This is a genomic window from Nocardia sp. JCM 38205 (assembly GCF_058222935.1).
The window spans coordinates 1-110,811 of record NZ_JBYHFL010000004.1 but is presented as its reverse complement, the minus strand read 5'-3'; the positions used below and the strand labels follow the sequence as shown (position 1 = coordinate 110,811).

The following is a 110,811-nucleotide window of genomic DNA, read 5'->3' as shown; positions in this document are numbered from 1 at the left end:
GTCGAGGATGGTGCGCACGGACGCCCGCACCTCTCGGTTGGGCTGAGCGCCGCCCATGCAGGTGAATCCGGAATCCGCCTTGGTGAGCCGATAGAGATGGACTCGCTCGCTCGCGGTGAGGCGCAGGACATCGGCCAGCGCCGACAGCACCGGCGGTGACGGATTGCGGTCGCGGTCTTGCTCGAGACGGGTGAGGTATTCGACGCTCACGCCCGCCAGCGTCGCCAGCTCCGAACGGCGCAGCCCAGGGGTGCGCCGACGCGGCCCGCTCGGCAGCCCGACCTCCGCGGGAGTGACCGCCTCGCGCCGGGTGCGCAGGAACAGGCCCATCTCATTGGTGCTCACCCACTCACCGTAACCACCTTCCCGGCGCTGAGAGTGGCCCTCGCACTACCACCCTCGGCGCGGTCTTCATCGGGCTTCCGATCGCGGCCAGAGTGATGAACGAGCGACCGCCACGGTCGCACCTCGATCCGAAGGAGAACGGCATGACCACGCCACTGAAGCTCGCGGTGATCATCGGCAGCGTCCGGGACGGACGGTTCGGCCCGGTGGTGGCCGGCTGGTGCGCCGACCAGGCCCGCGCGCACGGCGGCTACGACGTCGACGTCATCGATCTGGCCGACTACGACATCCCGCTCGAACTGCCCGCCGTCCCGCCCGCCATGAACCCCGACCCCGACCGGCCCGCCGGAATGACGGCATTGACCGAGCGGTTGTCGGCGGCCGACGCCTACGTCATCGTCACGCCCGACTACAACCGCAGCTTCCCCGCCTCGCTCAAGGCGGCCATCGATTGGCACTTCACGCAATGGCAGGGCAAGACCATCGGGTTCGTCGGCTACAGCGGAGCCAGCGGCGGGCTGCTGGCCATCGAAGGGCTGCGGCAGGTGTTCAACGAGCTCGACGCGCACACGCTGCGCGAATACGTGTCGTTCCCGCGGTACTACCTGCTCTTCGACGAGAACGGGCAGCTGCGGGACCCGGAGGAGCCGGCCGGGGCGGCGCGCACGATGCTGGACCGGCTGCACTGGTGGGCGTCGGCGTTGACGGCCGCCCGGTCGGTTCCGGTGGGCTGATCGCACTGGTTCTGTGTCAGGGCGTCGAAGAGGTCGCCGGTCGGACGACGTGGGCCGGCCGCCCGGCGGCACGAGCCCGCAGTGATCGTTGGCCTGTGCACAAGCTGCGCGAGACGGTGACAGTGCTGGGCAGCGGCAGAGGACCGGATAAGGTTCGGAGGTGGCTGCGCACACTTCCGATCTCGAACTCGCCCTGCGGCTCGCCGATGCCGCCGATGCGATCACCAAGGAACGTTTCGGGGCGCTCGACCTGAAGGTGGACGCCAAACCGGATCTGACGCCGGTGTCGGATGCGGATCTCGCGGTGGAACGGGAAATCCGGCGGATCCTCGAGCATGAGCGGCCGCAGGATTCGGTGCTCGGCGAGGAGTTCGGCGGTGATGCCGAATTCGCGGGCCGCCAGTGGGTGATCGATCCGATCGACGGCACCAAGAACTTCGTGCGCCGCGTTCCGGTGTGGGCGACGCTCATCGCGCTGCTCGAGGACGGCGTACCGGTGGTCGGCGTGGTGAGCGCACCGGCGCTGGCCCGCCGCTGGTGGGCGGCCGCGGGTTCCGGCGCCTGGTCGAGTTTCCATCCGGGCGCGCCGAAACCGATCACCGTCTCCGCCGTCGCCGATCTCGACAACGCCAGCCTGGCCTTCTCCAGCCTGTCCGGCTGGCGCGACCGCGGTGTGCGCGAGAAGTTCATCGACTTCACCGATGAGGTGTGGCGGGTGCGCGGCTACGGCGATTTCCTCAACTATTGCCTGGTCGCCGAGGGTGCGGTGGATATCGCCACCGAACCCGAGGTCTCCCTGTGGGATCTGGCGGCCCTCGACATCCTGGTCCGTGAGGCCGGCGGCTCCTTCACCTCGCTCAACGGTGCTCCTGGCCCGCACGGCGGCGATGCGGTCGCCACCAATGGCCTTCTGCACCAGGCCGTTCTCGACCGCCTCGCGCCCTGAGCTACCCGCGGCCGAGCTGCTTCTCCAGCAGCACGATCCGCTCGCAGCCGTGGAAACGGGCAGGCAATGGGGCCGTGCCCACCTCGGCGAAGCCCTGCCCGGCATAGAACGCCCGCAACACCGAATTGTTCTCGGCGGTATCGAGCCGCTGCACCGACAGCCCGCGAGCCAGCGTGCGTTCGGCGCAGAAGTCCAGTACCCGCCCGCCCAGCTGTTCGCCACGGTGTGCCGGAGCGACCATGAGCCCGTGCACGTACCCGGCCTCGGCGTCGGACTCGCCCCAGAATTCGGGATCGCGCCAGATCAGTCGCACGGTGGCGATGAGCGCTCCGGCGTCCTCGCGCCAGACGAACCATTCGCCGCGGGCGATCTCGGCGGCGACCGCCTCGGGTGGATACTCGCCCGGTTTCCACTGCTGGATGTCGTTGGCGAGCATCCAGTGCGCGAGTTCGTCGCGGAGCTCTGCGATGTCGGTGGCATCCGCCGCCGTGGCGGGAAGCATCGGTGCGGGTCTGCTCATGCGACTACCAGCCATGGGACGACTATCGCCTGGTCGCGTCGGCAGGGGTGAGGTCGATGCCCGCGGGCGGGCGCAGGCGGCGCAGGGTGCCGTCCATGCTGGTGATGAACAGGGACCAGGAATCCCCATCGCGCGCTATGCGGACCGACGTGGTGCCGTCGGGAGGGATGCGGACCGGGTCGGGGCGTTTGATGAGGCCGGAAATGATCGCGCAGCTCGCGCCGGTAGCGGTGTCGACGCGGTAGATCGCGCCCGCGATGTGGTCGGCAACGAAGAGATCGCCGTCGCGGGTGGCCTCCATATCGTCGGGTAGGGCGAACAGTTCGGGTGGGCCTGAGACGACGGTGGGGGAGTTGGGGGCGTCGAGCGGGATGCGGAAGATACGCATGGTCAGGTTGTCGGTGTAGATCGACCGCCCATCGGCGGCCAGCGCCAGCCCATTGGTCAACGGCAGGTTCGACCAGCTCTCGGTGTATTCGCCGGTGGACGGCCGATAGCGGGCGATCCCGGTGGGCGCTCGCTGCATTCCCAGGGTGCTGAACAGGAGATCGCCATCGGGCAGCAGGAGCAGGCCGTTGGGCCCGTTCAAATCGGTGAGCAGGACCGTCGACGCGCCGGTGTCGATGTCGTAGCGCTGGAGCGTGCCCGGCGCCGCATCGATACCGTCGCCGGTGAGGAAGTACACCGATCGTCCGACCACCCGGACGCCCGCCGGCTTGTCGAGCCCGGTGATCAGCTTCTCGAACTTTCCGACCGCCGACACGTGGGCGAGGAACCCGTCGACGATGCCGGTGACGTAGAAGCCGCCCGCGCCGTCGGAGTCGAGGTTCTCCAGATTGCCGACACCCTCGACGACCGTGGTGGCTTCCCACCCGTCCCCGCACATCGCCGGAAACGGCTGCGCGTGCGCGGGCCCGGCCGTGGCCAGGCCGGCCGCGACCGTCGCCGCTAGCAGCGCCGCCCAGGCGCGCGCTCTCGCCATCCCGAATGCCATGCCGGACAACCTAACAGCCGTCTTCGGCGGTTGCCCGTCGTTGAACGTGACTGCCGCACTGTCGGGCTCGCGGATGTCCACCGCGGCAAATCGGTGGTCCGGAAAGGTAGGACCTGGGCACAGGCCGAGCCGGGACCGCCGGCTACCCGGAGTTCGCCGTCTCGGGGCGTTCCGTCGAGCGACGAGTTGTCCACATGTGCGCAACATCGGATGCCGCCCAGGTCGCCCTCGCACACGACCTTCGGCTGTCGCCGTGGCCTCGTAGGATGGGCCGCGTGGAAACACCCGACGCCCCCACCGCCGCACACCGCATCGTCACCGATGCCGAACCCGATGCGGCACAACAGGTTCTACGTCGGGTGTTCGGATACGACAGCTTCCGTGGCGACCAGGGCGCGATCGTCGACCATGTGGTGGCGGGCGGTGATGCGCTGGTTCTCATGCCCACCGGTGGCGGCAAATCGCTGTGCTATCAGGTTCCCGCGCTGGTGCGGCCCGGCGTCGGCGTGGTGGTGTCGCCGCTGATCGCGCTGATGCAGGACCAGGTCGACGCGCTCAGCGCGCTCGGCGTACGCGCCGGGTTCCTCAACTCGACACAGAATCCGGACGAGCGCCGGATGGTCGAGGCCCAGTACGTGGCGGGCGAGCTGGACCTGTTGTACCTGGCGCCGGAGCGGCTGCGCCTGGAATCCACGGCCAGGCTGCTCGAACGCGGCAAGATCGCACTGTTCGCGATCGACGAGGCCCATTGCGTCTCGCAGTGGGGCCACGACTTCCGGCCCGACTACCTGGCACTTTCGCTGCTGCACGAACGCTGGCCCGACGTTCCCCGGATCGCGCTCACCGCCACGGCCACCGAGAAGACCCGCGACGAGATCATCGAGCGTCTCGACCTCGGCGGCGCCCGCCGGTTCGTGGCCAGCTTCGACCGGCCCAACATCCAGTACCGGATCGAACCGAAGAACCGCCCGGAGCGTCAGCTCCTCGATTTCATCCGCGCCGAACACGCCGGTGACGCGGGCATCGTCTACTGCCTGTCGCGCAATTCGGTGGAGAAGACCGCCGCCTTCCTCACCGAGAACGGCATCAGGGCCGTGCCGTATCACGCGGGCTTGGACAATCGCACCCGCGCCGAGAATCAATCACGGTTCCTGCGGGAAGACGGGCTCGTTGTGGTCGCGACCATTGCCTTCGGGATGGGGATCGACAAGCCCGACGTGAGGTTCGTCGCCCATCTCGATCTGCCCAAATCGGTGGAGGGCTACTACCAGGAAACCGGAAGGGCCGGCCGCGACGGCCTGGCGTCGACCGCGTGGATGGTCTACGGGCTCAACGATGTGGTGCAGCAGCGCAAGCTCATCGACGCCTCGGACGGTGACGCGGCGCACCGCAGGCAGCTCCAGCTGCACCTGGACGCGATGCTGGCGCTGTGCGAGACGGTGAACTGCCGCCGCACCCAGCTGCTGGCGTATTTCGGCCAGCGCGGCGAACCGTGTGGCAACTGTGATACCTGCCTGAACCCGCCCGAATCCTGGGACGGCACGGTCGCGGCGCAGAAGCTGCTATCGGCTGTGCTGCGGCTGAAACGCGAGCGTGGGCAGAGCTTCGGCGCGGGGCATCTGATCGACATCCTGCTCGGCAAGAAGAACCCCAAGGTGCTCCAGCACGACCATCACGAACTCACGGTCTTCGGCGTCGGCACCGACCTGCGCGATACCGAGTGGCGAGGGGTGGTGCGGCAATGCCTGGCGCAGGGTCTGCTCGCGGTGCACGGCGAATACGGCGTGCTCACCCTCACCGAAGCCGGAAACGCGGTGCTGTTCGACGGGCAGAAGGTGATGCTGCGCCGCGAACCCGAACGGCCCGCCCCCACCCGCGCCGCGCGCGCAGCGAAATCCGCGAAGAACCCGCCGGTCGACCTCGCACCCGAGGATCTCGCGCTGTTCGAGAAGCTGCGCGAATGGCGTGCGGCGACGGCCAAGGAGCAGGGCGTTCCGGCCTACGTCGTCTTCCACGACGCCACCCTGCGCGATATCGCCGCCCGCAAACCGGCCGACCTGTCCGGGCTCGGCGCCGTCGGGGGAGTGGGTGAGAACAAGCTGGCCAAGTACGGCGAGCAGGTACTCGAGGTCTTGGCCGCGCACTGATCGCATGGCCTGCGACCGAACAGGCGGCCGACGGGATGTGAAATCTCGACCCCTCAGATCAACCGATCAGATCGTGTAGTTCAGGATGGCTGCGAAGCGTCAGCGGAGCATCCCGGCAAGTGGACGGAGGCAGGCATGAGCGGGTCGGAGCCCGGAGGTCGGAGCTTGCGTGGTCGCGCGGACCGTGGTGACGGCGCCTCCCGGATCGGCCGCCGTGAGCTGCTGACCGGTGCGGCTGCCGCGGCGGCCGGTCTGACGCTCGTCGGCCTCACGCCGGCACAGGCGATGCCGGTGGCCGAGGGCGTCGGCAAATTCCCCTTTCCTACCGGCGGCGACAGTGTCCGCGTGCTGGTCACCGGCGACGCGGGCACCGGCACCCGATCCCAGTGGGCGGTCGCCGACGCCATCCGGGCGCTTCATCGGCGGGAACCCTTCGCCATGGCGCTCGGCCTCGGCGACAACATCTACGAAAGTGGCCCGAACAGCAACGAGGATCCTCAGTTCGCGGCGAAGTTCGAAGATCCCAACGCCGGCCTTGATTTTCCGTGGGCGATGGTGCTGGGCAATCACGACACCAGCTCGGTCTTTCCCGGCGACGGCGGATGGCTGCTGCGCGGCGACCACGAGGTCCGCTATCACGCGCACTCGCCGCGCTGGTGGATGCCGAGCCGCTATTACTCGGTGCGGGTCCCCGAACGCAACCCGGTCGTCGAGTTCTTCGTGCTCGATCTCAACCCGCTCGCGGCCTATCTGCCACCGCTGTTCACCCCGTACTGGGCAGTCGACGGCCAGTTCATGAACGAGCAGCGCGCCTGGCTCGATCGTGCCATCGCCGAGTCCCCGGCCACCTGGAAGATCGCCTGCACCCACCACCCGTATCTGAACAACGGACCGCACGGTGATGCCGGCCGGTACGAAGGACTGCCGGTCGAGCCGATCAACGGTGTGCATGTGAAGCGGTTCTTCGACGATCACGTCAACGGACGCTGCCATCTGATCCTGTCCGGCCACGATCATTCATTGCAGGTCCTGGAGCAGCAGCCCGAGATGAAGGGCACTCGTCAGATCGTCTCCGGTGCCGCTGCGAAGACCGTCGGCGCCGAGCCGAGGGTGCTGCCCGATACCGCTCACGGCGCCCAGTTCCAGAGCTTCCACCAGCTCGGATTCATGGTCATGGAGCTGGCGCCCGGCGCGATCGAACTGCGGGTACATACGGTGGACCCGGCCTCCGGAACGTCCACCGAGGAATTCCGCCGCCGGATCGCCTGATCGACCGCCGCATCGCGTGGCGGGGCGACAGTCGCCTCGCTCGATGAGTCCGGCCGAGGCGGAATGCGGCGTTTGGCCGCTGGATGCCGCGCAACTCGGGGCGGAGCCCGGTCGGACGCGCCGCCGGCGGCCCGAATTCCGGCGTGCTGCGACGCGGCGGGTTACCGTCACGCCATGGCATCCGGTGACGGCTCCGAAAACGGCGAGGTGTCGGGCGGCTCGTCGAACTCCGAGGCGCCCGATCCGAGCCCCGCGCGCGAGCATCGAGCAGACCCGGTCGTCGAGACCGTCTGGTTGAGCCGCCGCCGAGCCCAACCACGGCATCCGGGCCGGCCCCGCCTCTCCACCATCGCGCTGACGCTGCTGTTCATCGCCCTGCTCATGCTCTATGTGGTGCTGCGCCCGAACTGACGGCTGACCCGCACGGGCAGACGCACCCGAGCGCCCCGCGAGCGCGCACAATCACGCACAGGTCCCCATCGACACTCGTGTCCAGCGGGCGCCTCGCACATTGCGGCGCCCTCCATCGGCCTGCGCTGTGATCCATCCGACCACAAACTAGTTGATTAGCGAAAGCAACCAATGTATAGTTGCTTACCGCAAGCAATCATTCTCGGTTTGGAGACCGGCATGGCAGTGTCACGCGATACCGCCCAGGATCTGACCAGGGAGCTCTATCTCATGGGCCGCGCGATCCGCGTAGCCATCGCCCACCCGGAAGAAGGTCAGCTCCTTCCCGGTGGCATCGGCGTCCTGGTGGTGCTGGAGGGAGCAGGGCTCATTCGTCAGGTCGACCTCGCATCGCACCTGTGCATCAGCCCCTCGGCGCTGAGCCGGCACGTCACCGACCTGGTCGCGGAAGGCTATGTCATCAGGCAGGCCGATCCGCACGACGGTCGCGCGACGCTACTGCAGGTCACCGACGCCGGTCGCGACCTGTTGCGGCGCATCCGGATCTCCCGGGCCAAGCGCATGCAGGAGGCGCTCGCCGACTGGGACGAAGACGAGGCCGCACAGGCCTGCGTCGCCATCGAGAAACTCAGAAACGCACTGGTCGCGCGCGTCCAGCACACCATGACCGCCGATCGGCCGGTTCAGCTAGAAAGTCAGGGAGTAGATGTCTAGTCAACACGACGGGGTGGCTTCCGCCGAGGCGGTGACACAGCGAGACCCCTACGCGATGACCCATCGCGAAGTACTGGAAGCGATGACCGGCTTGCTGGCCGCGCTGTTCACGGCACTGCTCAGCACCACGATCGTGGCCACCGCCCTGCCCACCATCATCGGCGATCTCCAGGGTTCCCAGACCGCCTACGCCTGGGTGATCACCGCCGCACTGCTGGCCACCGCCGCCTCCACCCCGATCTGGGGCAAGCTCGCCGACCTGTTCAACAAGAAGACGCTGGTCCAGATCTCCATCGTCATCTTCGTGGCCGGTTCGGTGCTCGCCGGCTTCGCCCACAACGTCGATCTGCTGCTCGCCGCGCGCGTCGTCCAGGGCATCGGCATGGGTGGTCTGACCGCGCTGGTGCAGGCCATCATCGGCAGCATCGTCGCGCCCCGCGAACGCGGCCGCTACTCCGGCTACATGGGTGCGGTCATGGCCGTGTCGATGTCGGGCGGCCCCATCCTCGGCGGCGTGATCGTCGACAGCCCGCTCGGCTGGCGCTGGTGCTTCTTCGTCTGCGTGCCGCTGGCCGTGATCGCACTCGTACTGCTGCACCGCACCCTGCGCCTGCCCACCGAGCGCAAGGACGATGTGTCCATCGACTGGCTCGGCGCCGTCCTGCTGACCGCGGGCGTGTCCATCCTGCTGATCTGGGTCTCCTTCGCGGGTAAGGCCGGCTACTACGAGTGGGTGTCGCGGGAATCGGCGATCTACGTCGGCGCAGGCGTGCTCCTGCTGGCCGCCACCATCTGGGTCGAGTCCAAGGCGAAGTCGCCGATCATCCCGCTGCCGATCGTCACCGAACGCACCACCGGCCTGGCCATCATCGCCTCCATCGCCGTCGGTGTCGGCATGTTCGGCGCGACCACCTTCCTCGGTCAGTACTTCCAGACCGCGCGCGGCTACTCGCCGACCGTGGCGGGCATGCTGACCATCCCGATGGTCGCGGGCATGCTCATCGCTTCGGTCGGCTCCGGGCAACTGATCACCCGGTTCGGCAAGTGGAAGGGCTTCGTCGTCGGCGGTGCGCTGGTGCTGGTCGCGGGGTTCGCGCTGCTGTCGACCCTCGACCACGCGACGAACCTGTGGCTGGTCGCGGTCTACATCACCATTGTCGGCCTCGGCGTCGGCAGCCTGATGCAGAACCTGGTGCTCGCCGTGCAGAACACCGTCAGCGTGCACAACATCGGTGCCGCGTCGAGCGCGGTGGCCTTCTTCCGCACCTTCGGTGGTGCGATCGGGGTGTCGGTGCTCGGTTCGGTGCTCGCCACCAGGGTGAGCGATCTATCGGCCGAAGGGTTCGCCAAGCTCGGCATCCACCCGTCGTCCTCGGGCGGCAGCAACCTCGATATCGGCGCGCTGCCCGGTCCGATCGCCACGATCGTCCGCACCGCCTACGGTGACGCGACCGGCCGCATCTTCCTGATCGCGGCGTTCGCCACCGTGGTCGCACTGCTCGCGACCCTGCTGCTGCCGAACCGTCCACTGCGGACCACGATCGACATCGATCCCGCGCTGGATCCGATGCGCGATACGCACAACGGCGAGTCCGACCCGGCCGAACTGCTCGATCCGGTGCAGCAACCCGAGCGCGTGCTGCAGAAGTAACGTCCACCCGCTCACCCGGCAGGTACCGGAACATCCGGTACCTGCCGGGCTCATGCGCGGGCACGGCCGTAACGACCTGGGAATAATCCGGTTGCGCCGCCGCTTTAAGGTTGTCGTCATGGAGGAGCCGTCATGAAGGAAAAGGGGCGCAAGGTCATCGCGACCAACCGCAAAGCGCGGCACAACTACACCATCCTCGACGTCTACGAGGCCGGGATCGCGCTGGTCGGCACCGAGGTCAAGAGCCTGCGCGAAGGCAAGGCCTCGCTGGTCGACGCCTTCGCCACGGTCGACAACGGCGAGGTGTGGTTGCGTGGCCTGCACATCCCGGAGTTCAGTCACGGCACCTGGACCAACCACTCGCCGCGGCGGGTGCGCAAGCTGCTGCTGCACAAGCGGGAGATCGAACGCCTCGTCGGTAAGTCCCGGGAAGGCAACCAGACCTTGGTGCCGCTGTCGATGTACTTCTCCGACGGCAAGGTGAAGGTCGAACTCGCCCTCGCGAAAGGCAAGCAGGACTACGACAAGCGTCAGGATCTGGCCCGCCGCACCGCGGAACGCGAGGTCACTCGCGAACTCGGCCGCCGGGTGAAGGGCATGAGCAGGTGAGCCCGATGGCGGCCGGAAAATGGGAATGAATGCCGGTCGTCGAGGTGTTAACATGACTAGCCCGGCAAGGTGCCGGGACGTACGGGGCTGAACGGTTTCGACTGCGTACGTTGATTCAGGGGAAGCGTGTCGGTGCAGGCAAGAGACCACCGTAAGCGTCGTTGCAACCAATTAAGCGCCGATTCTCATCAGCGCGAGTACGCTCTCGCTGCCTAAGCGAAGCGTCTCTGTCGGCCCGGGATAAGCCCTCGGTCCCGGTGCCGGCATCAGCTAGAGGGCTCACCGTTCTACTCGGTCGCGGAGTAGAACGGGACATCTCACAGCGACTGGGATCGTCATCTCGGCTTGTTCGCGTGACCGAGAGATCCGAGCAGAGACACAGCGAACTGCACACGGAGAAGCCCTGAAGACGCGACGGAGGACCCGGGTTCGATTCCCGGCAGCTCCACCAAACGGAGGCGAGTGCTCGCGAAGAGCGCTCGCCTTTTTTGGTGGAGCTGGGTGTTTTGTGGGGGCGCAGCCCCCACGCCCCGCCCGGCGGGCTTCGCCCCCGGACCCCCACCGGGGATTTCCTGTCCGGTAAGGCTTGTCGCCGGACCCCCACCGGGGATTTCCTGTCCGGTAAGGCTTGTCGCCGGACCCTCCCCAGGGTTTCCTGTCCGGTGAGGCTTCGCCGCCGGACTCCCGGCCCTCTCGGGTTCGGATCCCGGGTGTCTGCGGCCTTGCTCGGGCCTCGCGCGACCCGCGACCGTACCGGGCGGTTCGTTCCGGTGACTGATGTACTCCGGGCACTCCAACGTTCGTTCCCGGTCAGAGGGCTGGTGGTGGGCGATCGGGGACCAGGAGGGTGCCGATCTGTCTGCCGGCGTCGACGGCGTTGTTGCGGGCGGCGTCGGATCTCGGTCCGAGCGTCACATAGGCGACGATGGTGGTGTCGGTGGTGGTGTCGTAGTAGGCGACGCCGTCGTAGCCGCCATAGGACGGGTTCATGAACAGCCAGTCGCCGAGGTGGACGACGCCGAATGCGAAGTACTTCTCGCGGGTGAGGGGGCCGACGCCGGCCGTCGACGGCTCCATCATCTGCCGGAACTGGTCGGCGGTGAGCAGTTCGCCGGTGCCGAGTGCCCGCACCCACCGGCCGATGTCGGCGACGGTCGAGGTCATGTTGCCGCTGTGCAGGAAGGCGGTCGGGTTCCAGAAGGTGGAATCTTCGAAGATGTTCCGCTCGTTGGTGTAGCCGTGCAGGATCGGCCCCTCGATCTGCGGGGTGAGTACCACTCGGCTCGCACCCATGCCCAGGGGATCGAGGATGTGCTCGGCGATCAACTCGCCCAACGGTTTGCCCGCCGCCTTCTGCAACACTTCACCGAGCACCACGAGGTCGCTGTGGGCGTAGGCGAAGTCGGCGCCCGGTGCGAACAAGGGCGGTCTTGCTTCGGCGCGGGCGAGCAGTTCGTCGGCCGTCCAGGTGCGGAAGGGGTTCTCGCCGAAAATCTTCAGGAATTCCGGCTCGGTCACATAGTCGGCGATGCCGGACGTGCTGTCGGCGAGCATGCGGGGGGTGATCGCGTCGGCACGGGGGAACTCGGGCATCCAGCGCGCGATGGGCTCGTCCAGCGACAGCACGCCCTGGCCGTCGAGCCGCCACAGCACCGTCGACAGCATCGGTTCCATCGGCTGGCCGACCCGCAGCCGCATGTCGGCGGCCGCGGGCACGCCCAGCGGTGAATCGCCGAGCGCGCCGAGCGCGAGCTGCTCATCGCCGCGCCACACACCGAACACCGCCGCGGTGAGGTCCAGCTCGCCCATCGCATCGCGCATGAGCTCGGTGATCTTCGCGGTCTCCGGACCGTCCGCGCCCGCTGTGGTGTCCGAACCGGCATCCCGGTCCGTGCTACCGGCGCCGGCGACGAGGATGAGCACGATCGCGAGCACCGCCCACGGCCGGCGATGCCCCTCGTATCGGGTGGACTCGCTCATGACGGCGACCCTTCATGGAGGAAAACGGCCCGACCAGCGTCCTCGCAATCTACGCCGCCCACTCCCCGTTCGATAGAGCCGAACGAATCGGGTGCGGCAATGGTGCGGAAAAGGCGGCGGGGCGGCGGGCATCGGCCGTCGCTACACCGGTACCAGATCGCATCACGTACTCATCGACGGATCCGGTTCGCCATACGCGGCGGCGATGTCTTCGGAGCCCATCCACCCGCTGTAGGCGGGTGATTGCGGCCAGCCCTCGGGCGAGTCCTGCCATTCTTCCTGCCTGCCGTAGGGGAGGAGGTCGATGAGCGCGAAGGTGTAGCCGAGTTGTTCGACGCCGCGGCCGTCGGTATGCCAGGTGCGGTAGACGGTGTCACCGTCGCGCAGGAAGACGTTCACCGCGAAGGCCGCGTTGGGTGGGGCGCCCACATCGGCGCCGAAGGAGCTGTCGGCGGTGGAGTACCAATCCATCTTGTTGCCGACCCGCCGCTTGTAGGCGAGCGCCTCATCGATCGGTCCCTTGGTGACGATCACGAAGCGGGCGTCGTAGTTGTCCAGGAACTTCAAGCGGGTGAACTGCGAAGTGAAGCTGGTGCAGCCGCCGCACTGCCATTGCTTGCCCGGGAACCACATGTGGTTGTAGACGATCAACTGCGACTTGCCCTCGAAGACGTCCACCAGCCGCACCGGCCCGTCCGCGCCCTCCAGCGTGTAATCCGGCATCCGCACCATCGGCAATCGCCGACGCTGAGCCGCGATCGCGTCGAGCTCCTTGGTCGCGGCCTTCTCCCGAGCACGCAGCGCGGCGAGTTCACGCTGCCAGGTCTCGGCGTCGACGATGGGCGGCAGTGCGTTCTTGCTCATGAGTTCCTCCCTGACGGGTCCACACATCCGGCTGTAGATGCAGACCCCGCCCGCCCGCCGAATTCATCGGTCGACGCGCTACCCGGTCGGAAAGCCAGGATGCCGACGTCCGGACCGGCCGGGCCGGGTGCAGCTGCCCTCGGCTCGGATGGTCATTCGGAAACTCCTTGCGCGCTACCAGGTCTGCTCGCCGCGCAGCACCGCATCCGCCCCACCGTCGACGAACACCACCTGGCCGGTGATGTGGGAGTTGGCCGGGGAGGTGAGGAAGTCGAGCAGGGGAGCGATCTGCTCGGGCCGGGCATGGCCGTGCAGCGGCATGGGGACGGCGCCGTCGATGGCTCGGCGGCCCTCTTCGGTGTCCAGCATGGGCTGGATCATCGGCGTCACGATAGTGCCGGGAGCGATGGCGTTCAGCGCGATCCCGGCGCCCGCCCAATCCGGTGTGATCGCTGTGCGCCGTACCCATCGGGCGATCGCGGCCTTCGACGACGCATAGATCTGCGCGCCGTCACCGCGTTCGATCGCCGCCTGGGCGGCCTTCACGGCTGTTTGCTCGTCACCTGCCAGTGCGGCGTCGACGGTCTCGGCGTCGGTGGGATGCAGCGAAGCCACCGACGAGATCACGACGGCCCGGGGATCGGTGCCTGCTGCCAGCAGCGGGCGCAGCCCGGCCAGGGTCGCGACCGCGCCGAAGTAGTTGACCCGGATGGTCAACGGATCGAACAGCGCCACTCCCGCACACGCGATCACACCGTCGAGCCAGCCGTCGGTCATCTCTCGTGCGCGGGCGACGAGATCACTGCGACCCGCGTCGGTGGCGAGGTCGACGGTGATGTCGGCCCCGCGCAGATCCGCGCCGATCACGCGGATCCCGCGAGCGCGCAGGTAGTCGCTGGTCGCGGCGCCGATGCCGGAGGCGCTGCCGGTAATCAGGAAAGTGCGGGGCATACTCTGCCCTTTCTGGCGAGGTGAGTGCGCATGAGGTGCGCATCTGTGACAGAACGCCAGTTTGTGCCACAGTGCTAATGTGTGTCAAGACACATCGAGGAGGACATGTGATCGACCAGGAGCTGTCGCTGACGGACCGGCGACGGCAGGCGGTCCGGCTGGATATCGCGGCGGCCGCGTCCAGGCTGTTCCTCGATCGCGGGTTCGACGCGACGTCCGTCGACGACATCGCACGCTCGGCCGGGATCTCGGTGCGGACCTTCTACCGGCATTGTGAGGCCAAGGAGGACACCCTCACCCCGATCGTCGTCGCCGGTATCCGCGACTTCGTCGGCTACCTGGCCGCACGGCCGGCGCACGAGCCGGTGGAAACCGCTGTGCACGAGGCATTCGTCGAGGCGTTCCGCCGCGATCGGTACGCCCACATCGTGCCGACCCGTGACCTTTTCGTCCTGCTCACCTCGGTGCCGGGCATCCGCGCGCGGTGGATGGTCGCGGCCAACGATCTCGCCGACGAGCTGCGTCCCGTCATCGGTGAGCGCGCTGGGTTGGCTCCGCGGAGCCTGGAAGCCCGGTTGCTGTCACACACCTTGATCGGCGCTCTGACGGTGGCGTTGGAGCACTGGGTCACCTGCGATCCGGACGATCCGTCGGGCCCGGTGGACGCCCCGAGCGTGGCGGCTTCGGCGTTGTCGGTGATCCGGTTCGAACGGTCATGAGCCGCCCGTTCTGGATCGGTGCGGCGAGGTAGCCCCGCCGGCCGGAGATGCCGGCCGGCGTCCGGCACTCACCGCGTGAAATCGAGTCCGGCTCCGGCCAGGTAGGTGGCGGTGATGGAGCCGTCGGGGTGTTTGTGGCCGTAAGCGGCGATGACGGCGCCCGCGGAGATGTCGGCGACCTGGGAGCCGAACAGGACGTGGACCTTCGTCGCCGGCGTGGTGCGGACGGTTGTCGTTGTGCCGAAAAGGCTTTCGATCTGCAAGGTGGCGCCGTCGGTGGCGGCGACTCGGCCGACGGCGATCATCCGCCCCTGCGGACCGGTAGCGGGACCGGGTGCCGGCGCGGGGGCGGGTGTGCTGGGGGCCGGTGCGGCGGTGGCTCGCGGCGGGTCGACTTCGGGTGCCGGGGTGCTCGGGGCGCGATGGCCGGTGAACAGGGCGATGAGCACGGCCAGCAGCGCGACCACCGTGGCGGTTCCGCCGAGTAGCAGCGTGGAGTGAGTGCGTGGTGTGGCCGGGTCCGGACCGCTGCGCACTGCCGCGTTGCCGGGATCGTGCGCCGGGGTCTTCGGATACGCCCTTCGGTCGGCCGGGTCGGAGGCGTTCGCTCGCACGCCGGTCTGCGCCTGCGCGAGGCGGGACCACGGCGTACTCGACTGCGGCATAGATCACAGCGTAAGGGTGGCTTGACGGGGAGTATCGCCACTGGCGGTGAGTGGTGGTCGTCGCTGGGACGTCGCATTCCGCAGGGGCAGAACTGGATTCGACGGTACAGGTACGTCGTATGCCGGGGGCGGCTCGACAAGCGCTCGCGGCACGATCGGCCGCCGCGTATCGAGCTCACGAGTGCCGGGCCTCGTGGGTCGAGGAGAGCCGGTCGGTCTCAGCTCGCGGGACGCAGGATCCGCAGCGTGAAGAACAGGCCGAGGGCGAGGGCGACGGTGGCGGGGAGGGCGGTGCTCAGGGCTCCGGTCAGGGCGGCGATGCCGGCGGTGAAGATGAGGCAGGCGGCGATGGCCAGCAGCGCGGTGCCCCATTCCATGCCGACGATCCGGGCGGGTCGGTGGCGCAGTGCTGTCATGACCGGGGAGTACCCATGCTGTCCAGCAATCAAACCGTTATCGGCGCAGCGGTGTCCGTTATGTGCCGCGATCTGCGGTTTGTCCGGGCTGTTCGCTCGTCGCAATGCCATGATCGAGCCTTTCTCGGCGTTCATCCGCCCGCGCGGGTGGTCTACCGATAACGACCCGGCAACGCCGCCGATGGCACGCAGCAAACAACGAGACAACCGTCACGCCGGTGCGTCCCCCTCGTAGCGGGGGGATACGCGATCAGTGCTGGTGAGCGATCGGACGAGCGGTGAGCATCCGCACGATCTGGCCGGCGAATCGGCACAGGTCCCGGGCCGACCTGCGGTTCCCGGCAACCGACCAGACGTCCGTGGTGACGGGCGCGGAACGGGGGAGCCCGGCGAAGCGGTCGGCGAGCCAATCCGCCATCGTCGGCGCGCCCAGGAATTCCAGCGGTAGATGCAGGGCGAGGCGGTCGCGCAGATAGTGCACCTCGGCGCCGGCCGCGCGATAACGGGCGACGAGCGCGTCCACGTCGGCGACGGCGATGACTTCGTCCGGGATGGCTTGCAGGATCAGCATCGGTATCTCCGGTGCGGTGGCGCCGGGCCGGATGTCGTCGAAAATCGTGCGCAGCTGCGGCAGTTGGACCAGTTCGGCGATACCGCCATGGCTGTTCCGGTCGATGCTCCGGCCGGCGAATCGCGCCAATAGCGCGAAGGTCGTGCGTGATTCGGCCTCCACGAGCAGCCGCAGATAGCGCGGGTACAGCCGGTCGGCCAGCATCGGCGCCAGTTCGGGGTAAGAGCGCCGCAATCCCGCGGTGTAGACCGCGGCGAACCCGGCGTACGCGGTGGCGTTCAGTCGGACGAACGCTGCTGCCGGATCGCCGACGGGTGAACCGGCGACCGCGCCGACGAGGTCGATCTCGGGCGCGTAACGGGCGGCCACCTCCGCCGCCCACGCGGTGGCCAGCCCGCCGCCGGAATAGCCCCACAGCCCGACCGGCGTGTCCTCGGACAGGCCAAGTGGCGCGAACGACAGCGCCGCGCGGATCCCGTCCAGCGTGCGATATCCGGGTTCCCGGCCTGCGCCGAAGTGACCACGCATCCCCTCGTGATCCGGGACGGAGACGGCCCACCCGCGTGCGAGGGCGTGCGCGATGAGCGGGTACTCGAGCTGCGGAATCGCCCCGATCACCCGGGCGCCGTGCCGTAGCGCGTAGGACGGGAAGCAACTGGAGGCCACGGCGTCGATCGCGCATTGGAACGACACCAGCGGCCGCGGGCGCGCGGGATCCGCGCCGTGCGGCAGCAGCACGGTGGTCAACGCGGCCTCGGCCGCGCCGTGCCGATCCGAGGTACGGAACAGCAGCTGCCAGGCCTGCACGCGCTGCGGAATCCGGCCGAACCAGGCCACGCGCACGATGCGGGAGCGGATGACGGTTCCCGGTTCGGCGGAGGAGATATCCGGCGGCGGTACGCAGAACGGATCGTGTTCGACGCGCAGTGGTGGACCCGAGTGCGGAAAGGGATCCGCCGAATCAGCGTGTCCGCGGGCCCGGCGGTGCCCCTCACCCCCGGCGGGTAACGCCGCCTCGGTACTCATCGTGGCGATCCTTCCGAGGCGTGTGCGTCGACGAGGCAAATCTAGGTGCGCATCGCCGGTGCCGTCACTACGCCGCGACCACCAACTCGTGCCACCTGACTAGTGTTCGGAGACAACTTCTCGGCTCCCGGTCCTCGCCGTGGCCGCAGGAATTGCCGATGGGGTAGGTGTAGGAGACAATCCGGCGCATGGTCGCCGCTCTACCACCGCTGGCCGCGGACGCCCCGATCCTTGACCGCATCGGCCGCGGACTGCCCGGGATCGCCGACCGCATGCTCGCGGCGGGGCTCGGCTCGACACCGCCCATCGCGGATCTGCCCGACGACCATTTCCGTGAGGTGGTTCCGGCCATTCTCGCCTGCGGCCGGGGGTTCCTTCGCGCTCTGCGGGAACGGCGGGAGTTCAGTGATGCGGAGCTCGCGTCCTACGTCGCACCGGTCGTGCGCCGCCATGCCGAGGAACGAATCCCGTTGCGCCTGCTGATCGATGCGGTGCACGGTTCGGCTCAGCAGCTGCTCCGGGATTCGGCGCGTTCGGCGGCACCGGAGGAAATGGACGATCTCGTGGCGTTCGGCGCCCATCTGCTGGATCTGCTGCGCCGCATCAATCTCATGGTGTACGAGGGGTATTCGGAAGTGGAGCAGTCGGTGTTCCAGCCGGACCGCGAGGCTCGTCGCGCGCTGTGTTCGGCTCTGCTGCACGGCCTTCCGGTCGCGGAGCCGGCCGCTCGCGCCGATATCGCGGTGGAGGAGCACTACCGCGTGCTCGCGCTGCGGGTACCGTCCGAGCACCATCCGCCACCGCCGGTGGCGACACTGCTGGCCCAGCGCCGAGCCCGGGTCCTGCAATCGATCCTCGACGAGGTCGCCGGCCGTGCCGCCTTGCACACCTTCGACGGAACCGCGGGCGTCGTGCTGCTGCCCGGCGGGCCGGACGCGCGCGTCGAGCAGGTCACGGAGCTGACGGCACAGCGATTCGAGACCGCGATCTACGCGGCGGACGGCGGCGACGTCGCGCCGGCGCAGCTGCCCGCCGCTGCCGGTGAGGCCACCGACCTCGCCGAGCTCGCGCACGCCCTCGGCCGCCCGGCGGGGACCTATCGCCTCGATGATCTGCTGCTGGAGTACCAACTGACCCGTCCGGGCCGGGCCCGCGACCGTCTGGCCGAACGCATCGAGCCGCTGTCGACCCGACCCCATCTGCTGGCCGCCCTCGACGCCTACCTGCGCCACGGCACCGACCGCAAAACTGCCGCCGCCGAGGTGCACGTCCATCCCAACACCTTCAGCTATCGGTTGCGCCGCGTCGCCGAACTCACTGGCCTCGACCCCGCCGATCCCGCCGACACCCGGTTGCTCGCCGCGGCGCTCACCGTCGTCCGGGCCGGCTGACGCGCTGCCGGATCCCGCACTTCCCCAACTGTGACCACGATCACGGGATAATCGGCCGTGACGATTGCCCATTCCCGGGTGTCCAACACAGGAGCGGCGGAGGAGGTGGGTGTGACCGCGACCGAGACGACGACCGCGCCGGACGATGTGACCCTGGTCAGCAGATCCAAAGACGGCGATGTCCGGGCCTACGAGCAGCTGGTGCTGCGCCATCAGGGGCAGATGTTCCGGCTCGCGTCGAAGATGCTGGCCGACCGCGCCGAAGCCGAGGACGTGGTGCAGGAGGTCTTCCTCGCGGCGTGGCGGCGATTGGCTCAGCTCAACGACGACGCGGCCTTCGTCGGCTGGCTGTATCGGATGACGACCAACCGCTGCCTCAACGTCATCCGGGCCAGGCGCCCGCACGTCGAAGCGGATCTGGATCTGACCGAATCGCCGCGTTCGGATATCCAGCCCGAACACGCCACCCAGGTGAACACCCAGCTCGAGGCGTTGAATGTGGCGCTACAGGATTTGACGCCCGAACAACGGGCCTGCTGGCTGCTGCGCGAAGTGCACGGCCTGTCGTATGAGGAGATCGGAGACATCGTCGGCGCGAACACGACCGCGGTCCGCGGGCGCATCGCCCGTGCCCGAGCCCAACTGTCCGAGGTGATGAAGCCATGGCGGTGAACGAGACCACCGAGCAGGACTATGTCCTGCCGTGCGGGCGTGAACTGGAACAGGTGTGGGACCGGCTCGACGCGATCGAGGCGGGCCGCGCCGACGCCCATGAGCTGAACTGCCCGCATTGCGCGGCCGCCAGGGACAGTCTGCTGGCCTTGCGCGCCGCGACCAGGCAGATGATCGAGGAGCCCGAAGCGCCGCCACCGGATCTGGTGGGGCGGATCATGTCGGCGGTGCGCGCCGAGGTGCGTCGTGGTCGCACCCTCGACCTGCCGACGCCAGAGCCCGGCGCGGTGGAGGTGAGCGAGCAGGCCGTCAGCACGGTGCTGCGGTATGCCGCCGATTCGGTGCCAGGGGTGCGCGCGCGGCGCTGCCGGGTGCGCCCGGCCGGGATCGGCGACGGCGGCGAGTATCTGGTGGATGTCGAGCTGGCGGTCGCGGTCCGCTTCGGTCCGACGCCGGTCTCCGAGCTGATGCCGATCGTGCGTGAACGCATCACCGCGGCGCTGCCCGCACGCATCGGCCTGACCCTGCACCGGCTGGACCTGACGATCGCCGACGTCTACCAGGACCCATCGGTGGATTCCGCGGCGGAACCCGGAGGTGAACAGTAGTGGCGGGTGCGGTGGCGGTACAGATCGAGCCGCCCGTGCTGGCGGCGGTCGCCGCGCATGCCGCCCTGTCCACCTCCGGGGTGGTGCGGTTGGAGCCGGGCGTGCGTGGTCTGGTGACGACGCTGGTGCGGGCGGGCAGGCAACGCTGGCTCGGTACCGATCCGGCGCCCGCGGAGGGCGTGCGCGTGCGGCGCACGGAGCTGGGTCGGCTGATCGTGCAGGTAGACCTGGTGATCGCCGGGGATCGGCACGCGGGTGAAGTCGGGCGTGCGGTCCAGCGGACGGTCGCTCAGCGAGTGCGTGAGCAGACCGGGCAGGACGTTGACGAGGTCGTGGTGTCGATCCTCGATATCGAACCGGAGCAGCGGTGATGGCAGCAGAGGACGTCATCGACAAGATCATCGGGGCGGTCGAGGGCATCAGCGGGCTGCGCCCTGCGACGCCGATCGTGCGGGAGAACGCGACCTGGTGGCCGTGGGATGCGCGCAAGTACGCCGTCGACCTCACCGAGCGTGCGGTGGTGGTGCGTGTCGTCGCCGCGACGTTGCCCCTGCCACCGCTGCTCGATCTGGCCGGGAAGGCGATTGGGCCGGTCCTGGCGGGTACTCCATGGGAGCGGGCCACGCTGCGACTGGTGGTCACCGAACTCGACGCGGCCGCTTTCACCGAGGAAGGACATGTGGGTCAGGTCACACCATGAGCCCGTGACGACTGCCCCGCCCGGGTGTCGAACACAGTGCGGGACCGAATCCGCTGCATCCCAAAGGAATCAGGAGGAACACCGATGACCGCCACCACCGACAAGACCACCACCAACAGCACCGCGGGCGAGCCCGCCGGCACCGAAAAGGCGCCCGCCAAAAAGGATCACGCCCTGGTGACCGATCTCGGCAGCACCACCATCTCCGACATCGTGGTGCAGAAGGTCGCCGGACTGGCCGCCCGCGAGGTGCGCGGGGTGCACAACCTCGGCGGCAGCGCCGCCCGCGCTTTCGGCACCATCCGCGATCGCATCCCCGGCGCCTCCGCCAGTATCGGGCAGGGTGTGTCGGTCGAGGTCGGCGAGACCCAAGCCGCCGTCGACCTGGAGATCGTCGTCGAATACGGCGTCTCCATCGCCGAAGTGGCCCGCGCGGTACGCCGCAATGTGATCACCGCGATCGAGCAGATGACCGGCCTGCAGGTGGTCGAGGTCAACATCAACGTCAACGACGTCTACATCCCCGGCGATGACGACGATGCCGACGCCCCGCCCGCGCGCGTGCAGTAACCGGCGACCGGACCCAGCGAAGAGGAGTCGATTGTGAACGCCACGACGATAGGCCTGGCAATAGGGATCGCGCTCGGGTTCGCCGCAGCCTTCGGCGGTTTCGGCGCATTCCTGACCGTGCTGGTATTCGCCGCGCTCGGTCTGGTGGTCGGCCGGTGGCTCGACGGCGAGCTCGACCTCGCCGCGCTGGTCCGGTCGGCTCAGGACAAGGGCAGGCGATGACGTCGGCCGCGGTCGGTGCCGACGCGGCCGGAGTCGAGTTGCCCGGCCGGACCACTGTCAGCGAACGGGCGGTGCGCCGGATCGCCGCGCACGCCGCCGGCGAAGTGCCAGGGGTGGATCGCGGCGTCAAGGTCGAGGCCACCGTCTCCGGTGACCGCACCGCGCTGGCGGTGCGGTTGCCGGTGCGCTACCCGCAGCCGGTGGGCCGGGTGACCGAGCAGTGCCGCGCGCATCTGCGTGAGCGCACCGCCGAACTGACGGGGATCACGGTCTCGAAGGTCGACATCGTCGTCTCCGAGCTGACCACCGAAACCGTTGCGGCCGGGAGGGTTCGATGATCCGCAGGCCGCGGCGCTCCTGGCCGGCCGTGGTCATCGCGGTGGCGGTGCTCGCGGCGTGCGTCGCGGTGACGGTGTCGCTGGTGCAGCGGCTGACCGGCACCAGGGAGTACGTCTCCTACGATTCGGTAGCCGATGAGCTGCACGGCATCACCTGGAACGAGCTGCCGGTGCTGATCGGCGGGATCGTGGCGCTGCTCATCGGGGTGCTGCTGCTGGTGATCGCATTGCTGCCGGGCCGGGCGAAGGTGTTGCCGTTGACCGGGCACGACGACGGCATGCAGGCCGGCGTCAGCCGCTCGGGGCTGCGCACGATGTTGCGTAGCAGTGCCGGCCGGGTCGATGGCGTGACCTCGGCACGGGTGAAGGTGCGCCGCGACACCGTCACGGTGATCGCGCGCACCGACCGCCACGACAATGCCGGGCTCGCCGACGCGATCTGCGAGACCGTCACCGACCGCGTGCAGCAACTCGGACGCCCGGTGAAGCGGGTGAAAGCGAAACTGCACGGACCCGAAGCCGGAGGACCTCGATGAGCAAGGTGAATCGGCCCGCCGCGGTGAACCGGGTGCTGATCGGGCTGACCGGACTGCTCTGCGCGGCAGCGGGCGGCTACGCGGTGGCCGCCTATTACGGGCAGCTGAACTGGGTCGATCCGGACTCGACGCTTGTGCCCGGCACGGCCGCCCCACCCACCTGGGTGTTCTGGGCGGTGATCGCCGGTGCGGTGGTCCTCGGGTTGCTGTGCCTGCGGTGGCTGCTCGCGCAGATCTTCCGGATGCCGAAATCGCAGACCTGGCGTTTCGACGCCGACGGCTCGGCCGGAAAGACGGTGATGGCCTCCTCGACGGCGGCGGCTCCGGTGGCCGACGATATCGAAGCCTTCGACGATGTGCGTTCGGCCTCGGCCTGGCTGACCGGCACCCGGTGGGCGCCGGAACTGCATCTCACCGTCACCGCGGAACCGCACGCGGATGTCGGGCAGTTGCGCCGCCGCGTTCTCGACGAGGCCGTGCCTCGGCTGCGCCAGGCGCTCGAGCTCGAATCCATCCCGGTGAGCTTGGAGCTGGGCTTCGCCGATGCGGGGAAGAAGCCGCAGCTGCGCTGATGCGCTCATCAGTCGCGCTGATCGGCGCGAGCGCGCCATCGGGCACGACGCGCGGCAGCGGCACCGGGCGACAGGGGACATGGCTCGGGTGCGGCGGGGCCGAGCGTCCGCCGCACGCTGTGCCCGATAGCCTGACGATATGCAGTGTTCGCCGACGACACCGAACCCGTGGTGAGCGCGGACTGGTACACCCGTCCGGGCCGGATCGCGGTGCTCACCGGGGCCGGGATCTCGACCGATTCCGGGATCCCGGATTTCCGTGGGCCGCGCGGGGTGTGGACCGAGGACCCGATCGCGGAACTGCTGTCGACCTACGACAACTATCTCGCCGATCCGGACCTGCGCCGCCGCTCCTGGCTGGCCCGCCGCGACAATCCCGCCTGGCAGGCCAGACCCAATGCCGCCCATACCGCGTTGGTCGAACTCGAACGGGCCCGGCCGCTCACCATCATCACGCAGAACGTCGACCGGTTGCACCAGCGCGCCGGATCCTCACCCAGCCGGGTGATCGAAATCCACGGCAACATGTTCGACGTGGTCTGCGTCGACTGTGACTACACCTCCACGATGGCCGCGACGCTCGAGCGGGTCGCTGCTGGTGAGGACGATCCGCCGTGCCCGCGGTGCGGTGGAATCCTCAAGGCGGGCACGGTGATGTTCGGGCAGGCGATGGAACCGCGCACCATGCTGAAGGCGACGATCACCGCGGAATCGGCCGATCTGTTCGTGGCGATCGGCACCTCGTTGCAGGTGGAGCCCGCCGCATCGCTGTGTGCGCTCGCGGTGGACAACGGCGCCGACCTGGTGATCGTCAATGCCGAGCCGACGCCCTACGACCGCATTGCCACCGAGGTCATCCGCGAGCCCATCGGCGCCGCCGTCCCCGATCTCGTTGCCAGGATCCTGGGTTACTAGCGCCTCGGTCCTGCCGATCGTCCTCGCGTGGAAAGCATTGCCGTCGAGACGGTTCGGATATCGGAACGCTATTCGCGAACGCTGCTCGGCGTCGACCCGAAACGCTGCCGGAAGGCGGTGCTGAAACTGCTCACCGAGCCGAAACCGAGTCCCAGGGCGATATCGGTGACGCTGGTGTGCCGGTAGGCCGGGTTGCGCAGCCGGGCATGTGCGAGCTGTAGCCGCTCTTCCCGGATGAGTTCGCGCGGGGTGGTGCCCGCCTGCTGGAGGGCGAGCTGGACCTGGCGCACCGACCAGCCGAGAGCCCGCGCGATCTGCGCGCTGGACAGCTCCGGATTGCCGGCGTGACGGCGAATGTAGTGCCGCACAGCCGATTCGACCTCGCCGAGGTGGCTGCCCGTGGTCGGTGCCGAGCCGAGGGCGAGCATGCAGATCAGATCGACCAGCCGCTCGGCCACCGCATCGAACTGGGCCGCGGTGAGCGCGCCGACCTCCTCGTACAGTCCGGTCAGCATGGTCGCGGCCACCCGGCCGAGGCCGGTGCTGAGGTCGAGTGGGCGTGCGGGTGGTTCGGCACGGTTGAGCCGGTGCTGGATCTCGCGGCGCGGAATGGTCATGATCAGCCCGTGGGTGCCGCTGCACGCGGTGAACGACAGCGGCCGATTGATGGTGATCAGACTGCTCATCCCGGGCCGCAGCGAGCCGCTGCGTCCCTCGCTGCTCAGGTCGAAGCGCCCGGTGAGTGGCATGACCAGGCGATAGTCGTCATCGGGATCGGCGCGGATGTGGGTGGCCGCGCGGGTGTAGACGATCGGGTCGGATTCCCGGCCGACGATCTGATAGGTGTCGGTGCGGTGGCGCCGGATCCGGCCGTAGAAATCGGTGGCCGAGCCGAACTCGTAGCTCAAGCGCACACCCTGGAAGGAATCGACCAGCTCGGCCCAGTAGTCGACACGTTCGCGAGGGTCCACGTCCGCCGTCGACGCCTCCTCGACTACCGCCTCACCTACCATCACAGACTCCGTTCCGTGCCGTGGGTGGACCGGGCCTCGGCTGTATCGCCCGTGCAGCCGAGGATATGTCGTCGACGTCCGGTTTCGGGCCGAGTCGCGCGGTTCGTTCTGCGCCGGAGCGCAAAGTTCGTGCGTTCGCCGACAACCGCGCGGGGGCCGGCATCACTACATTTTCGTCTGTCCGGCGTCCGAAGGGCGACGAGGGTCGCGCGGTAGGGGTATGGGTGAAGATTCTCAGTAGTCGTTGGCACTGTTTCGAATACATGCCGGTAGACCCCGGGCCCTGCGCCGTCGAGCTGGCACCGGCGTCGGTCGCGGTGGCGCGCACCTTCCACGACTGCCTACTACTGCACATCTATGTCGAGCCGGGCGAGCGCGGACCCTCGGGCGAGGTCGTCCGGGCGATCCAGGCGATGATCGCGCAGAGCGCGGCGGCCTATGTGGTGATCAACGGGTCTCCGGTGCTGCCGAGCGGCGCGGGCCGCGCCGCGATGTCCGGGCCGGATCTGCTCGAACATCTGGCCGACACCCTCGACCTCGTCGAGGAGATCGCCGAACGACTGGAGGAGCGCGGCGAACGCGTGCACCTGATGCCGTTCGGCTGGCGCCTGGAATGCGGGCGAGCGTGCGCGTTCGCCGGGCCCTGCGATGTCGTCCGGGTCGGTGAGCCCACACAGCTACGCCGGCGAATGCCCGGCCCATCCGCGATGCCCGCCACCTTCACCACCTTCGGCGCCACCCGGGCCAAGCCGTCCGGGTGGGCGACGATGCACCTGATACCGCCGCGACGTCAGCCGATCGGTCCGAGCACGCGGTCGAGATAGGCGTTGGCGAACACGCCCTTCGGGTCGAAGCGGCGGCGCACCTCGGCGAACCGATCCCACTCCGGGTACCTGCCACGCAGCGTCTGCGCGGTCTGGAAATGGCGTTTGCCCCAGTGCGGGCGGCCGTCGAAGCGGTCGAAGACCGCCTCGCAGGCCCGGAAGTACGGCTCGTAATCCATGCCCTGGTACATGTGCACGGCGATATAGCAGGTGTCGCGGCCGCCCGCGGGGGAGAGGAACGCGTCGTCGGGAGCCACCCAGCGCACCTCGATCGGCATCGGGGTGTCGTAGCGGGTGGACAGCTCCTTGATCGCGCGGATGGCCTCGGCCGAATGTTCGCGCGGGATGGCGTATTCCATCTCGGTGAAGCGGATCAGGCGCGGCGAGGCGAACACCCGATAGGACCGGTCCACCTGGCGGCGGTAGCTGCCCGCATAGGCCGCGCCCCGGTGGATCCACGGCACCAGCCGCGGCTGCCTTCGGCCGAGTCGGCACAGCGCGTCGAAGGTGTAGTTGGACATCAGAATATCGGCGAACCAGTCCACCAGCGCCGGACGCGGCTGCTCGGTGAGATCGACCCGATTGTTGCGCTTGGTCATGGCGATCGGGCTGTGCGCGAACATGTAGAACTCGAAATGGTCGTTGCCCTCGACATAGGTATCGAGGTCGTCGAGCACTTCCTCGACCGGCACCGGCCGCTCGATACCTTCCAGCACGAATGAGGGCACCAGCCGCAACGTCATCGCGGTGATCACGCCGAGTGCGCCGAGATTCACCCGGGCCGCCCGCCAGCCGTCCGGATCGGATTGTTCGTTCAGCTCGACGACACTGCCGTCCGGGCGCATCAACTCCACCGAATGGACTGCGGCCGAAAGGTTTTGCAGGGTGGCACCCGTGCCGTGGGTCGCGGTGGCGGTGGCTCCGGCGATGGTCTGGGCATCGATATCGCCGAGGTTGGGGAAGGCCAGCCCGTGGTTGTGCAGCGCCGGGCTCGCGGCGTGCAGGGTGATACCGGCCTCGACCCTGGCCAGGCCGTTGTCGCGGTCGACGTCGAGCACCCGGTTCATCCGCGACAGATCCAGCAGCAGCCCGTCGGTGAGGCAGATGTCGGTGAACGAATGCCCCGAGCCCGCGACGCGCACCTGCTGCCCCGCGTCCGCCGCCCGGCCCACTAGGTCCGCCAGCTCGTTGCGATTGCGCGGAGCCGCGACGGACGCCGGCGCGCACTTCTGATCGCCGGCCCAGTTCATCCACGAATTGGTCACATGTCCAACTGTAAGGGATGGATTGTGACCTGCGCTACCCGCGGTGCGATTGCTAGCGTGCTGGGATCAGCGGCGGCGGCCGGTGCACAGTGCGGCCTTGGCCTGCTCGACCTCGTTGTCGTCGAGCGGCGGAATCGACAACGGCCGTCGCGGCACGAGTTCGGTGCGCACGCCGTTGAGGGCGAGTGCCATGTAGCGCCGCCACACCTGGTCGTTGACCGGTCGGGCGAACTCCGCCAGTCCGTCGACCATGTGGACCATCGCGAAGAAATCCGACGCCACGACATCGGGTTGCAGCGCGCCTGCCTCCCTGGCGCGATCGACGATCCTGGCCACGACCGGCTTGATCCGATCGCGGACGCAGCTGAACTGCTCGAGATCGTCTTCGAATTCCAGCATGACCTCGCTGAACCCGCGATTGGTCGCCATATGTCTGCACGCGTACTCGAAGAAATCGACCAGGCCCTGCCACGGGTCCGGGTGGCGGACGCATTCCTCTGCGGTTTCGGCGAATTCGTCGAGGTGCTGCTGGAAGACCTCGGAGATGAGCTCCTTCTTGTTCGCGAACCGGCGGTAGACCGTGCCCACGCCGACCCCCGCGCGCTCGGCGACGTCATCGAGGGTGATCTCGAGTCCGTGGTCGGCGAACAGCTGGCGCGCGGCCTCGACGATGCGCTGCTGATTGCGTACGGCATCGGCGCGCAAACGCCGGGTCGGAGGCATGGTCGTGGCGGGATTCACACCCTCATGCTATCAGCGGCGGGATTAAGTGGAGACAGCTCCTCCGTTACTGTGGTAGCGTTCCAGCTAACCGGAGGAACCACCTCCGTTTATTTTTCAACGAGGGGCGACGTGACCACCACCATCGAACGCGGGCCGGACCCGCAGCAAAAACCGACGTCAGGCAGGCGTGGCTCGCACGCACTGCGCTGGTGGGTGCTCGCCGTCCTCGGCGTCGCCCAGCTCATGGTCGTGCTCGACGCGACCGTGGTGAACATCGCGCTTCCCGAGGCGCAGCGAGATCTCGGCTTCGGCGACGCCGACCGACAATGGGTCATCACCGGCTACGCGCTGGCCTTCGGTAGCTTGCTGCTACTGGGTGGCCGGCTCAGCGACCTGTTCGGCAGGCGCAACACCTTCATCGTCGGCCTGGTCGGCTTCTCGGTGGCCTCCGCGATCGGCGGCGCGGCCACCAACTTCGAGATGCTGGTCGGCGCCCGCATCGGCCAGGGTGTGTTCGGCGCGCTGCTGGCGCCCGCGGCGCTGTCGCTGCTGACGGTCACCTTCACCGAACCGTCCGAACGGGCCAAGGCCTTCGGCATCTTCGGGGCGGTCGCCGGTACCGGCGGCGCCATCGGCCTGCTGCTCGGCGGCGTGCTCACCGAGTGGGCCTCGTGGCGCTGGGTGATGTTCGTGAACTTGGCCTTCGCCGCCGTCGCGCTGGTCGGCGCGGTGCTGCTGCTGGCCAAGCACACCGTCACCGAACGGCCGAAGCTCGATATCCCGGGCACCGTCGTGGTCACCGCCGCGTTGTTCGGCATCGTCTACGGCTTCTCGCACGCCGAGACCGACGGCTGGACCAACCCGGTCACCCTGGCCTTCCTGTTCGGCGGCGCGGCGCTGCTTGCGGTGTTCGTCTGGCTGGAAACCCGGGTCGCCAACCCGCTGCTGCCGCTGCGCGTCGTGCTCGATCGCACCAGGGGTGGATCGTTCCTCACCGTGTTCGTCATGGGCATCGGGATGTTCGCGATCTTCCTGTTCCTGACCTACTACATGCAGCTCACCCTCGGGTACTCGCCGATCACCACCGGTGTGGCGTTCCTGCCGATGGTGGCCGCGATGATCGTGTCCTCGACCACCACACCGTCGCTGCTGCTGCCGAAGCTGGGGCCGAAGGTCGTGGTCAGCGCCGGATTCCTGATCGCCGCGGCCGGTATGGCGTGGCTCACCCGGATCGGCCTGGACACCGGCTACACCACCCACATCCTGCCCGGCCTGATCCTGATGGGTCTCGGTCTCGGTGGCGCGATGGCGACGGCGTTCCAAGGCGCCACGGCCGGGGTGCACCACGAAGATGCGGGCGTCGCCTCGGCGACGATCAACACCAGCCAGCAGGTGGGCGGCTCGATCGGCACCGCGCTGCTGAGCACCATCGCGGCCTCGGCGGCCAGTGACTACCTGGCCGGCCGGACCCCGGACCAGCTCACCATCGCGCAATCGGCGATCGAGAGCTACACCACCAGCTTCTGGTGGGCCACCGCGATCTTCGTGATCGGCGCCGTGGTGACGGGCGTGCTGCTGCCCAACACCGCGCCCGCGCCGGCCGAAGGGGAGTTGGTGCTCGCGCACTGATCGTTCGCTCGAAAGTACTGCCGCTCGTAGGGCTTCCGGCTCGGCGGGCGGCAGTGCTGTATCGGTCGCTCGCCGACGAGAGTCGTCGCTCGTGTTGCGTCGTGCCGGATATTCGCGGTGCGAGCGGTGGCGCTCGGCGGTGTGGTTCGATAATCGGCGGGGCGGCGGTAGCGGGGGAGCTCAGCAGTTCTGCGACGGTGGTGCCCCGGCGAAACGGCCCTCCAGAAAGTCGAGCGCTCGTAACGCGCCCGGCAGGACGGCGCCGGAATGGTCGGCGCCGACGAGCAGATCCAGCTGCACCGGAGTGCCTGCTGCGCAATAGCGTTCGGCCGTCCGCCGCACCGGCGCCACCGAGATCAGGTCGGCCGTGCCGTGCCATAGATACAGCGGAGCGGTGGGAACACCGGTGAAGGTCTCCAGACTGTTGTCCCGCAGAATCGGTGCGGCGGCGGGATCTTCGGTGGGTGGTTCGGTGAAGACGTCATCGGTGGCGAGGCCCGCTGCGGCCCGGATGATCTCGTCCGCGCAGGCGTCGTCGACGCGATCGAGCAACGCCTTCCCGGCAGGATTGAGATACCGATCCAGGGAGACCGCCGGATACTCGCGAGCCAGACCGACCGCCGCCGCGAAACCGAGACCGAACATCGGATTCGGCCGATCGCCGAGATCACCGGCCAGCGCACCCAGATTCATCGGTACCCCGCCCGCCGCCGCGCCGGCGATGGGCAGTTCAGGCGCGTAGTCCGGGGCAAGGGCGGCGGCGAAGCCGGTGGCCATGCCGCCACCGGAGTAGCCGGCCAGCGCCACCGGACTGTCGTCGAGTCCGGTCGAATCGAACTGCCGGACCGCGCGAATCCCGTCCAAGGTGATCCGCCCGCCCAATTGCGCGGCGCCATAGGCACTGTCCGGGCCGAGGTGATCGGGCACCGCGACCGCCCAGCCGCGAGCCAACAGCAGATTCACCGCAGGAGCCTCGCGCAGCGTCCCGGCGAGCAGCGAATGCGAAGGTGCGCAGCGTGGCCCGAGCGAGTTGACGAACGGCTGATACGACACCAGCGGCCGGTCCGGCACCTCGCCCGCGGGCACAAGCACCGTGGTCACCGCGGCAATCGGCTCCCCGCGCGAATCCGTGCTGCGGAAAGCCAACTGCCAGCCGGTGGCACCGGCGAATCCGGCGGCGCTCACCTGCCTACTGCGAATCACCGCCCCCGGCCGATATTCGCCGATATCGGCGGGCGCCGAGTAGAAGGATTCGCCTTCGGTCGCCGGGTGGATGGTCATCGTCACGGCGGGATTGCCGCCCAGTGCCAGCACGGACGCGACGAAGAGCGCGAGGGTCAGACGGCGGATCATCAGACTCGCCCGACGCGCCGGAGAATGCCGTATGCTCAACGTTTGCTCGGGTGCGGCGTGGCGCTCGGACCGGTGCCGGCGTCGCCGTATTCGTGAACTCCGCGGTGCCGCCATCACCGACTCCGAGACGAGGCTGTGGACTGCGTCGGGTCTTCGGCGAAGACCTCAGTCGATTCGTACTGCGCGCCGGTCGGTGTGTCAACGAGGGGCGCCGCCCGAGCAGTCGCGCCGTCGGCCGGTGCCGTTGCCGCCGATAGCGTCACGGTGGACGCCGGGGCGCCGACGCGGCCGGTCATCGGGCTCGGACAGGAGGTTGGGGACGTGTCATCGCGGGCCGAAGCCCGGATCGCCGATCCGCGGGTACTGCTCGTCGTGGCGCTCGGCGGCGGGCTCGGTGCGCTGGCGCGCTACGGTTTCGCGGTCTGGCTGCCGACGCGTCCGGAGGGGTTCCCGGTGGCGACGTTCGCCGTCAACGTGATCGGCTGCGCCGCGATGGGTGTGCTGATGGTTCTCATCACCGAAGTGTGGGTAGCCCACAGGCTGCTGCGCCCATTCCTCGGCGTCGGTGTGCTCGGCGGATTCACCACCTTCTCCACCTACAGTGCCGAGATTCGTACACTGCTCGAATCGGGTGCCGTCGGTATGGGGCTCGGCTATCTCGGTGCCACGATGGTGACCTGCCTGGCGGCAGTGGTTGCGGGGATGGCGGCTGCGCGGTGGGTAACTGGAAGTGTGCGGTGAACAAGGTGAACGGCACGGAAGGGGGTCAGCGATGACCGAGGCGATCGGCGGTGCGGGGCAGTGGGCGCACGCCGCGCGGCTGGTACTGCTGCTCGGCGAAGACGCACGCTGGCGGCACGGGCCGCTGTACCACGAGATCGTTCGCCGGGCCCGCGACGGCGGGCTGCCCGGTGCCAGCGTGTGGCGTGGTGTCGAGGGTTACGGCGCGTCCTCCCGGATCCATACCGTCCGGCTGCTGGACCTGGCCGAACAACTACCGGTGATGGTGATGATCGTCGACGATGCCGCGCGGTTGCGTGCTTTCGTCGACGACAACGCCGAGTTGTTCGACACGGTGACCGTGACCTTGTCCGATGTCGAACTCTGGCAGCCGGCGGTGCGCCGATGACGGCCATCTGGGTGGTGGTGGGCGGAATGCTCGGCGCCCCTGCGCGATACCTCATCGATCGCGCCGTCGCGGCCCGCTGGGATTCCATGCTGCCTTTGGGGACGTTGACCGTTAACATTGTCGGTTCGGCGCTGCTCGGTGCATTGATCGGGGCGGGGGCGAACGGCTGGCTGCTGGCGGGCGCGGGAACCGGATTCTGCGGTGCGCTCACCACCTTCAGCACGTTCGGCTTCGAGACGATCAGGTTGGTGTCCGACGGTGCGTACGGCTACGCCCTCGGCAACATCGTGCTGAGTGTCGCGACCTGCCTGGCCGTGGTGTTCGCCGCCGCGTCCGTGACCGAATGGCTGTTCACATGATTCTGATGACGAGCCGGGCACAGCCGACCCGGAAGGGAGATCCCAGCATGGCGCACGATCGAGCCGGACGGCCCGCACGCCCGAGCGACCTGGTGGACGTCCCCGGTCTGGTGACCGCCTACTACACCCGTATCCCGGATCCCGCCGAGCCGGCGCAGCTGGTGGCGTTCGGCACCTCGGGCCATCGCGGGTCCAGCCTGGACACCACCTTCAACGAGGCGCACATCCTCGCCATCACCCAGGCCATCGTGGAATACCGCGCCACCCGCGGGATCACCGGTCCGGTCTATCTGGCTCGCGATACGCACGCCCTGTCCGAGCCGGCCTGGACCACGGTGCTCGAGGTGCTCGCCGCCAACGGTGTCACGGCGATGATCGATTCGCGCGACCGCTACACCCCGACGCCTGCTCTCAGTCATGCCGTGCTGCGCCACAATCGCGGCGGCACCAAGCATCAGGCCGACGGCATCGTCGTCACGCCCTCGCACAACCCGCCGCGCGACGGCGGCATCAAGTACAACCCGCCGCACGGCGGTCCCGCCGACACCGTCGCCACCGACGCGATCGCCGAGCGCGCCAACGAACTGCTGCGCGGCGGCCTCGCCGAGGTCGAGCGCGGCACCCTCGCGCAGGCCATGCCCACCGTCGAGCGCTACGACTATCTCGATCACTACATCGCCGATCTGCCGAGCGTGCTCAACCTCGACGCCATCCGCGGCGCGGGCATCCGGCTCGGCGCCGACCCGATGGGTGGGGCCAGCGTCGACTATTGGGAGGAGATCGGTCAGCGCTACGACCTCGAGCTCGAGGTGGTCAACCCGCTGGTCGATCCGACGTGGCGGTTCATGCCGCTGGATTCCGACGGCAAGATCCGGATGGACCCGTCCTCCCGGTTCGCGATGAACTCGCTGGTGTCGATCAAGGACGACTACGACATCTCCACCGGCAACGACGCCGACGCCGACCGCCACGGCATCGTCACTCCGGACGGCGGGCTGATGAACCCCAATCACTTCCTCGCCGTCGCCATCGAATACCTCGTGCCCAATCGGATGGGCTGGGACGCGCTCACCAAGATCGGCAAGACCGTGGTGACCTCGTCGATGATCGACCGGGTGGTGAGTGTGCTCGGCCGTGACGTGCACGAAGTGCCGGTCGGGTTCAAATGGTTCGTGCCCGGATTGTTCAGCGGCAGCCTCGCTTTCGGCGGTGAGGAGAGCGCGGGCGCCTCGCTGCTGCGGATGGACGGCAGCGTCTGGACCACCGATAAAGACGGCATCGTGCTGGCCCTGCTGGCCGCGGAGATCACCGCCGTCACCGGGCAGAGCCCGTCGGCGCGGTACGTGGAACTCGAGCGCCGCTACGGCAGCCCCGCCTACGCCCGCGTCGACGCACCCGCCACCGCCGAGCAGAAGAAGCTGCTGGCCGAACTGGCCCCCGAGCAGGTGAGTGCCTCCGAGATCGCCGGCGAACCGATCACCGCGGTGCTCACTCGCGCGCGCGGCAACGGCGCGCCGCTGGGTGGGTTGAAGGTCACCACCGAGAACGCGTGGTTCGCGGCACGCCCCTCGGGCACCGAGGACAAGTACAAGATCTACGCCGAGTCGTTCCACGGTCCCGAGCATCTCGAGCAGGTGCAAGCGGCCGCCGAGGAACTGGTGGGGCAAGCTCTATCGGGTGACCGCTAGTTCGAAAGCTCTACCCCGCGAGATCTGGGTCCTGGTCGGGGCCGCGTTCGTCATCGCCATCGGATTCGGCCTCGTCTCGCCCGTGCTGCCGCAGTACGCGCGAAGCTTCGGCGTCGGTTTCGCGGCGGCCTCGGCGATCGTCAGCGCGTTCGCCCTGATGCGGCTGCTGTTCGCGCCGATGAGCGGACGGCTGGTGCAGAAGCTCGGCGAGCGCTGGGTCTACACCAGCGGTCTGCTCATCGTCGCGGTGTCGACCGGCGCCAGCGCCTTCGCGCAGACCTACTGGCAGCTGCTGGTGCTGCGTTCGGCCGGTGGTATCGGCTCGACCATGTTCACGGTGTCATCGCTGGCCCTGCTGATCCGGATGTCGCCCTCGGACCAGCGTGGCCGCATTTCCGGTCTGTGGTCGACCAGCTTCCTCATCGGCTCGCTGGCCGGGCCCTTGATCGGTGGTCTGCTGGCCGAGTTCGGGCTGCGCGCGCCGTTTTTGATCTATGCGATCGCGTTGCTCATCGCCTGTGCCGTTGTGTACTTCAACCTGCGCAATTCGCATCTGGCCGCGCCGGAGACCGCGGAGACCGCGCCGGCGAGCATGAGTTTCCGCGACGGGCTCGCGCGGTCGGAATACCGGGCGGTGCTGTGGTCCAACTTCGCCAACGGTGCCGCCGTGTTCGGTGTGCGTATGGCGCTGGTGCCGCTGCTGGTGGTCGAGGTGCTGGAACAGCCTGCAGGCATGGCGGGGGTGGCGTTGACGGTGTTCGCGGCGGGTAATGCCGTGGTGCTGTTCTTCTCCGGCCAGCTCTCCGACCGCTTCGGCCGCAAACCGTTCCTCATCATCGGCACCACCGTCTGCGCGATCGGCACGGCCGGCCTCGGTGTGGCGCCCGACGTGCTCTGGCTGCTGGTGTCGTCGTTCGTCGCCGGACTCGGTTCCGGCATGTTCACCCCGGCGCAGCAGGCCGCCGTCGCCGACATCATCGGCCCCAAGGTGCGCGGTGGGCCGGTGCTTGCCGGGTTCCAGATGTCGGCCGATCTGGGCGCGGTGCTCGGCCCGATCGTGGTCGGTTTCATCGCCGAGCGGTTGAACTTCGGAGTGGGCCTGGCCGTCACCGGTGGGTTGTTGGCCGTCGCCGCGGTGGCCTGGCTGGTGGTGCCCGAGCCGATGCGGCGCGGCGAGGTGCGGGTGGAGAAACGCATCGAGACCGTCGACGAGGAAGCCGATCAACTCGCGGCGCCCTGCACCTGTGACGGCGGGCCGGGCGGGCGAGTGGCGGCGAACTCCGTCGAGCAGGTCGTGCACGCCGACAGTGAGGCGAAGGGCAGGCGATAGAACTCGCCTGTGCGGCGGGTGCGGCAGCCGCCGGCCCGGACTCGAGGCAAAGTGGTTCGGGTGAGCACTTCGCCGTCGAACTACACGCCCCGGCCGATGTCCAGCAAGACCACCTATGCGCTGGGCGCCGTCGCGCTGGTCCTCATCGGGCTGCTCGTCTTCCTCGCCTACCGCTGGATGGACGATGAGGCCGAGATCCGCAACGACGGCTACGGCACCGTCCGTGACGCCGCGGTAGTGACCGCGGTCCAGCCCGACGGCGCTATCGTGCTCGGCCGCCCCGGCGTGACCAAGATCATCGACGTCTTCGAGGACCCGCTGTGCCCCGGCTGCGGTGCGCTCGAGCACATCTTCGGCCAGGAAATCGCCCAGAAGCTCGACGAAGGCAAACTCGCCATCCGGTACCGCTTCGTCAACTTCCTCGACGACAAATCCGGCAGCGGCGACTACTCCACCCGCGCCATCGCGGCCCTGCAATGCGTCGCCGCCGACGGCTCCGGCCCCACCTACGCCGCGTTCCACGACGCCCTGTTCACCACCCGCCAGCCCAAAGAAGGCGGCTCTGACCTCAGCAATGACGATCTGGCCGCCCTCGCCCGGGACACCGGAGCCACCCCGGCCGCCGCGGACTGCATCACCACCGGCGCCCGCCTCGACGCCGCCAAGATCAACGCCGTCACAGCCGACGCCGACCTCACCACCCTCCTCGACGACGACGCCGCCACCCCCTCGGTCTTCGACGGCACCACCAAGATCGACGTCGGCAACCAGGACTGGGTCGCCGACCTGGCCCCCTGACCAGCCGTTCAACCCCCGTATCGAGGCGATTTGGTTCCCGGTCCCCACGTGGTGTAACTTCGTTCAGGCAGCCGGGGAACACCGGCGGCACACCACTCGGGGCTATGGCGCAGCTGGTAGCGCACCACACTGGCAGTGTGGGGGTCAGGGGTTCGAGTCCCCTTAGCTCCACTCCACTCGATACAAGGCTCATGCTCATGGAGAGCGTGAGCCTTGAGTCGTTTTGTCGTGTTCATGGTGCAGCGCGTACCGCTTGTCGGACCAGTCGAGGCGGAACTCGTCGATACGCTCGACCGCGCCTCCGGCTGTCTCGTTTCCTCGAGGGAATGGGGAGGCTTCGCATACCGACCATTCGCCGGCAGATCCTGCTCACTGCCTGGCGGGACGAGCAAGCGGCGGATCGGACGGACGGGCATTTCGCGGCGCTCACCCTCGGTCGCACACGGCCGCGAAACCTGGTCCGATTCCTCCGCGAGGGCGCCCGGCTCGGCCCGTTCGAAGGGACCTGGAACCCCACCGGCCCGTACGCCGATCGCCTGGCCGCTCTCACCGGTGACATCCGGTAACTGCCGTGCTCGCGGGGTCGCACGGTCCCACCGTGGTGCAGGCCGGAGTTCGCCGCGCCGTCCGCCGGCGGGCCGTAACGAATACGGCGAGCGTCGGCGGCGCGCCTGCCGAGATCAAAGCCGCAACGATATTTCGCATTGTTCAACGGAAGATATGAATTCCGCTGCCGGTCCATGAATTTTTGGCTGCTATGGGGTAGCGGGCCGCGAATGCAGTCCGATCCGGTTCGGCGAAATCGGTTCAGTCGCAATTGCCCATGTTCACCGAGCGTGGCAACAGCCCATTCGGATCAGAGCCGCGCGTGGTGGATTATGAAGCGGATCACGACGTCTCGTCTCGGATGGTGGGGAGCCGGGTGTGCTGGTAGTTTTCCGAAACGTCGGACGAAACGAATCGCTGTGGATTCGCTCCGAAATCCATTCGCATTCTTGCCGCCTACTCCATTTCGGAATGGCGGCCCACACCACTCTGCCCGGTGTCGATTTCTCGGTGCGCAATTCGCCGCGGGAATCGGCGCGCTACACCCTGTTGGAGCTGTCATGACCATCGTCGGCGCACCGCCGCCCGGAAACCCGCGGACCGTTCCGCGTGCTCTCGCCAGGGACCGCGCCCTCCTGACCGGATACTTCGCCGGGCTCGGCGTCGTCACCGCAGTGTGGGGGACCCGGATCCCCGCCGTGCAGGACGCGGCGGGACTCGACACCGCGGGTCTGGCGGCGGTGCTGCTCGCCGCGGCCATCGGGATGATCGCCGGCCTGCGGGTCGGCGGGCGGCTCGCCGGGCGGTACGGGCTGCCGGCTCTGTTGACCGGCGGCGGCCTGGGTTTCGCGATGAGTCTGGCGCTACTCGGAACATGCGGCAACGTTGTGGCGGCCGGTGCCGCGGCGCTGGTCTTCGGTACCGCGCACGGGGTGCTGGATGTCGCGGCCAATGCCGCTGCTGTCGACCTCGAGCGGGCGTGTCGGCGCCCGATCATGTCGGGCCTGCACGCGGCCTACAGTCTAGGCGCGCTGGGCGGAGCCTCCATCGCCGTCGCCACGGCGCACATGTCACACACCTATCTCTTCCTCGGTATCGCCGCCGTCGCGATCGTGACGACCGTGACGGCCGCGCCGATCACCCGCGAGCTCGGCGGTCGGATACCCGACGGCGATGCGGAACCGGAGAGCACACAGTCCCCGGCCGCTCGGATCTGGCTGCTCGGCGCGCTGGCGGCCGCATGCCTGCTCGGCGAAGGTGCTGCCGCCGATTGGTCGGCTGTGCACCTGACCGATCTCGGTGCCTCACCGGCGCTCGGTGCCGCGGCCTTCGCCGGGTACAGCGCGGCCATGGCCGCGGGCCGTCTCGTCGGCGACCGGCTGACCGCCAATTTCGGGGGACCGAAAGTCGTTCGCGCCGGGGCGTTCCTGGCCGCTGCCGGACTACTCGCCGGCGCGATATCCGCCGAGATCGCGGTCGCGCTGGCCGGTTGGGCGCTGTTCGGTCTCGGCCTGTCGGTCACCATTCCGTCGCTGTTCAGCGCGGCAGGGGCGGGTGGTCCGCGCGCAGTGGCGACGGTGGCGGTGACCGGTTACCTGGGTTTGCTCGCCGGCCCTGCCGCTATCGGTGCCCTGGCGACCGCGACGACCCTGCCCTTCGCCCTCCTGCTGCCCGCGGCCCTCGCCGTGGCCGTGGCTTTCCTGTCCCCACGAGTCCTGGAGAACCGATGACCATCGAACCCCTGCACCAGACCGCGGAACTCGACGCGGTGATCTTCGACTACAACGGTGTGATCGGCCTGCAACCCACCCCGGCCATGTGGGGCGAGCTCGCCGAGCTTGCCGATCGGGCGGACGATCTCGCACGTTTCCAGAGCGCGTTCTGGGATGCCCGCGAACCCTACGATTCCGGCACCCTCGACGACGCCGACTTCTGGACCGCCGTCCTCGGCCACCGCCCGGACCCGGTCCGGCTCGCCCGGCTCCGCGCCGTCGACGCCGCCATGTGGACCCATACCGACAACCGGGTCGTCGAGCTGCTGCACCGCATCGAGCGTGCGGGACTGCCGATGGTGTTGCTGTCCAACGCACCTCATCCGGTGAGCGAAGCTCTCGACGCCGCCGACTGGCGCACGGTGATGGCCGATGCCCTCTATTCGTGCCGCCTTGGGATGAACAAACCCCACCCCGATACCTACCGAAAGGCGCTCGCCGCCACCGGTGCCGCAGATCCCGGGGCGGTCCTGTTCATCGACGACCGCGCCGACAACTGCGCGGCCGCCGCCGAGGTGGGCCTGCGGACGCTTCACTACACGGGTTCGCCGACGCAGATCGAAGACCGTATCCGCGCGGTGATCGCCACCGTCTGAGGACCGGCACCGGCGGAGCACGGCATGTGCTCGCGTTCACGGGCCGAGGTATAGCCGTCCGGCGGATGCATCCGGCCGTGCTCGAGTTCGGACCGATCATTGTGGCCGGTCCGGCAGCCGTCTGCGCAGGCCGAAACGAGCGGCCAAGCCGCTGACGGCCAGATGAAAGATCGTCCTGCCGCCCCGGACGGGCGAGTCCTTCTCGGTGGCAACCCAGATCTGGAAGTTCTTCGGGCTGAACGGGATCGAAATGTGCTCGTGTGTGATCGACCATCGACCGTCCGAGCGCCGCAGGCAGACGGTTTCTCGCACCCAGATCGACAGCTCGATGCCGCCCTTGTGCTTACCCGAGTCCAGGTGGAGCATATTCGCGAATGCGACATCACGGTCCGCGACGATGGACAGGTCATGGGTTTCCAGGCCGACAGGACCGTCATAGCCGTCGAACCATCGCACGAAATTGCGGCGCACCTCATCGGTTCCGGTGAACCGCAGCGGTGCGACGGCATCGTAGTAGACAATGTCGGGCGAATAGAACGACATCAGCCGATCGATGTCCTTCGCGCGCTGTGCCTCGGTCCGGCTCGCCAGCAGCGCCCGGATCTCCCGCTCATTCGACGTCATCATGTCTCCGTTCGAGTTTCCGTCCGCGATCGCCATTCCTGGCGACCGACGCATGGCTTCAGCACTCCGACGACGCGGTCCGGTCGAATGTGAGGCGCCCTCGTGGTCGCTCCGGTCGTGCGGAGTGTCCGGCGGTGGTCCGAGCGCCGTTCGTCATGACCGGAACTGCTCTTACAGCGAGCATGGTCGGGCGCGCGACGACGATCGCGCTGCTGCCCGGCCCGCTCTCCTACGGCTGCGGTGGGAACAATCGGCCGATTCCACTGCTCGGCTCTCCGGACCGCCCGGCGCCCATGCGGGCTGGACGACCCCGGTCGCGCCCACCGACCGGGATTATGCTGACCGAATGCTGGTGGGACGGGACGTCGAGCAGGTCGGCATCCGTGACCTGCTGGCCGATGCGATGGCGGGGCACGGCCGTGCGCTGGCTATCCGCGGGGAGGCGGGCATCGGGAAGTCCGCGCTGCTCCGGTACGCCGGTGAAGCGGCCGAGGGCATGCGGGTACTGCGTGGTGTCGGTGTCGAATCCGAGGCCGAATTGGGGTTCGGGGTGCTGCATATGCTGCTGAACCCCTTCACCGATCGGATCGACCGGCTGCCCGGACCGCAGGCGGTGGCCCTGCGCGCGGCGTTCGGCCAGGCGGAGGCGGCCGAGGTCAACCGCTTCCTGGTCGGCGCCGCGACATTGACGTTGCTCGCGGAGTTGGCCGCCGAGACGCCGACGCTGCTGCTCGTGGACGACGCCCAGTGGGTCGATCAGAGCTCCATCGACGCACTGCTGTTCGCCGCCCGGCGTTTCGGCGAGGACGCCGGGCGATGATCCTCGGGGTGCGTGACACCGCGGTGTCCTTCCCGACTCCTGGCATCGCGAGCATGCGCTTGACCGGTCTGCCCCAGGCCGCAGCCGCCGAACTGCTCGATCGATACACGCCGGGCCTCACCGTGCCTGGCCGCGAGCGGGTGCTGGCGGAATCGGCCGGTAATCCGCTGGCTCTGCAGGAACTGGGTAGTGCCCGCCGCGCCGCGGAAGCCAGCGGGCGATTGGATCCAGGCCATGAAGTCGGCCCGCTGGCCGCCACCTCACGGGTGCAGGAGAGCTTCCGCGCGCAGATCGCCGACCTTCCCGAGGGCACCCGCACTCTGCTGTTGATCGCGGCGGCCGACAGCGGCACCGATATCGGCACGGTGCTCGGCGTCGCCGCCGGCTTCGGATTGTCGGGTGTGGATCTGGAGCCGGCCGAGCGCGCCGGACTGGTGAGCGTGGACAGCGATCGCCTGGAGTTCCGGCATCCACTCATCCGCGCCGCCGTCTACCGGAACGCGCCGCACCATCAGCGGATCGCCGTGCACGAGCGGTTCGCGGTGGCGCTGACCGCGCCCGCAGACGCCGACCGCCGCGCCTGGCACCTCGCGGCGGCCACCACGAAGCCCGATGAGAGCGTGGCCGCTGTGCTCGAGCAGACCGCGCGCCGGCAGCAGGCGCGGGGCGGTGCCATGGCGGTCTCGGCGGCCTACGACCGCGCCGGGCGGCTGAGCGTGGATCCGGAGCGCAAGGCCAATCGCATACTGCTGGCCGCGCGCGCCGCCTACGATGCGGGCAAACCGGACCGCGCGACCCGGCTGGCCGCCGAAGCCGCCGCGCTCACCGACGACCTCGGAATCATCGCGGACGCAACGCATATCAGAGCCCAGGTCGAATACGAGCGCACCTCGCCCGCCGCGGATGCCGAACTCAGCCTGCGGGCCGCCGAACTGATCGCGGACGTCGATCCCGAACGCGCGGAGTTCTTCCTGGCCGAAGCGCTCTGCTGCGCGCGTGACGCGGCCGACCGTGCCCTCCTGCTTCGGGGCACCGAGCTGTTGAATTCCCTTCGACTTCCGGATGATTCGCCGCTGCGCCCGCACGCGGCCGCCCAGATCGCCTGGGCGGACCTGCTCGGCGGTGCGGCCGCGGCAGCCGTCGAGGTGATGGCCGCGCAAGTCGCTGCCGCGCAGGGCGATACGGTCGATGATCTGCACAAGGTGGTCGCCGCGTTCAGCGCGTTGATACTGGCCGACGACGCGGCAGCGGCCGCCGTGATGGACGAGATGATCGCGGGCGCGCGTGCGATCGGTGAGCTGCACTGGGTGCCGTACGGGCTCGAAGTGGCCGCGCTCGCGCAGATGTTCTCCGGGGCTTTCGGTGAAGCCAAATCGGCGGTCGCCGAGGGGATCGCGCTCAGCGCGGAGATCGGCATGCCGATCGAGGCGGGCGCACTGCGGGCGATCGAGGTGTGGCTGGCGGCGGTGAGCGGAGAGGAGTGTCGGGCGTTGGCCGGGGAGATCCGGGCGAGTTTGTCCGCGACCCATCGCACACATGCGGCGCTCGCCGAATGGGGAGTCGCCATCGTGGATCTGGCCGCGGGCGACTTCGAGGCCGCGCTCGACCGGCTCGACAGCGTGTGCTCCGGGCCAGCCGCATACGACTTCCTGATTCGCGCGGTACCCGACCACGTCGAGGCGGCCGTGCGTGCTGGTCGTCGCGAGCGGGCCTGCGATCACCTCGCCGGCTTCGAACAGTGGGCCGAGTGCGTCGGAACCGCCTTGCCGTCGGCGCTGCGATCGCGCTGCCGCGCATTACTGGCGACCGGCGACGACGCTGGTGACCTCTACGCGACGGCGCTGACACAGCACCACAAGCACGGCGGTCCCTACGATCGCGCGCGAACCCAGTTGGTCTACGGCGAGTGGCTGCGCCGCCGCCGCAGACGCTCCGAGGCGCGCGCTCAACTGGCCGAGGCGCTCGACACGTTCGACCAGCTCGGCGCCCGGGCTTGGCTGGCGCGGGTGAACGCCGAACTCGCCGCACTCGGCGACCCACCGACCGCGCCGCGGCGCACCGATCCGCTCGCCCAGCTGACGCCGCAGGAAACGCAGGTGGTGCGCCTGGCCGCCGCCGGATACAGCAACAAGGAAATCGGTGCCCGGCTCTTTCTCAGCCCGCGCACCATCGGCCATCACCTGTACAAGGCCTACCCGAAGCTGGGAATCACCCGCCGAGCTGATCTCGCACAGTTCCGGCTGTAGGCCCGGGCGCCCGGTTACCCATTCGGCCCCGTACACCGCCGCCACACACCAGTCGATCGACCGATGCGGCCGGTCGTACTGTCGACATAGCGTCGCTCGCGTCAGGTTGTCACCGCACACGGAAATGAGACGCACATGCTCCTCGACAACAAAACCGCCGTCATCTATGGCGCGGCCGGCGCCATCGGTTCTGCCATTGCCGCGAGCTTTGCGGCCGAAGGCGCCAACTGCTTCCTGGTCGGCCGCACGGCCGCCACCTTGGATGCCGTGGCCGACAAGATCCGGGCCGACGGCGGCCGCGCGGAAACCGCCGTGGTCGACGTGTTGGACGGGTCCGCCGTCGACGATCACGCCGCCGCCGTTGTCGAAAAGGCTGGCAGCCTGGACATTTCGGTGAATGTGATCTCCCAGGACGCATTGTTCGGCCCGCTCGCCGACCTCCAGGTGGAGGCCTTCGCGAACTCGATCTCCCGGCTGCTCACCTCCCAGCTGAACACCACGAAGGCCGCCGCCAGGCACATGGTCACCCAGGAATCCGGGGTCATTCTCTTCTTCGGCGGTTCCGACTACGCCAGCAAGATGCCCGGACTCGGCAACGTCCAGATCGGCAGCGACACCATCGAGGCGCTGCGCCGGCAGTGGGCCTGCGAACTCGGCCAGCACAACGTCCGCGTGCTCACGCTGCGCACCGGTGGCATCCCCGAAACCCTGCCCGACATCCCGCAAACCGAACCTGCCAAGCAGTCCATGATCGACGCCACTCTGCTCAAACGTGCCGCCACCCGCACCGACGTCGGCCACGTCGCCGCCTTCGCCGCCTCCGACCGAGCCCGCTCGATCACCGACACTCAGATCGACATCTCCTGCGGCGCCTACGCGAACTGAGCGGGGGATCAGGGCCTCGAAGCACACAGGGGGCGTCGCCTGCAGGTTTCTACGGCGCGCCCCCCTCGGAGATGCAAACGAACCCTTGGGCACTGAAGAGTCGTGCTGGGTGCTCCATAGTGTCTGTTGCTATATAGCATGCCGCGCTATACTGGGTGTATGTCGGATCGGCGTGAAGTTCTTCGTGAGGTGATGCTCGAAACGGGCACCACTCAGTCCGAGTTGGCGCGTGTGAGCGGCATCCGTCAACCCAGCATCAGCCAATTCCTTTCCGGCACGGTGAACATGAGCGACGAACAACTCTCCAGGCTGTTGTCCTGCATGGGGTATTGCCTGGAGATCGTCCGGCGACCGATCACGCCTGAACTCACGCGTTCCGAACACCGGTCATGGCGGCTACACCGACAGCTTTCGACTCACCTGAACCGGTCGACCCTTCAAGCGTGGCGTCCGCGGATCGAACGCAACCTGCAGCGGTTGCGTGACGGAGTCTCCGGGCAGCCTCACACCCGCAATATCGACCGCTGGGAGTCACTGATCGAACGCGGCGATGTGCCCGGTCTCCATCGCGTCCTCACCGGATTGGATCGCGACTCCATCGAGATGCGCGAGGTCTCTCCGATGGGTGGATTGCTGCCGCAGGATGAGCGCGCCGAGTTGCTGCGTGCCGGCTGATGCGCCGCCGCCAGTTGGAGCACGCCATCCGGACCGCGTGCCAGATCATCGGCAAGCCCGAGGTGATCGTCGTGGGTTCCCAGTCGATCCTCGGAACCTACCGCGAGGAGGAACTCCCCGCGGACGCGACGATGTCCATGGAGATCGACATCCTCCCGATCGCCGATGACAATGTCGAGACGGCGCGTCTCGCCGACCTCATCGAAGGCGTCGCCGGTGAGTTCTCACCTTTCGAGGAACTCCATGGATTCAGCATCGACGGCGTCGATCTGGAGACCTCCGCTCTCCCGGCCGGGTGGCGGAACCGGCTGGTCAAAGTCCGTAACGTCAATACGGCGGCCCCGTCCGGCCAGCCGCAGTTCACTGGCTGGTGCCTCGACAAAGAGGACTTGTGCGTAGCGAAACTGTGCGCCCTACGTGAGAAGGATCAGAACTTCGTCACTGCGCTGTTGCAGGCAGGCCTAGTGGATTCGAGGGTGATCGCGGAACGCCTGCCGTCGGTCCCGCAGCGGTACCGGTCAGGAGCCGAGCGCGCGCTCGAGTGGCTGTCCTCCCGGGCGTAGGTCTGCGCGACCGGCCTCGTGTACCGAAAGGGTTATCGGGCCTCGGACTGCTCCGGAACGTTGCGGACGTCAGTTCGATCCACGCTGGCGCTCTTGCGCACCGATCTCACACCCCGGCGCTATTCGACGTCATACCAGGGGATTACATAGGACGAGAAAAGGGCGCATAGCTTCGGAGTAACGACATCGCCGCGCCGCAGGGCCCGCTACGGGCCGGGCGCCGACCGACATCCGACGGTCGGCCGTGCATCGCGCGGGTTGGATCCCCGACTCCGAGGAAGCTCTATGACCACACCTACCTTGTCCCCTCCACGGCCGGCGCGGCGCGGCGTCGCCGGCGGTGACTACGCCCCACTGCTTCGCCGGGTCAGCGAGGCGGGCCTGATGGACCGGCGGCCGGTGTACTACGCGGTCCGGCTCGGTCTCGTCGGGTTCGCCTTCCTCGCCGGCTGGGCGGCATTCGCCCTGGTCGGTGATTCGTGGTGGACGCTGCTGGTGGCGGCGTTCATGGCGGTGACCTTCGCTCAAGTCGCTCTGGTCATGCACGATGTCGCGCACCGGCAGGTCTTCCGGCTGCGTCGCCCGACGGAAATCGTCGGCCGAGTCGTCGGCAATGCCGGAATCGGGTTGGGTTACGGCTGGTGGCAGGACAAACACACGCGCCACCACGCCAACCCGAATCACGAGGAACTCGACCCCGATGTAGCGCCCGACATTCTCGTCTGGTCGCAACAGCAGGCGAAGGCCAGCCGAGGGCTGCCGCGCCTCATCGGTAAGGCGCAGGCGTACCTGTTCTTCCCGCTGCTGCTGCTGGAAGGACTGAACCTGCACGTCGCGGGCGTGCGCGCGCTCAGAAACCGATCGGTCAAACACCGTGTCCTCGAGGGCGCGCTGCTGTTCGGCCACTTCGCCGTCTACCTGACGGCCCTGTTCGTCGTCCTGCCCGTGGACAAGGCCTTCGCGTTCTTCGTCGTCCACCAGGCGCTGTTCGGGGTGTACATGGGCTGCATCTTCGCGCCGAACCACAAGGGCATGCCGACCTTGACCGGCGACGAACGCCCCGACTACCTGCGGCGTCAGGTACTGACCTCCCGAAACGTCAAGGGCGGCACGCTGACCGATATCGCGCTCGGCGGTCTGAACTATCAGATCGAGCACCACTTGTTCCCCAGCATGCCGACCCCGAACCTGCGCCACGCCCAGGCCATCGTGCGCGATTACTGCGCGGAAATCGGTGTGCCATACCACGAGACGGGGTTGATCGCTTCCTACCGTGAGGCGCTGAGGCACATGCATCACGTCGGCGCGCCGCTGCGGGGCGGTCGGAAGGGCGGCCCCGCCGGTCTCCGAGTCGGATGAAACAGGGGCCAGTACTGCGGGCTCAACGCTTCAATGCTCTCGTGCTGTCTGATGACCGCCGAAATCGACGCCCTGGACCGACCCTCAGATCGAGTAACGCTTGTTCCCGGTCCGCCGGGATCGGCGGTGTTCGATCCTGATCACCGCTGTTCGGCCTGGCGGGCGCGTAGGGCGCGAAGCTTGTGCCGGTTGCCGCAGCGTTCCATGGCGCACCAACGGCGGGCGCCGGGGCGGGAGGTGTCCACGAAAACCAGGGGGCAGTTGTCTCCCGCGCATTCGCGGATTCGTCCCGCGAGCGGGCCGGTCAGTAGTTCGATCATTTCGCGGGCGAGCGTCGACAGTGCCTGTGTGGCTCGCACCGGAGCCGCCCATTCGGCACTGGCACCGTCCGTGGCCAGCGCGGGCGTCAGCGGCGTCGCGGCCGCGGCGCGGTTGATCGTTTCGACCGCGCTCGCGGGGAGTGGTCGGCCGTCCGCGCGGGCATGGGCGGCCTCCCAGATCGCTTGTCGCAGGGACTTCGCCGCGGTCAGCTCGCGGGCGGTCACGGGAGCTGTCGGGAGCGCGAACAGGGGCGGCGCTGCCAACCATTCGGCGAGGTCGTCGGGCTCGTGGAGGCTTTCGAACTTCGCGTATTCGCCCTCACCGCCGGTATGGGCGAAGTCCAGGCAGACGGCGCCGGCGTCGAACCGGAACGACCCGCCCTTGGGGTCGCGCAGCACCCGTCCGGTTGCATTCGCTCGCATGAACCCACTATAACTGGTGTCGTACCGAAACCGCTTTAACAGGTTTCGACGATCGAGGAGGAAACTCATGGCCGTACGGCACATCAACCCCGAGGGCCTGCATCGCAGCCCGGCCTTCAGCCAGGCCGTCGTGGTGGAACAGCTCACGAAGACGATCTATATCGGCGGCCAGAACGGCGTAGACGCCGATGGCAAGGTTGTCGGCTCCACGGTCGGCGAGCAGTCCCGGCAGGCCTTCCGCAACTTGATCGCCATCCTGGACAGTGAGGGAGCGAGCCTGGCGAACATCGTGCACTGGCGAATCGCCGTGGTGGACGGTCACACGTTCGACGAGGGCGTGGCCGCCTTTCAAGAAGTATGGAACCGGGCGGACCCGCCGCCGGCCATCACCGTCCACGTGGTGGCCGGCCTGAACCCGGGGTGCCTTGTCGAGATCGATGCCGTGGCCGTGGTGTAAACGCCTGCGGGCGAAGTGTTTCGACGGCCACGCCGCAGGCCCGTCTCCAGCTGCGTCAGCCGAGTCGAGCGGTGACGCCGCTGACCGCCGGGTGGACGTGCGTAATCGACTATCGCCCTCGGTCGACTCGGCAATCGATCGAGCACCACTCGTTCGTGAGCTGCTGTGACCGGAAGCAACCACTCCGGATTTCGGCGTTGCCGACTGCCTCGCGGCGCCACCGATGAGTTTGTGGTTCCCGATCGGTCAGAGCTGGTGACACCGTAGAAAGGACACCACCATGTCGGAGCTTCTCGTCGACTTCATCACCTCCCTCGACGGCTACGCCTCGGGCCAGGGATGGCCCGGTTTCTGGGGCCTCGAGGGCCCCGAATACCTCGCGTGGCTCGGCGAGCAGCCCAAGGTCACATACCTGATGGGAGCGAACACCTACCGCCTGATGTCGGGCTTCGCCGCCGGTCAGGTCCCGGACGGCCAAGACGAATTCAGGCCCGAAGAAGAGGCCTCCGTCGACGAGCTCACCCAAGCGCCCAAGGTGGTATTCTCCTCCACCCTCGAGGAGCCACTGACCTGGGCCAACTCCACACTGGTGCGCGACGACGCCGTCGAGGCGGTCCGCGCCATGAAGGCGAACGGCTCGGGCATCCTCAGCACGATCGGCAGCCTGAGCCTGAGCCGTTCCCTGCTTCGAGCCGGACTCGTCGACCGCTTCCGCGTCGTGATGTTCCCGGTCATCACCGGCGCCACGGGCGAAGAACGCATCTACGACGGCTATCCGGACGTCGCCCTCGAGATGACCGACCACCGCACCTTCGACGGCCGCACCCAGCTGGTCGAATACAAGCCCCGCGTGCTCGAGCACCCGCCACTCGGCGGGCCCGCGTGAGGTCGACCTGGATCGCTGTCGGGTCGGCGGGGCGCGGAGCAAGCTACCGGTCGCCGCACTGTGCCCCGCCCGCCCACACCGGGAACAGGCCCACCGCGACCGGCGTTGTCGTCGCTTATGACCAGCGAGTTCGAGCCGTCCCGTCGCGAACTGTTACGTGACTTCCTGCGCACCAGACGCGCCCGCCTGAGTCCCCAGGATGCCGGGATCATCGCGTCCGGCAGGCGGCGCACACCCGGGCTGCGCCGGGAGGAGGTCGCGGTGCTCGCCGGGGTCGGGGTGTCCTGGTACACCTGGTTGGAGCAGGGGCGCGAGATCACGGTCTCCGCCGACGTGCTCGACGCGGTCGCCCGGGCGCTGCAGCTGAGCGAACCCGAACGCGCGCACCTCTACCTGTTGGCCGGGTCGAACCCACCGCCGGTGGACTGTGCGCCCCGCTCGGCGGTGCCACCGGAGATTCGGCAGTTGGTCGACGGGTGGGAGGGCCGGCCCGCCGTACTCCGCGATCGATACTGGAATGTGCGGGCGTTCAACGACACCGCGCGGGCGGTCTTCGACTACCGCGATGGCGACCACAACTGCCTGATCACCTACTTCACCAGTCCACGCTATCGCGCGATGAACGAGCTCTGGGCCGCCAACGCGGCCGCCGTGGTGGCCGCGTTCCGGGCCGACGCGGCGGTCTGCCCGGGGGATCCCGAACTCCGCCGGGTGGTGGACGAACTCGGTGCGGTGAGCCCCGAATTCGCCGAACTCTGGGCGCGGCAGGAGGTCGGTGCGCCGGAGCAGGCGGTGAACGCGCTGCGTCATCCGGATGCCGGGCCGTTGTTCTTCGACGTCACGACGTTGACAGTGGCCGACCGGGCCGAATGGCAACTGGTGCTGTACAACCCCCGCCCTGGCACACCGACTACCGAACGTCTCCGGCAGCTGCACCGGACCGCCGTGCCGATGCCCGCCTGACCTTCGCAGGGTGGTGGTGCCACACCCACCATAAACGCGCACTGTTCCCCGCGCGGGCGGCCGAGCACTGTGGAGGCATGACGCACAACAACTCTCGCTTCACAGACAAGATCGCGCTCATCACCGGTGGTTCCAGTGGTATGGGCCTCGCCACCGCCCACCGGCTCATCGCCGAGGGCGCCACGGTGATCGTGACCGGGCGTGACAAGGCGCGGCTGGATCGCGCGGTCGCCGAGCTCGGCGAGCGCGCGATCGGTATCGCCGGTAACGCCACCGCCCTGCCCGATCTCGAAGCACTCGCAGCCGAAGCCGGCGCCCGTTTCGGACGGCTGGACGTGGTATTCGCGAACTCCGGCATCGGCGCGTTCCACACCATCACGGAGGTCGACGAGACCGAGTTCTATCGTGTCCTCGACAGCAACCTCAAGGCCGCCTACTTCACAGTTCAGAAAACACTGCCCCTGCTGCCCGACGGTGCCTCGATCGTGATCAACGCATCCTTCGCCCCGTATCGCGGCGCCCCCGCCGCAGCCCTCTACACCGCCTCCAAGGCGGCCGTGCAAAGCCTGTCTCGAACCCTCGCCGCCGAGCTCACCGATCGGCGTATCCGCGTGAACTCGGTAAGCCCCGGCTACATCGACACCCCGGCCTTCCGCGCCGAAGCCGCACCAGGGCGCGAATCCGCCATAGCCACCACGGTCTCCGCCGGCCGCCTCGGCACACCGGAGGATGTGGCGGCGGCAGTGGCGTTTCTGGCTTCTGACGAAGCGGCGTATATCAACGGGCAGGATCTGCTTGTGGACGGCGGGTTGATCACCGTTTCGTCGGCAGCGATGCTTTCGGCAGCTTCGTGACCGAGTTAGACTGGGCTGCCTATGGTCTCGGGTAGACCTCGTTCATCAGGGTAGACGCGTTGATCACGCCGATCGGCACACGTAACAGTCGGCCGATGTCCTGAGCCCACCCGTGCACCAGCACGCACGACCCGACCGTGTTGAACCGTGCGATCGCGTCCATGGGCGAGGCCGAGGAGACGCCGGGGCTTCCACCAAGGTGAGTCGTACAGGGCGTGGTCCTCGGCTGTCCGCGTCGTGAGGTAGTCGACAGCGCCACCACCCGGATCGATCTCGACGATATGCGGTTTGGGTGCTTCGATGCGTCGTAATGGTCGGTCGGATGCTGCATCAGAACAGCCAGCCCCGGCCGCAGCGACGAAGTGTCAATATAGCCGGCGAGCTGCGTCTGTTCACCGCGCCTGGACCTCAGCCGAACACGACTGCAGGTGTTTCGAACGCTCCAGGGACGGACGCGAACAGCGAGGCCGCGTTCGAAAGCGCGCAGCACTCGCGCCTATTAGGGAGATACTATCGGAGCAGCGGCTCTGTGGCGGCGCGCGGCGGCACAGAGCCACCTCGGTGCAATGAACAATCTCGCCAATTTGCTTGCCACGCGTAGACAGTCCGCTGAAGCCCATGACTGGTGCCGCAAGGCCGCTGAGGCGGGTAACCCCGGGGCGATGGGTAATCTGGCCAACTTGCTTTCCGAAGAACAATTCTTGGAGGACGCCGAGCGTTGGTGGAGGTTCGCGGGAGAAGCCGGGGATGCCGACGCAATGTACAACCTAGCAGTCATGCTCGGCAGGACGCTCCGGTTCGACGATGCCATCATCTGGTATCAGCGGGCGGCGGAAGCCGACCACACCGACGCTATGCACAACATGGCGATTCGGCTGCGCCTCCGGGGGCACATCGATGACGCCGAGTCCTGGTGGCGCAGGGCGGGCACAAGCGTGCACAGTGCGCCAACGTCAAACCACGAGGCCCCGTCGCCCAGACGCAGTCCCGGTAAGAATCTGCGCGTGTACGCCTTTGTGGGTCGCGATTCCTGCTGCGGCCTCGCTGTGCTACTCATGCTTCCCGAGCGCCCTGCGCGGGATCATTCCCCCTCGGCCTGCTCTCTGCCAGTGTAAAACTGCTCTTCGCTCCAGCGATCGAAGTGGTAGGTGTGGTCGGGCGTCAACGCCAAGCCCGAGGTGAAAAGGTAGAACTCGACGTCCAGATCGTCGAGTATGTCGCCTAGCCATTCGCGCCAGTCGGCCCCACCTTCGAACTCGGGGTAGAGATCGTCCAGTATTTCGGCTTGGCTGAGGATGAGGTAAAGAGCCAATTCCTCCAGCACCGTATGCGCGATCAGGTGACCGGCAGAAAAACGCGCGCGAAGCGTACATACAGCCGCCTGCAGCGCGTAGACGAGTTCGTAGTCATAGCGGGGAACGAATTGAGGCGGAAGGTCGCCATCGAGCCACGATGTCGAGAGCTGCCCCAGATGTGCTCCTCGCGGTTCCTTCGCGAGTTCCGCTAGGTCATCGCGGATCTGGTCGCTCACGACATCGCTACCAACCGCGAAGGTCAACGCGCATTCTCGGCCGAAGTTCTCTTCCAGAACGGCAGACCACGCACGGTGATTTCGATCGACTGTGCGGAGGAAGTCGTCATCTGACTTCTGGTCGTCCTGCTCCGTTTCAGGGAGCCGGCTCCATCCCAGCGCTTTGCAGATACCCCGAACCTTGTCCGCTCGGATTGCTGCCCCGGACTCGTAGCGACTCCAGGTCTTCGTGCCGATACCGGCTTTGGCCGCGGCTTCTTCGATGCTGAGATCGAGAGCTATTCGTCGTTCCCGGATTGCTGATCCGAGCTCGAGGCTGCCGTTCTTCGTGCGTGGGGGCATCGGCTACTCCTAATGACCGGTCAGTACTCGGTACTTACTCTACACGGCGCACCGGGAGAAGAAGTGCGAATGCTCAACTGGGCACGGAGCTGAACTATAGGATTTGCTATAGTTCGGTGGTGGGTCAATGGGAGATCTACCAGACCGATGAGGTGGCCGCGTGGATGACCAATCTGCGACGTTCCGATCCCGAGGCTGCTGAGCGGGTCGAAGCAGCTGTCGATGTGCTCGCTGAATACGGGCCCACCCTGGGTCGTCCGCTGGTCGACACCCTGACAGGTTCGCGACTTGTCAACTTGAAGGAGTTACGGCCAAGACAGACGATGATCCGTGTGCTGTTCGCGTTCGACCCGTGGCGGTCGGCGATCCTTTTGACCGGCGGCGACAAGACCGGGCAGTGGAAGAGCTGGTATGAGCAGGCGATTCCTCGCGCGGAAGAGCTGTACGCGGTGTATCTGAAGGAACGGGCAGAGGAGGAGGAAGAGCGATGAGTAGCTTCTCCAAATGGGATCGTGAAGGCTATCGCCGCCGGGTGGGCGAGGAGGAGGCCGCGCGCCGACGTCGGTCGATCATGGCCGAGCAGTGGGGCTACCAGCTTGCCGAGGAGCGGAAGCGGCTGGGATTCACGCAGGCGGGTTTGGCCGAGATCATGGGCGTCAGTCCGGGGCGGGTGTCGCAGATCGAGCATGGCGAGGTCGCGACGGTCGAAGCTCTCGCCGCGTATGTTTCCGCGCTGGGGGGGAAGCTGGAGCTGCTGGCGGACATCGGTGGGCATCTACTGAAGATGCCGACCGACCCCGCAGCATGAGGTGACTGTTTCCGACAGCGGCTGCACCGTTGCACCCGAGTGCTACTGCCGGTGACCCATTCACGATGCGACGATCAGGGCCACCAGATCGTCGCCGCGATCACGAGCAGCGGTAGTCCGATCGCGATGACGAAACCGACCACTACCAGGGCGCTCATGGTGTGTCCTGCATGGAGGTCCAGCGTGGGAAGCTGAGGCGCGGTAGCACGGTTTCCACATCGCAGACGTCCAGTACGGCGTCGAGTTCGTGCGGGCCGAGGTGGTCGGGTGCCGGCAGGATCACCAGGTCGGCGCCGGCGTTGCGTGCCTGGTCGGCCACGCGTAGCACCGAGTGTTCGCCGGGCCATACGAGGTGGTAGCCGAGACGGTCGGCGAGGCGGTGTACGCGGTCGCGGTCGGTTTCGGGTGTTCGGCTGATGTCGTGGTTGATCCAGCCGAACGCGATCGAGTGGCTCATGGCGCGATATCAGCGTCGGTGGCGGGTTCCGGGACATCGCGACCGGCGCGGAGCCCGGCCGCCACTCGTTCCAATGTTGCTGTATCGGTGCAGTATTGGTCGCGCAACATCCGGACGGTCGCTTCCATTGCCCGGTTTCGCGCCGGTCGCTTGGGCAGAGGTGGTCGTTCGCGCACAGTGCCTCCTGGGTGGGGTGTCATGGCGTGCACCCGGCGCCGAGGAATTCCGTGGTCGGCGGCCTCGTAAGGTGCTGGCCGGCCTGGCGGTTCGATCCGGCGCCGGGGCTGGTTCAAGCCTCATCGACCGGTGTTCGCGGTCCCAGGGACAGCAGTCATAGAGAACCGCTACGCTTCCGCTTAAGCTCGCAGCGACAGGGGGTTTCGCGTGATCGTGGAGGTTTGGACAAGGGTCGAGGTGCGGGCGCTGCGTGACGCGGCGTTACGGATGACTCAGGAGCAGTTCGCCGAACAGATCGGGTGGTCTGTGGCGACCGTGCGAAAATGGGAACGTGCCACCGAATCGCGGCCGGTGCGCGGGCAACGTGCCGCCGACCTCGATAGCTGGCTGGCGAGGCTCAGCCCTGAGGCGATGCGCCGTTTTGCGCTCGCCGTATCCTCCGCTCGGCCTTCGTCGCCGGTGCAGCTTCCGTCGACCGCTGGGGTCGATGGAGAGGAGGAAGACGTGAACCGTCGCCAATTCGGACAGCTCGCAGCGATTGCCGCGGCGGTGCCGACGTGGAACCCACCTCGGATCGGGATGGCGGACGTGAAGAGGCTCAATGAATTCACATCCGAACTCAGGGGGTTAGACCAATTGGTGGGCGGAGCCAATCTCCTACCGAATGCTGTCGATGCCTTGGCGCAGGCTCAAGACCTGCTGCACGGCTCCGTTTTCAGCGATAAGGCAGGTCGAGCGTGGATGTCCGCAGTTGGGGAGCTTGCGGTCGCGACGGGCTGGCTTGCGCACGACGCGGACCAGACTGATGTTGCTCGGCGCTGTTACGCCGATGCGCTGTCGCTGGCGTCCGCAGCGGATGACGACGATCTGACCACCCATGCGGCGCTGAACTCCGCCTTGCAGATCATCAGCTTGGCACGGCGCGGAGAAGCTTCTCCCTCCTATGCGCAAATGCTTATTCAACGTGCCGGTGATCTGGTGCGACGTCGTCCGCCGGGACGTATTCACGCCCTGATCGCCGCGCGACAGGCTGCGGCCCACGGTGTGGCTGGCGACCGGCAGGGCGTAGCGCGCGCAATGTCTACAGCCTGGCGGGAGATGGACTCTGCTGTCGAGCACGAGCCGACCGAGGACTGTGAGCCCTGGCTGCGGTTCGTCACACACTCGGAGGTCCGTGGGCATGAAGCACGTGCCCATACCGCCACAGGGAACCATGGCCGGGCGCTGGCATTGTACGAGGTCGCGGCGGCGGAACCGGCGAGTGCGCGAAACGCAGCCAATGCGGCTGCTTGGTTCGCCGCTGCCCTGGCTCGGACTGGTGACGCGTCAGGAGCAATCGATGCAGCACAGCCAGTCCTCGAAACCCTGGAGAAATCGGTTGCCTCGCCGCGCACATTGCGGGTGTTGAAGCCGGTCCGGCTCGCGGCCGACGCTGGGGCCGACGGTGAGGAGTTCCGGGAGCGGTTCGATGCGCTTACGACAACGAAAGGCCGAGCAGTTGACTGAGTTCCACCGATTCGACCAACGGGGCGCCCGCGAGATCCGCGACACCGTGCAGGATGTGTATGCGCGTGCCTATGCGGAATCTGTCGAAAGCGGTGACCCGTTCGAATCATTGGAAGCGGCCATGCGCAGATTCGATGCCTACACGAACAGTCCAGGATTCGATCTGGTCGTGCTCTACGCCGATGGTGAGGCAATCGGACAGGCTTGGGGGTGGCCGCTCAACGAGAATTCTCGCTGGTGGAATAATCTGCGACTTCACGTCGAGGAACCAGATTTTACTACGGAGGATGGGGTGCGGACCTTCGCGCTGTCCGAGATCATGGTGGTGCGCGAGCACACCGGACGGGGTTACGCGAGGGCGTTGCACGACGAGCTGTTGGATGGTCGGGGGGAGCGGCGGGCGACACTGCTGGTAGACCCGACGAACGAGCACGCGTATGAGCGGTATCGAAAATGGGGTTGGTCTCGGGTAGGGGTTCTACAACCGAGTTGGGAAGGCGCTCCCACGTTCGACGTACTAATTCGCAGTTTGCCGCTGTAAGCGGGATGAACCGCACTTAGCCGACCTATCGCCTGATTGAGAGCGTCGCACTTGACGGCGGTTGCCGAATTTCGCCATACAGGCTCAAGAGGCGCCGGCGCTGCGACACGCAGCGCGCTCCCTGTACTGCGGTTGCGCGGCGCGTCGGCGCGGCGGTGGCACGCAGCGCCGTCACCACCAGACCCGAGATGGCTGAATTTCCGATAACCGAGAAGTGTGGGCACGACGAGAGCCGTACCGATTTACCTCCCGCAGTCGTCCACAGCCGGCACTCTGCTCGGTCGACCGGCTGTGGTCCAGCTCCATCGAGTTGCCGAATGAAGAAGTGCTCAGTTGTCGACGTGGATGCCCGTCCATCTAACGCGAACCTAATTGATTTCGCTCCTTGACGTGCATCTTCAAATTCTCGCGGTAGAACCTGTAGCGCTGGTGACCCGCCAACGCATCGCGTATCTCCTTGGCACCGAACCCAGCGTGAGACAGAAGGCACAACCGCAATACCCAGATGACCGACGACTCCACGATCATCCAGTTGTAGAGCTGGACATCCAACGAGACGATCGGGTTGTGGTGTGCTAGATCATTGCGGGCCTTCTTGACCAGCTTCGCCCAGCCGGTGACAGGAGCCGTCACTTCGCGATCAACGCGCAGTGCCATCCTGTGGAGGTCGGTAGCGCGACGCACGTATTCCGGGTTTCCCCCAATGATCCGCTTGTGTATCCCCTCTACCAGCGAACATGCTGTGAGCGCGTGAACCTGGACAGCATTGCCTTCGACAGGATCAGCGACTGCAGCAGCTAGCCCGTCCATCTTCTGTTCGATCTCCAGCCATCGCGCGAGTCGTTCGAGAGTGAGCGATTCCGGCGGCAAGAGGTTGTGAGGGTTTGGCCAGGAGGTCTTGCTCGGGTCCTGACTGTCCGCCTTCACCGTGATCCAATCCGTCTGACCTGCTTCACGGACCCGCACGCGGAGGGGGGTCAAATCCACGTCGAGCGCCAGTTTCGCCAGCGTGATTACTGACCACATAGCACGGTCAGCGGATCGCAACGACAGAACGGACGATAGTCTCAGCGTGAGCCAGACCTCCCCGTCATCGCTGTAGGTGCATTCGATCTTGCCAGCTGCGCTGGAGGCCGAGTCATTTTCGGCTAGGTGAGCCCACCACCCGGGATTATCGAGGACGAAAGATATGGCATCAATTTTCGTCGAGAAGCCGTCGATGAGGTGAGCGCCGATGATGAGCTTGTACGGCTCCCAAATCTGCCGCAGTGGCGATCTCGCAAAGTCGATCATGTTGCCTGCCGGGTGCTGGAGATATGAGTCAATGCAGGTCACAGGCCCGATTACGGTATCTCCAACTATGACACGCGGCGCGTAGTCAGCAACGATCCGAGCGGGGTCGCCGCTACGAGAAATCCTCAGGCCAGTCTTGGTGATGGAGACTTGATTCGCCAGCTCATCCACCAACCGAGTCTTGAGCGTCAGACGAGCTCGCGCCCCCGGCTCCCACGTCACATCCCCGGCGACACGCTTCGTCGTGTCGTCAGGCGACCAGAAATGTCCCGATGCTTCCAGTGCGTCCACGCTGCCACGATAGTTCGAGCAGGCAGGCCGCGGCGCCGAACGAACACATGAATAGCCATGGTAGAAGGAGCATTCAGCCCTCAGAGGCTGACATTCGCGACCTTCGGCCGCGTGGCCCTGCTGAGTGGGATACGAAGCTATTTCGACACGCCGTGCTGAACAGGAACGTTGGGGATGGTCAATTGACACCGGGATACGCCCACCCGATGGTGCACATTACATACGAGGTATGTAATGTGCACCGTGCGCCGTAGTCATTTTGACTACGAGCAGGAGGAGCGAGGAAGGCCGCACGCCCTGAGACAGCGAACGACCTTCCTCGGTGGGTGTGACCGGATCAGCGTGGAATGGAAAGTGCCGCGAGGACAGCAACCACCAGCCACGCCGGGCACCAGATAGAGACCCTGATTCCGACATTTCGGGTCAGGGTTTCTGCTTTCCGGCGATGTTTCCGTGTCATGCACTCACCTCCTTTCCAGGAGGAGTGCGTCGGTCCTGGGACTAACGCCGCCGGTAACAGTATCCGGGCCACTGAGATTCGGGTCTGTCGGGGGTGTTCACGGGCGATTCATGCCGGACGGTGGCGTCCGCGTTCATTCCGCACCACGACCAACTCAGCCAACCGAACTAGCGTTCCAAACAGCTGTTTTCGCAGGTCGACTGGTAACGCCAACTTCAGTAGACGGGGCCGTGACCTGCAACTTTACTGGTCATAGAACTGTGGCCCCGTTCACGCTGGGCTCAAGGCACTAGAGTCGCGTCATACCGTGGACGGAGCAGAGGGAACGCGTTGAGCGCGATCGCGTGAGAGTCGAGGACATCTATGGCGGGCGTTCGCTGGGCGGCATAACGGACGCCAAAGACGATGTTTACGCCTTCTTGCCAACGGCCGCGAGTACGACGTACTTGAAATTGCCAGGCAAGCAACCTCGCACAAGGCCGCGTTTCATAAGCCCGATGCTGTGGGATGGAACCCGTTGTCCGGGTTGAGAAGTTGGTGATATGGCGAGGTCTCCGGTAGTTGGTTGAACGACCAAGCACAACCGGAGACCAACCGGAGACCTCTTGAACAGCGTAACGGCAACGTGCCGTGCGGATCTGACCGATGCCCAGTGGGCAAAACTGAAACCGTTACTACCTGCCGGTATGAAACCGGACCGGCCACCGCGGTGGTCGAAACGACGGTTGATCGACGGGATCCGGTGGCGGATCCGGACCGGCAGTCCGTGGCGTGATATTCCGACGGTGTATGGGCCGTGGCAGACGGTGTATGGGTTGTTCCGCCGCTGGCAGCGTGACGGCACGTGGGAATCGATGCTGACCGCGCTGCAAGCCCACGCCGACGCCGGCGGTGAGATCGAGTGGACAGTGAGCGTGGACTCCACGATCGCCCGCGCGCATCAGCATGCGGCGGGCGCCCGCCGCGACTTCGACGGCCAGGTCGAACCGGCTGGCGGTTTCGACGACGAACCCGCTGACCACGGGTTGGGACGGTCGCGGGGTGGGTTCACCACGAAGCTGCACCTGGCCGCCGACCAGGGGCAGCGGCCGTTGGCCCTGGTGGTCACGCCTGGCCAGTGGGCTGATTGCCCGCAGTTCACGACGGTGCTCGGCGAGGTTCGGGTGCCGCGACTCGGGGTCGGTGGCACTCGGTCGCGGCCGGATCGGGTGCTGGCCGACAATGCCTATTCTTCGGCGGCCAACCGTGCTTACCTGCGGCAACGCGGGATCAAGGCAACCATCCCGGTCAAGGCGGACCATGCGGCGCATCGCGTGGCCAAGGGCAACGCCGGTGGCCGACCGCCGGCATTCGACCCAAACCTCTACAAACTGCGTCACGCCGTGGAATGCGCGATCAGCCGCCTCAAACAGCACCGCGCAGTGGCCACCCGCTACGACAAACTCGCTGTTCGCTACCTGGCCACGGTCCGAGTTGCCGCGATCAACCTGTGGTTATCCGGCCACGGCTTATGAAACGCGGCCTAGGTGTTATTTCTCAACAGAGCCGAGGACTTCTCTGATCCGCTCGCGACCTCCGGCCGCGTGGCCCTGCTGGCCGGTGGCCTGCACTATGTTCCCGCGCTCCTCCACCGCCGAGGGCGCCTACGGCATCACTCCGTGATGGCTATCGCCACCCTTGACCGTAGAGCCTCTACGCGAGAAGGGCGGGCCCTGTTGGGGCAGGCGGGTAGCCAGCCCTATCAAGGCGCAGACCACCAGCCAGCAGGACCAAAGGTTAAGCGGCGGATCGGGCGGGGACGCGGCAACGAAGGGTTGAAATGCGCGTGCTGGCCAGCGAAACGATCTAGGCTCTGGTGATGCCGCCAGTTAAGTGGGATGAAGTTGCACGCGATGTCTACGAAGACATTGTCTCGGTCCTTCTCAGCACTCTAAATCCGGACGCACAGCGAATTGATGGCGCAGGAGGAGACGACGGGCGCGACGTTCAGATTATCACAGAGACCGAACTTCACATTTTCGAATGTAAATCATTTACTGGGCGCCTGGGGGTGGAGAAAGGCCGGCGAAACCAGGTGGAACGCAGTCTGAAGACCGCCATGCTTCACCAGCCCGATTCGTGGACGCTGATCGTTCCAATCAACCGAACGCCAGCCGAGGAGAAATGGTTTAACAAGCTTCCTGAACAGCTCGGGATTACTTGCCCGATCAAATGGCTGGACAAAGACTGGCTCGACAAGAAAATGATTGAGAATGAACGGATTCGTAGGTATTTCATCGACGGCGTAAATGATGAAGTTGTGCAATTGTTGCGTGAACTAAATCAGGAAGGGGCCAGTTTTGGGAGTGACATAAATATCGCACTTACGCGGGTTCAAAATATTGTTCGCCGATTGAACGATATTGACCCCTATTATCGGATAGATATTGCCGTAACTGGAAATCAAACCACAGTGGCGTACGTGCCTCGCTGGAAAGGCGCCGAGCAGGAGAGGCCTATATCGCTGTCGGTAAGTTTTGAATTTCCAGACACGGAAATCGGCAGGATTGAATCCGCGAAATTCTCCGAGGCCGTGAGGCGAGGAGACGCGGTCACCGTTAGCGATTCCTATGTGCGTATAAAATCTGCTACCGGACCGATAGGCATAACCCAGCTAACTGGAACCTCGGCAAATGTTCAGATCGGTTCTACTAGAAAGTCAATACCAGGCGGGCTCCCGGGGCGGTTGGTTGTGATAAGCCCTGAAGGCAGACGCTTGGCGAACCTTCCGGTGAGGTTTCACGAACGCAAAGTTGGAACTTCAGTAGCAACAATATATGCAGCCGATAAAACCGATTCGGTCAGCGTAAACGTCGAATTGGACCCTAGCCGATCCCGAGGGGATCTTGTGACGGCCCAAATAAATATCTCCTACAATCCTCGGGATGATACGTACCCTTCCGAACTGCTTCCAGTGCTCCAGTTCGGACACCATATGTGCAGTCCGAATACGGTGCAGTTGGAGCTGGGCAATGCTGGATCCGTCGGTGATACCGTCCCGCTCGGTAATCCCACGCCCGTGCCAGCCGCTTTTATAAGACAAGTAGAACGTTTGGCCCGTATACAAGCATCATCCAATACTCCATTTCCGGCGCCTATCGCGTTCACTCGCGAGCAGGTTCGTGAGATCGATCTCGCAACAAAACTATTGGACGGGGAGAGCCTAACTGTCGCAGGAGAGGTCCTGTTCAACGCCAAAGTGGAAAGATTGGACGACGACACTGAAAATACTGAGATTATGGACGAATCCTTGCTCGATTCACAGCTTCAGGTAATACTATCCGTATACGAGCCCATTGCTGTTTGTGGCGAGCAGGTGTACCTCGGGCAAGGTGCCTACTTCTGCGCGAATGTTTCGGTGGCGAATGCGGAGGAAGCTCGCCGTGTCCTACGCGGCGAGCTTGAAACGGATGGCTTTCGTCTTGTGTTGGCGCCAGCGGACGATGCCCCTGTGAAGTATCGTCTCCTTGCATCTTCTGACCCAGAGGAGCTCAATGTTACGGGTGCCGTCGTATTCGGCCTAGCGGAGAGCGAGTAGTTCGATTGCATGGCTAACGCCACAGGTCCTGAACGGATCGAGTGCGGGGTCAACCTCATCACTCCCTGTTTGCAAGAGTGAGGACAGAGAGGCCAGCCGAGGTGGTGAGCACAGGTCTGACGACAATGTCGATGGCGGCTTGGCGTCGCACCGCCACCTCGCTTAGCTTGGGTGAAACACAGAATCGCGAGCGGGTCCGGTGCTCTCCGGTGTGGGGATCGGGTGGGGACCGCACGTCGTTCGCGACCATGCACAACGCACAGAACGGGGTGCCCAGCGTCGACATGCGCACCATGCATGAAGTGCGCGTATTCGAGTCCACCATTCTTGGGGGTCAAGTCTGTCGGTGGCGACAGATCTGACGACAACACCGACGACAACTGAGACCCCGCGCCGTTCACTTCACGCCGGCGGAGGGGCGAACACCTTGGTCTGAGGATCGTCCCGTGCCTGGCAGCGTGGGGCCAGGGCTTGAGGCCCTTGGCTTCAAGATGCGAGTCGGCTCCGGCGATACGTCGGAGCTGATCTGTTCCGCTTGAGCGACACCGCGTTCACCCCGCCGTCGGCCAAATCTCCGATATGGCCGCGATGTCCTCGTTATACGGTTCGGGCCTAACTACGTTGATCGCGTAGCGCACGTCGGCGAATTTTGCCAGTCTGCGTTTTAGGGAGATCTGCGACGATTTTGACTGCCCTGGGCCTTTTATAGGGCGCGAGTCGATCTCGGCTGAATACGATCAGGTCGTCGGCCTGCACGGTCTGTCCGTCCTTTAGGGAAACGTAGGCGACAACTGACTCACCGCGATAGTCGTCAGGAATCCCTACTACCGCTGCTTCGAGCACGGCCGGATGTTCGTAGAGGACATCCTCGACCTCGCGCGGCCACACCTTGTATCCGGAGACGTTGATCTGGTCTTTGATCCTATCGACCAGGTAAACCCAGCCTTGTTCATCGACAATCGCGCTGTCGCCGGTTCGGAGGTGGCCTCCTTGCAGGGCGGCTTCAGATTCTTCTGGTTTGCGCCAGTATCCGCGGATGACCTGGGGGCCGATGACGACGAGTTCGCCTTGCGTGCCAGGTGGGAGGAGATGACCTTCGGAGTCGACAATCTCGGCGTTCACTCCAGGGAGCGGCAGTCCGATGGAAAGGGTGCCGCTGTCCGGATCGATCGGAGCGCTTGTGCCGGGCGGGACCGCAGTAACTGCTGAGGAGGTTTCGGTCATGCCGTAGGCGTTGTGGATGTAGTGGCCGAAGCGTTCCTGGAAGCGGGTGACTGTGCTCGGTGGGACCGGCGCGCCCCCGCTGTACAGGGTTTTGATGGTGGAGAAGTGTTCGGCAGTGGCGTATTCCGAGTTCATCATCGCGTTGAAGGCGGTGATGGAGCCGATGGTGTAGGTGACGCCGTGTTCGCGGAGGGCGTCGACCGCTACGTCGGTGGTGAAGCGGCCGGTGAAGACCAGGGAGGTGCGTTCGGTGAGGGTGAGGGCGCCGATGACGACCGCGCCGGTGATGTGGAAGAGCGGGGCCAGGGCGTAGACGACGTCACCGGGGGTGATGCCGGCGAGTTCGGTGAAGCTGGTGGTTACGGCGCGGACGTTGGCGTGCGAGTTCATGGCGCCCTTGGGCGGGCCGGTGGTGCCGGAGGTGTAGGCGAGGAAAGCGAGGTCGTCGCCGTGTACCTGGATCGTCGGGGGTTTCCGGCCCGCGTACTCGTGGGCCAAAGTGAGTAGGTCTGCGGAACTCTTGTCGGCAGGGGTGGTTTCGGGTTTGAAGACGCGGGGGTCGTTGCGGGACTGGAGGTCCGACTCCGCGGTGCCGATACCCAGCCGACTGTGGTGCCCTCGACGTCCTCCTGGACCTGCCGGACATCGCGGTCGGTGGTGATGATCCCGACCGGTTCGGCGTCGGTGACGAGTTCGCGGAGTTCGCGGCCGCGATACATCGGGTTGAGCAGCAGGGCGATCGCGCCGAGTTTCCAGAGGGCGAGCAGGACGAGCGCGTATTGCGGGATGTTCTGGAGGTGGATGCCCACCCGTTCACCGTGGCCGACGAAAGCGGCCACGAGGGCGGTGGTGAGGTCGTTGGTCTCGCGGACGGTGACTGTGGTGTCGAGGCAATGATCACCCCGAGATCAGAGGCAACCAGCGATCCTGGTTGTCGGCCAACGGTTCTCCCAGCGGCAGAGGCACGAAGCGGCAGGCGAATCTCAAACCGTGGTCGGCTCCTTCGCCGTCGGCTTGGTGGAGCCAGGCGTCGGCTGCGTCGGGTTCGGCGTGCAGGTTGTAGAAGGTGTTCGGCGGGGGAGGTTGGTGAGGGAGTGGGGGTGGTCGTCTACGGCGATTCGGTCGGCAATGGAGACATTGATCAGGCCGGTTTCTTCGGCTACTTCGCGGAGGACCGCTGTGTCGAGGGCTTCCCCGGGGTGTACGCCTCCGGCAGGGATCTGGGTTCCTGCTTCGGGGAGGCCGACGCGGTCGAAGACGAGGAGTTGAGGGGCTGTGCGGTATCTGACGACGTAGGTGGCTACGCGGACTCTCGGATGGTGCACTGTGGCATGGTGCCCGAGTGGGGTGGCGATTGGCGAGCCTTCTTGCGCGAGATATCGCCCGGACCAGCGATGCCGCGCTCACGCAACGACGCGAAATCCCACTATTGGGAACATCCTGACTGCACAATGGCCCGATGCGAACCTATACCCGTGCACTGCTGGCGGCGATCGCCGCGGTGCTCGTCGTTTTCGCGCCTACTATCGCGGCGGCCCCCGTGGTCGGCGGCTCGAATGATCAGGCTCCGTTTCCGGTGGCTCTGCAACCCGAGGGGATTCAAGCGCGCGGGGCCGCTCTTGCGGAGGGGAATACCGGGTTGATCGTGTGGTCGCGGGAGGCGCACACTCGGCTTCCGGTGGCCAGTCTCACCAAGGTGATGACGGCGTTGGTGGTGTTGGAGGCGGGGGATTTGGAGCGGGCGGTGACGGTGCCGCAGTCGGCGATCGATGCGTCGGCGGCGCATGGGGGGAGTTCGGCGGGGCTGGTGGCCGGTGAGGTGCTCACGGCGCGGCAGTTGTTGTACGCGATGATGTTGCCTTCGGGGTGTGATGCGGCGTATGCGCTGGCGGAGGCGTTCGGGCCGGGTCGGGAGGCGTTTATCGGGAAGATGAATGCGATGGCGCATCGGCTGGGGATGGGGAATACGCATTTCACCGATCCCAGTGGGCTGCCCGTTCCGGGTGATTACTCCACGTATTCGACGCCCGCTGACATGGTGCGGATGGGGCATCACGCCATGGGCAACCCGGTTTTCCGACAGGTCGTGGGGACGCGGGTCCATCATCAGCCCGGTGGGCCGGCGAATCGGGCGCATGTCTGGGAGAACACGAACGACCTGTTGCATCGGTATCCGGGGACCACGGGTATCAAGACCGGCTCCACGATCGCAGCGGGGACCTGCTTGTTGTTCGAGGCGCAGCGGGGTGCGCAGCGGTTGATCGGGGTGGTGCTGCACAGCGCGCCGTTCGATCTGGATGCCGCTACTGCCGATGCCGAACGCATCATGGACTGGGGGTTCCTGCCGGTCCTCAGTTCCATGTCGGCCGGCTGAGTTACCCGTTGTGGGCGTCACCTGGGATGAATCGAGGCCCGCGAGACTATGCGCTGAGGCTGGATGCGGCTCAGGTCGACCCGGGCCGCTCCGCGAAGATGCCGCGCAGCATCCCGGTCGCCTGGCCGATCTCGATGAGGTACCCGTCCGGGTCCCGCAGGTAGCAGCGCAGTTCGGCCTTGCGGTCGATGGGATCGGTCAGGAACCGCGCACCCTTGGCCGATGCGGTCGCATGGAAATCGGCGATATCGGCGACGCGCACATTGAGGAACGCCGATACCGGATCATCGGGCTCGGGTGGTGTCAGCGTGATATCGGGCTTATCCGGAGTGGGCCCGCCGCCGGGGTTCATGATGATCCAGCTGTTGGCCACCTTCACGATGCCCGGATTCTCCTCCAGCACCACCTCCCCGCCGAAGATGTCGGCATAGAACTGCCGAGAAACCGCCACATCGCGCACCGTGAGGAAATGGGTGACGAGCAACCCACTCGCGGGTACCGGCCAATCATCTGTGCTCGGCATGGCTGATTCCTTTCCGCCGGGGCCGGCCGGCGTGTTCGTCGACGTCGCTTACGGTGGGATTTTCTCGCTGTGTCCGGCCCAAACATCCCGGTGCGACACGGCCGCGAACATTCCTGAGTTGTCGAATCAGCAGCCGCCGCTCTCGTCAGCTGTCCCGGCCGTACCGGGAAATCCCCGAGAATGCTTCCCACCAGCAACGACGAGGCATACATTCGACCGTGTGAGGTGCGCCGCCCAGTAGTTCGACATGGCCGCTACGAAGGGAGCCTTCATGAGTACCGCTGCGGAGCGGGCCGCTCAGCTCGATCTGGTGGCTCGGCTCCGTTCGTCCTATCCGGAACTTCCCGATGCGCCGCCGCCCGATCTCATCGATCACGAGCGTTTCAAGGCGTATATGAAGACAGTGCACGACGTCGGCGGGGAGCCGGACGCGCCGATGAAGTTCGAGAACAAGCAGTACGAGGTGTGGGAGCACAACACCTACGTGATCTGTGAGGTGCTCGCCTGGCGTGGGATCTGGCTGTCGGAGGAGCGGCGCCGGATGGGCAACGTCGACGTCGGGCGGGCCATCTACCTGGGGTTGCCGTATTACGGGCGCTGGCTGCTCGCCGTCGCGCGCGTTCTCGTCGAGAAGCATCACATCGCGCTCGGCGAATTGAGTGAACGGATGGAGGAGGTGCGGGCGCGCTACGACGGCGGCCTCGCCGGAAAGTCGTTGGCGGCGCAGCCGAAATTCGAAGGTGACGGCTCGCAGGTGGCGCGCAACGAGCACCATATTCGTGCCGTCGGTAAGGGTGATCCGCAGGTGTTCGCGGGGCGAGCGGGAGAACCCGGTTTCCGGGTCGGCGATTCGGTCACCGTGCGCGATATGCCCGCGTTGCTGTACACCCGGACCCCGGAATACGTCCGCGGCGCCACCGGAGAGATCACCTCGGTGGCCTATGAAAGTCCGGCTGCCGAAGACGAGACGTGGGACCGCCCGGACGCGACACCCGAATGGTTCTATGTCGTCCGTTTCGATCTCGCCGAATTGTGGGACGGCTACACCGGTACGACGAACGACACGCTCCAGACCGAACTCCCGGAGCGCTGGTTGAAGCGCGCAGCATAAACAACCGTGTGCCAGAAAGGGATTCCATGGCCGAGCACGATCACGACCACGAACGCACGGTGGCGCCCATGGTCGAAGAAGTCACCGACTTCGAAGTGCTGGAGATCGCGCTACGCGAATTATGTATCGAGAAGGGCATTTTCACCGCCGAAGAACATCGCCGGTTCACCGAGTTCGCCGAGCAGATCGGCCCGACTCCGGCCGCGCATCTGGTCGCGCGGGCATGGCTCGATCCCGACTTCAGAACGCTCGCCCTGACCGAACCGATGACGGCAAGCAAGGAAGTCGGGGTGGATTGGCTCGAACCCACCGGATTCGGAACACCCAGCGATTTCACGGCATTCGAGATTCTCGAAGACACCCCCACCCTGCATCACGTGATCGTCTGCGCGTTGTGCTCCTGCTATCCGCGACCGATCCTCGGTAATTCGCCCGAGTGGTATCGCACCCCGAACTATCGGCGGCGCATGGTGCGTTGGCCACGCCAGGTCCTCGCCGAATTCGGGCTGTATCTGAGCGACGATGTGGCCATCCGGGTGCAGGATTCCAACCAGAAGCACCGGTTCATGGTGATGCCGGTGCGTCCGGAAGGCACCGAGGGATGGGATGAGGATCAGCTCGCCGAGATCGTCACCCGCGATTGCCTGATCGGGGTGGCGTTGCCCACACCGGGCGTCACCAGCAATGTCATCACCGACACCCGGCCTGCGATCCATCCGGTCGACTGAGGGGAGCCCGAGCGTGAGTACGGCAGCGGAGTCCGAGATCGCGCCCTTGCGAAAGATCGTGGCGCGCAATCAGGTATGGCCGCGCATGGCGGCCGAATATGGCGTCACTAATCTGGTTCCCCCGTGGAAGACGAGTCTGGACGGGATGTGCGATGCACTCGATCGCGCCGAGGGCGCAGCGGGCGTGCCCGACCTCGAGGAGCGTCGGGACGACGAGGACCGGCTGACCTCCACCCTCTACGCCGATCTGCCCTACCCGGAAAACCAGCTCGTCGCGCTGGCACACACCCTCGTCGCTCGCGGTGTCATCGACGAGGCGGAACTCCAGCAGCGCCTCGAGGCCGTCCGGGCCAGGCTCGAAGCCTGATCCGCCGGTGCCGCATCCATCCGGAGGGCACCGGCGGATCGCTGGTCACAGCGGCAACAGGTGATGCTTGCGCGGGTATCGGATGACCTGCTTGTCCCGCAGCAGATGCAGCGCCTTACGGAGCTCGAGCCGGGTGGCCGACGGCTCGATCACGGCGTCGATGTAGCCGCGTTCGGCGGCGATCCACGGCGTCGCGATGGTCGCGTTGTAGAAATCGATCATCTGCTGACGGACCGCGGCGCGCTGCTCGTCGGGGGTGGCGTCGAGAATCTTGCGCTGGGTCAGCCCGACGGCGCTCTCGGCGCCCATGACCGCGATGCGGGCGGTGGGCCAGGCCAGGTAGACGTCGCAGCCCAGCGCCTTGGCGCCCATCACGGCCCAGCCGCCGCCGTAGGCCTTGCGCACGACCACCGTCACCTTGGGCACGGTGGCCTCCACGTAGGCGAACAGGAAGCGGCCGCCGCGCTTGATGACGCCCACCTTCTCCTGTTCCACGCCGGGCAGGAAGCCGGGGGTGTCGACCACCAGCACCAGCGGGATCTCGAAGGCGTTGCAGATGTGGATGAAGTGCGCGGCCTTGTCGCTGGCCTTGGCGTCGAGGGCGCCGGCGAGCACGGTCGGCTGGTTGGCGACCACGCCGACCGGACGTCCGTCGACGCGGGCGAAGCCGGTGATGAGGTTCTTGGTCCCGGCCGCGCCGATCTCGTGGAATTCGCCGTCGTCGAAGATCCGGACCAGCACATCGTGCATGTCGTAGACGGAGTTGTCGGAGTCGGGAACGAGCGTGTTCAGCGACAGATCGGATTCGGTGATCTCGGGCTCGAGGCCGGGGTTCACGATCGGTGGCTGCTCGACCGCGCTCGACGGCAGGTAGCTCAGGTAGTTGCGGACCCACGCGAAGGCGGCGGCCTCGTCCTTGGCGACGTGGTGGATATTGCCGTACGCGGCCTGGTTGTAGGCGCCGCCCAGCTCCTCCATATCGACCTTTTCGCCGAGGGCGTCCTCGATGATCTTGGGCCCGGTGACGAACATGTGCGCGCTCTCGGTGGCGACCACGACGTCGGTGCAGATCGGCTGGTACACCGCACCGGCGGCGCAGTTGCCGAGGATGAGCGAGACCATCGGCACCGCACCCGAGAGCGGCTCCATCTTGGTCGCCAGCTCGCCGTACCAGCGCAGCGAGGTGACCGCCTCCTGGACGCGTGCGCCGCCGGAGTCGTTGATGCCGATCAGCGGGCAGCCCATCTTGCCCGCCAGCTCCATGATCGCGGCGACCTTACGGCCGAACATCTCGCCGATGGTGCCGCCGTACACGGTCTGATCATGGGAGAACACCGCCACCGGGCGACCGTCGACCAGGCCGCGACCGGTGACCACGCCATCGCCGTAAAGGGCGTTCTTGTCGTTGGGGTTGCGCACGAGTGCGCCGAGCTCCACGAAGGTGCCCGGGTCCAGCAGCATGTCGATGCGGTCGCGGGCGGACGGAATACCCTTACGTGCGCGTTTGGCGGCCCCCGCCTCTCCGGCCGGTTCCTGCGCGATCTCGAGCTTCTTGCGCAGGTCGGCGAGCTTGTCGGCGGTTGTACTCATCGATAATCATCCAGTTTTTTCAGCAGGAACACCGCACCGTGATCGGGGGCTTTGACACCGTACCCGGAACGATGGTCGGCCGGGGTTCCCAGGCTGGTGAGCTCGCGGGCGGGGGCTTCATGCCGAGTCGGGCGGCGCGAGTGCGCGACCGAGGATCCGGTGCACACAGTCCGGGTCGGCCGGTGCGTTGTCGAGCAACAGGGCCGTGCACAGTCCGTCGGTCGCGGCGACGACAGCGGTGATGGCGTCCGGGTCGGCGGTGAGGGTGGCGGCGAGCTCGGCGACGTCGGTTCGCCAGCGCACGGCGACGGGCGCGAGCGCGGGGCGGCGGGCGGCGAGGGTGGACAGTTCGCGTTCGGCGAGGGCCCGCTCGCGGCCCGGTCCGGCGGATTCCACGATCAGCTCGGCCAGCCCGCGCAGCTTGTCGCCGGGGGCGTCGATGATCTCGCGGATGCGCGCGGTGTAGGTGTCGGCGACCGAGGACAGGGCCGCAACGAGCAGGTCGTCGAGTGTGGCGAAATAGTAGGTGCTCAGGCTGGTGGTGATGCCCGCCTCTTTGGCAACGGTGCGGTGGGTGACGCCGGCGGCGCCGTCGCGGGTGACGACGGCGAGGGTGGCCTCGATGATCTCGGCGCGCCGTCTACTGCCCCTGGCCTTGCGCCCGTCGATCGGCTCGCTCGCGGTGTCCATGCTCCCCTCCTGCGGGCTCCGGGCCGGTCGGGCACATCGCGTCGGCGGCGTCGTCGCGATCGTCGCCGAGCGGGCGGAGATGCCCCAAGGTCGCCAGACAGACTACGGCCGCCGCGACGATGGCGACACCGGCGACGGCGGCGGCGACATTCACGCTGCTGGTGAACGCCTCCCGCGCCGCGTGCACCGTCTCGGCCGGAATCCGATCGGCGACCGAGAGCGCACCGGCAAGGCTGTCGGTGACCCGGTCTCCGACCGCCGCTGTCACATTCGCGGGCGCGGTGATGCGGGCGGAGTAGAGCGCGGTGGTGAGACTGCCGAGGACCGCCACACCGACGGCGAGGCCGAGCTCTTGGACCGTCTCCGACATCGCCGCGGCAGCACCGGACTGCGCGGCCGGAGTGGCGCCGACCACCATGTCGGTGCCGAGGGCGGCGATCGCGCCGAGACCGAGATAGACGAAAGCGAATCCGGCGACCACCAGCCCGGCATCTCCGGTGCCCGCGACAGTCAACAGGACATAGCCGAGCACCGACAGGCCGAGCGTGGCGGCCATGAGCAGTCCTGGCCGGATCCGCCGCGCCAGCAGTGGCGCGCCGATCGCCGCGGCGAACATCGCGAGCGCGGGCGGCCCCATCCACACCCCGGCGGTCAAGGGCGTCATGCCCTCGACGAGCTGGAGATACTGGGTGACCAGATACATCGTTCCGCCGACGCCTATCAGTCCGATCAGCAGCACGCCCAGCGCCGCGGAGAACGCCCGGTTGGCGAAGAGCGTGACGTCCAGCAGCGGCGCGGTCAGCCCCCGTTGACGCCGCACGAAAATAGCTCCGGCCACCAGACCGGCGAGCGTGAGCAATACCGTGCCGAGGTCGGGCCGATGCGCGGCGGCGTGTTTGACCGCGTAGATCACCGGCAGGATCGCGGCCAGCGACAGCGCGACGCTGGCCGGATCGAGCCGTCCACCCTCCGGATCGGCATGTTCGGGAAGCAGCGCCGGCGCGAAGGCCACCACGATGACGGCGACGGGAACAGCGAGCAGGAACGCCGCACCCCACCAGAAGGTGTCGACCAGCGCGCCGCCGAGCACCGGCCCGGCGGCCATGCCGAGCGCGAACATCGTCGCCCAGATGCCGATCGCGACCGCGCGCCGCCGCGGGTCGCGAAAGATGTTGGAGATCAACGAGAGCGTGGACGGCATGAGCGTCGCCCCGGCGATGCCGAGCAGGGCGCGGGCCACGATCAGCAGTTCGGCGTTCGGGGCGAAGGCGGCGAGGATCGATACTGCCGCGAAGGCCGTCGTGCCGATCACCAACAGCCGCCTGCGGCCGATCCGGTCGCCGAGGGTGCCCATGGTGAGCAGGAACCCGGCGATGAAGAAGCCGTAGGCATCCATGATCCACAGCGATTGTGTCGCAGACGGATTCAGCGCCTCGGCCAGCCGGGGCAGGACCAGATACAGCACGGTGACATCGAGGCCGAGCAGCACTGTCGGCAGTGCAAGCAAGGCCAGGCCCGCCCAATCTCGCGCGGTCGTATCCCGGATGTCGACTCGCGACACGGCACCCTCCAAGGTAGGTAGTTGAACGATAGTACAAGTTGTACCATCGTTCAACTAGCTTGGCGAGTGTGAACCTGTGTCATTTCCCGACTCGGTGACTTTTTCGGTCTCGGCGAACCCATCTCATCTGTTCGCGTGAGGATTTTCCGCCGCAACGGTGCTGTGCTGAACATTGTGGCAACCCGGAGAGCCGGGTCGGCCATGACCAAGAATGCTGACAGTAAGGGAAATGTCATGACTAGCACCAAGGTTCGCTCTGCCATAGCAGCAGCGGCGTGCGCGCCGTTGATCGCCATGGGCGCCGGGGTAGCAAGCGCGGCACCGGCCGCGGAGCCTGCTCCCGCACCAGTCGCACCGGTTCCGGTCGAAGTACAGCCGGCCGTGCTGTCGCCGTTCATCACCATTCCCGGCGCATTCCTCGCGTGCGGGATTGTGCTGATCACGGTGCCGATCCTGTTCCCGGTGTGTGTCGTCTGATCCGACCGATGCCAGGACCGAGGGGAAACGAGGGCACTCTCGTACTCCGTTCGGGAGTGCCCCTGCTCCTCGGCCGACCACCTGGGGAGAACCATGTTCGGCAAATTCCTTCTCGTGCTCGCGGCCGTCATCCTCGGCGTGGCGGGCACGGCCATCGGGAGCGCGCAGGCCGCGCCCCTGGTCGTCCTCGGCGGTGGGTCGGGCATCGTCTTCGACGACGGAGCGACCTGTTCGCTCGCCACCATCGGCTGGGACGACACCGGCCGGATGGTCGGCTTCACCGCAGGCCACTGCAACCAGCCGGGGGCAGGCGTTTCCGCCGAATCGAATCCGGAAGCGGGTCCGGTCGGCACCATCGACTACGTCAACAAGGAGCTCGACTACGCCGTGATCCGCTTCGACGCGGACAAGGTGGTTCCGGTGAACCGGGTCGGCGCGACCACGATCACCGAGGTCGGTCTGCCCGCGCAGTTCCCGGCGATCGCGTGCAAGCAGGGCCGTACGACCGGGCAGACCTGTGGACTGGTCTACGGGGATGTGTTCGATACCGCGACCTGGACGCTCACCCAGATCTGTGTGCTCGTCGGTGATTCCGGTGGGCCCGTGGTCGTCGGCACGACACTGGTGGCACTGGTCAACGGATATGTTTCGGTTCCGTGCCTCGGCCCGCATGTGGGTGTCAATTTCACCAGAATTCTCGACGACGTCGCCATGCGCGGCGGATTGGGTACCGGTTTCCGGCCGGTGTGAACCGTCTGGAAATCACTGCGCGGCAAGAGAAATCACTGCGCGGCAATAGCGCTCGACAGCAGCAATCGCACCAGCTCCGCCTGGCGGTGCGTGCCGGTCTTGACGAAGATGTGCTGCAGGTGCGTGCGCGCGGTGAACAACGAGACCGAGAGCTGATCGGCGACGGCAGGCAAACCGTCGCCGCGGATGACGCCCATGGCTACCAGGGTCTCGGCGTCGGTCAACCCGTACAGATCGTGCAGTGCCTTCGGCGTCGGCTCCAGATCGTGATCGGGATCCACCACCAGCAGCAAGACCGCGCGCGGCCGGGGCGAGGGGTCGGCGGGCACCCCGTCGAGCGCAGTGATGCGGACGATCAGCGGCCGCCTGCCGGACGGACGCGTGATCGCGACATTGCCGCTGGAACCTTCCGGGCCGGCGGCCTCGCGAATGAGCGTGCTCAACCGCGCTTGATTGGCCGGCGGGCTGGCCCGCAGCCGTCCGGAACTGTCGGCGGATAGACCGTCGCTGTCGCCGGTGATGTCCATGGCGGCGGAGTTGGCGAAGATCACCGCGGCGTCCGCGGTGACGATCATGATCCCGTAGTGCGCCTTCTCCAGGGTCGCGAGGGCGACGGCGCGTTCGCGGGTCAGCTCGAGCAACGCCGATTGATTGCGCACGGCTCGGCCCAGATGCGGCACCAGCACCCGCAGTAGCGCGCGGCCCGCGGAATGCCGGGCGGCGTCGACCTGCGCGGGCATGGTCAGGCAGATCCAGGCGGGTGGCAGCGCGCTGTCGAGGCGGGCGAGGAAACTGTTGGCCAGGCCGTACGGATCGCCGCGGCCCCCGTTGCCGCCGCGGGCCGGGGGTAGCACTTCATCGCTGGTGACGGGAGCGCCCGCGGGCAGCTGCTGGATGCGGTCGGCGGCGCGGACGAGGTATTCATGGATGTCTGGCGCGAGTTCGGCGCCCGCGGCGGCGACGACGAATCCGCCGCCCGCCGGTTCCGGGAGGACGAGCAGTCCGCGGATGGCGCCGAAGGCAGCGGTGATCTCACCGATCGCGCTGTCCCATCGGTTCGGCTCGGCTCCGGCCTCGTAGATCGCGGCGACCAGGTCCGAGAACCGCTGGAGCGTGACCGACGCCGACGCTCCGCCACGACCGGAGAAACCGGTGACGGCGGCGGTCATATAATCGTCGCCACCGGCGTGAATTGACGAGAATAGTTTTTGTCAGTCATGGTCGAAAAACATCCCCGAATTACATCGATGAAACCCCCGGACGGCACTGCGCCGGACCGCCCACGGTCGAAATCTACCAACGTCCAGAGTGATTCGGAGCGCTATCGCCAGGGTATCTGTCCAGTGTGCCGATACGAGACCAATTCGGACTGCCGGCATGGAAAAGGCTGACGAAATTCTCTTGCGTATCGAAACGGACATTTGCGATCAACGGTAGATATTGCGCACAGTGGGAATTCGGTCGCCGGCGATTCGGTGAAAATTCCCGGCGCCTCGGCCGTGCCCGCCGGTCGCGCGGTGGCGATGACCGACACGCCAGCGGCGCGTCGGCGACATCCCTACCGGCTCTGACAGCGTAAATTGGTTATCTTCGGTAACTTCCAGTCGATGCGGTGGGAGGTATGCGAGTGGCCGGGGTGGCGCGATCAGCAGACGAACGGATAGCCGGCGGATGGGTTCGCAGAGCCGCCGTGGTGGTCATAGCAATGCTGGTGATGTCGTCGGTGGCCGCGGTCGCCGCTGCCGCACCGGTCCGCTCGCCCGCGCTACGGGCGCCGTCCGGCGGATACGAAGAACTGTGGGTGCCGTCGAGCATGGGACCGATCAAGGTCCAGCTGCAGTGGGCCGCGCGCGGCGGTAGCGCGGCGCTCTACGTTCTCGACGGGTTACGGGCCCCGCACGATCACAGCCAATGGACCAGCGACACCGACGCGCTGCGGCAATTCGCCGGCGACAATGTCACGCTGGTGTTCCCGGTCGGCGGCCGGTCGAGCTTCTACACCGACTGGTATCGGCCGAGCCACACCAACGGCCAGCAGATTACGTACAAATGGGAAACCTTCCTGACCAGGGAACTGCCCGACTTTCTCGCCGGTTACGGGGTCTCACGCAGCAACAATGCCGTCGTCGGCGCCTCCATGGGCGGCAATGCGGCGCTGATCCTCGCCGCCTACCACCGCGACCAGTTCCGTTTCGCCGGATCGTTCTCCGGCTTCATCAACCCGACCTTCCCGATGTGGAGTGAGGCGATGCGCGCCGCCATGTGGGACGAAGGGCAGTACAACCCGGACGACATGTGGGGTCCGCCGGGTGATCCGGCCTGGGCCCGCAACGACGCCACCGTGCAGGCCGGACGATTGCGCGGGCTGCCGATCTACGTCACCAGCGGCAACGGCGTACCCGGCGCACCGGACCTGCCGTACGGGGTGGGCAATACGGTGAACGCGATGGGCCTGGAAGTGCTGACCATGATCGCCGCGCAGATCTTCCGCGACCGGGCCAACGCCCTCGGCCTCCCGGCGCGCGTCGACATCGTCAACGGCACGCACACCTGGGCCTACTGGCAGCAGGCCCTCGCCACCGCGCGCCCGATGATCCTCGACGCATTGGGTGCCCACTGAGCCCGGTGATCCACGCGGCGCGCGGCCGGTTCGTTAGGTAGCTTCGTCGGCGATGAGAATGCCGGGACGAAGCTGATGGGTGATTATTTCGAGCGCATCGTCGATGTGCAGGTGAGCGCCGACGAGGCCGGTGCCGTGGCGGTGCGCATGGTCGATTGGATGGTCTCGCGCGGGCTGCTGTCTCGGGAGCTGTCCGGTGACGGCGTGTACAGCAGGAACGTCGACGCAGGGTACCTTCCCGGGCCGGAGTGGCGGCAGATCGCTCAGGAATGGGGCGATGACTGGCAGCCCGGCCCGGTCGCCGTTGTCGCCGGACGCGAGGATCACCACGGTGGGCAGGGTGAGCTCGAGCCGGAATCGGCGACCTGCCCGAGCTGCGGCGCCACCACCGTGATCATCGACTATCCGCAGCGGTGGGAGGCCGACCCCGAGGTATGGCGTCCCTTCGGCGAGGCCATCGACCAGTGGAAGCGAACCGGCATCGGACGTGCTCGCTGCGGCCGGTGCGATGTCAGGAGCTCGGTCACCGAATGGCGGTGGCCGTCCGGCTTCGCGCTCGGCGCACTGGCTTTCGACTTCTGGGGCTGGCCGCCGCTGACCGACGAGTTCGTGGCGGAGTTCGCCGCGCGGCTCGGCCACCGCGTCGAGCACCACAGCGGCAAGTTCTGAGAGCCGATGTCGGACCCGGGGCATATCGTCTAGCCATGGGTCGTTTCGGTGGGTTCCCGTTCGCCGGTCTGGACTTCTACGAAGATCTGGAGGCGGATAATTCGAAGACGTTCTGGGCCGCGCACAAGCAGGTCTACGACGAATCCGTGAAGGCGCCGATGCTGGCGCTGATCGAGGAGCTGGAGGCCGACTTCGGGTCCGCGAAACTCTTCCGGCCCTACCGCGACGTGCGCTTCTCCAAGGACAAATCGCCGTACAAGACCCACCAGGGCGTGGTCGTCGGCGCGGCACCCGGGGTCGGCTGGTACGTGCAGATCGGGGCGGCAGGCCTGTTCGTCGCGGCCGGGTACTACAGCGGAACACCGGACAAGCTGGCCCGGCTGCGCGCCACCATCGACGACGAGGTGCGCGGCGCGGAGCTGGCCGCCATCCTCGCCGAACTCGGGCGTGCCGGATACGAGATCGGCGGGGACCGGCTGAAAACCACACCGAAGGGCTACCCCGCCGACCATCCACGCATCGAGCTGCTGCGCCACAAATCCCTCACCGCCCACCGCGATTTCGGCGCGCCGGACTGGCTGCCCACACCGCGCGCCGCGACGGAGATCCGCGCGGCGTGGGAGACACAGCGGCCGTTGGTGGAATGGCTCGCGGCCGTCGTGGGGGAGTGATCGGTTACGCCACCGCCGCCTTCAGCTCATCGACGCGGTCGCAGCGCTCCCACGGCAGGTCGAGATCGGTGCGGCCGAAGTGCCCGTAGGCCGCGGTGCCCGCGTACAGCGGGCGCAGCAGGTCCAGATCGCGGATGATCGCGGCGGGGCGCAGGTCGAACACCTTACCGATGGCGGCCTGGATCCTGGCCGGGTCGGTTTTCTCGGTACCGAAGGTCTCCACGAAGAGGCCGACCGGTGCCGCCCGCCCGATCGCATAGGCCACCTGGACCTCGAGGCGATCGGCGAGACCAGCGGCTACGGCGTTCTTGGCGACCCAGCGCATGGCATAGGCGGCGCTGCGGTCGACCTTCGACGGGTCCTTACCGGAGAACGCGCCGCCGCCGTGCCGGGCCATGCCGCCGTAGGTGTCGACGATGATCTTGCGGCCGGTCAGCCCGGCATCGCCCATCGGCCCGCCGACGACGAACTTTCCGGTCGGGTTCACCAGCAGCCGAACATCGCCGGTATCGAGCGAGCCACCGGGCAGTTCGGATAACACCGCATCCATCACGTACTCCCGCACGTCCGCGGCGAGCAGGGAATCCGGATCGATATCGGGCGCGTGCTGGGTCGAGATCACCACCGTGTCGAGGCGCACCGGCCGGTCCCCGTCGTATTCGACGGTCACCTGAGTTTTGCCGTCGGGGCGCAGGTACGGCAGGGTGCCGTCCTTGCGCACCTGTGCCAGGCGCCGAGACAGCCGGTGCGCCAAGGCGATCGGCAGCGGCATGAACTCGGGGGTGTCGGAGGTGGCGTAGCCGAACATCAGGCCCTGGTCGCCCGCGCCCTGCTGGTCCACGGGATCGCCGGCGCCGTCGACGCGCGCCTCATAGGCGTGATCCACACCCTGGGCGATATCGGGGGATTGGGCGCCGATCGCGATATTCACCCCGCAGGTGGCGCCGTCGAAGCCCTTCAGCGAGCTGTCGTAGCCGATCTCGAGCAGCTTCTCGCGCACGATCGCCGTGATGTCGACCTGCGCGGCGGTGCCGACCTCTCCGGCCACATGCACCTGGCCGGTGGTCACCATGGTTTCCACCGCCACCCGCGCGGCCGGGTCGAGCGCGATCAGCGCGTCGAGCACCGCGTCGCTGATGGCGTCGCAGATCTTGTCCGGATGGCCTTCGGTCACCGACTCGCTGGTGAACAATCGGCGGGCCGGAATCGAGGTTGTGGTCATGGCATTCCTCAGCTTTCGTCGCCCGGCCAGCGCAAGGCAAGGCCGGCGTATACGTAGCGGCTGGCTTCGATCGCGACCAGCAGCACGGTGCTACCGGGAGTGATCCGGCCTTCGGCGAGCCCGGCGTCGAGCGCGAGCAGCACGGCGGGGGAGCCGGTGGCGCCGACATCGGTCAGATTCTCGACGATCCGGGATTGCAGCAGGTCGTAGTCCGCCCGCGTGAGTCCCGCCTCCTCGAATTCTCGGCTGAAGTACTCGGCGTTGCCCTCGGGGAGCACGCAGGCGTCGATCTGGTCGAGCCGTAGCCCGGAGCGGTCGAGGAGCTCCCGCAGGGCGGTGACGAAGATCCGCGGCCCGAATTCCGCGACGCCCACCGCGTCGAGCGTGATGTCCATCAGCCGTTTGCGTTTCAGCTGCTCGTGCACGGGCAGGTCGGTGCCGCCGCCGACGACGACCATGCCGGGTTTGCGCGCCCCACCCATGCAGGCGTTGACGTAGCCGAATCGGTGTGCCACCGGGCCGGAGGCGGCCCCGCGCAGCACGACGGCGGCGGCACCGTCGCCGAAGTTGTAGAGCGTCAGCCGATCCCGCATTCGGACCGCGTCGGGCTCGCGACCGAGGAACATCGGCGCGAGGATGGGCGAGATGGCTTCGGTGCCGATCACCAGCGCGGTGCGGTGGGTGCCGTCGGCGAGCTGCCGGTAGGCGATGTCGAGGGCCTGGATCGCGCCGACGCAGCCGGCGCGCACCTCGATGACGGCACAGCGTTCCAGCCCGAGATGCTGCTGCACATAACTGCCGACGGTGGGCAGATGGAACTCGGGACTCGCGGTGGACACCACGATCAGGTCCACCTCCGCCGGCTCGACCCCGGCACGGTCGAGCGCGGTGCGGGCCGCGGCCTCGGCCATGCGGCTGTTGCCGATGCGGTGCGAGCCGTCGACAGGGTCGATCAGCCAATGCCTGCGCCGCACCTGGATGCCGTCGAGCACATCGGCGGGCAACGGCCCGACCAGTTTCTCCAGCTGGTCGTTGTCGATGGGGTCACCGGGGAGGAACGATCCGGTACCCAGGATCGCGACGTTGGTCGATTCAGTCATGGTGCTCCGATGTCGAAGAGTGGCTATCCGGGGTCAGCACCAGGCAGGTGTGCGTCCCGCCCAGTGACGAACTGTTGACCAGTACCGGACCGTCGAAGCCGGCCGGATCGTATACGGCGAGTGCGGCGCACAGGTGCGCGCCGGCGCCCACCGGTTCGCCGAGGATCTGTTTGGGCGTTTCGATGCGCGGCGTCGAGCCACCGGTGAGGCGGGCGATGGCAGCGTGTTCCGGATCGTCGACCGTGGCAAGGCCCGCGGCATTGGCCCAGATCGCGCTGATATCGCCGGGCGTGAGCCCGGCCTCGTCGAGCGCGCCACGCATCGCGCGTTCGATCCCGTGCCCCGCGCGGTCCCAGCGGCCGATCCCGACGCCATCGCCGGCATTGCCGTACCCGCTGACCACGGCCGAGATGCGAGCGCCCCTGGCCCGTGCCACCGACTCCCGTTCCAGCAGGAGGGTGACTGCTCCCTCGGCGAGGCGGTAGCCCCGGCTCGGCGCGTCCGCGAACACCGGCATGCGGCGGTAGGCGCGCATCGCATACGGGGACAGCGCGTCGACCGCCGGGCACAGCGCCGCGTCGGCCGCACCGATGCGGAGCAGGTCGTGCGCGACACCGAGCGCGGTAGCGCCCGCCGCATGCGCCGCGGTGAGGGTGGAAGTGGGTCCACGGACACCGAGCACCATCGAGACCTGCCCGGCGGCGGCGTTGTACACGGTGTTGGGGAAGACCGCCGGATTCGCGGACGTCACACCGGATTCGAGGACCGGTACGGTGAACTGCTCCAGGCTCTCCACCGGGCCGAGGCCGGTGCCGACGATGACGCCGATACGGTCGGCGTCGACTGCTTCGGGGTCCAGCCGGCCGTCGTCGAGTGCCATCCGGCTGGACGCGACGGCGAGAATGCCGAGCCGGTCCATTCGCCGCCGCTGCTTCGCGGTGAGGGCCGCCGCGGCGTCGAAATCCAATGTGCTGAGCGCGAGTTCGGGGTTGTCATAGCCCGCAGGCGTTCCGGAGCGATAGGCGTCGAGTAGCTCACCTGCGGTGGTGGCGCCGGGCAGGATGATCCCGACGCCGGTGATGACGACGCGATCGATCGCCGGTTCCGGTATCGGGCTCGCCGGCCGGCCCTCCCGGCCGAACACCACGGTAGCGTTGGCGCCGGCGAAGGCGAAGTTGTTCGACATGGCCACATCCATGGGCAGTGACCGCGCCGAATTGGGCACCGCGTCCAATCCGCACTTCGGATCGGGCCCGGTGAAGCCTGCGGTGGGTGGGGCGATCTGGTCGCGCAGGGCGAGGACCGTCGCGATGCCCTCCACCGCGCCCGCCGCTCCGAGCAGATGGCCGATCATGGATTTGACGCTGGTGAGTGCGATCTTCTCGGCGGCGGGCCCGAAAGCCCGGCGCACAGCGCTGCTTTCGGCCGAATCGTTTTTCGGGGTTCCGGTCCCGTGGCCGTTGACGTAGGACACGTCGGCGGGTGTCACACCGGTAGCGGCGAATGCGGCGGTCAGGGCCCGGGCCGCGCCCGCCCCTTCGGGGTGTGGTGCGGTCGGGTGATGACCGTCGGCCGACAGCCCGTAGCCGAGCACCTCGGCCAGGATGGGGGCGCCGGCGGCGACGGCAACCGAATGTTCCACCAGCACCAGCATTCCGCTGCCCTCGCCGAGCGAGAGCCCTCGGCGATCCTTGGAGTACGGTGCGGGCGGGATCGGCGACAGCGATTCCAGGCTGTGGAAGCCCGCGAACACGGTCGCGTTGAAGGCGTCCGTGCCGCCGACGAGCATGGCGTCGGCTCGGCCGATCCTGATCATCTCGACCGCGTGCGCGATCGCGTGCGCACCGGCCGCGCAGGCGGTGTTCACCGAGAGCACCGGTCCGCGGAGGCCGAATTCGGCGCTGAGCGCTTCGGCGATGATCTGTGGCTGGATCATCAGGTACTGCTGCCAGTCGGCGGCCCGGCCGTCGCGATCGGCCAGCCAGGTCTTTTCCACGGTGCCGAGCCCGCCATTGCAGGTGCCGACGGCCACGCCCCAGCGGGTGGCGCCGACGTCATCGGGTGGGCGCAGGCGCGCGTCGGCGATCGCCTCGGCGGCCGCCGCGAGCGCGAATTGGACGGCCGGATCCAGGGATTCGGCGTGCCCGGCCTCGCCGCGCCAGGGCCGGACCTCACCGCCGATGGCGGTCGAGTGCCCGGTCAGGTCGAGCGATCGCACCTCCTCGATGGCGACGTGGCCGTCGAGGAACCCCTGCCACATCCGGTCCGCGCCCCGGCCCTGTGAGGTCACGGCGCCGATACCCGCGACCACGATTCGTTTCGGGCTGCTCACAGCCTGTTCACCTCACCTCGGTCAGGGCCAGCGACACCGCTTGGCCTTCGAAACCCCTGGCCAGGGCGAGGGCGGTGGTCACCGGCGCCTCGCGTGGTCCGTCGGGGACGTAGTCCAGATCGCATCCCGGGTCCGGGTCGTCCAGATGGGCGGTACCGGGGATGACGCCGTGGTGCACGGCCAGCGCCGCCACCGCGGCATTCACCGCACCCGCGCCGCCGACCAGGTGCCCGGTCTGCGGCTTCACGCTGCTGACCGGCACCGCGGCCGCGTGCTCGCCGAAGACGGTGTGCAGGGCACGGGTCTCACTGAGATCGCCGCTGCCGGTGGCACACCCGTGGGCCGCGACATAGGACACCTGGTCGCGGTCGATCGCGGCGTCCTCGAGGGAACGGCCGATCGCCCGCGCGAGTCCGCGCCCGCTCGGATGCGGTGCGGGTGGGGGATGGCATTCGTTGCCCGCGCCGAATCCGGCGATCTCCGCGTAGACCCGGGCACCACGCGCTCGCGCGGCGGCGAGCTCTTCCAGCACTAGAATCGCCGCACCCTCACCGAGGATGGAACCGGAGCGCTCCCGGTCGAACGGCCGGAACGCGGCGGGTCCCCGCTCGTTCGCGGTCGAGAGCACCCCGACGCCGTCCATTTTCGACATCGGCCACCAGTTCGTCGCATCGTCGTAGCCACCCGCCAAGGCCAGATCGGCCTCGCCGCGGCGGATGGCCCGCATGGCCCGGCCGATGGCCGTGGCACCGCTGTCGGCGGTACCGGCGTAGAAGGCATTCGGGCCGCGGATACCGAACTTCTGCGAGACGTGGAAGACGGCCGCGGGCTGGAGCCCCTCGACGAAGAACAGCGGCGCCATGATCGATCCGCCCTGTTCGCCGAGCACGCGCATATCGAGCGTGCCGTCCTCGCGGCGAATCCTGGTGATGCTGCCGATCAGGTCGTCCAGGCGTGAGATCTCCTTGTTGCCACCGAGATACAGTCCGCACCGGGGGCCGAGTCCGCCCGCCGGTTCGATGCCCGCATCGGCCAGTGCCAGCGTCGCCCCCGCGAGGCCGAGCTGATCGCCGCGGTTGAGCATGCGCAGCGCCTTGCGGGAGGCGAAACGCTCCGGTTCGAAACCGTCGATCTCCGCGCCCAACCGGGTGCGCAGCGGCGCGGGGTCGTAGGCGGTGATCGTGCGGATGCCGCTGTGGCCCGCCAGCAGTGCGTCCCAGGTGGCAGCCGCGTCGCTGCCGATCGCGGTGAGCAGGCCGATACCGGTCACCACGACCCGTCGTTGTTCAGTCATCGGTTTGCCCTGTCGTGCCCGGTGCGCCGAGGTCAGCACCGAGTCGCAGCGATCGCACGGTGGCGGCGGTGCGGCCGTCCACCTCGGCGACGGCGCGAAACTCGATGACGTCCGGCGCGGTCGATACCACCTCGACGGTGATCTGGATCTGGTCGCCCGGCTGCACGTAGCGGCGGAAGCGCACACCACGCACGGCGTGCTGGCAGTGCAGTCCTGGCGGCGCGAGCAGGCGGGCGGTGGCGCCGATGTGGTCGAGAAGCAGCACACCCGGCAGCACCGGAAAGTGCGGGAAGTGCGTGTCGAACACGGTGAGGGTGACCGGCACGTTCACCATCGCGACCGCACGCACCCCCGGTACGACGTCGACGATGCGGTCCACCGCCGCCGGTGGCGCGATCACGACGCCGCTCCGAGTACCAGTCCGGTGTTGGTGCCACCGAAGGCGAAGGCATTCACCAGCGCCGCCCGCACCGTCGCGGTGCGCGCGGTGTGCGGCACATAGTCCAGATCCAGGCCGCGTCCGGGGTTGTCGAGATTGAGTGTCGGCGGCACCACGCCGTGCCGGAGCGCACCGATGGCCGCCACCATGTTGAGGCCGGCGCCCGCCGCGGTGAGATGCCCCGCCATCGACTTCGGCGCGCTCACCATGACGCGGGCCGCGTGCTCGCCGAAGACCTGCTTGATCGCGACGGTTTCGGATTCGTCGTTACCCGGGGTGCTGGTGCCGTGTGCGACGACGTAGTCGATGCCCTCGACGCCGAGACCGGACTCGGCGATCGCGCCCTCCATCACCTGGATCGCGCCGGTGCCGTCGGGCGGGGAGTCGGTGATGCGCCAGGCATTGAGCGTGGACGCGTAGCCGAGGATCTCGGCGAGCACCGTCGCACCGCGCGCCAACGCCGCCTGACGTTCCTCGAGGACGAACGCCACCGCGCCCTCGCCGAGGACGAACCCGGACCGGCCTGCGTCGAAAGGCCGCGACGCGTGTTCGGGGTCGTCGTTGTATTCGGTGGTGAGCGCGCCGAGCAGACTGAAGCCGAGCGCGTCCAGCCAGGTGGTCAGCGAGTCGTAGCCGCCGGCCAGCATGAGGTCGGCGTCGCCCTCCTGGATCAGCCGATACGCTTCGCCGACAGCATGTCCCGAACCCGAGCAAGCGGTACTGATACCTGCCATCGGTCCGCTCGCACCGAGCAGCCGTGCCATCTCCGCCGTGGGCAGGTTCTGGTTAGCCTGCAGGGTCAGGCTGGGCGGCTGACGGCGGAACGCGTCGGCCTTTCCGGTGGTGGCGCGCTCATGGCCGACGTCGACCAGCAGTTGCAGATCCGGACGGCCAACACTCGCACCCATCGCGACGCCACGCGACCCGTCCGGCTCGGTCGTCTCGAGCCCGGCCTGGGCGATGGCCTGCGCGGCGGCGGCCACACCGAACTGCCCCGCCCGCGACAGGTGCCGCCACCGGGTGGTCGCGGGCAGATCGCGCGCCGGATCGAATCCGCGCACCAGACCCGCTATCCGGACCGGAAATCCGGACGCGTCGAAGGTCGTCAGTTCGCCGATTCCGCTGCGCCCGGCGGCCAGCGCGGACCAGGTGGCCGCGGCGTCGTTGCCGAGCGGGGTGACGGCTCCGATTCCGGTGATCACGACGCGTCTCATCGGACCAGTTCCTTTCGGCTCAGCAACCGCGCGAGGCGGCGGGTTTCGGTGGGATCGTCCAGCTCGTCGGCGGGCATGAGGCCGCACATGATCCGGGTAGCGGTCAGCGTCTGCTCGCCGTCGACACGCACCACACCGTTGACGACGGCGGCGGTGTCGGCCATGGACTCCACCCGCACCTCGATGTCGAGCACATCGCCCGGCCGCACCGTGCGCAGCTGCCGCACCTCCTCGACCGCGAGCAACGTCGCCCGCTGCGACAGCTCGCTGCCCAGCAGGATCAGCCAGGTCGCCGTCTGGCAGACGCTTTCGAGCACCAGGGCCGACGGCATGGCCGGACGTCCGGAATCATCAGGGATCCAATAGGTTTCCTGATGCGAGGTGAGCTTGCGGCCGGTCGCCGACCGGCCGGCCTCCCAGGCATCGATTCGATCCACCAGATGAAATCGCACAGCGCCGGATCCTTTCGCCCTCATGCCAGCCGGCCGATGCCGAGCTGGGCGGCGAAACCGCCGTCGGCCCGCACCAGTTCACCGGTCATATAGGCCGAGCCCGGCCCGGCCAGGAAGGCGATCACCTCGGCGATCTGCTCGACCTCGGCCAGCGAGCGCAGCGGTATCTGCTTCTCCAGCTTCTTCCCGGCCCCGCCCGCGACGACCGGGCCGATCAGCTCGGTCGGGGTGAAACCGGGCAGCACCGCGTTGACCCGCACCCCGAACCGCGCCAATTCGATGGCGCTGCACTGGGTGAAGGCATTGATGGCCGCCTTGGACGCCGAATAGTTCGCCTGCCCGATCCAGCCGCGCTGGCCCATCACCGACGACACATTCACGATGACGCCGTCGCGCTGGGCCATGAAGTGACCCATCGCGGAGCGGGTGCAGTTGAACACACCGCCGAAGTTGGTGCGCATCACCTCGACCCAATCGCCGGGGTTCATATCGAAGATCAAGCCGTCGCGGGCGATTCCGGCATTGTTGACCAGAACGTGCAGCCCGCCGAGCGCCCCGATGGTCTGCTCGATCAGGGCGGCGGCGGCCTCGGGATCGGACACGTCGGCGCCGAGCGCGACGGCCTTGCCGCCCGCCGCGGTGATCTCCGCGACCACCGCCTCGGCCTCCTCGGCGCCACTGCGGTAGTTGACCGCCACCGCCGCCCCCTGTTCGGCGAACAGCAGCGCCGCAGCGCGCCCGATTCCGCGCGAGGCGCCGGTGACCAGCGCGACGCGATCGGCCAGCCTCATCGTGCGGCCTCCTGTACCAGCTCGATGGCATCGCGCGCGGTGGCCGATGCCGTGGTCAGCACGACGAAGGCGATCGCCACCCCGTCGGTGTGGGAGAGCGAGATCTCCATATCCCGTATGCCTTTCCGTTCGGCGGCGGCCAGCGCCGCACCGTGCAAGCGCAGCCGTGGCCGTCCGCTCGCACCGTTGATCACCTCGACGTCGCGCCAGGGCAGCGCGCCGCCGAGGGCCTTGAACACCGCTTCCTTGGCCGCGAAGCGGGCGGCCAGGTGTTCGGCGTGGCGCCCGCGTCCGCCGGCGTAGCCGAGTTCGCGCTCGGTGAAGACCTGCTCGGCCAGACCGGGCTGCTCGCTCATCCGAGAGGCGACCTGATCGACGCCCGCGATATCGACGCCGACGAAGATGGTGGCGTCGCTGCGCGCCGGCGGTACGGGTCCCATCTCAGCTCGCGTCCGCGGCCATCGCGGCGCGGGCGGTGGCCATCTCGGCCAGGTTCCGCACCGTGAACAGCGTCATGACCTGGTCGGCCGTCAGGGTCGACGGCAGCGTGGACGGGTCGAGCTGGGGCAGCGCCCGCGCCAACTGTGCGCGGCCCGCCGGAGTGATGCGGCCGTCGGCATCCTCGAACTCCTCATCGGACAGCTCGCCCTGCAGCAGTTCCGCGATCTCGGCGGCCTGGATCTTCACCCCGACCTTGCGCTCGATCCGGAACAGGATGTCGAGCAGGTCGATCGACTCCGCGCCCAGTTCGCCGAGCACGGTGGCGTCGGGCTCGGCCTCGTCGACCTCGATGCCGACAGCCTCGGCGACGGCTTCCCGGACGGCCTGCAGGGTCTGCGCGGTGATCTCGGTCATGGCTGGTTCCTCTCCTTGGTGGTGAACTGCGCGATCGCCGCGCCGATGCGGCGAGCGTCTCCGGTGCTGAACACCGGACGGTCCTCGAAGGTGTTCTTGACGAAGCCGGTCAGTACCCGGCCCGGCCCGATCTCCGCGAAACGCACCGGGCCCGCGTGCTCCGCGCTGCGCAGCACGTCGGTCCAGCGCACCGGACGCGACAGCTGGCGGCGCAGCATGGTTCTGATATCGGCCGAGTCGGTCAGGAATTCGCCGGTGACCGAACTGATCACCGGGATCTGCGGGGTGGTGAAGGGGCGTGCGGCGAGTTCTTCGGCGAACTCGTCCTCGATGCCGGCCATGAGGGAGCAGTGGAAGGCCGCGCCGACCTCGAGGAACACGACCTTCTGCGCGCCCGCGTCGGTGGCCGCGGCGGCGACCTGCTCGAGCGCGGCGGTGTGACCGGAGACGACGGTCTGGTTCGGATCGTTGTAGTTGGCCACCTCGGCCACTCCGCTGCCGTCACGTTCGGCGCAGAGGCGTTCGACGGTGGCCGACGGCACGCCGACCACGGCGAGCATGCCGCCGTCGGTGCTGCCCGCGACCTCGGCCATCAGTTCACCGCGCCGGCGGACCAGCGCGAAGGCATCCGCCGGGTCGAGGACGCCGGCGGCGACCAGAGCGGAGAACTCACCGAGGCTGTGCCCGGCGACCATGTCAGGCCGGAAGTCGTTCGCCCGCAACACTTCCCAGGTGGCGAGGCTGGTGGCGACGACGGCCAGCTGGGTCACCTCGGTCCGGGTCAACTGTTCCTTGGTGCCCGAGACACACAACTCGGTGAGCTCGAATCCTGCGGCTTCGTCGGCCGCCGCGAAGATGGGTTTCACTGTCGCGGCATGGTTGTCGATCAGATGCGCGGCCATCCCGGCCCGCTGGGAGCCCTGTCCGGGAAACATCGCCATCGTCGGTGCCCGGCCGGTGCGGATCTGCTCGGTTCCGTCGAGTGGTGCGGTGATCGCAGTCATGGTTCGGGTCCTCCTCTATGCCACCGGCTGCGGTTGCCGGTGCTGACGTGGGGCCGGCCCCCACGCGGCCGGCGAACGCCGGTAGCGAATCGCCCGGCTGGTGCGCCACGCGGTGGCCGGGCCGGGAGCGGTCGGTGCGGCAGGCGGTTCGGCGGGGGTCGATGCCGCGAGAAGCAGCACGAGCACCGCGAGGTCGGCGTCGGTGGGATTGCCCGCGACGATGCGGATCGCGGTCACAGCGGGATGTTTCCGTGCTTGCGCACCGGTCCGGCCGCGCGTTTGGCCGCCAGCAAGGCCAGCGAACGGATCAGGACCGAACGGGTCTCGGCCGGATCGATGATGTCGTCGACGTGGCCGCGCTGCGCGGCGACGAACGGGTTCATCAAATCGCGCTCGTAGTCGCGCACCAGCTCCTGCCGCCGTCGCACCGGATCGGCGGCCGCGGCGATCTGCTTGCGGAAGATGATGTTGGCCGCCGCCTCGGCTCCCATCACCGCGGTCTGATTCGACGGCCAGGCGAACGACAGGTCGGCGCCGATCGACTTGGAGTCCATCACGATGTACGCACCGCCGAACGCCTTGCGCACGATCACCTGGATCCGTGGGACCGTCGCTTCACAGTAGGCGTAGAGCAGCTTCGCGCCACGCCGGATGATCGCGTCGTGTTCCTGGTCGACGCCGGGCAGGAAACCCGGCACGTCGACCAGTGTGACCAGCGGGATATTGAACGAATCGCACATCCGCACGAAGCGAGCGGCCTTCTCCGAGGCGTCGATGTCGAGCACGCCGGCCAGGACGGCGGGCTGATTGCCGACGATGCCGACGACGTTGCCGTCCAACCGGGCCAGTGCGCAGACGATATTGCGTGCCCACGATTCGTGGACCTCCAGGTACTCCCCGTCGTCGACGATCTCGGCGACGACGCGCCGCATGTCGTAGGGCATGCGGTTGTCCACGGGCACGATGTCGCAGAGGGTCTCGCATCGGCGGTCCGCCGGATCGCCGGTCGACTGGCGCGGCGGCAGCTCCTGGTTGTTCGACGGCAGATACGACAGCAGTTCGCGGACCTCGTCGAAGCAACTCTGTTCGTCGGGAGCGATGAAGGCGGCGACGCCGGTGGTGTCGGCGTGGCGGCGGGCGCCGCCGAGCTCCTCCCTGCTCACCTCCTCCCCGGTCACCTCGCGCACGACGTCGGGTCCGGTGATGAACATATTGCCGATGCCCTCGACCATGAACGTGAAGTCGGTCAGCGCGGGGGAGTAGACCGCACCGCCCGCGCAGGAACCGAGGATCACGCTGAGCTGCGGAACCACCCCGGAGGCACGGACATTGCGGGCGAACAGCCCGCCGAAGCCGGCCAGCGCGTCGATGCCCTCCTGGATACGGGCGCCGCCGCCGTCGTTGAGCCCGATGACCGGGGCGCCGCAGGAATCGGCCAGATCCAGCAGTTGGTGCAGTTTGCGGGCGTACACCGCGCCGAGCGCTCCGCCGCGGACCCGGGCGTCATGGGCGAAGACGAAGACGGTGCGGCCATCGATGGTGCCCCACCCCGTGATCACGCCGTCACCGGCCGGATGGGAATCCTCCATACCGAATCCGACGGCCCGATGCTCGGCGAAAAGCCCTATCTCGGTGAAGCTTCCGGCATCGAGCAGCCGCTCCAACCGGCTGCGTGGGTCGAGCTTGCCTTGTCCGCGGTGGCGACGATCGGCCGCCACGTCCGCGGGTGCCAGTGCGGCGGCCCGGCGCTCGGCCAGGGCGTCGATCGCCGCGCGCATGGTGCTCGGCGCGGTGCCGGCGTGTGGCCGGGCTCGGTGGCCGTTGATACGGCCGGTGTCCGGTGGTACCCGATCGACATGCTGCACGAGGATCTCGTCACGCAGAACCATTGGTCACCCCTGTCGGATTCTTGGTCGCCGTCGATGCTCATCGAGCGACCTTGAATTTTTCTCAGCGTTGGTCTCGAGCGTGCCGGTGAACCTCTCATGACATGTCGCCGGGAGGTGAGTTCTTTCGGTCAATTCGAAATACATGGGATGTCAAGACGATTGAAAAGGGGGCAGGACGATAGAAATGATCTGCCCGAATCCCGCTGACGCCCAGGGCAACCCGCCGGCAACGATTGCGGAAATATCACGGCCGTGTTCACCAGTGCAAGACGGCAACTATGTGGTGTTCGGCGCAGTGGCCATCTGTTCGCTGCCGTGCCATTGTCGGGATGTCCGGTAGACTGTTGCCGTGACCATGGCGGTCGCGGATGGTCAATTCGTGCATCGCCGATCCGACGGCGGCGAAATCGAAAATCGGAGGGTTTGCCGCACTACGTTTTCGAATCGTTCACGTTTCGGTAACACTGCACGATGAATCGTCAGACCATTGTCGTAGCGGGATATTTCTGTATTATTCCGCGAGAAGTGTGGGGGACGCATGTTGTTCAGCATTCTCGGCCCGGTCGATCTTCGTGTCGAGGATACGCCGATAGATCTCGGCCCGGCGAAGCAGCGCGCAATTCTGTCGGCGCTGCTCATCGACCGGGATCGGCCGGTGCCACTCGAGGTCCTGGTCGATCGGGTATGGGGTGATACCCCGCCCGCGGATGTGCGAAATCTGGTGTACACCTACATCGCACGGCTGCGGCGGAAGCTCGCGGCGGTCTGCAATGGCGAGGCCGGCGATCCCGTACTCAAGCGGGTGGTCGGCGGCTACTGCCTCCAGACTCCGCCGGAGACGGTCGATCTCTACGTGTTCCGGCATCTGCTGGACCGGTCCAGGCAGCCGGGCGGCACCGAAGCCGACCGCAGTGCCCTTCTGACACAGGCGAATTCGATGTGGCGCGGCATCCCGCTGTCCGGTATCGGCGGGCGGTGGGCCTCGGCCATGCGGCACAGCTTGCAGCAGCTACGGCACGAGGCGCTGGTGGAATGGGCCGACGTCGAGGTGCGCCTCGGCAGGCCGCGGGTGGTGATCGATCCGCTCCGCCAGGCGTACGTGGAGAGCCCGCTGTCGGAATCGATTGCGACACAACTGATGCTGGCACTGCACACCGACGGGCGCAGCTCCGAGGCGTTGCAACTGTTCGACAATGTCCGGCGCCATCTGTCCACCGAGATCGGCGCCGATCCCGGTCCGGCGTTGCGCGACGCGCACAATACGATCCTCCAGGGCCATGCCACGACGCCGCCTGCGCTCGCTCCGGTCCCCGCCGTGTCCGCGGACCCTGTCGACACCGCACCGGAATCCGGCCCGCCGGACATGCTGCCGATCGACCTGCCCGATTTCACCGGACGCGACGGCCACGTGCGACTGGTGCGTGACACGTTGACCCCCGGCCCCGGTCCGCTGATCCCCTCGGTGGTGGTTCTCTACGGACCCGCGGGCTTCGGCAAGACGACCATCGCCGTGCACGCGGCCTACCAGCTGCGCTCTCACTACCCGTCGGGGCGGCTGTATGTCGACCTCGAGGGCAACGGTGCATCGCCCGCCGATCCGCACGATGTGCTGGAGCGGCTGCTTCGTGCCCTCGGAGTCCCGAAGGACGAGATTCCGGCGCGATTCACCGAACGAGCGGAAATGTATCGGGGGCGGCTGGCCCGTTCGCGCACGTTGGTGGTGCTCGACAATGCCGTCGACGAGCCCCAGGTCGCGCCGCTGCTGCCGGGCACCGGGCATTGCGGCGTCATTGTCACCTGTCGGGTGCGACCCGTTGTGCCACAGGGTGTTCCGGTGATCCGGGTCGATCCGATGTCCGCCGCTGAGTCCATGGCCCTGCTGCGCCGCCTTGCCGGAGACCGGGTGGACCGCGAGCCGGCCGCGGCTCGGGAACTGCTCGACCTGTGCGGCGGATCGCCGTTGTTGCTGCGGGTGGTCGGCAACCGGCTGATGATCCGGCCGAACTGGCCGCTGGGGCGGCTGCTCACCCGGCTGCGCGACGACGACCGCCTGCTCGCCGAACTCACCGACGGCAGGCACGACGTGCGCGCGCGAATCGCCGAGAGCTACCTGACGATCGGCTCGGCGACACAGCGGTTCTTCGTGGAACTGGCCGCACTGCCCGCCACCCAGTGGTCGGCGCGGACGGTGGCCCGTGCCCTCGACCTCAGCGAAGCCGAGGCCGAGGAACATCTGGAGCATCTGCTCGACGTGCACCTGGTGGATTCGGCGCCGGGGGGCGAGCCCGGAGCCGAAATCTACCTGCTGCCCAAGCTGCACCGATTGTTCGCCCGCTCGGTCTCAGCCCATGTCAGGACCCTTCCGGTGCCCAATCTCGGCGTGGTCGGCTTCTGAAACGGCGGTGCGGGCGAATCCGGCATCGCCTGCACCGCTGATCAAGTCCGCGGCGCGTTCACCGATCATCACCGCGTGCGCGTTGGTGTGCCCGCGCGGGCTGCGCGGGATCACCGAGGCGTCCGCGACCCGCAGGCGACCGACTCCACGCACCCGGAGCGCTGCGTCGACCACCGCCATCTCATCGTCGGCGCGACCGATCCGGCAGGTGCCGACGGGATGGAACACCGTTGTCGCGGTGGCGCGCAGGAAATCGGCGATCTCGGTGCGCGTCCGCGGTAGTGGGAGCAACGGCTCGCCGATCATCGACGCCAGCGGCGCGGTGCGGGCGATGGTGCGGGCCGCCTGGTAGCCGTCGATCAGCCGGGACAGATCGGTGGCGGCCGACAGATAGGCCGGGTCGAGGCGCGGTGGCGTCGCGGGATCGGCGTCGATCAGATCGAGCCTGCCGCGGCTGTCCGGCCGCAGCAGCACCACGCTGAGCGTTCGTCCACTGACGAACCCCTGCTCGTCGAGGGCGATCGGCGACCAGATGAGCTCCAGATCCGGTGCCCCGGCCGGTCCGAGGAACGCCACCGCCTCACCGATATTCGAGGTGAGCGGTCCAAGCCGCTGCTCGTCGTACAGTCGTCGCGCTCGCGCCGTGCCGATATCGGCGAACCGATCAGGGCCGCGGACCGAGTAGGGCAGATGGACGATGACGTGATCGTGCAGGTTCGCACCGACACCCGGCAGTTCCACCACCGGCCGCACTCCGGCGGCGGCCAGGCGTTCGCCCGGCCCGATGCCCGAACGCAACAGCAGCTGTGGCGTGCCGATCGTGCCCGCGCACAGCACGACTTCACGGCGGGCGGCCACCGTGCGGTCACCGAGCTCGACCGCCACCGCATCACCGTTGTGGTCCAGCAGGATTCGATGGGCGAGCCGGTCGGTGATCACGGTGACCTCGCCGCGCGCCACCGCGGGATGCAGGTAGGCATCGGCGACGCTGAACCTGGATCCGTCGCGCTGGGTCAGTGGGGTCGGTGCCGACCCCGCGCCCGCTGGGTCGGCGAGACCGCCGGCCGGCTCCGGCAGCCCGGCCGCGGCGCAGGCGTCGAGGAAGGCGCGGGTGCTGGGATCGGGGTCGGCGGGCGGGGAGATCCATTGTGGCCCGGCGGTACCGAAGCCCTGGCCGGTGGTCCCCGCCCACCGTTCCGCACGGCGCAGATGGCGTGACATGAGCTCCCAGGACCAGGACGGTCCCGCTGCGGCCTGCCAGTCGTGGAAGTCGGCCCGGAACCCCGGCACCCACATCTGGAAGTTCATCGTCGACGAGCCGCCGATTCCCTTACCGCGCGGCCAATACACCACGCGGCCGTCCAGGCCCGGCTGCGCGACCGTGGCGAAACCCCAATCCCGTGCGGATCCGAACTGATGCACCGAATGCAGTGGCACTCGCAGTTCGGGATCGTCGTCCGATGGTCCTGCCTCGATCAGCGCGACCGTCACCGTGGGGTCGGCGCCGAGCCGAGCGGCGACGACGCAGCCCGCCGATCCCGCGCCGACAACCACATAGTCGAATTCCAGGGCCGTGGCCTGGTTCTGGCTCATATCACGTGCTTTCGAGCGAAGGTCAGAGCGCGGCGAGCTCTTCGAGCAGGCCGGGCTGCGACGGCGTCCAGCCCAGTTCCTTGCGTGCCTTGGCACTGGTGGCCACCTGGTCGAGCAGGAACGCCTCGACCATGACGCTCCAGTACTGCTGCGCGTCGGCGGGATCCCAGTCCTGCACTCGCGCGTCGTGCTTGGCCGCGACAACCTGCGCTGCCGCCTTGACCTGCAGCGAATTGTCGAGCGTGCCCAGGTACACCGAACCGGCGGGCGCGGACTCGACGGCGAGGGCGTACAGCTCGCCCAGGTCGTCGGCGTGGATCACCGACCACCGGTTGCTGCCGTCGGCGAAGTGGCGCACCACCGCGCCGTCGTCGTCGTTCTGCGGGCTCAGCAGCATCGGCACATAGCCGCGCCCGCCGCCGTAGACCAGACCCGGGCGGATGCGGATGGTGCGCACGTCGCGCGCGACCGCTTCCTCGAGCAGCTTCTCCACCGCGGGCCGCCACGAGACCACCAGCGGCGGGGCGAACGGCGATTCCTCCGTGATGACGCTGTCGCCGCTGTTGCCGTGCAACCAGAGACCGCTGGTGTAGGCGAAGGCCTTGCCGGTGCCGGCGAAGGCCTCGATGAGGGCGGTGACGACCGTGTTGTCGAGCTCGCCCGCCCGTTCGTCATTGCTGGAGGCCGTGTGCACCGCCGCGTCGACGAATGCGGCCGCAGCGGTGAGCGCTGCGGGATCGAACAGATCGGCCACCAGCGGTTCGACCCCGGCGGGCACCGGTCGGTCGGCCGCGGTGACGGTGCCGATCACGGTGTGGCCGCGGCCGATCAGGGCCCGCGCCACCGCGCTGCCGATCGTGCCGGACGCTCCGGTTACCAGAACTCGCATCGCAAACTCCTTGTCCCCTGTACACGTTGATTTCTATCAACGTTAGAAATTGACTTTAGACGCGGCTCCGCGCGATTGTCTACCGTTGTTAGAAATTGGCGGCGACCGAGGAGGAGCAGTGCCACGAGCGGGTAAGCGGATCAAGGGCACGGCGTGCGAGCGCGCCGAGGCACGCGAGCGGCTGCGTGGCGAGCTGCTGGCGGCGGCCCGTTCGATCGCCTCGGAGACCGGCGGATTCGACAGCGTCACGGTGCGCTCGGTCGCCGATCGGGTGGGCTACACCGTGCCGATCGTGTACGAGTACTTCGCCAACAAGGGTGCGCTGCTGCTCGAGCTGGTCGACGTCGGATTCGCCGATCTGGCCGAGCAACTGGGCGCTGCGCTGTGCCCGCAGGTGCAGCGCGAGCGCGGTGGGCCGCTGCTGGCGGTGGCGGTGGCGTACTGGGATTTCGCCATGGCCGATCCGCACCTGTACCGATTGATGCATACGCTGCCCGGCCTGGCCTTCGGCACCTCCGATGCACCGGATTCCGCCCGTGCCTGCTTCGAGGTGCTACGCGCGGCCATCGCCGAAGGAGCGCCGCATCTGTGCGCCTCCGCCTATGACGCGGAAGCGGCCGCCGACCTGCTGTGGGCGCATCTGCACGGGCTGGTCGGGCTGGTGCTCGACGGTCGGATCAAGGGTGGCGCCGAGCGCGGCAGGCATCTCTTGGTGGATCTGACCGGTCTGTTCACCGCTAACGCGGCGGCCACATCCGGCTGAAGCGCTCCAGCAGTATCCGCAATCGCTCACCCGCCATATCCGGACGCAGGCGACGGCTGCGCGCGAGCATCACCAGACCGTGCAGCGCGCTCCAGAACACTTCCGCGTCCGTCTCGGGATCGTAAGGGCCGGACAGCTGTTCGACCGCGGCCAGCAGTTCGGCGAAGGCGCGCTGCAGCGGTTCCGGCGTCTGCGGGCTGCCGAAGGCGAGGTCGGTGGCCCGCACGAACATCGCGTCGTAGACGGCCGGCTGCCGGACGCCGAAATCCACGTAGGCCCGCGCGACCCGGTGCGCGATCTGCTCGGGCGCCGCGCCGGCGCGCGCCTCGGCCAGGGTGGCCGCCAATTCGGCGAAGCCCTCCATCGCCACCGCGTTGGCGATGGCCTCCATGTTCGCGAAATGGCTGTAGAGCACCGGCTGGCTGTATTCGATGAGGGCGGCGAGCCGCCGCGTCGTCACCGCTTCCCAGCCCTCGGCCTCGGCGAGCTGCCGTGCGGTGTCGACGATCAACCGGTGCCTGCGGGCCCGTTCCCGCTCACGGCGCTCTTGCACAGTCATAGTGCTAGCGAAGATAGCAGCACTAGTTTCTGCCATGGACATATCGCCGCTCGTAGATCTATCGTTGCTAGCGGACACTCATTCCGATGTGAGGGAGCTGTTGTGGCACATCAAGTGCTGGCCGGAATCGCCGTCTTGGCGGTCGGCATCATCTATGGGACCGATGTGTTCTGCGCTGTGGTGCAGCGATCAGCGATGGCCCAGGTCTCCGACGAGGTGCTGACCTCGGCGATGGGCTACATCCACCTCTACGGCGATCAACGCCTGAAATTCCCCGGGGCGCTGGGCCTGATCGCCTCGGTGGCCACCGCGATCACCGCGATCGTGCTCGGCCAGGGCGGGGCCGCCATCGCGGCGAGCATCGTCGCCGTCGTCGCCCTCGGCATCTGGTTCGTGATCTACGGCCGGGTGAGCGTGCCGGTGAACACCGCGCTCACCGCCGCCGCGGTGGCCGGCCGCACCCCGGCCGAAGCCAGAGACCTGCAGCGCACCTGGGATTCGGTCATCAACGTTCGCGCCGCGCTGCAGGGCATCGCGGTCATATCGCTGTTCATCAGTGCCGTCGCGGCCTGATCGGTAGGAGATTCACATGCGCACGCGCACTTTGGGCACACAGGGTCTGGTCGTCTCCGCGCAGGGGCTCGGCTGTATGGGCATGAGCGTGGCCTACGGGCCGGCCGAGGAGTCCGAGAGCATCGCCGCGATACACACCGCGCTGGATCTCGGCGTGCTGATGCTCGACACCGCGGACATGTACGGCCCGCACCGCAACGAGGAACTGATCGCCACCGCGCTGGGCGATCGCCGCCGCGACGTGGTGCTCGCCTCCAAGTTCGGCAACGAGATCGACGACGACGGCAACCTCACCTGGCGGATCAACGGCCGCCCGGAGTATGTCCGCAAGAGCATCGACGGCACCCTGCGCCGCCTCGGCACCGACTACCTCGACCTGTACTACCAGCACCGGGTGGATCCGGAGGTGCCGGTGGAGGAAACCTTCGGCGCGATGGCGGAGCTGGTGGCCGCGGGCAAGGTGCGCTATCTCGGCATCTCCGAGGCCTCCGCCGAGACGCTGCGCCGGGCCGACGCGGTTCATCCGCTCAGCGCGATCCAGACCGAATACTCCTTGTTCACCAGGGATGTCGAGGACAACGGCGTGCTGGACACCGCACGCGAACTCGGTATCGGCTTCGTCGCCTACAGTCCGCTCGGCCGCGGCTTCCTCTCCGGCGCGATCCGCTCGATCGACGACCTCGCCGCCGACGACTTCCGCCGCGTCTCACCGCGATTCCAAGGCGAGAACCTCGCCAAGAATCTCGCCGTGGTCGACAAACTGCGCGAGCTGGCCGACGCCAAGGGCGTCACCCCCGCCCAGTTGGCGCTGAGCTGGGTGCTCTCGCGTGGGGATGACGTCGTCGCGATACCCGGAACCACCAAACCGGAGCATGTGGTGCAGAACGTCGCGGTGGAGCAGATCGTGCTCGAACCCGAGGAACTCGCCGCCATCGAAGCCGTCGCGCCCACCGGAGTCGCGGCGGGCGAGCGCTACCCGGCGCCCGCGATGGCGCAGCTCGGCCGCTGATCCGCAGAGGGACGACGACGCTATGGCGAATATGTATCTGGAGGGGAATTTCGCCCCCGTCCAGCAGGAACTCACCGCTTTCGATCTCGAGGTGACCGGCACGATCCCCGACTTCCTCGACGGCCGATATGTCCGCAACGGCCCCAACCCGATCGGCGAGGTCGATCCGCAGACCTACCACTGGTTCATGGGCGATGGCATGGTGCACGGCGTGCGTCTGGCGGAGGGGAACGCACGCTGGTACCGCAATCGCTGGGTGCGCGTCTCGGATCCGGCGAACCCGCCGAAACATCGGGCGGGCATCGAGTTGTTCGGCGCGAACACCAACGTCATCGGGCACGCGGGCAAGACGCTGGCTCTGATCGAGGGCGGTATGGCCAACTACGAGCTCGACGAGGAACTCGACACCGTCGGTCCCTGCGATTTCGACGGCACCCTGCCCGGCGGCTACACCGCGCATCCACACCGTGACCCGGTGACCGGCGAATTGCATGCGATCACCCATTTCTTCGGCCGCGGCGACATCGTGCAGTACTCGGTGATCGATGTGCGGGGGCGCGCCCGGCGCATCGTCGACATCCCGATCCGCGGGGTGCCGATGATGCACGACTTCTCGTTGACCGAGAAGTATGTCGTGCTCTACGACCTGCCGGTGACCTTCGATCCGCAGGCGGCGGCCGCGATGACGATGCCACGGCCGCTGCGCTATCCCACGCGCCTTCTGCTGTCGGCCCTCATCGGCCGGGTGCGGGTGCCCGATCCGATCACCGCCATGGTCGGACGCCGGATGCGGCCCAACGACCGGCTGCCCGCCCGGTGGAATCCGGCCCACCCCGCCCGGGTCGGTCTGCTGCCGCGCGAGGGCACCGCCGCCGATATCCGCTGGTTCGATGTGTCGCCGTGCTATGTGTTCCACCCGCTCAACGCCTACGACGACGGTGACACGGTGGTGCTGGATGTGGTCCGGCATCCGCGCATGTTCGTCACCGATCGCAACGGACCGGACGAGGGCCCGACCACGCTCGATCGCTGGATCGTCGATCCGCGCGCCGGCGCGGTCCGCGAATCACGCCTGGACGACCGCTCCCAGGAATTCCCGCGCATCGACGAACGACTGGTCTGCCGCAAGCACCGGTACGGCTACACCATGGAGGCGCTCGGCGGCGGCAGCCCGGCGGGTGCGCTGTTCAAACACGACCTGGTCGGGGGCACCACGATCGAGAAGCGGCTCGGCCCGGGTATCCAGCCCAGCGAGTTCAGCTTCGTCCCGAGCCGCCCGGACGCGGCCGAGGACGAGGGTGTGCTCATGGGCTACCAGTACAACGAGGCCACGCGGCGCAGTGATCTGCTGATCCTGGATGCGCAGACGATGTCGACGATGGCCACCGTCCATTTGCCGGACCGGGTGCCCAATGGTTTTCACGGCAGCTGGATTCCCACCACCGATGCCTGAAAGGCTGCGATGAAGACACTCCGGATGACCGAGGATCTGCTGTCCTACGTCACCGAGCACACCAATCTGTACGACACCGTCCAGCACGAGCTGGTCGCCGAGACGGCCCGGCTCGGCGGCCCGGCCATCATGCAGGTCGGACCGGATCAGGGCGCCTTCCTGACGGTGCTGACCCGGCTGATGGGTGTGCATACCGCGATCGAGATCGGCACCTTCACCGGCTATTCGGCCCTGTCGATCGCCAGGGGATTGGCTCCCGGCGGCCGATTGATCACCTGCGAGGTGAATCCGGCCTGGGCGCCGATCGCGTCGGCGGCCTGGCGGGAGGCCGGCGTGGCCGATCGGGTGGACCTGCGTATGGGTCCGGCCATCGACACCATTCGCGCCCTCGACCCAGGCATCTCGATCGATCTGGCGTTCGTCGACGCCGACAAGACCGGTTATCTCGACTACTACGAGGAACTGCTGCCGCGGCTGCGTCCCGGCGGTGCGATGCTGGTGGACAACGTGCTGTGGTTCGGCACCGTGGTGCAGCCGCCGTTCGACGAATCCACCACCGCCATCAGGGAATTCAACGACCATGTGCGCCGCGACGACCGCGTCGACGTGGTCGTGCTCACCATCGGCGACGGGCTCTCGCTGATCCGCAAGCGGGATTGAACCGCACGAACGCCGCGACGGCCGGTCGGCACCTGGGTGCCGACCGGCCGTTTCTCATGGCAGGAACAGTTGCGCGCAGAGGCCGGTGAGCGCGACGAGCTGGATCGCCACCCGCAGGTTGATCACGCTGTCCCAGCGGGCCTGTAGATCGCGCGCGTCGGGCAGCGTCTGCTCGGCCCGCGCGGCGGCGCTGAACTTTTCGTTGACCGGCTTGGCGATGGTCAGGTAGATGCCCATCCACGCCGCCAGCGCCAGCACGGCCACACCGCCGGCGATGGCGGCCTCGGTCCGTCCGGCCAGCGCGCTGGCGATGACACTCAGTACGGCCAGGCTCATGCCGAGTCCGCCGGGCACCGGCAGACGCCGATCGCCGTAGTAGTGGACCCAGCCGACCAGGTGGGTCAGTGCCCGCTCGTCGAGGTGCCGCAGCGAGGTGCGCCAGACGACGGCGGCGAAGGTGTCGGTGCCGTAGGTGACGGCGCAACCGAGGATCGCCATGGTGGCCAGTGCGTAACTGAGGTTGTTCACGTTGTCCTCCGATGGGTAGCGGTGATCGGCCACCAGTGTCTTGTGCCGACCTTTCCTCGGCCTGGACCGCAGTGCACCATCGAGTCCCGTTGCGCCAGTTCGGATCATGCTGCGCTCGAGGTTTCCTCGTGCACCTGCCGCCAGGGTGGAACCGGACGTTACCGGCCGACGCGGGGACAGGGAGTTTCGCATGAGCACAGCGGTTCGGCGGGTCATGATCGCAGGCGGCGGGATCGGCGGGTTGTCCGCCGCGCTCGCCTTGCGGCGCCGAGGCATCGACGCGGTGGTCTTCGAAAGCGCGCGACACCTGCGCGACGGCGGTGCGGGACTGCATATCTGGAGCAACGGCATGCTGGCACTGGATGCGCTCGGCGTCGCCGAGGAGGTGCTGCGGATCGCGCCCGTGCAGACCGTCTGCGAGTTCCGCACCGCGCGCGGCGAGCACATCGGCTCCTGGCCGGTGGGCGAGTTCGCCGTCAAGTACGGCAGGCCAACGGTGGCGATCGGGCGCTCGGATCTACATCGGATCCTGTTGCGTGCCTTGACCGATACCGAGATCCGCACCGGTGCCGAGGTGACCGGATTCCAGCAGGACGGCGACGGCGTGACGGTGCGCTTCGCCGACGGCGGCAGCGAACGCGGCGAACTGCTCATCGGCGCCGACGGCGTGCACTCCGCGGTGCGGCGAACCCTCGTCGGCGATCGTCCGCCGCGCTACACCGGCTACATCGCCTGGCGCGGTGAGGCGAGCGTCGGCCCCGAGGTCGTGGCGCCAGGCACGTTCTGCGCATTGTTCGGTCCTGGTGCCCGATTCACCTACTACGACGTCGCGCCGGGCCGGACCTACTGGATGAGCGTGGCGAACGGTGCGCCGCACGGCGTCGACCGCGGCGATGTGATCGACATGCTCGCCGACCGGCACCGCGGCTGGCCCGAACCCGTCGCCCAGCTGCTCACCGCGACGCCGGCCGAACAGGTGCTGCGCCACGACGTCATCGACCGGGCACCCATCCGCCGCTGGGGCCGGGGCCGGGTCAGCCTGCTCGGCGACGCGGCGCATCCGATCACCTTCAATATCGGACAGGGTGCGTGCCAGGCGATCGAGGACGCGCTGATCCTGGCCGAGCATCTCGACGGCACCACCGACCCGATCGCTGCCCTGCGTTCCTATGAGCGCGAACGCATTCCACGCACGGCACGGATGCAGCGGATGGCGTGGCGGATCGGGCGGATGGGCGCCTGGGAGAACCCCGCCGCCATCTGGCTCAGAGAGCGGTTCATGAAGGCGTCCTGGGATCGTTTCGCCTTCCGCGCGGCCGAGCAGGAGCAAGTCGCGTACGCCACCCGCTATCGCGCCGACATCGACCGATCCAATCGAACGAACCGACAGGAGCTGACATGACCGACAGCGTCCAGCAGGACAACCACTTCTTCTCCGCCTGGGCGAACAGCTGGTGGGACAACGACTCGATGATGAACCCGCTGAAATCGTTCAACCCACTACGGTTCGCCTACTTCGATCGGTACCTGTCCTCGGGGTGGGAGGGTGTGCGCATTCTCGATGTCGGCTGCGGCGGCGGCTACACCACCGAATTCCTGCACGGACGCGGCGCGAAGGTCTCCGGTGTCGACGTCTCACCGAAGCTGGTGGAAGCGGCCACCAGGCACGCCGCGGAGACGGGCAAGGAGATCGAGTACAAGGTGGGGGCGGCCGAGGCACTGCCGTTCGACGACGCCACCTTCGACGTGGTGACCTGCGTCGACGTGCTCGAGCATGTCAAGAGCCCGGCGGATTCGGTGCGCGAGATCCATCGAGTGCTGAAGCCGGGTGGAATCTTCTTCTACGACACCATCAACCGGACCATGCGGTCGCGGGTGATGATGATCTGGCTTCCGGAGCGGGTACTCGGCATCGTGCCAAAGGGTGCCCACGATTGGGCGGATTTCATCACCCCGGAGGAGATGGACAACTACCTGCGGGCGACCGGGTTCACCCCGATCGGCGCCCCCAAGGGCATTGCCATCCGTGGGCAGAACAAGGACGGAAGCCTCAAGGCCAAGCTGACCTCCGACACGTCGGCGCTGTATCTCGGGGTGGCACGCAAGTAGCCGCCAGCAGAGCGGGTCGAGCCCGGAGCCCATGGCCGAGCCATGGGCTCCGTTTCCGTGACCGGCTCAGCGTTGCCAGCCGTGCGCCAGTTCCGCTGCGGCCACGGAGGTTTCGATCCACGGATCGCGACCGTGCACCTCGGTCAACGTGGTGCGCAGCCAGGTGTCGACCGGGGCGGTCGAATTCGCGAGCGCGCGCAGCGACCGCGCCGGGTCGGGCGACTCCATGTGGTATATGGCCAGATCGCCGTCCAGGCCGGACCGGCACCAGGCCAGTTCCCGCGAAATCTCCGCCGCTCGCCGCGCGGCGCGGTACTGCTCGCCGTGCTGCTCGTTGAGCTCCTTGTGCGCCTGCCGCCACTGGTCGAGCCGGCCGGGCAGGATCGGCAGGGTGCGAACCAACGGCACGTCGACGGAGCGGACCCTGGCGCGGCTGCGCGGACCCATCTTCCCGACACCGAGCTGGGCGAGGATGCTGGTGTCGACCCCGATGCCCCAGCGCTCGGCGATCAGTCCGTCCTGCAGCCGCCACACCACAACGCCTTTGGCGCTGATCTGTTTGCCGGTCGGCGCCAGTCCGAGGAATTCACCCGAATGCGTACCGCGCCAGGTGTTGTGGATGACGACATGGTCGGCGTGGGCGCTCATGTCCTCGATCGTCACCTTCAGGTCCGGGAATCCGCCGCGCAATCCGGCGATGGTGTACTTGACGCCCGCCAACCCCTCCGGTGCTCCCGGCAACGGCTGATGGTCGATCATGTCCTCGCGATAGATCTCGTCCACCACCGAGAAATCGCCCTGGTTGACGAATTCGTCGAAAACCCTTCGGATGATTGCCTTGTTGGCCTCTGCGGACACCACTCACACTCCTTGGTCATCGCGTGACAGACCGGCGAGCCCGGTCCCTGGCTCAGCCAAGTGTCTCGATCAGACCCAGCACGGCCCTTGAACAGAAGTGGTGCGCATCTTGCGGGTCGCCGCGGACCGATGCTGCGGACCTCCATACCGGACGATGAACTCGGCGTCCGGGCGGCGGCGCCAGGCAGCCAGCGTCCCGCACACTGTGGCGAGTGATCGGCCGCCGAGGCGTTCATGAGCGATGTGCGCCCGTTCCTGGCCCTGGACGCCACCGCCGATTTCAGCCGCGACGAACACCTCATGGCGTTGAACTACACCGCGCGCCGCTGCGGCGCCGTGCTGAGCACCGCCGATCTGCTCGAACAGCTCAGCGAGGTGCCCGCCCGCGCCGGTTGAGCCGAGCGGCCGATCGTGGCGCGCCGGTAGTATCGGTGCACATGGCCCGTGCCGGCCGCCCACCCTCTCGGCCGGTGCAGCCACGGGAGAGCCGGTGATGAGCACACTCGAAATTCCCAGCTGGCGGCGGTTGCCGGGCAGCGTACGGCTGCTGGTGATCACCGTGGCGATGCTCGTCGTGCTGCTGCTGGTGGTGCCCCGGCTGATCGGGGTCTACATCGGCTGGCTGTGGTTCGGTGAGGTCGGCTACCGCGAGGTCTGGCGCACCGTGCTGCTCACCCGGGTGGTGATGTTCGTCGTCGTCGGGCTGTTCGTCGGCGGTGTGCTGCTGGCGGCGATGTGGTGGGCCTATCGTTACCGGCCGCTGCTCATCGCCGACGACGAGCGCGAGGACTATCTGCTGCCCTATCGCAGCGTGGTGCTGCGCAAGCCGCTGTGGTTCGGGCTCGGTATCGCGGGCGCGCTCGGGCTGATCTGCGGGCTGATCGGGCAGTCGCGCTGGACGACGGTGCAGCTGTTCCTGCACGGCGGCGCCTTCGGCATCGACGACCCCGAATTCGGCCACGACATCGGCTTCTTCGTCTTCGATCTGCCGTTCTACCGGCTGGTGGTGAGCTGGCTGTTCGCCACCGTCGTGCTCGCTCTCCTGGCCACCCTCGCCGCGCACTATCTGTTCGGCGGCATCCGTTTGACCGGCAAATTCCCCGGCCTGACCACGGCGGCGCGGGTGCAGCTGGCGGTGCTGGCCGGATCGTTCATCCTGCTGAAGGCCGTCGCCTACTGGCTGGATCGGTACGCGCTGCTGTCGAGCCACAGCCGCGAACCCACCTTCGCCGGAGCCGGCTACACCGACATCAACGCGGTGCTGCCCGCTCGGTTGATCATGTTCGCGATCGCCCTCATCTGTGCCGCCGCCGTCTTCTCCGCGGTGGTGGTGCGCGATCTGCGCATCCCGGCGATGGCGGCCGCGCTGTTGCTGCTGTCCTCGATTCTGGTGGGCGGGGTGTGGCCGCTGGCGGTCGAGCAGCTGTCGGTGCGGCCCAACGCCGCCGACAAGGAACGCGTCTACATCGAACGCAATATCGCCGCCACCAGACAGGCCTACGGGATCGGCAGCGACCGCGTGGACTATCAGCCGTATCCGGGGATCGGGACCACGCCGCCACCGCAGGTCCCGGCCGACGCCACCACCATCGCCAATGTGCGCCTGCTCGACCCGAACGTGCTGTCGCGAACCTTCACCCAGCAGCAGCAGTTGAAGAACTTCTACAGCTTCCCCGACAAGCTGGACCTGGACCGCTACCGCATCGACGGGCAGTTGCGCGATTACGTCGTCGCGGCCAGGGAGCTGACGCCGAGTGCGCTCAGCGCCAACCAGCGGCACTGGGTCAATCGGCACACCGTCTACACCCACGGCAACGGCTTCGTCGCCGCACCGGCCAACCGGGTGAACGCCGCCGTGCGCGACGCGGCCGGGGACGCGGAGAGCAGCAACAGCGGCTATCCCATCTACACCGTCAGCGATATCGCCAGCGCCGCGTCCGGGCAGCAGGTGATCCCGGTGGACCAGCCGCGCATCTACTTCGGGGAAGTGATCGCCGCGGCCGACCCCGATTACGCCATCGTCGGCGGCGGCAGCGAGCCCCGCGAATACGACACCGACAGCACCAAATACACCTACGACGGCGCGGGCGGTGTGCCGATCGGCAACTGGGCCGACCGGCTGGCGTTCGCGGTGCACTACGCCGAACGCAACATCATTTTCTCCGATGCCATCGACGCCGATTCCAAGATCATCTTCAATCGCGATCCACGCCACCGGGTCGAACTGGTCGCGCCCTGGCTGAGCACCGACAACGACCCCTACCCGGCCGTGGTCGACGGGCGGATCGTGTGGATCGTCGACGCCTACACCACCGTCGACGGCTACCCGTACGCCAAGCGCAGTTCGCTCGAGGCGCTGGCCGCGGGCAACGAAGCCGAGGGCGGACCGTTCGAGGAGATCTCCTACGTACGCAACTCGATCAAGGCCACCGTCGACGCCTACGACGGCACGGTGACCCTCTATCAGGTCGATCGCGACGATCCGGTGCTGGCGGCGTGGATGAACGTCTTCCCCGGGACGGTGGAGCCGCCGGAGGCGATCAGTGAGGAACTGCGCGCCCACTTCCGGTATCCGGAGGATCTGTTCTCCATCCAGCGAGAGATGCTGGCCAAATACCACGTGGACGAGCCGCGAGAGTTCTTCACCACCAACGCGTTCTGGTCGGTGCCCAGTGATCCGACCGTCGAGACCAACCCGCACCAGCCGCCCTTCTACGTGCTGATGGGCGATCCGGAAACCGCCGACCCGTCCTTCCGGCTGGCCAGTGCGATGGTCGGGTTCAATCGAGAGTTCCTGTCCGCCTACATCTCCGTCGCCTGCGATCCGGACGACTACGGCAGATTCACGGTGCTGCAACTGCCCACCGACACCCTCACCCAGGGGCCGCAGCAGATCCAGAACTCGATGATCTCCGATACCAGGGTGGCCTCCGAACGCACCCTGCTCGAACGTTCCAACCGCATCCAGTACGGCAATCTGCTCACGCTGCCGATCGCCGAGGGCGGGGTGCTGTATGTCGAACCGCTGTTCACCGAGCGGATCTCGACCGCACCGAACGGTTCCACCTTCCCGCAGCTGGCACGGATGCTGGTGAGTTACCGCGATCCGGGCACCGGCGGCGTCCGGGTGGGCTACGCCCCGACGTTGGCCGAGGCGCTCGATCAGGTCTTCGGCCCCGAGACCGGTAACCTCGCGACCGCGCCGGGCGGTGGTCCCGCCGCACCACCACCCCCGGGCCGTCCCAGGCCTGCACCGCCGTCGGGCCCGGCCGTACCGGCTCCCGCGGTGGACGAGGCGACCATCGCCGAACTCAATGCCCAGATCGAGGCCATCCGCGCCGCGCTCGACCGCATCCAGCAGCAGGTCGAGGGGCTGCCGCGGCCGGGCGGATGAGGCGGGCCGGAGGGCGGCGAAGCGACGCCGGATCGCTACGTCAGGGGTCTTGACTGACGCCGGATCAGGGCCATACTGGACATATACCGGAACACCGAAGGGTGTGACGCGTTCGAAGGAGACGTCCGAAGAACGGTGGTCACATCACTTCAAGATCCGGCTAGGCCCCCGGCAAGCCAGTCGAGTACCGGAGCCATCAGCGACGACTGAGGCTCATGGAATCGATGGAGACTACCGGGGACTGCTCTGTTCAGGGGGTTTTCGCACCGGCTCGGCGCCGGACACCTCACGCACCGATCGCGCGAGCCAAGTGCGGCCACGAGTCGTGCAAGTCGGTCTCGAACTGCCCCCACGTGTGTGATCCCGACGCCCGATTGACATGCGTGGCAGGGATACCCAGCGAGGCCAAACGGCCGGCGAACGCACCCGTGCAGGCGCTCGCGATGGCCTCGACCGGAGGCATCGGCAACCCGCCCTTATCGATCCCGCCCGGAATACCGGAGGCGGCCGACAAGAAGATCGACTTACCCGCGAGCCGATGCGCGTTCAGGAACGCATCATGCGCACGCCAGCCGGGACCGCCCGGCACACCCCAGACATTGCCCGGATTACCGCCGCCGCGCAGCACCTGCGCCCCGGCCAGCGACACACCCACCGGATCGGTCGCCCACGGGCACCCGCTGTACGCCGCCACCGCGCTGTAGAGCGGACCACCCTGGATGGCGAGATCGATGGCGGAGGCGCCGCTCATCGACACCCCGGCAATGGCATTGCGGCCACTGGCGCCCAGCCGCGCGTCTATGACGCCGGGCAGCTCCTGCGTCAGGTAGGTCTGCCACTTGTTGCGGCCCATCACCGGGTCGTCGGCCATCCAATCGGTGTAGAGGCTGTAGCCGCCGCCGACCGGCATCACGACATTGACGAACTTGTCGGCGAAGAACTGGGCGACATCGGTGTCGTTCCACCAGGAGATGCCATCGGAGCCGCCGCCGGCGCCGGTCAGCAGATACAGCGTCGGCGCACCAGCGCCCGCGGCCCGGATCACCCGGTTGGTGACGACCTCGTCCATCGACGGCGAATACACCTCGATCTGCGAAATCCGGGGCGCGATGGGAGATTCGGCCACCACGCGGGAACCCGAAGGGGCCGCCGCCGCGGGGCCGGTGAGAACGACGGAAGCGGCAACGGCGCAGACGACAGCGGTCAAGAGCTTCGAAGCCTTCACTCTTCCGTTGTACCGTCCCGTGGCGGTCGGCCGCGAGAACTACCCGCGACCGGCGCGTGTCCGGATCACTGCCATTCGCCGCGTTCGAGATCGAGGATGCGCGGGTGCATGAGCGTCGACGGACGTTCGCCGGTATCGCGGCGGTCGGGCGCGAACACCGCCGCCGCGGCCAGACTCGACGCGTCGATGGAGCGCAGCGGCGCCGGCGGGTCGAGTGCCAGCCGCGGTTCGGTCTCGCGGCTGGCGAGCACGAAACCCCAATCGCCGAAACTCGGCACATCCACGTGATAGGGCAGGGTGCGCAACCCCGCGGCACGCACCGTGGCATCGATGCACCAGAACGAGCGCGGTGCGAAGAACGGGGAACCGGCCTGCACCACCATGGTGCCGCGCGGCGCGAGCGCGCCCGCGGCCAGCGCGTAGAACTCGGTGGAGTACAGCTTGGCGATCGAGGTCTGATCGGGATCGGGCAGATCGATCAGCACCGCGTCGAATTGCCGTGGCGCCGCGCGCAGCCAGGAGAACGCGTCGGCGGTGACCACGGTGACGCGCGGATCGTCGAACGCGTGCCGGTTCAACGCGGTGATCCGCGCATCGGTACTGGCCAGCCGGATCATCTCCGGATCGAGTTCCACCAGGGTCACGGCCGCCACATCCGGATACTTCAGGATCTCGCGCAACGCCAGCCCGTCGCCGCCGCCGAGCACCAGCACGTTCGCGCGGGCACCCGCCAGCGCCGGATGCACCAGCGCCTCGTGATAGCGGTACTCGTCCACCGAGGAGAACTGCAGATCGCCGTTGAGGAACAGGCGGGTATCGGTGCTGCCGAACGGCGACAGCGATTCGGTGAGCACGATCTGCTGATACGGCGTCTGCTCCCGCCACACGATCGGATGCGCGAACAACGCCTGCTGAGCGGTGGCCTCGAAGCGGTCGGCGTAGAGGTAGCTGCCCACCAGCACCGCCGCCACCAGCACGGTGAGCGAACCCAGCAGCCAGCGGGTACCGCGGTGCAGATCGTCGCGGAACCACACGAAGATCAACGCCAGCCCGGCCAGCGCGTTCACCACGCCGACGATCAGGCTGCCGCGGATCTGCCCGAACATCGGCAGCAGCAGGAACGGGAACGCCAAGCCGCCCAACAGCGCACCCACGTAGTCGGCGGCGAACAGATCGGCCACCGCGCTGCCCGCGGCCTGGCGCCGGATCCGTTGCAGCAGTTCCATCAGCAGCGGGATCTCCGCGCCGATCAACGCACCGATGACGATCGAGATCAACACCAGCGCCGCGGTGTAGAGGTCGAGCCAGGCGTATGCGGCGTACAGCGCCAGCACCGACAACCCGCCGACCGTCGCCAGCGCCAGCTCCACCCCGACGAACGCGGCGGCCGCGCGATGACGCAACGGTTTGGCCGCCAGCGCACCGAGGCCCATCGCGCACACCATCACGCTCAAGGTGATCGAGGCCTGCGCGGCGGTATCGCCGATCAGATAACTGCCGAGAGTGACCAGCGACAGCTCGTAGACCAGACCACACGCCGCACAGACGAATACCGTCACCAGCAGCGCGATCCGGGCGAACCGCCGACGCGGACCGGTGACCGCCCCGCCGATACCGGGTGCGCCGGTATCGGGCGGGTTCTCGGTCGGCGCCGCGGTGGGCACTAGGTCAGGCCGGCCGCCACCACACCGGCGACGGCGAGATGCAGGGCCGCGCTGACCCACACGCCGGGATGCAGCTCCTTCTCGGCCACCACGCCACGGAATTCACCGGGGGTGACCAGATCCAGCAGCAGGAACGCCAACGCCATCGCGGCCAGGCCGATCACGCCGTACACCGCGCTGGAGGCGAGGGCCGCGCCGATCGCGCCCTGCGAAGTCCAGATGGCGGTGGCCACGATGATGCCGACGCCGAGCAGGTTCGCCGACACCAGCAGCGCCGCGTTGCGGTTGCGTTCGATCCAGATCTGCCTGCGCAGATTGCCGGGGGTGAGAATGTCGACGATGACGAAACCGAGCGCCATCAGCGCGATCCCGACCCCGCAGTACGCGAGCGCGGCGCCCGCGTCCGCGGGGAGATCTTCGAGCATGTTGTCCTCCTGAGCCGGAATTGTCCGTCGGTTGTCCTGGGCGGGCCGGTGCTGCCGGATGGCGCTATTTGCCGTCGCCGCTGCCGCCGCCACGGAAGCCACCACCGGAACCACCGCCGCCGCTGCTGGCCCAGCCGTAGCCGCTGACGTAGTGGCTGTGCCTGCGATGGCCGGTGTGGTAGTCGTCGACCAGGATCTTGGCTCCGCCCTGGTACGGCGTGACGGCGACGATGTCGTCGCGGTATTGCAGGAAGATCTTGTCCTCGGTGCTGCGCTTGTCCAGCGGCCGCACCGCACCGGCGATCTCGTTCGCGACGATCGGCGCCGCCGCGGCGGCGGTGTAGACCATGCCGTTGTTCGGCTCGTCCAGCGCGGCGGCGCGGGTGTAGGTGTCGGCGATGTACTCGCGCGGATCGTCGCTGTCGCCGACGCGGGCGATGATGGCGATGACCAACGCGATCGCCACGATCACCGAGATGATGCCGGTGACCAGCCAAGCGGTACGGCTCACGACTCCGCCTCGCTGGCGCTCGGCTCCGCCGTTCCCGTGGGCGCTGTGCTGATGGTTCGCTCGCTACGCTCGCTCACGACTCCGCCTCGCTGGCGCTCGGCTCCGCCGTTCCCGTGGGCGCTGTGCTGATGGTTCGCTCGCTCACGATGGCTGCTGCGGGTAGATCATGACGGCACTGCGGTTGAGCACCTGGCCGAGGGTGCCCTCTTTGCGGCCCGCGTCGCCGAACTCCTCGAACGACAGGCGGGTGCCGTCGTCGGCGAGGTAGTCGTGGTAGGTCAGCACGCCGCTGGGGGCGAGGCCGGTGGTGGCCTCACTGGCGAATCGCGCGGTGCCGGTCTCCTCCAGGCGGAAACGCTTGCCCTCGTGCTCGAGTTCGGCAGGCCCCGGCGCGGGCAGGCCCGCGGTTTCGGTCCACAGCACCAGCTCCAGGTCGGGGTCTTCTTCCACCGACAGCCAGTGCTGCACGTCCTTGCCGGTGTCGAGCAGATGTTCGGCCCACTGGTACCCGCCTTCCGTCAGGCGGAGGGTGCCGCGCACCGTGTAGCTCTGGCCGAAGATGTCGACGATGTCGCCGGCTTTCAGGGCGCGCGGGTCACCGCGCAGGGCATCGGCGTCCTTGTCGGCGAACGGGTCCACCGGTGCGGACGGCCGGGCCTGCTCCTGTGCGCGTTTTTCCTTGGTGAGCTTGTACACCATGTAGAACGAGACGCACGCCAGGACGATGACCACGATCAGCGCGACGATCAAGAATGCGGTGATGACAACCCCTCCCGGTCCGAACTCCTCGGCGACCCTAACACTCTTGTCCGCGCTCGGGGCCGGGTGTGGCGCCCTGACCACGGTTGGGCTCGAGCTGAACGCAACCCTCGCCCTCGGCGGCCGGCCTTCCTAGCGTGATGGCCGGATCACCCTTTTCCCTGACCGGCAACCGCAACCCCGAGGAGCATCGCCCCGATGACAGAACCCGACCCGAGCGCCGCGTGGAGCTTCGAGACCAAGCAGATCCACGCCGGACAAGCGCCCGACGACAGCACCGGCGCCCGCGCGTTGCCGATTTATCAGACGACGTCGTATGCCTTTCGTGATACCGATCATGCGGCGGCGTTGTTCGGGT

General features: G+C 67.5%; 116 protein-coding genes, 1 tRNA gene, 1 other RNA gene and 1 pseudogene (1 of these 119 only partly in view). 70 read left to right on the top strand and 49 right to left on the bottom strand.

Translation table 11 applies throughout. From position 1 onward, the window contains the following. Positions 1-345 carry the 5' end (the start) of a helix-turn-helix domain-containing protein gene (locus AC4HOU_RS16105; RefSeq protein ID WP_490724726.1) on the bottom strand. The gene continues 507 nt to the left of window position 1, outside the view, so the window shows 345 of its 852 coding nt (coding positions 1-345); the start codon lies at positions 343-345; its stop codon lies beyond the left edge, outside the window. A 143-nt stretch (positions 346-488) separates the two neighbouring features. Between AC4HOU_RS16105 and AC4HOU_RS16100 the strand changes: the two genes are divergently transcribed. Then, on the top strand, positions 489-1,079 hold the full coding sequence (locus AC4HOU_RS16100) for an NADPH-dependent FMN reductase (RefSeq protein WP_490724725.1): 591 nt from the start codon (positions 489-491) through the stop codon (positions 1,077-1,079). Positions 1,080-1,239: 160 nt separating this feature from the next. Next, positions 1,240-2,025, top strand: coding sequence for a histidinol-phosphatase (gene hisN, locus AC4HOU_RS16095; RefSeq protein WP_163809657.1), 786 nt, complete (start codon positions 1,240-1,242; stop codon positions 2,023-2,025). A gap of 1 nt (position 2,026) precedes the next feature. Here hisN and AC4HOU_RS16090 read toward each other — a convergent pair whose 3' ends face one another. Next, positions 2,027-2,545 (bottom strand): GNAT family N-acetyltransferase, encoded by a 519-nt coding sequence (locus AC4HOU_RS16090; protein ID WP_490724724.1) that lies wholly within the window; start codon positions 2,543-2,545, stop codon positions 2,027-2,029. Between the two features lie 22 nt (positions 2,546-2,567). After that, positions 2,568-3,539, bottom strand: coding sequence for an SMP-30/gluconolactonase/LRE family protein (locus AC4HOU_RS16085; protein WP_490724723.1), 972 nt, complete (start codon positions 3,537-3,539; stop codon positions 2,568-2,570). 266 nt (positions 3,540-3,805) lie between these two features. Between AC4HOU_RS16085 and recQ the strand changes: the two genes are divergently transcribed. From recQ to ssrA, 7 genes are all read left to right on the top strand, one after another. Next, positions 3,806-5,686 (top strand): DNA helicase RecQ, encoded by a 1,881-nt coding sequence (gene recQ, locus AC4HOU_RS16080; RefSeq protein WP_416383069.1) that lies wholly within the window; start codon positions 3,806-3,808, stop codon positions 5,684-5,686. 135 nt (positions 5,687-5,821) lie between these two features. Continuing rightward, entirely contained in the window at positions 5,822-6,955 is a 1,134-nt protein-coding gene (locus AC4HOU_RS16075; RefSeq protein WP_490724722.1) for a metallophosphoesterase, read from the top strand. Between the two features lie 174 nt (positions 6,956-7,129). Further along, on the top strand, positions 7,130-7,366 hold the full coding sequence (locus tag AC4HOU_RS16070; protein WP_163809667.1) for a WLR motif membrane protein: 237 nt from the start codon (positions 7,130-7,132) through the stop codon (positions 7,364-7,366). A gap of 207 nt (positions 7,367-7,573) precedes the next feature. Next, the gene (locus tag AC4HOU_RS16065) at positions 7,574-8,080 is read left to right on the top strand and encodes a MarR family winged helix-turn-helix transcriptional regulator (RefSeq protein WP_228806357.1); all 507 of its coding nucleotides are present in this window, start codon (positions 7,574-7,576) and stop codon (positions 8,078-8,080) included. Between the two features lie 55 nt (positions 8,081-8,135). Beyond that, a complete protein-coding gene (locus tag AC4HOU_RS16060; RefSeq protein ID WP_490724845.1) occupies positions 8,136-9,731 on the top strand; it encodes an MDR family MFS transporter in 1,596 nt (531 codons plus the stop codon). Between the two features lie 132 nt (positions 9,732-9,863). Beyond that, positions 9,864-10,340 carry an SsrA-binding protein SmpB gene (gene smpB / locus AC4HOU_RS16055; RefSeq protein ID WP_163809669.1) on the top strand — a complete coding sequence of 159 codons (477 nt, stop codon included), beginning with the start codon at positions 9,864-9,866 and terminating at the stop codon, positions 10,338-10,340. Between the two features lie 83 nt (positions 10,341-10,423). Further along, positions 10,424-10,791: a transfer-messenger RNA gene (gene ssrA / locus AC4HOU_RS16050) on the top strand. Between the two features lie 359 nt (positions 10,792-11,150). Here the strand turns inward: ssrA and AC4HOU_RS16045 are convergent. The 3 genes from AC4HOU_RS16045 to AC4HOU_RS16035 all read right to left on the bottom strand — a co-directional run bounded on the left by AC4HOU_RS16045 (position 11,151) and on the right by AC4HOU_RS16035 (position 14,135). Beyond that, positions 11,151-12,320 (bottom strand): serine hydrolase domain-containing protein, encoded by a 1,170-nt coding sequence (locus AC4HOU_RS16045; RefSeq protein ID WP_490724721.1) that lies wholly within the window; start codon positions 12,318-12,320, stop codon positions 11,151-11,153. Positions 12,321-12,482: 162 nt separating this feature from the next. After that, on the bottom strand, positions 12,483-13,184 hold the full coding sequence (locus AC4HOU_RS16040; protein ID WP_490724720.1) for a DUF899 domain-containing protein: 702 nt from the start codon (positions 13,182-13,184) through the stop codon (positions 12,483-12,485). A gap of 174 nt (positions 13,185-13,358) precedes the next feature. Further along, entirely contained in the window at positions 13,359-14,135 is a 777-nt protein-coding gene (locus tag AC4HOU_RS16035; RefSeq protein ID WP_490724719.1) for an SDR family oxidoreductase, read from the bottom strand. Positions 14,136-14,242: 107 nt separating this feature from the next. On the opposite strand from AC4HOU_RS16035, the gene AC4HOU_RS16030 reads away from it, so the two are divergent. Beyond that, on the top strand, positions 14,243-14,854 hold the full coding sequence (locus tag AC4HOU_RS16030; protein WP_490724718.1) for a TetR family transcriptional regulator: 612 nt from the start codon (positions 14,243-14,245) through the stop codon (positions 14,852-14,854). A gap of 68 nt (positions 14,855-14,922) precedes the next feature. Here the strand turns inward: AC4HOU_RS16030 and AC4HOU_RS16025 are convergent, their stop codons facing one another. From AC4HOU_RS16025 to AC4HOU_RS16015, 3 genes are all read right to left on the bottom strand, one after another. Next, positions 14,923-15,519 carry a hypothetical protein gene (locus tag AC4HOU_RS16025; protein ID WP_490724717.1) on the bottom strand — a complete coding sequence of 199 codons (597 nt, stop codon included), beginning with the start codon at positions 15,517-15,519 and terminating at the stop codon, positions 14,923-14,925. 218 nt (positions 15,520-15,737) lie between these two features. Continuing rightward, a complete protein-coding gene (locus tag AC4HOU_RS16020; protein WP_163809682.1) occupies positions 15,738-15,935 on the bottom strand; it encodes a hypothetical protein in 198 nt (65 codons plus the stop codon). 250 nt (positions 15,936-16,185) lie between these two features. After that, positions 16,186-17,532, bottom strand: a complete 1,347-nt coding sequence (locus AC4HOU_RS16015; protein ID WP_490724716.1) for a lipase family protein — start codon at positions 17,530-17,532, stop codon at positions 16,186-16,188. A 188-nt stretch (positions 17,533-17,720) separates the two neighbouring features. Here AC4HOU_RS16015 and AC4HOU_RS16010 point away from each other — a divergent pair, with 188 nt between their 5' ends. The 11 genes from AC4HOU_RS16010 (at position 17,721) to AC4HOU_RS15960 (ending at position 24,056) form a co-directional block, all read left to right on the top strand. Beyond that, positions 17,721-18,923 (top strand): PucR family transcriptional regulator, encoded by a 1,203-nt coding sequence (locus AC4HOU_RS16010; protein WP_490724715.1) that lies wholly within the window; start codon positions 17,721-17,723, stop codon positions 18,921-18,923. A 111-nt stretch (positions 18,924-19,034) separates the two neighbouring features. Next, on the top strand, positions 19,035-19,595 hold the full coding sequence (locus AC4HOU_RS16005; RefSeq protein WP_163809688.1) for an RNA polymerase sigma factor: 561 nt from the start codon (positions 19,035-19,037) through the stop codon (positions 19,593-19,595). Then, complete coding sequence (locus tag AC4HOU_RS16000) at positions 19,586-20,203, top strand: Asp23/Gls24 family envelope stress response protein (RefSeq protein ID WP_163809691.1); 618 nt, start codon at positions 19,586-19,588, stop codon at positions 20,201-20,203. Before AC4HOU_RS16005 ends, AC4HOU_RS16000 begins: the two co-directional genes overlap by 10 nt. Next, a complete protein-coding gene (locus tag AC4HOU_RS15995; protein WP_194990112.1) occupies positions 20,203-20,574 on the top strand; it encodes an Asp23/Gls24 family envelope stress response protein in 372 nt (123 codons plus the stop codon). The genes AC4HOU_RS16000 and AC4HOU_RS15995 overlap by 1 nt, the downstream gene beginning before the upstream one ends. Further along, a complete protein-coding gene (locus AC4HOU_RS15990) occupies positions 20,574-20,903 on the top strand; it encodes a hypothetical protein (RefSeq protein WP_194990111.1) in 330 nt (109 codons plus the stop codon). The genes AC4HOU_RS15995 and AC4HOU_RS15990 overlap by 1 nt, the downstream gene beginning before the upstream one ends. Before the next feature lie 84 nt (positions 20,904-20,987). Next, positions 20,988-21,473, top strand: coding sequence for an Asp23/Gls24 family envelope stress response protein (locus AC4HOU_RS15985; RefSeq protein WP_163809697.1), 486 nt, complete (start codon positions 20,988-20,990; stop codon positions 21,471-21,473). Between the two features lie 33 nt (positions 21,474-21,506). Continuing rightward, positions 21,507-21,695 carry a hypothetical protein gene (locus tag AC4HOU_RS15980; protein WP_104359847.1) on the top strand — a complete coding sequence of 63 codons (189 nt, stop codon included), beginning with the start codon at positions 21,507-21,509 and terminating at the stop codon, positions 21,693-21,695. Next, positions 21,692-22,033, top strand: coding sequence for an Asp23/Gls24 family envelope stress response protein (locus AC4HOU_RS15975; protein WP_163809699.1), 342 nt, complete (start codon positions 21,692-21,694; stop codon positions 22,031-22,033). The genes AC4HOU_RS15980 and AC4HOU_RS15975 overlap by 4 nt, the downstream gene beginning before the upstream one ends. Beyond that, entirely contained in the window at positions 22,030-22,569 is a 540-nt protein-coding gene (locus tag AC4HOU_RS15970) for a DUF6286 domain-containing protein (protein WP_194990110.1), read from the top strand. The genes AC4HOU_RS15975 and AC4HOU_RS15970 overlap by 4 nt, the downstream gene beginning before the upstream one ends. Further along, positions 22,566-23,141: an alkaline shock response membrane anchor protein AmaP gene (locus tag AC4HOU_RS15965; RefSeq protein ID WP_194990109.1), complete on the top strand. Its 576-nt coding sequence runs from the start codon at positions 22,566-22,568 to the stop codon at positions 23,139-23,141. Before AC4HOU_RS15970 ends, AC4HOU_RS15965 begins: the two co-directional genes overlap by 4 nt. A 144-nt stretch (positions 23,142-23,285) precedes the next feature. Continuing rightward, on the top strand, positions 23,286-24,056 hold the full coding sequence (locus AC4HOU_RS15960; protein ID WP_163809705.1) for an SIR2 family NAD-dependent protein deacylase: 771 nt from the start codon (positions 23,286-23,288) through the stop codon (positions 24,054-24,056). A gap of 68 nt (positions 24,057-24,124) precedes the next feature. Here the strand turns inward: AC4HOU_RS15960 and AC4HOU_RS15955 are convergent, their stop codons facing one another. Next, positions 24,125-25,069, bottom strand: a complete 945-nt coding sequence (locus tag AC4HOU_RS15955; RefSeq protein WP_194990108.1) for an AraC family transcriptional regulator — start codon at positions 25,067-25,069, stop codon at positions 24,125-24,127. A gap of 263 nt (positions 25,070-25,332) precedes the next feature. Between AC4HOU_RS15955 and AC4HOU_RS15950 the strand changes: the two genes are divergently transcribed. After that, complete coding sequence (locus AC4HOU_RS15950; protein WP_194990107.1) at positions 25,333-25,893, top strand: hypothetical protein; 561 nt, start codon at positions 25,333-25,335, stop codon at positions 25,891-25,893. Here the strand turns inward: AC4HOU_RS15950 and AC4HOU_RS15945 are convergent. Together AC4HOU_RS15945 and AC4HOU_RS15940 are read right to left on the bottom strand one after the other, a co-directional pair. Next, the gene (locus tag AC4HOU_RS15945; protein WP_194990106.1) at positions 25,860-27,158 is read right to left on the bottom strand and encodes a D-arabinono-1,4-lactone oxidase; all 1,299 of its coding nucleotides are present in this window, start codon (positions 27,156-27,158) and stop codon (positions 25,860-25,862) included. The genes AC4HOU_RS15950 and AC4HOU_RS15945 overlap by 34 nt on opposite strands. 66 nt (positions 27,159-27,224) lie before the next feature. Then, the gene (locus AC4HOU_RS15940; protein WP_490724714.1) at positions 27,225-27,899 is read right to left on the bottom strand and encodes a TetR/AcrR family transcriptional regulator; all 675 of its coding nucleotides are present in this window, start codon (positions 27,897-27,899) and stop codon (positions 27,225-27,227) included. Positions 27,900-28,010: 111 nt separating this feature from the next. On the opposite strand from AC4HOU_RS15940, the gene AC4HOU_RS15935 reads away from it, so the two are divergent. Then, a complete protein-coding gene (locus tag AC4HOU_RS15935; RefSeq protein WP_416381967.1) occupies positions 28,011-29,510 on the top strand; it encodes an MFS transporter in 1,500 nt (499 codons plus the stop codon). Positions 29,511-29,690: 180 nt separating this feature from the next. On the opposite strand, the gene AC4HOU_RS15930 is transcribed toward AC4HOU_RS15935, so the two are convergent. Further along, a complete protein-coding gene (locus AC4HOU_RS15930; protein WP_490724713.1) occupies positions 29,691-30,863 on the bottom strand; it encodes a lipase family protein in 1,173 nt (390 codons plus the stop codon). Positions 30,864-31,184: 321 nt separating this feature from the next. On the opposite strand from AC4HOU_RS15930, the gene crcB reads away from it, so the two are divergent. From crcB to AC4HOU_RS15880, 10 genes are all read left to right on the top strand, one after another. Beyond that, complete coding sequence (gene crcB / locus AC4HOU_RS15925) at positions 31,185-31,604, top strand: fluoride efflux transporter CrcB (protein WP_195019838.1); 420 nt, start codon at positions 31,185-31,187, stop codon at positions 31,602-31,604. Positions 31,605-31,635: 31 nt separating this feature from the next. Then, entirely contained in the window at positions 31,636-31,992 is a 357-nt protein-coding gene (locus AC4HOU_RS15920; protein WP_490724712.1) for a DUF190 domain-containing protein, read from the top strand. Then, positions 31,989-32,351 (top strand): fluoride efflux transporter FluC, encoded by a 363-nt coding sequence (locus tag AC4HOU_RS15915; RefSeq protein WP_163809719.1) that lies wholly within the window; start codon positions 31,989-31,991, stop codon positions 32,349-32,351. Before AC4HOU_RS15920 ends, AC4HOU_RS15915 begins: the two co-directional genes overlap by 4 nt. Before the next feature lie 47 nt (positions 32,352-32,398). Next, positions 32,399-34,039 (top strand): phosphoglucomutase (alpha-D-glucose-1,6-bisphosphate-dependent), encoded by a 1,641-nt coding sequence (gene pgm, locus AC4HOU_RS15910; RefSeq protein ID WP_163809721.1) that lies wholly within the window; start codon positions 32,399-32,401, stop codon positions 34,037-34,039. Further along, a complete protein-coding gene (locus AC4HOU_RS15905) occupies positions 34,029-35,369 on the top strand; it encodes an MFS transporter (protein ID WP_490724711.1) in 1,341 nt (446 codons plus the stop codon). The genes pgm and AC4HOU_RS15905 overlap by 11 nt, the downstream gene beginning before the upstream one ends. Before the next feature lie 60 nt (positions 35,370-35,429). Continuing rightward, positions 35,430-36,167: a DsbA family protein gene (locus tag AC4HOU_RS15900; RefSeq protein ID WP_324197336.1), complete on the top strand. Its 738-nt coding sequence runs from the start codon at positions 35,430-35,432 to the stop codon at positions 36,165-36,167. Between the two features lie 98 nt (positions 36,168-36,265). Next, positions 36,266-36,338, top strand: a tRNA-Ala gene (locus AC4HOU_RS15895). 155 nt (positions 36,339-36,493) lie between these two features. Further along, positions 36,494-36,733: a hypothetical protein gene (locus AC4HOU_RS15890; RefSeq protein ID WP_280499341.1), complete on the top strand. Its 240-nt coding sequence runs from the start codon at positions 36,494-36,496 to the stop codon at positions 36,731-36,733. A gap of 540 nt (positions 36,734-37,273) precedes the next feature. Further along, positions 37,274-38,443 (top strand): MFS transporter, encoded by a 1,170-nt coding sequence (locus AC4HOU_RS15885; RefSeq protein WP_490724710.1) that lies wholly within the window; start codon positions 37,274-37,276, stop codon positions 38,441-38,443. After that, complete coding sequence (locus tag AC4HOU_RS15880; RefSeq protein WP_490724709.1) at positions 38,440-39,081, top strand: HAD family hydrolase; 642 nt, start codon at positions 38,440-38,442, stop codon at positions 39,079-39,081. The genes AC4HOU_RS15885 and AC4HOU_RS15880 overlap by 4 nt, the downstream gene beginning before the upstream one ends. Before the next feature lie 96 nt (positions 39,082-39,177). Here the strand turns inward: AC4HOU_RS15880 and AC4HOU_RS15875 are convergent, their stop codons facing one another. Further along, on the bottom strand, positions 39,178-39,705 hold the full coding sequence (locus AC4HOU_RS15875; protein ID WP_490724708.1) for a YybH family protein: 528 nt from the start codon (positions 39,703-39,705) through the stop codon (positions 39,178-39,180). A gap of 346 nt (positions 39,706-40,051) precedes the next feature. On the opposite strand from AC4HOU_RS15875, the gene AC4HOU_RS15870 reads away from it, so the two are divergent. The 6 genes from AC4HOU_RS15870 (at position 40,052) to AC4HOU_RS15845 (ending at position 46,253) form a co-directional block, all read left to right on the top strand. Further along, positions 40,052-40,525 (top strand): ATP-binding protein, encoded by a 474-nt coding sequence (locus tag AC4HOU_RS15870; RefSeq protein WP_490724707.1) that lies wholly within the window; start codon positions 40,052-40,054, stop codon positions 40,523-40,525. An 8-nt stretch (positions 40,526-40,533) separates the two neighbouring features. Then, the gene (locus tag AC4HOU_RS15865; protein WP_490724706.1) at positions 40,534-42,771 is read left to right on the top strand and encodes a helix-turn-helix transcriptional regulator; all 2,238 of its coding nucleotides are present in this window, start codon (positions 40,534-40,536) and stop codon (positions 42,769-42,771) included. A 135-nt stretch (positions 42,772-42,906) separates the two neighbouring features. Next, on the top strand, positions 42,907-43,656 hold the full coding sequence (locus tag AC4HOU_RS15860; protein ID WP_490724705.1) for an SDR family NAD(P)-dependent oxidoreductase: 750 nt from the start codon (positions 42,907-42,909) through the stop codon (positions 43,654-43,656). Between the two features lie 192 nt (positions 43,657-43,848). Next, complete coding sequence (locus AC4HOU_RS15855; protein WP_163809975.1) at positions 43,849-44,331, top strand: helix-turn-helix domain-containing protein; 483 nt, start codon at positions 43,849-43,851, stop codon at positions 44,329-44,331. Next, entirely contained in the window at positions 44,331-44,894 is a 564-nt protein-coding gene (locus AC4HOU_RS15850; RefSeq protein ID WP_163809735.1) for a DUF6036 family nucleotidyltransferase, read from the top strand. The genes AC4HOU_RS15855 and AC4HOU_RS15850 overlap by 1 nt, the downstream gene beginning before the upstream one ends. A gap of 285 nt (positions 44,895-45,179) precedes the next feature. Beyond that, positions 45,180-46,253 (top strand): fatty acid desaturase family protein, encoded by a 1,074-nt coding sequence (locus tag AC4HOU_RS15845; RefSeq protein ID WP_490724704.1) that lies wholly within the window; start codon positions 45,180-45,182, stop codon positions 46,251-46,253. Positions 46,254-46,393: 140 nt separating this feature from the next. Here the strand turns inward: AC4HOU_RS15845 and AC4HOU_RS15840 are convergent, their stop codons facing one another. Beyond that, complete coding sequence (locus AC4HOU_RS15840; RefSeq protein ID WP_195019831.1) at positions 46,394-46,996, bottom strand: CGNR zinc finger domain-containing protein; 603 nt, start codon at positions 46,994-46,996, stop codon at positions 46,394-46,396. 67 nt (positions 46,997-47,063) lie between these two features. On the opposite strand from AC4HOU_RS15840, the gene AC4HOU_RS15835 reads away from it, so the two are divergent. The 5 genes from AC4HOU_RS15835 (at position 47,064) to AC4HOU_RS15815 (ending at position 51,271) form a co-directional block, all read left to right on the top strand. Beyond that, positions 47,064-47,453, top strand: coding sequence for a RidA family protein (locus tag AC4HOU_RS15835; RefSeq protein WP_163809739.1), 390 nt, complete (start codon positions 47,064-47,066; stop codon positions 47,451-47,453). A gap of 280 nt (positions 47,454-47,733) precedes the next feature. Further along, on the top strand, positions 47,734-48,339 hold the full coding sequence (locus AC4HOU_RS15830; RefSeq protein WP_163809740.1) for a dihydrofolate reductase family protein: 606 nt from the start codon (positions 47,734-47,736) through the stop codon (positions 48,337-48,339). A gap of 117 nt (positions 48,340-48,456) precedes the next feature. Next, positions 48,457-49,302 (top strand): helix-turn-helix transcriptional regulator, encoded by an 846-nt coding sequence (locus AC4HOU_RS15825; RefSeq protein WP_195019830.1) that lies wholly within the window; start codon positions 48,457-48,459, stop codon positions 49,300-49,302. Between the two features lie 77 nt (positions 49,303-49,379). Further along, entirely contained in the window at positions 49,380-50,156 is a 777-nt protein-coding gene (locus AC4HOU_RS15820) for a glucose 1-dehydrogenase (RefSeq protein WP_490724703.1), read from the top strand. A 566-nt stretch (positions 50,157-50,722) separates the two neighbouring features. After that, positions 50,723-51,271, top strand: a complete 549-nt coding sequence (locus tag AC4HOU_RS15815; RefSeq protein WP_490724702.1) for a tetratricopeptide repeat protein — start codon at positions 50,723-50,725, stop codon at positions 51,269-51,271. Here the strand turns inward: AC4HOU_RS15815 and AC4HOU_RS15810 are convergent. Then, positions 51,238-52,029 (bottom strand): helix-turn-helix domain-containing protein, encoded by a 792-nt coding sequence (locus AC4HOU_RS15810; protein WP_490724701.1) that lies wholly within the window; start codon positions 52,027-52,029, stop codon positions 51,238-51,240. The genes AC4HOU_RS15815 and AC4HOU_RS15810 overlap by 34 nt on opposite strands. 119 nt (positions 52,030-52,148) lie before the next feature. On the opposite strand from AC4HOU_RS15810, the gene AC4HOU_RS15805 reads away from it, so the two are divergent. Together AC4HOU_RS15805 and AC4HOU_RS15800 are read left to right on the top strand one after the other, a co-directional pair. After that, positions 52,149-52,520: a type II toxin-antitoxin system RelE/ParE family toxin gene (locus AC4HOU_RS15805; RefSeq protein ID WP_490724700.1), complete on the top strand. Its 372-nt coding sequence runs from the start codon at positions 52,149-52,151 to the stop codon at positions 52,518-52,520. Next, on the top strand, positions 52,517-52,837 hold the full coding sequence (locus AC4HOU_RS15800; RefSeq protein WP_033247721.1) for a helix-turn-helix domain-containing protein: 321 nt from the start codon (positions 52,517-52,519) through the stop codon (positions 52,835-52,837). Before AC4HOU_RS15805 ends, AC4HOU_RS15800 begins: the two co-directional genes overlap by 4 nt. Before the next feature lie 154 nt (positions 52,838-52,991). Here AC4HOU_RS15800 and AC4HOU_RS15795 read toward each other — a convergent pair whose 3' ends face one another. Then, the gene (locus tag AC4HOU_RS15795; RefSeq protein WP_490724699.1) at positions 52,992-53,294 is read right to left on the bottom strand and encodes a hypothetical protein; all 303 of its coding nucleotides are present in this window, start codon (positions 53,292-53,294) and stop codon (positions 52,992-52,994) included. 384 nt (positions 53,295-53,678) lie between these two features. Here AC4HOU_RS15795 and AC4HOU_RS15790 point away from each other — a divergent pair, with 384 nt between their 5' ends. Together AC4HOU_RS15790 and AC4HOU_RS15785 are read left to right on the top strand one after the other, a co-directional pair. Beyond that, positions 53,679-54,977 carry a helix-turn-helix domain-containing protein gene (locus AC4HOU_RS15790; protein WP_490724698.1) on the top strand — a complete coding sequence of 433 codons (1,299 nt, stop codon included), beginning with the start codon at positions 53,679-53,681 and terminating at the stop codon, positions 54,975-54,977. Beyond that, a complete protein-coding gene (locus AC4HOU_RS15785; protein WP_490724697.1) occupies positions 54,970-55,518 on the top strand; it encodes a GNAT family N-acetyltransferase in 549 nt (182 codons plus the stop codon). The genes AC4HOU_RS15790 and AC4HOU_RS15785 overlap by 8 nt, the downstream gene beginning before the upstream one ends. A 357-nt stretch (positions 55,519-55,875) precedes the next feature. Here the strand turns inward: AC4HOU_RS15785 and AC4HOU_RS15780 are convergent, their stop codons facing one another. Then, positions 55,876-57,102, bottom strand: a complete 1,227-nt coding sequence (locus AC4HOU_RS15780; RefSeq protein WP_490724696.1) for an ApeA N-terminal domain 1-containing protein — start codon at positions 57,100-57,102, stop codon at positions 55,876-55,878. Positions 57,103-58,167: 1,065 nt separating this feature from the next. Between AC4HOU_RS15780 and AC4HOU_RS15775 the strand changes: the two genes are divergently transcribed. Together AC4HOU_RS15775 and AC4HOU_RS15770 are read left to right on the top strand one after the other, a co-directional pair. Beyond that, the gene (locus tag AC4HOU_RS15775; protein ID WP_490724695.1) at positions 58,168-59,076 is read left to right on the top strand and encodes an IS5 family transposase; all 909 of its coding nucleotides are present in this window, start codon (positions 58,168-58,170) and stop codon (positions 59,074-59,076) included. A 344-nt stretch (positions 59,077-59,420) separates the two neighbouring features. Next, the gene (locus AC4HOU_RS15770) at positions 59,421-61,139 is read left to right on the top strand and encodes a hypothetical protein (protein WP_490724694.1); all 1,719 of its coding nucleotides are present in this window, start codon (positions 59,421-59,423) and stop codon (positions 61,137-61,139) included. Positions 61,140-61,751: 612 nt separating this feature from the next. On the opposite strand, the gene AC4HOU_RS15765 is transcribed toward AC4HOU_RS15770, so the two are convergent. From AC4HOU_RS15765 to AC4HOU_RS15755, 3 genes are all read right to left on the bottom strand, one after another. Further along, positions 61,752-62,861: a class I adenylate-forming enzyme family protein gene (locus AC4HOU_RS15765; RefSeq protein ID WP_490724693.1), complete on the bottom strand. Its 1,110-nt coding sequence runs from the start codon at positions 62,859-62,861 to the stop codon at positions 61,752-61,754. Then, a complete protein-coding gene (locus AC4HOU_RS15760; RefSeq protein WP_490724844.1) occupies positions 62,750-63,172 on the bottom strand; it encodes an AMP-binding protein in 423 nt (140 codons plus the stop codon). Before AC4HOU_RS15760 ends, AC4HOU_RS15765 begins: the two co-directional genes overlap by 112 nt. Before the next feature lie 174 nt (positions 63,173-63,346). Further along, positions 63,347-63,688, bottom strand: coding sequence for an NUDIX domain-containing protein (locus AC4HOU_RS15755; RefSeq protein ID WP_416383068.1), 342 nt, complete (start codon positions 63,686-63,688; stop codon positions 63,347-63,349). Between the two features lie 134 nt (positions 63,689-63,822). Here AC4HOU_RS15755 and AC4HOU_RS15750 point away from each other — a divergent pair, with 134 nt between their 5' ends. Then, positions 63,823-64,737, top strand: coding sequence for a D-alanyl-D-alanine carboxypeptidase family protein (locus AC4HOU_RS15750; RefSeq protein ID WP_490724692.1), 915 nt, complete (start codon positions 63,823-63,825; stop codon positions 64,735-64,737). Between the two features lie 70 nt (positions 64,738-64,807). Here the strand turns inward: AC4HOU_RS15750 and AC4HOU_RS15745 are convergent, their stop codons facing one another. Beyond that, complete coding sequence (locus AC4HOU_RS15745; RefSeq protein WP_490724691.1) at positions 64,808-65,260, bottom strand: VOC family protein; 453 nt, start codon at positions 65,258-65,260, stop codon at positions 64,808-64,810. 271 nt (positions 65,261-65,531) lie between these two features. On the opposite strand from AC4HOU_RS15745, the gene AC4HOU_RS15740 reads away from it, so the two are divergent. Genes AC4HOU_RS15740 through AC4HOU_RS15730 form a run of 3 tightly spaced genes read left to right on the top strand, consistent with a single transcriptional unit; the run spans position 65,532 to position 67,466 of the window. Further along, positions 65,532-66,371: an SH3-like domain-containing protein gene (locus tag AC4HOU_RS15740; protein ID WP_490724690.1), complete on the top strand. Its 840-nt coding sequence runs from the start codon at positions 65,532-65,534 to the stop codon at positions 66,369-66,371. A 26-nt stretch (positions 66,372-66,397) separates the two neighbouring features. Further along, complete coding sequence (gene scnC / locus AC4HOU_RS15735) at positions 66,398-67,099, top strand: thiocyanate hydrolase subunit gamma (protein ID WP_194990290.1); 702 nt, start codon at positions 66,398-66,400, stop codon at positions 67,097-67,099. A gap of 13 nt (positions 67,100-67,112) precedes the next feature. After that, complete coding sequence (locus AC4HOU_RS15730; RefSeq protein WP_280213728.1) at positions 67,113-67,466, top strand: SH3-like domain-containing protein; 354 nt, start codon at positions 67,113-67,115, stop codon at positions 67,464-67,466. Between the two features lie 45 nt (positions 67,467-67,511). Here AC4HOU_RS15730 and AC4HOU_RS15725 read toward each other — a convergent pair whose 3' ends face one another. From AC4HOU_RS15725 to AC4HOU_RS15715, 3 genes are all read right to left on the bottom strand, one after another. Continuing rightward, positions 67,512-69,056: an acyl-CoA carboxylase subunit beta gene (locus AC4HOU_RS15725; protein WP_490724689.1), complete on the bottom strand. Its 1,545-nt coding sequence runs from the start codon at positions 69,054-69,056 to the stop codon at positions 67,512-67,514. Between the two features lie 117 nt (positions 69,057-69,173). Next, on the bottom strand, positions 69,174-69,746 hold the full coding sequence (locus AC4HOU_RS15720) for a TetR/AcrR family transcriptional regulator (protein WP_194990288.1): 573 nt from the start codon (positions 69,744-69,746) through the stop codon (positions 69,174-69,176). Then, entirely contained in the window at positions 69,697-71,307 is a 1,611-nt protein-coding gene (locus tag AC4HOU_RS15715) for an MFS transporter (protein ID WP_280499326.1), read from the bottom strand. Before AC4HOU_RS15715 ends, AC4HOU_RS15720 begins: the two co-directional genes overlap by 50 nt. A gap of 201 nt (positions 71,308-71,508) precedes the next feature. On the opposite strand from AC4HOU_RS15715, the gene AC4HOU_RS15710 reads away from it, so the two are divergent. Continuing rightward, positions 71,509-71,784 carry a hypothetical protein gene (locus AC4HOU_RS15710; RefSeq protein ID WP_194990287.1) on the top strand — a complete coding sequence of 92 codons (276 nt, stop codon included), beginning with the start codon at positions 71,509-71,511 and terminating at the stop codon, positions 71,782-71,784. A gap of 93 nt (positions 71,785-71,877) precedes the next feature. Continuing rightward, on the top strand, positions 71,878-72,534 hold the full coding sequence (locus AC4HOU_RS15705) for a chymotrypsin family serine protease (protein WP_490724688.1): 657 nt from the start codon (positions 71,878-71,880) through the stop codon (positions 72,532-72,534). 32 nt (positions 72,535-72,566) lie between these two features. Here the strand turns inward: AC4HOU_RS15705 and AC4HOU_RS15700 are convergent, their stop codons facing one another. Next, positions 72,567-73,703, bottom strand: a complete 1,137-nt coding sequence (locus tag AC4HOU_RS15700) for a helix-turn-helix transcriptional regulator (protein WP_490724687.1) — start codon at positions 73,701-73,703, stop codon at positions 72,567-72,569. Between the two features lie 452 nt (positions 73,704-74,155). Here AC4HOU_RS15700 and AC4HOU_RS15695 point away from each other — a divergent pair, with 452 nt between their 5' ends. The 3 genes from AC4HOU_RS15695 to AC4HOU_RS15685 all read left to right on the top strand — a co-directional run bounded on the left by AC4HOU_RS15695 (position 74,156) and on the right by AC4HOU_RS15685 (position 76,494). Then, the gene (locus AC4HOU_RS15695; RefSeq protein WP_490724843.1) at positions 74,156-75,154 is read left to right on the top strand and encodes an alpha/beta hydrolase; all 999 of its coding nucleotides are present in this window, start codon (positions 74,156-74,158) and stop codon (positions 75,152-75,154) included. A 75-nt stretch (positions 75,155-75,229) separates the two neighbouring features. Continuing rightward, on the top strand, positions 75,230-75,823 hold the full coding sequence (locus AC4HOU_RS15690) for a hypothetical protein (RefSeq protein ID WP_194990284.1): 594 nt from the start codon (positions 75,230-75,232) through the stop codon (positions 75,821-75,823). A 35-nt stretch (positions 75,824-75,858) separates the two neighbouring features. Continuing rightward, a complete protein-coding gene (locus tag AC4HOU_RS15685) occupies positions 75,859-76,494 on the top strand; it encodes a DUF2461 domain-containing protein (RefSeq protein WP_163809789.1) in 636 nt (211 codons plus the stop codon). A 4-nt stretch (positions 76,495-76,498) separates the two neighbouring features. Here the strand turns inward: AC4HOU_RS15685 and metK are convergent, their stop codons facing one another. From metK to AC4HOU_RS15620, 13 genes are read right to left on the bottom strand one after another with little or no spacing between them, the layout of a single operon-like run. Beyond that, complete coding sequence (gene metK, locus AC4HOU_RS15680) at positions 76,499-77,716, bottom strand: methionine adenosyltransferase (protein ID WP_490724686.1); 1,218 nt, start codon at positions 77,714-77,716, stop codon at positions 76,499-76,501. A gap of 8 nt (positions 77,717-77,724) precedes the next feature. Then, entirely contained in the window at positions 77,725-78,816 is a 1,092-nt protein-coding gene (locus tag AC4HOU_RS15675) for a 3-oxoacyl-ACP synthase III family protein (RefSeq protein WP_163809793.1), read from the bottom strand. Continuing rightward, complete coding sequence (locus tag AC4HOU_RS15670; RefSeq protein ID WP_280499322.1) at positions 78,809-81,148, bottom strand: beta-ketoacyl synthase N-terminal-like domain-containing protein; 2,340 nt, start codon at positions 81,146-81,148, stop codon at positions 78,809-78,811. Before AC4HOU_RS15670 ends, AC4HOU_RS15675 begins: the two co-directional genes overlap by 8 nt. A 7-nt stretch (positions 81,149-81,155) precedes the next feature. After that, complete coding sequence (locus AC4HOU_RS15665) at positions 81,156-82,442, bottom strand: beta-ketoacyl-[acyl-carrier-protein] synthase family protein (protein ID WP_490724685.1); 1,287 nt, start codon at positions 82,440-82,442, stop codon at positions 81,156-81,158. Further along, complete coding sequence (locus tag AC4HOU_RS15660; RefSeq protein ID WP_490724684.1) at positions 82,435-82,842, bottom strand: ApeI family dehydratase; 408 nt, start codon at positions 82,840-82,842, stop codon at positions 82,435-82,437. Before AC4HOU_RS15660 ends, AC4HOU_RS15665 begins: the two co-directional genes overlap by 8 nt. After that, positions 82,839-84,095 (bottom strand): beta-ketoacyl-[acyl-carrier-protein] synthase family protein, encoded by a 1,257-nt coding sequence (locus tag AC4HOU_RS15655; protein ID WP_195006738.1) that lies wholly within the window; start codon positions 84,093-84,095, stop codon positions 82,839-82,841. Before AC4HOU_RS15655 ends, AC4HOU_RS15660 begins: the two co-directional genes overlap by 4 nt. Further along, entirely contained in the window at positions 84,092-84,547 is a 456-nt protein-coding gene (locus tag AC4HOU_RS15650; RefSeq protein WP_490724683.1) for a hotdog family protein, read from the bottom strand. The genes AC4HOU_RS15655 and AC4HOU_RS15650 overlap by 4 nt, the downstream gene beginning before the upstream one ends. Before the next feature lie 20 nt (positions 84,548-84,567). Beyond that, positions 84,568-85,338, bottom strand: coding sequence for an SDR family NAD(P)-dependent oxidoreductase (locus AC4HOU_RS15645; RefSeq protein WP_490724682.1), 771 nt, complete (start codon positions 85,336-85,338; stop codon positions 84,568-84,570). Beyond that, positions 85,335-85,778, bottom strand: coding sequence for a holo-ACP synthase (locus tag AC4HOU_RS15640; protein ID WP_163809806.1), 444 nt, complete (start codon positions 85,776-85,778; stop codon positions 85,335-85,337). The genes AC4HOU_RS15645 and AC4HOU_RS15640 overlap by 4 nt, the downstream gene beginning before the upstream one ends. Before the next feature lies 1 nt (position 85,779). Next, complete coding sequence (locus AC4HOU_RS15635; protein WP_163809808.1) at positions 85,780-86,193, bottom strand: acyl carrier protein; 414 nt, start codon at positions 86,191-86,193, stop codon at positions 85,780-85,782. Then, positions 86,190-87,197, bottom strand: a complete 1,008-nt coding sequence (gene fabD, locus AC4HOU_RS15630) for an ACP S-malonyltransferase (RefSeq protein ID WP_490724681.1) — start codon at positions 87,195-87,197, stop codon at positions 86,190-86,192. The genes AC4HOU_RS15635 and fabD overlap by 4 nt, the downstream gene beginning before the upstream one ends. Positions 87,198-87,212: 15 nt before the next feature. After that, positions 87,213-87,434, bottom strand: coding sequence for an acyl-CoA carboxylase epsilon subunit (locus AC4HOU_RS15625; protein WP_195006733.1), 222 nt, complete (start codon positions 87,432-87,434; stop codon positions 87,213-87,215). Then, entirely contained in the window at positions 87,431-88,975 is a 1,545-nt protein-coding gene (locus tag AC4HOU_RS15620) for an acyl-CoA carboxylase subunit beta (protein ID WP_490724842.1), read from the bottom strand. Before AC4HOU_RS15620 ends, AC4HOU_RS15625 begins: the two co-directional genes overlap by 4 nt. 649 nt (positions 88,976-89,624) lie before the next feature. Here AC4HOU_RS15620 and AC4HOU_RS15615 point away from each other — a divergent pair. Continuing rightward, a complete protein-coding gene (locus tag AC4HOU_RS15615; RefSeq protein WP_490724680.1) occupies positions 89,625-91,481 on the top strand; it encodes an AfsR/SARP family transcriptional regulator in 1,857 nt (618 codons plus the stop codon). Here the strand turns inward: AC4HOU_RS15615 and AC4HOU_RS15610 are convergent. Further along, on the bottom strand, positions 91,428-93,074 hold the full coding sequence (locus AC4HOU_RS15610; protein WP_490724679.1) for a GMC family oxidoreductase: 1,647 nt from the start codon (positions 93,072-93,074) through the stop codon (positions 91,428-91,430). The two genes, AC4HOU_RS15615 and AC4HOU_RS15610, sit on opposite strands and share 54 nt — an antisense overlap. Positions 93,075-93,096: 22 nt before the next feature. Then, positions 93,097-93,963 (bottom strand): NAD-dependent epimerase/dehydratase family protein, encoded by an 867-nt coding sequence (locus tag AC4HOU_RS15605; protein ID WP_490724678.1) that lies wholly within the window; start codon positions 93,961-93,963, stop codon positions 93,097-93,099. A 118-nt stretch (positions 93,964-94,081) separates the two neighbouring features. Here AC4HOU_RS15605 and AC4HOU_RS15600 point away from each other — a divergent pair, with 118 nt between their 5' ends. Then, positions 94,082-94,726, top strand: a complete 645-nt coding sequence (locus AC4HOU_RS15600; RefSeq protein ID WP_490724677.1) for a TetR/AcrR family transcriptional regulator — start codon at positions 94,082-94,084, stop codon at positions 94,724-94,726. Here the strand turns inward: AC4HOU_RS15600 and AC4HOU_RS15595 are convergent. Next, positions 94,701-95,285 (bottom strand): TetR/AcrR family transcriptional regulator, encoded by a 585-nt coding sequence (locus AC4HOU_RS15595; protein ID WP_280213712.1) that lies wholly within the window; start codon positions 95,283-95,285, stop codon positions 94,701-94,703. The genes AC4HOU_RS15600 and AC4HOU_RS15595 overlap by 26 nt on opposite strands. A 102-nt stretch (positions 95,286-95,387) precedes the next feature. Between AC4HOU_RS15595 and AC4HOU_RS15590 the strand changes: the two genes are divergently transcribed. The 4 genes from AC4HOU_RS15590 to AC4HOU_RS15575 are packed head-to-tail and all read left to right on the top strand — an operon-like array spanning position 95,388 to position 98,980. Continuing rightward, entirely contained in the window at positions 95,388-95,858 is a 471-nt protein-coding gene (locus AC4HOU_RS15590) for a DUF1772 domain-containing protein (RefSeq protein WP_280213710.1), read from the top strand. Positions 95,859-95,874: 16 nt separating this feature from the next. Further along, positions 95,875-96,867 (top strand): aldo/keto reductase, encoded by a 993-nt coding sequence (locus AC4HOU_RS15585; RefSeq protein ID WP_490724676.1) that lies wholly within the window; start codon positions 95,875-95,877, stop codon positions 96,865-96,867. Positions 96,868-96,889: 22 nt separating this feature from the next. Next, on the top strand, positions 96,890-98,320 hold the full coding sequence (locus tag AC4HOU_RS15580) for a carotenoid oxygenase family protein (RefSeq protein ID WP_490724675.1): 1,431 nt from the start codon (positions 96,890-96,892) through the stop codon (positions 98,318-98,320). Between the two features lie 9 nt (positions 98,321-98,329). Beyond that, positions 98,330-98,980 (top strand): O-methyltransferase, encoded by a 651-nt coding sequence (locus AC4HOU_RS15575; protein ID WP_490724674.1) that lies wholly within the window; start codon positions 98,330-98,332, stop codon positions 98,978-98,980. 54 nt (positions 98,981-99,034) lie between these two features. On the opposite strand, the gene AC4HOU_RS15570 is transcribed toward AC4HOU_RS15575, so the two are convergent. Further along, positions 99,035-99,508, bottom strand: coding sequence for a DUF1772 domain-containing protein (locus tag AC4HOU_RS15570; protein ID WP_490724673.1), 474 nt, complete (start codon positions 99,506-99,508; stop codon positions 99,035-99,037). 190 nt (positions 99,509-99,698) lie between these two features. Here AC4HOU_RS15570 and AC4HOU_RS15565 point away from each other — a divergent pair, with 190 nt between their 5' ends. Beyond that, positions 99,699-100,910 carry an FAD-dependent monooxygenase gene (locus tag AC4HOU_RS15565; RefSeq protein WP_194990857.1) on the top strand — a complete coding sequence of 404 codons (1,212 nt, stop codon included), beginning with the start codon at positions 99,699-99,701 and terminating at the stop codon, positions 100,908-100,910. After that, positions 100,907-101,617 (top strand): bifunctional 2-polyprenyl-6-hydroxyphenol methylase/3-demethylubiquinol 3-O-methyltransferase UbiG, encoded by a 711-nt coding sequence (gene ubiG / locus AC4HOU_RS15560; protein ID WP_163809831.1) that lies wholly within the window; start codon positions 100,907-100,909, stop codon positions 101,615-101,617. The genes AC4HOU_RS15565 and ubiG overlap by 4 nt, the downstream gene beginning before the upstream one ends. 66 nt (positions 101,618-101,683) lie before the next feature. Here the strand turns inward: ubiG and AC4HOU_RS15555 are convergent, their stop codons facing one another. After that, positions 101,684-102,478, bottom strand: a complete 795-nt coding sequence (locus AC4HOU_RS15555; protein WP_194990858.1) for an ester cyclase — start codon at positions 102,476-102,478, stop codon at positions 101,684-101,686. A 213-nt stretch (positions 102,479-102,691) separates the two neighbouring features. Here AC4HOU_RS15555 and AC4HOU_RS15550 point away from each other — a divergent pair. Continuing rightward, positions 102,692-102,871: pseudogene (locus tag AC4HOU_RS15550) on the top strand (isochorismatase family protein); the annotation flags it as partial. 97 nt (positions 102,872-102,968) lie between these two features. Next, the gene (locus AC4HOU_RS15545) at positions 102,969-105,869 is read left to right on the top strand and encodes a UPF0182 family protein (RefSeq protein ID WP_195006731.1); all 2,901 of its coding nucleotides are present in this window, start codon (positions 102,969-102,971) and stop codon (positions 105,867-105,869) included. 286 nt (positions 105,870-106,155) lie between these two features. On the opposite strand, the gene AC4HOU_RS15540 is transcribed toward AC4HOU_RS15545, so the two are convergent. From AC4HOU_RS15540 to AC4HOU_RS15520, 5 genes are all read right to left on the bottom strand, one after another. Further along, complete coding sequence (locus tag AC4HOU_RS15540) at positions 106,156-107,094, bottom strand: alpha/beta hydrolase (RefSeq protein WP_194992523.1); 939 nt, start codon at positions 107,092-107,094, stop codon at positions 106,156-106,158. Positions 107,095-107,159: 65 nt separating this feature from the next. Next, entirely contained in the window at positions 107,160-108,707 is a 1,548-nt protein-coding gene (locus tag AC4HOU_RS15535; RefSeq protein WP_194992524.1) for a polyamine aminopropyltransferase, read from the bottom strand. 50 nt (positions 108,708-108,757) lie between these two features. Continuing rightward, positions 108,758-109,183: a DUF350 domain-containing protein gene (locus AC4HOU_RS15530; RefSeq protein ID WP_138447042.1), complete on the bottom strand. Its 426-nt coding sequence runs from the start codon at positions 109,181-109,183 to the stop codon at positions 108,758-108,760. Between the two features lie 64 nt (positions 109,184-109,247). Further along, entirely contained in the window at positions 109,248-109,694 is a 447-nt protein-coding gene (locus AC4HOU_RS15525; RefSeq protein WP_194992522.1) for a DUF4247 domain-containing protein, read from the bottom strand. Between the two features lie 141 nt (positions 109,695-109,835). Continuing rightward, positions 109,836-110,444 carry a DUF4178 domain-containing protein gene (locus AC4HOU_RS15520; protein WP_228807074.1) on the bottom strand — a complete coding sequence of 203 codons (609 nt, stop codon included), beginning with the start codon at positions 110,442-110,444 and terminating at the stop codon, positions 109,836-109,838. 207 nt (positions 110,445-110,651) lie between these two features. On the opposite strand from AC4HOU_RS15520, the gene AC4HOU_RS15515 reads away from it, so the two are divergent. Beyond that, on the top strand, positions 110,652-110,811 hold a 160-nt coding region (locus AC4HOU_RS15515), incomplete at its 3' end, for a PLP-dependent transferase (protein WP_195006730.1).

Coding starts and splice junctions, on each gene's coding strand:
- AC4HOU_RS16100 (WP_490724725.1), top strand. CDS start 489: ATGACCACGCCACTGAAGCTCGCGGTGATCATCGGCAGCGTCCGGGAC.
- AC4HOU_RS16090 (WP_490724724.1), bottom strand. CDS start 2,545: ATGAGCAGACCCGCACCGATGCTTCCCGCCACGGCGGCGGATGCCACC.
- AC4HOU_RS16085 (WP_490724723.1), bottom strand. CDS start 3,539: ATGGCATTCGGGATGGCGAGAGCGCGCGCCTGGGCGGCGCTGCTAGCG.
- recQ (WP_416383069.1), top strand. CDS start 3,806: ATGGGCCGCGTGGAAACACCCGACGCCCCCACCGCCGCACACCGCATC.
- AC4HOU_RS16075 (WP_490724722.1), top strand. CDS start 5,822: ATGAGCGGGTCGGAGCCCGGAGGTCGGAGCTTGCGTGGTCGCGCGGAC.
- AC4HOU_RS16070 (WP_163809667.1), top strand. CDS start 7,130: ATGGCATCCGGTGACGGCTCCGAAAACGGCGAGGTGTCGGGCGGCTCG.
- AC4HOU_RS16060 (WP_490724845.1), top strand. CDS start 8,136: ATGACCCATCGCGAAGTACTGGAAGCGATGACCGGCTTGCTGGCCGCG.
- smpB (WP_163809669.1), top strand. CDS start 9,864: ATGAAGGAAAAGGGGCGCAAGGTCATCGCGACCAACCGCAAAGCGCGG.
- AC4HOU_RS16045 (WP_490724721.1), bottom strand. CDS start 12,320: ATGAGCGAGTCCACCCGATACGAGGGGCATCGCCGGCCGTGGGCGGTG.
- AC4HOU_RS16040 (WP_490724720.1), bottom strand. CDS start 13,184: ATGAGCAAGAACGCACTGCCGCCCATCGTCGACGCCGAGACCTGGCAG.
- AC4HOU_RS16035 (WP_490724719.1), bottom strand. CDS start 14,135: ATGCCCCGCACTTTCCTGATTACCGGCAGCGCCTCCGGCATCGGCGCC.
- AC4HOU_RS16025 (WP_490724717.1), bottom strand. CDS start 15,519: ATGCCGCAGTCGAGTACGCCGTGGTCCCGCCTCGCGCAGGCGCAGACC.
- AC4HOU_RS16020 (WP_163809682.1), bottom strand. CDS start 15,935: ATGACAGCACTGCGCCACCGACCCGCCCGGATCGTCGGCATGGAATGG.
- AC4HOU_RS16015 (WP_490724716.1), bottom strand. CDS start 17,532: ATGAGTACCGAGGCGGCGTTACCCGCCGGGGGTGAGGGGCACCGCCGG.
- AC4HOU_RS16010 (WP_490724715.1), top strand. CDS start 17,721: ATGGTCGCCGCTCTACCACCGCTGGCCGCGGACGCCCCGATCCTTGAC.
- AC4HOU_RS16000 (WP_163809691.1), top strand. CDS start 19,586: ATGGCGGTGAACGAGACCACCGAGCAGGACTATGTCCTGCCGTGCGGG.
- AC4HOU_RS15990 (WP_194990111.1), top strand. CDS start 20,574: ATGGCAGCAGAGGACGTCATCGACAAGATCATCGGGGCGGTCGAGGGC.
- AC4HOU_RS15985 (WP_163809697.1), top strand. CDS start 20,988: ATGACCGCCACCACCGACAAGACCACCACCAACAGCACCGCGGGCGAG.
- AC4HOU_RS15975 (WP_163809699.1), top strand. CDS start 21,692: ATGACGTCGGCCGCGGTCGGTGCCGACGCGGCCGGAGTCGAGTTGCCC.
- AC4HOU_RS15970 (WP_194990110.1), top strand. CDS start 22,030: ATGATCCGCAGGCCGCGGCGCTCCTGGCCGGCCGTGGTCATCGCGGTG.
- AC4HOU_RS15965 (WP_194990109.1), top strand. CDS start 22,566: ATGAGCAAGGTGAATCGGCCCGCCGCGGTGAACCGGGTGCTGATCGGG.
- AC4HOU_RS15955 (WP_194990108.1), bottom strand. CDS start 25,069: ATGGTAGGTGAGGCGGTAGTCGAGGAGGCGTCGACGGCGGACGTGGAC.
- AC4HOU_RS15950 (WP_194990107.1), top strand. CDS start 25,333: ATGCCGGTAGACCCCGGGCCCTGCGCCGTCGAGCTGGCACCGGCGTCG.
- AC4HOU_RS15930 (WP_490724713.1), bottom strand. CDS start 30,863: ATGATCCGCCGTCTGACCCTCGCGCTCTTCGTCGCGTCCGTGCTGGCA.
- AC4HOU_RS15920 (WP_490724712.1), top strand. CDS start 31,636: ATGACCGAGGCGATCGGCGGTGCGGGGCAGTGGGCGCACGCCGCGCGG.
- AC4HOU_RS15915 (WP_163809719.1), top strand. CDS start 31,989: ATGACGGCCATCTGGGTGGTGGTGGGCGGAATGCTCGGCGCCCCTGCG.
- pgm (WP_163809721.1), top strand. CDS start 32,399: ATGGCGCACGATCGAGCCGGACGGCCCGCACGCCCGAGCGACCTGGTG.
- AC4HOU_RS15890 (WP_280499341.1), top strand. CDS start 36,494: ATGGGGAGGCTTCGCATACCGACCATTCGCCGGCAGATCCTGCTCACT.
- AC4HOU_RS15885 (WP_490724710.1), top strand. CDS start 37,274: ATGACCATCGTCGGCGCACCGCCGCCCGGAAACCCGCGGACCGTTCCG.
- AC4HOU_RS15880 (WP_490724709.1), top strand. CDS start 38,440: ATGACCATCGAACCCCTGCACCAGACCGCGGAACTCGACGCGGTGATC.
- AC4HOU_RS15875 (WP_490724708.1), bottom strand. CDS start 39,705: ATGACGTCGAATGAGCGGGAGATCCGGGCGCTGCTGGCGAGCCGGACC.
- AC4HOU_RS15870 (WP_490724707.1), top strand. CDS start 40,052: ATGCTGGTGGGACGGGACGTCGAGCAGGTCGGCATCCGTGACCTGCTG.
- AC4HOU_RS15860 (WP_490724705.1), top strand. CDS start 42,907: ATGCTCCTCGACAACAAAACCGCCGTCATCTATGGCGCGGCCGGCGCC.
- AC4HOU_RS15855 (WP_163809975.1), top strand. CDS start 43,849: ATGCTCGAAACGGGCACCACTCAGTCCGAGTTGGCGCGTGTGAGCGGC.
- AC4HOU_RS15850 (WP_163809735.1), top strand. CDS start 44,331: ATGCGCCGCCGCCAGTTGGAGCACGCCATCCGGACCGCGTGCCAGATC.
- AC4HOU_RS15845 (WP_490724704.1), top strand. CDS start 45,180: ATGACCACACCTACCTTGTCCCCTCCACGGCCGGCGCGGCGCGGCGTC.
- AC4HOU_RS15840 (WP_195019831.1), bottom strand. CDS start 46,996: ATGCGAGCGAATGCAACCGGACGGGTGCTGCGCGACCCCAAGGGCGGG.
- AC4HOU_RS15835 (WP_163809739.1), top strand. CDS start 47,064: ATGGCCGTACGGCACATCAACCCCGAGGGCCTGCATCGCAGCCCGGCC.
- AC4HOU_RS15830 (WP_163809740.1), top strand. CDS start 47,734: ATGTCGGAGCTTCTCGTCGACTTCATCACCTCCCTCGACGGCTACGCC.
- AC4HOU_RS15825 (WP_195019830.1), top strand. CDS start 48,457: ATGACCAGCGAGTTCGAGCCGTCCCGTCGCGAACTGTTACGTGACTTC.
- AC4HOU_RS15820 (WP_490724703.1), top strand. CDS start 49,380: ATGACGCACAACAACTCTCGCTTCACAGACAAGATCGCGCTCATCACC.
- AC4HOU_RS15815 (WP_490724702.1), top strand. CDS start 50,723: ATGAACAATCTCGCCAATTTGCTTGCCACGCGTAGACAGTCCGCTGAA.
- AC4HOU_RS15810 (WP_490724701.1), bottom strand. CDS start 52,029: ATGCCCCCACGCACGAAGAACGGCAGCCTCGAGCTCGGATCAGCAATC.
- AC4HOU_RS15800 (WP_033247721.1), top strand. CDS start 52,517: ATGAGTAGCTTCTCCAAATGGGATCGTGAAGGCTATCGCCGCCGGGTG.
- AC4HOU_RS15795 (WP_490724699.1), bottom strand. CDS start 53,294: ATGAGCCACTCGATCGCGTTCGGCTGGATCAACCACGACATCAGCCGA.
- AC4HOU_RS15770 (WP_490724694.1), top strand. CDS start 59,421: ATGCCGCCAGTTAAGTGGGATGAAGTTGCACGCGATGTCTACGAAGAC.
- AC4HOU_RS15750 (WP_490724692.1), top strand. CDS start 63,823: ATGCGAACCTATACCCGTGCACTGCTGGCGGCGATCGCCGCGGTGCTC.
- AC4HOU_RS15745 (WP_490724691.1), bottom strand. CDS start 65,260: ATGCCGAGCACAGATGATTGGCCGGTACCCGCGAGTGGGTTGCTCGTC.
- AC4HOU_RS15740 (WP_490724690.1), top strand. CDS start 65,532: ATGAGTACCGCTGCGGAGCGGGCCGCTCAGCTCGATCTGGTGGCTCGG.
- scnC (WP_194990290.1), top strand. CDS start 66,398: ATGGCCGAGCACGATCACGACCACGAACGCACGGTGGCGCCCATGGTC.
- AC4HOU_RS15725 (WP_490724689.1), bottom strand. CDS start 69,056: ATGAGTACAACCGCCGACAAGCTCGCCGACCTGCGCAAGAAGCTCGAG.
- AC4HOU_RS15720 (WP_194990288.1), bottom strand. CDS start 69,746: ATGGACACCGCGAGCGAGCCGATCGACGGGCGCAAGGCCAGGGGCAGT.
- AC4HOU_RS15710 (WP_194990287.1), top strand. CDS start 71,509: ATGACCAAGAATGCTGACAGTAAGGGAAATGTCATGACTAGCACCAAG.
- AC4HOU_RS15705 (WP_490724688.1), top strand. CDS start 71,878: ATGTTCGGCAAATTCCTTCTCGTGCTCGCGGCCGTCATCCTCGGCGTG.
- AC4HOU_RS15700 (WP_490724687.1), bottom strand. CDS start 73,703: ATGACCGCCGCCGTCACCGGTTTCTCCGGTCGTGGCGGAGCGTCGGCG.
- AC4HOU_RS15695 (WP_490724843.1), top strand. CDS start 74,156: ATGCGAGTGGCCGGGGTGGCGCGATCAGCAGACGAACGGATAGCCGGC.
- AC4HOU_RS15690 (WP_194990284.1), top strand. CDS start 75,230: ATGGGTGATTATTTCGAGCGCATCGTCGATGTGCAGGTGAGCGCCGAC.
- AC4HOU_RS15685 (WP_163809789.1), top strand. CDS start 75,859: ATGGGTCGTTTCGGTGGGTTCCCGTTCGCCGGTCTGGACTTCTACGAA.
- metK (WP_490724686.1), bottom strand. CDS start 77,716: ATGACCACAACCTCGATTCCGGCCCGCCGATTGTTCACCAGCGAGTCG.
- AC4HOU_RS15675 (WP_163809793.1), bottom strand. CDS start 78,816: ATGACTGAATCGACCAACGTCGCGATCCTGGGTACCGGATCGTTCCTC.
- AC4HOU_RS15665 (WP_490724685.1), bottom strand. CDS start 82,442: ATGACTGAACAACGACGGGTCGTGGTGACCGGTATCGGCCTGCTCACC.
- AC4HOU_RS15655 (WP_195006738.1), bottom strand. CDS start 84,095: ATGAGACGCGTCGTGATCACCGGAATCGGAGCCGTCACCCCGCTCGGC.
- AC4HOU_RS15645 (WP_490724682.1), bottom strand. CDS start 85,338: ATGAGGCTGGCCGATCGCGTCGCGCTGGTCACCGGCGCCTCGCGCGGA.
- AC4HOU_RS15640 (WP_163809806.1), bottom strand. CDS start 85,778: ATGGGACCCGTACCGCCGGCGCGCAGCGACGCCACCATCTTCGTCGGC.
- AC4HOU_RS15635 (WP_163809808.1), bottom strand. CDS start 86,193: ATGACCGAGATCACCGCGCAGACCCTGCAGGCCGTCCGGGAAGCCGTC.
- fabD (WP_490724681.1), bottom strand. CDS start 87,197: ATGACTGCGATCACCGCACCACTCGACGGAACCGAGCAGATCCGCACC.
- AC4HOU_RS15620 (WP_490724842.1), bottom strand. CDS start 88,975: ATGCGCGCGGCGATCGACGCCCTGGCCGAGCGCCGGGCCGCCGCACTG.
- AC4HOU_RS15615 (WP_490724680.1), top strand. CDS start 89,625: ATGTTGTTCAGCATTCTCGGCCCGGTCGATCTTCGTGTCGAGGATACG.
- AC4HOU_RS15610 (WP_490724679.1), bottom strand. CDS start 93,074: ATGAGCCAGAACCAGGCCACGGCCCTGGAATTCGACTATGTGGTTGTC.
- AC4HOU_RS15605 (WP_490724678.1), bottom strand. CDS start 93,963: ATGCGAGTTCTGGTAACCGGAGCGTCCGGCACGATCGGCAGCGCGGTG.
- AC4HOU_RS15595 (WP_280213712.1), bottom strand. CDS start 95,285: ATGACTGTGCAAGAGCGCCGTGAGCGGGAACGGGCCCGCAGGCACCGG.
- AC4HOU_RS15585 (WP_490724676.1), top strand. CDS start 95,875: ATGCGCACGCGCACTTTGGGCACACAGGGTCTGGTCGTCTCCGCGCAG.
- AC4HOU_RS15580 (WP_490724675.1), top strand. CDS start 96,890: ATGGCGAATATGTATCTGGAGGGGAATTTCGCCCCCGTCCAGCAGGAA.
- AC4HOU_RS15575 (WP_490724674.1), top strand. CDS start 98,330: ATGAAGACACTCCGGATGACCGAGGATCTGCTGTCCTACGTCACCGAG.
- AC4HOU_RS15565 (WP_194990857.1), top strand. CDS start 99,699: ATGAGCACAGCGGTTCGGCGGGTCATGATCGCAGGCGGCGGGATCGGC.
- ubiG (WP_163809831.1), top strand. CDS start 100,907: ATGACCGACAGCGTCCAGCAGGACAACCACTTCTTCTCCGCCTGGGCG.
- AC4HOU_RS15545 (WP_195006731.1), top strand. CDS start 102,969: ATGAGCACACTCGAAATTCCCAGCTGGCGGCGGTTGCCGGGCAGCGTA.
- AC4HOU_RS15530 (WP_138447042.1), bottom strand. CDS start 109,183: ATGCTCGAAGATCTCCCCGCGGACGCGGGCGCCGCGCTCGCGTACTGC.